Genomic DNA, 107,604 nt, shown 5'->3' with positions numbered 1-107,604 from the left:
CCGAAGCGACGTTGCCCGCCTGGTCGAACTGGACCCGGAGCACGGTCTGCTTGGTCACCTTGGGATCGCGGAACGCCAGCTGGGTGGTGTCGCGCGACACATAATACCATTCATTCTGGTCAAACTGGCCGGTGAAGGTAGGCCGGCCGATGGTCCGCACCACCGAATCCTTATTGTCGACGCCGACCTGAATGCCGTCGGCCAAAGTCGGGTCGAGGATGAAGCCGCGATGATCGCGAATCCCGGAGCAGGCACTGAGCGCAATCCCCAGCCCGAAAATCACTGCAACACTGCGCTTGGCCATTTAAACAGTCTCCGTCGGTTCGCGCTTGTTCACTGGCGCGCCGAGGCTCAATATGCGTTAGCGTGCGGATCGCGCAAGCCGCTGTCGGCAAAAGGAGAATGGCGATGCGCTCATTGATGGCGATGTTGCGTCCGAAGGGAGCAGATGCCGGGGCGCTGTACAACGCCGTGGTGAGCGAGGCGCGCCGGCCGGCCTGGTATCGCGAAGGCGCGGTCGAAGACACGATGGATGGCCGATTCGCGGTACTTTCGACGCTCGCCGCACTGGCCATCCTGCGGCTTGAGGACGGGGACGAGGATGCCGTCCGGCAATCCGTCGCGCTGACCGAAAGCTTCATCGCCGACATGGACGCGCAGATGCGCGAGAGGGGCTTTGGCGATCCATCACTCGGCAAGCAGGTCCGCCTGCTGGTCGGCGCGCTGGCGACTCGAGTCGACTGGTGGCGCCGGACGCGGAGCGGCGAAATGGAGTGGAGCGATGCTGTCCGCTTCAGCATTTACCGCGACGACCCGCCTTTGGCGGAGGCCGCGGTGACTTTTTCCAGTGAGGCGCTTCGCCGGTTCAACGAGGGATTGAGCGGGTTCGACGACCGCGAAGTGATCGAGGGCCGGGTCGGGTGAGTGATTTCGGACAGCGCCTGCCGCTCGACCAGATCCGCGACGGCGACCGGCTCGACCTTAGCGCCGACACGGCCGAATGTGCCGCCATCGCCGATCGGCTCGGGTTGGTCTCGCTTTCCCGATTCGATGCCCATGCCATGCTGTCGCGCGACGATGGCAAAGTCCGCGCGACCGGTCGGCTCAAGGCCTTGCTCGAACAAAGCTGCGTCGCCACCGGCGAACCGGTTCAGGCTCATGTCGACGAGCCGTTCGAAATATTGTTCCTGCCCGAGCCCAAGACCGGGCAACCCGACGCGGAGATCGAACTCGACGCGGCCGAACTCGACACGATGTTCCACGATGGCTCGGCGATCGAGCTTGGCAGCGCGATCGTCGATTCGCTGGCGCTGGCGCTCGATCCCTATCCGCGCAGCGCGGGCGCCGATGCCGCGCTCAAGGAAGCAGGCGTATTAAGCGAGGAAGAAGCCGGCCCGTTCGCAGCCCTGGCTGCGCTCAAGGAAAAAATGGGGGGCAGTTCGCCTTAGAACGGATGTCCGATTTTGGCGGGTGCGGGGTACCCATCAAAATGGAACATCGTCATCCAGGTCGGTGTCGAACGCCGCCGGCTGCGGGCGCTGCTGAGGCTTGGAACCACCGCCGCCAAATGACGAACCTCCGCTGCCGGCATCATCGCTGTAACCGCCGCCGCCAAAGCCGCCGCCCGCTCCGCCTTCGCGGCTGTCGAGCAGCACCAGTTCACCGCGGAAGCGCTGAAGGACGATCTCGGTGGTGTAGCGGTCGTTGCCTGTCTGGTCCTGCCACTTGCGGGTCTGGATCTGCCCTTCGAGATAGACCTTGCTGCCCTTCTTCAAATAGCTCTTCGCAACCCGGCCAAGATTCTCGTTGAAGATTACCACATTGTGCCACTCGGTCCGCTCCTGGCGATTGCCGTCGCGGTCTTTCCAGCTTTCGGACGTGGCCACCCGCATGTTGACGACTTCACCGCCATTGTTGAGCGAACGGGCTTCGGGATCGGCGCCCAGATTGCCGACCAAAATCACCTTGTTCACGCCCGCCATGTCACTCTCCTGATTTCGCTTTGGCGATTAGCGTTAGGATCAGCCAAGGCCGAACGCAACCGCCGTCCAGTACGTCGCTCCGGCGGCGATATAGGCCAGTATGAACAGGTAACCGACCATGAACATCGGCCATTTCCAGCCATTGGTTTCGCGGCGCGTGACGGCGATGGTCGAGATGCATTGCGGGGCGAACACGAACCAGGCCAGGAACGCCAGGGCAGTGGCCAGGCTCCAGCGTCCCGCCAGCCGCTGCTCAAGCGTCTGCACACCCTGGTCGCTGGTTGCATCGAGCGAATAGACGGTGCCAATCGCGGCGACGGCCACTTCGCGTGCGGCCATCGCCGGAAGCAGGGCCAGGCTGATGTCCTTGTTGAAGCCGATCGGTGCGACGACGGTGTGGATGCCGTCGGCGATATGGCCGGCAATCGATACGTCCGACTGCGTCTCGCCCGGTCCCGCCTGGGGGAAGCTGGCAAGGGCCCACAGGATGATCGTGGTACCGAGAATGATGGTGCCGGCGCGCTTCAGGAAGATCATTGCCCGCTGCCACAGGCCGATCAGCACGTCTGCCACGCGAGGCAGCTGATATTTGGGCAGCTCCATCATGAAGGCGCCGCCGCCTCCCTTCACCGCCGTCTTGCTAAGCACGATCGCCGCCAGCAGCGCACCGACGATCCCGGCGATGTAGAGGCCGAACAGCACCAGGCCCTGCAGGCCGATGCCCGGCCCGACTGTCGTTGCCGGAATGAAGGCGGCGATGACCAGCGTGTAGACCGGAAGGCGCGCCGAGCAGGTCATCAGCGGTGCCACCAATATGGTCGTCAGCCGGTCCTTGGGGTCGTCGATCGTGCGCGTCGCCATGATCCCGGGCACGGCGCAGGCGAAGCTCGACAGCAGTGGGATGAACGCCCTTCCCGACAGGCCGGCGTGGCTCATCAACCGGTCCATGATGAACGCGGCGCGGACCAGATAGCCGGTGCTTTCGAGGATCAGGATGAACAGGAACAGAATCAGGATCTGCGGCAGGAACACGATCACCGCGCCAACGCCGGCGAACGCGCCATCGACGATCAGCGATCGCAAGACGCCTTTGGGAAGCGCATTGCCGACCATATTGCCGAGGTTGAGCGTCGCTGCTTCCAACGCATCGGCCGGAACGGTCGACCAGGAAAAGACCGCCTGGAACATCAGGAACAGGATGGCGGCGAGGATGACCGGGCCGGCGATCGGATGGAGGAGCAGGCCGTCGAGCCGGTGCGTAATCCGCCTCACCGGCGTCTCGCGGACGATCGCCGCAACCGCTATCTCCCTGGCCCGCCGCTGCAGGGTCAGCAGGTCATGGGTGGGTCCGTCGCCGGCGCGGATCTTGCGCGGCTGGAGCAACAGTTCGTTCAATCGCGCCATGACTTCGTCGAGCCCGCGCTTCCGGACCGCAACGGTTTCGACCACCGGCACGCCAAGTTCCTGCGCAAGCTTGTTGGCGTCGAGCTCCAGCCCGTCGCGCCTCGCAAGGTCGATCATGTTGAGCGCGATCACCGTCGGCAGGCCGAGATCGATCAGCTGCAGCGCGAAGCGAAGATGATTGTCGAGGTTGGAGGCATCGACCACGATCAGCAGAGCCTGCGGCAGCCGCTCGCCCTTCTGCTTGCCCAGCAGCACGTCGCGGGTCACCGCCTCGTCGGGACTGCTTGGGTCGAGGCCATAGGCGCCGGGCAAGTCGACGAATTCGACCGGGGCGCCGTCGGGCAGGGTTGCGCGGCCGACGTGCCGTTCGACCGTCACGCCCGGATAATTGCCGACCTTCTGCCGCGCGCCGGTCAGCGCGTTGAATAGCGCGCTCTTGCCGGCATTGGGGTTGCCGGCGACCGCAACGAGCGGGATCGGGTTCATGCTGGCTGGACTTTGACCGCCCGGGCCTGCGCCTTGCGGATCGCAACCGTCATCCGGCCAACCCGGACCGCAAGCGGGTCCTTGCCGAACGGGCCAAGGTGAAGCGGCTCGATCGCGACACCTTCGTCGAATCCGAATTGCTTGAGCCGGTTGGCCTCGCCCTCGCCCAATATGGCCCAATCGATCGCAACGATGCGCGCTCGCGTTCCAAGCTTGAGCTGGTCCAGCGGGATAGTCGATCCGGTCACTTGCAAGCGATTATCAATAACAGAAAGGCGAGGAAAGAAGATTCAACGCGCCGGATAGCGCAGCCTTCCGAGGAATCGGGTCAGGCTTGGCCGGTGAAGGTCGTTGCCGCGCCATGCCGCCTTCCATTTTTCGAACCGCATGACGCCGGCCAGCCGCCGATCGAGAAAGGCGGCGGTATCGGACCAGCCCTCGCTCTGATCGTCGAGCCAGGCGAGCAGGGTCGACCCGTAAACGCCGGTGAGGATCAGCCGCTTGCTATAAAGATTATAGTCGGTCGCGGTGTCGCCGGCCGTTCGCCACATCAGGTCGGCCGACCGCCAGGCGATCCGGGCGCCCAGCGCCGCATTTTGCGGCATCGCGAATATCGACAGTCCGGTGCGAACCGCCTCGCGAGCCGGCGCCATTGTTTCCAGCCGGAACCATATCAATGCCCTGATCCGTTCGCGGACTTTCATCGCCGCGATCCGATCGGGTGTGAAATGCGCCTCCATCGCCGCGTCGATGCCGTGGATATAGGCGTCGACCATCCCGGCTGCGTCCTTGGGAAAGGCCAGCCGAGCCTGGGCGGGATCGACGCCGAGCTGCTGCGCAGCGCTCTCGACTGCCTTGTGGGTCCAGCCATCGAACGCTGCATTTTCGCCAACGGCCAGGGCCAGCTTCAGGCGGAGCGCTTCCAGCGGAGTCGGGACGTCGTTCGGCATTGGCGCCTAACTGGGCGCAACCGCGGGTTCGTGCAAGACGGGCTCGCCCTTCTGCTTCAGGCGCACGAGGACAAGCGCGATCACGATCATCGCCGCACCGATCCAGTCGCGCGGAGTGAACGCCTCGCCATAATAGATCCAGCCGAGCAGCGACGAGAGTGCGGGCTGGGTCAGCATCGCCACGCCCACCACCAGCGGCGGAAGGTGGCCGAGCGCATAGACCAGCAAACCCTGACCTATCACCTGGCTGCACAGGGCGAGCGCGAACAGTCCGGTCCAGTCGGTCGGGAAAATTCGCTCGTCGGCGGCAAGGGCCGCCGGCAGCAGGAAGAGCGCTCCGAACAGGCTGGCAAGGAAGAGCAGCGGCAGCGGCTGCAACTGGCCGCGGGTCCGCTCGACGATGATCAGATAGCCGGTGTAGAGCAGGCCGGCGAACATCGCGAGCAGGTCTCCGCGCAGGTTGGCGGCCGAAAGCTCCGCGCTGCCCCACATCAATAGCCCGCATCCGGCCGCGGCCAGGCCCAGCGCCATGGCCTGAACCGGCGAAGGCAATCGGCGCGCCAGCCACAGGCCCCAGGCTGCGAAGAAGAAACTCGAAATATTGCCGAAGAGGGTCGCATTGCCGAGCTTGGTCAACAGGATCCCGGCATGCCAGCTGGCAAGGTCGGCGGCGAAGAAGAAAGCGGCTATCGCGACGGCGATGGTCAGCTTCCTGCGCGGGAAATGGACCGGCTGCTTGAATGCCGACGCGATCGCCCACAGGAACGGAAGCGCAAGTGCCAGCCGCCAGAAACCGGCGGCGACCGGCCCGACTCCCGCTTGGCGCACCAGAAACGGTCCGCCGGCAAGCGCGAGGTTGCCGATCAGCAGGGCTATGAAGGCCAGGGAATGTGATTTGGGCTGCGTCACCCGTTTGCCCTAGGGCCAAACAGGCGCGGAAGGAAGCCGCAACCCATTCTCCGGCCATAAGCTGCATTTATGATTTACGCAGCAGTTCCAAATTGAATCACTATCGGCCCGAAACTATTTCCGGCCGGCAAGGCGCTGGGGTTCGCCGGAACATATTGAAAGGTTTTCGATGCCTAACTTGTTCAACCCGCTTAAGCTTGGTGCGATCGAGCTCCCCAACCGGATCTTGATGGCTCCCCTGACCCGCGCCCGGGCGGGCCGCGAGGGCGTGCCCAACGACTTGATGGCCCGCTATTATGCGCAGCGCGCCGGCGCCGGCCTGATCATTTCCGAAGCCACCGGCATTTCCCGCGAAGGTCTCGGCTGGCCCGACGCGCCCGGCCTGTGGAACCAGGATCAGGTCGACGGCTGGAAGAAAGTCACCGCGGCAGTCCATAAGGAAGGCGGGCGGATCGTCGCGCAGCTGTGGCACATGGGCCGGGTCGTACATTCGGACCTTGGCGGCGGCCAGCCGGTCTCCTCCTCGGCCACCACCGCGCCCGACTTCGCCCACACCTACGAGGGCAAGAAGCCCTATGAGGAAGCTCGCGCCCTGACCCAGGCCGACATCGATCGAATCCTCGGCGACTATGCCCGGGCGGCGCGCAACGCGATCGACGCAGGGTTCGACGGCGTCCAGATCCATGGCGCCAATGGCTATCTGGTCGACCAGTTCCTGCGCGACTCGGCCAATTTCCGCAACGACGATTACGGCGGGTCGATCGCCAACCGCCTCCGCTTCGCGCGGATGGTGCTGGAGGCGGTCGGCGGCGAAATCGGCATCGACCGCGTCGGCATTCGCCTGTCGCCCAACATTCTCGTCCAGGGCGTCGAGGATTCGGATCCGATCGCGCTTTACACCGAGCTCGCCAAGCTGCTCGAGGAGCTCAAGGTGCCCTGGATCGAATTGCGTGAGCCGTACAAGCCGACCGCGTCGGGCTCGATCCCGACCGCACCGGTCAGCCCGGCAATGAGAGCGCATTATTCGGGCAAGATCGTCATCAACAGCGATTATGACTGGACCGACGCTCGCCATCGGATCGAGGGCGGGACTGCCGATGCGGTCAGCATCGGCCGGCTGTTCATTGCCAATCCGGATTTGGTCCATCGGATCGCCACCAACGCGCCGCTCAATGCGGGCGATTCGAAGACATTCTATGAAGGCGGCGCCACGGGCTATGTCGACTACCCGTTCCTGACGGAACAGGTTGCCGCCTGACCGCGCGCTAGAAGCGGCGCTTGAGCTCCATCAGGGCCAGCGCCGCTTCGGCTGCCCCGCCGCCCTTGTTGGCCTGTTTGGGATCGGCGCGAACGATCGCCTGAGCCTCGTTCTCGACCGTCAATATGCCGTTGCCGACCGCGATTGTGTCCATGGTCAGCGCCATCAGGCCGCGCGCGCTCTCGCCCGCGACAATCTCGAAATGGTAGGTTTCTCCGCGGATCACCACGCCGAGCGCGACAAATGCGTCATATTTGCCCGACTCCGCCGCCAGCGCGATCGCTCCTGGAAGCTCCAGCGCGCCGGGTACGGTAACCGTCTCATGGCTATGGCCGGCGGCCTCGATCGCTGCCCGCGCGCCGTCGAGCAGCATGTCGTTCAGATGCGCGTAAAAGCGCGCTTCGGCGATCAGGACGTGCGCCATCTCAGCACTCCTGACCGGCAATGCAACGCTCCTCGACGATCGCCAGCCCGTAGGCGCTTAAGCCCACCGGCGCATGGCGCGTGTTGCTGAGCAGGATCATGTCGTGGATGCCGAGCGCGGCAAGGATCTGCGCGCCGATGCCATAGGCCCGCAGCGCCTGTCCGCCTTCGGCCGGCCTGCCCTCGCGCAAATTGGTGGCGAGGCTCAGCGAACCGGGCGCCGCGGCATGCAGCGCGACGACCACTCCGGCGCCTTCGGCCTCGATCATCGCCATCGCCCCGTGGAGCAGCCCGGCGCGAGCGCCCTGCTCGCCCAGCACGTCGGCGAACAGGTCGATCGAATGCATCCGGACAAGGGTCGGATTGCCTGGCTCGATCCCGCCATGGACCAGCGCCAGCTGCTCTTCGCCGCTGGCCTTGTCGCGGAACACCTGCGCGGTCCAGCTGGCGCCGCCGGCCGAGGTGAAGCGGGTCTCGGCGACCCGCTCGACCATATGATCCTTCTTCAGCCGATAGGCGATGAGGTCGCGGATCGTTCCGATCTTGAGGCCGTGGATCTTGGCGAACTCCATCAGGTCGTCGAGCCGGGCCATGGTCCCGTCCTCACGCATGATCTCGCAGATCACGCCCGACGGGTTGAGCCCGGCCAGGCGCGCCACATCGACCGCCGCCTCGGTATGTCCGGCGCGAACCAGCACGCCGCCCGGCCGCGCCACCAGCGGGAAGACATGGCCGGGCGAGACGATCGCGTCCGGCCCGTTGCCCGCATCGATCGCCACGGCGATGGTCCGCGCCCGGTCGGCCGCGCTGATTCCGGTCGTGACTCCGTCACGCGCCTCGATCGAGACGGTGAAGGCGGTCTCCATTTTCGTGCCGTTGACCCTGGCCATCGGCGCCAGCCCGAGCTGGTCGACCCGTTCCTTGCCCAGCGCCAGGCAGATCAGGCCGCGCCCGTGCCGGGCCATGAAATTGATCGCGTCGGGCGTCGCCATCTGCGCCGGAATGACCAGATCGCCCTCATTCTCGCGGTCGTCGTCATCGACCAGGATGAACATCCGGCCGTTGCGCGCTTCGTCGATGATCGCTTCGGCACCGACCAGCACGTCCTGGACTCCGCCATCGATCAGCTTTTCCAGCCGCCCGAGGGTGTCTGCGGTCGGGTTCCAGTCGGTCGAGCCGAGCTTGCGGAGCGAGTTGGGGTGGAGGCCGGCGGCTCGGGCCAGGCCGCTGCGGCTGGCCTCGCCGGAGTCGACCAATGCGGTCAGCTTGTCGATCAGGGTGGTAGACATAGCGCGCCGCTATCACATCGAAATGTGATAATCCAGCCCAGACGCCAGCAATTTGTGCTCATAATCACATTGGACCCACCATTGGTCCGGCTGCGCAACGTTGCGGCTCGGCAATAATCTTTGCATATCGGCGCCGTGCAACACCATCTCACGTGTCTCACTCAAATCAGCCACCTGTTCATTGTGGCCGGCTATCCGACGCTGGGCAAAAGCAGCTCCCTGTGGCGAGCGGCGCAAACCGGCTTTCCCTTGTTCGGGGAGGAAAATGGCCCGGTCGTTCCGAAGGCCGATGACCTGGGGGACATTGGCGAGCATTCGAGCACCGACGAAAAGCTCAAGGCCGGTTTCTGGTTGACTCAGTCCGACCTGCCCAGTTTGGCGAAACAGTCTCAGCTGCCGAAGCTGCTCATCCTGCACCTCGACCTGCTGTTGGCCTACCTGCTCCATCGAGAGCGGGTCCCCCCGGCCATCGGGCCGGGCGAGTTTGCTACGGTGTTCGATCGCCTGTTCACGCACCCCGCCCTTCGACGCTATGAGAAATGCACCGTCACGACACTTTATTCCCCGATCGACGAGGTGCAGCGCCGCTGGCGCCATCGATATCCGACTGGAATTCCCCCGAACAGCGGCAGGATCGTCAAGGCCAAGGACAGGCTGATCACGGACGAACTTGTCGCTGGGCCCCTTTATGCGGCGCTTCATGTCGCGTGGGAGCGTTGTTTGGCCTCCCTGATGCGTAACGGAAAATTGGCCGGCCATCTGAAGGCGCGCTCGAGGCTCGAGGCGGACCTGCCGGATTCCCGCTAGTCGCCGCCGGCCCAGGCGCCGACTTTCATAAAACTAGCGCAGCTTAGAAGGGTTATTCGCGGGCCTCGATACGGTCCGCCAGCGCCGTCGAGCGAGCGATCAGGGCGGAAACGTCGCGTGCATCCAGTTCGCTGTCGAAGCAAAGGCCGAGCATTTCGCCGTTCTGCCAGCGGGTGACCGCACCGCGCCCAAGCGTCCCGCAATCCAGGGTTACTGCCGTTCCGGCGGCCAGGGCTATGGGGCAATGCAATTTCGCTCCGCCGGCCGACAGGTCGAGGATCTGGACGAAGTGACGTTCGCCATTGGCCTGTAGAAATGCCGGCAGTGCCACCGTGACGCGCGGATAGAGGCGCCGGTCGGCGAACGGATCGCTGTCTTGAACGGCAGTTACTGGGTTCGCCATTTTTTCTCCCCGGATGCGACGGCATAACACATCGGGGCTGCCAGAAAGTAAACGCTTATGGCCGGTTTGGGTGGAAAGCGGACCTAACGACGATTGCGCTTGAGCACTTCGACGTTGGCGACAAAAGCCACCAGCAACCTCAATGAGATATGGACCGCTACCAGTGTTACGAGCGCTTCTGCGAAGGCCGCCACAAGGCTCGGATCAATCACAAGCACAGCGACAACGACGGCCATAAGGCAAGCGAAAGCCACAGCGAATGCCAGGCTCACGAAGATCCATGCTGCCATCCACCCATGTTGAGACGCTGTCTGGTCAACGGAGGGCCCCAGAACGATCCGTCGCACGCCTGCCGAGCCGAATGCGGCAACAGCCAGTATGGGTAGCAAAAAGGTAGAAAAGAACAAATGGAACCAGGAGCCCGTGGTCGGTCGAACGATCCCGGCCGCTACACCAATTCCAGCCGCGAGTAGCGCGCCACACCCGACAAACATGAGGCGATATCGCTTGTCCATTGAAGCGCCAGATTAGCCCAGCTGCTAATGACCGCAATGGGTCGAAAGCGGTCATTGCGTCAGTGCCGTTGTTGCTCAGCGATTTGCTTTTTCGTCAGTCGCAGGAAGCGCGCGGCATTGTTGTAGAATATATTCCGCTTCTGTTGGACGCTCAGAAACGGCGCTTCCTCGATCGTTCGCACGGATGGCTCGATGATGCCGGGCCAGATCATCTGGTCCGATCCAAACATAATTCGATCGCCATATCCCGCTTCGACCAGCTCGCGCAGGAAGGCGTAAAAGGCGGGGCGAGGCTCGGTGTAGACGATCGAACCGATGTCCACATAAACCTGCGGATAGCTGAACAGCAGAGCTCGCATCCTGTCGGCCATCGGATAGCCCGCGTGCATGACCGATAATCGCAGTTTGGGATGCCGGACCAGCACCGGTTCCAGCAATAACGGATCGCCGAGCCCGACGCGATAACCGCCTTCCGAATAGGGTTGGCCGGGTTCGCCGGGACCCATGTGGATGGCGACCGGCACGTCCAATTCTTCTGCAAGCGCCCACAGCGGCTCCATCCGCGGATCGTCCGGCCGGACGCCTTCGTATTGCGACATGATTTCGCCAATGACCGTCAGCCGACCTTGCGCGTGAAGGCGCCGAAGGTCGTCGATGGTTCGGGATCCTACATGGTGCTGTCCAGGAGTGCCCGCTAGTCGATAGTCGACCGCCTGCATGATGCGTGTCGGCTTGGCTGCGTGCCAGCGCGCGACCATCTCTGGCTCGCCACTCACCACACCAAAGATGTTCAATCGATCCATCGCAGCAATGGTGTCGCGCATGACTTGCTCGTCCGTGGTGGCGGCAGAAACCGGATGTGCGCAGGGCGGCTTGTCAAAGGTCATCCCCTCATGGATTCCGATTCTTGGATCGGACCTCGGCATGATTTCGAACGGAGTGCACATCGGCGGCGGATTATCGCCCGAGTAGTGCGCGGCACGGGCATGAAGGTGCATGTCGATTATCGGCTCTCCGGCGCGTTGTGCCTCGACCGGCCGGGCCACTAGTGCGGCGCAAAGGAGCAACAATAGGCGCATCGGCAACCCCCTAGGGTAGCCTGACACCGCCACACAGCGTCCGCAATGGGTGAGCGCCAGCTAAAGCGCGGGTGACCGCTATGGGTCGAAAGCGGTCATGAACGTCAAATGCGTAGCGGGCCCCTATGCCCGCGCCTCGGCCATCCGCTTGAGGTAGCGCGCCAGCACGTCGATCTCGAGGTTGAGCTTCCGCCCCGCCGCGATCCCGCCCAGCGTGGTGTGGTCGGCGGTGTGAGGAATGAGGTTGACGGTGAAGCGGGTGATGTCGCCCGCGTCCTCCACCTCGTTGACCGTCAGCGACACGCCGTCGAGGCAGATCGAGCCTTTGGCCGCGATGCCCCCGCCCAGCGCACGCGGCGCCTCGATCGTCAGGTCGATGCTGCCGCCCTTTTCCTCTGCCCGCGTCACATCGGCGACCGCATCGACATGGCCGGTGACGATATGCCCGCCAATCTCGTCGCCGACCCGAAGCGCCCGCTCCAGGTTCAGCCGCGCGCCGTCGGTCCACAGGCCCGGCGCGGTCTTCGACACTGTTTCCTGGCTCACGTCGACTGAGAACCAGTCGGCGCCCTTGTCGACCACCGTCAGGCAGGCGCCCGAGCAGCTGATCGACGCGCCCATGTCGACGCTGTCCATGTCATAGCCGCAGCCGATGATGAGCTTGAGGTCGCCGCGCTGTTCGACGCTGCGTACGGTCCCGATGTCGGTGATGATGCCGGTGAACATGCGCGCTCGCGTCTCCTATTCGCGGACGCGCTCGTAGACTTCGAGCCGGTCGATGCCAAGCCGGGCACCGTCGCTGGCCCGCCAGCGTCCGTGCGCGTCGGCGATCGCGTCGAGCCCGATATAGCCGAGGCTCTGCTTGCCCTCGCCGACCAGGATCGGGGCGCGATAGATCAGGATGCGATCGACCAGATCGGCCGCAAGGAAGGCAGTGGCGGTCGCCGATCCGCCCTCAACCAGCAGGTCGTTGACGTCATGAAGTCGATAGACATCCTGCGGAGATCCAAGGATTTCCCAGCCGGCGACCGCTTCGCCGCTGGTCAGCAGGGCTCGCCTCGGCGACCATTGCTCCAGCCCTGGCAGGCGAACGTCCAGCTTCGGCTTGTCGGCCTGATAGGTTCCGCGCCCGACCAGGATCATGTCGCTGTGCGCGCGTTCCAGGTGGACATGGGCACGAGCATCTTCGCCGGTGATCCATTTGCTCTCGCCCGAAGGCAGCGCGACCTTGCCGTCGATCGACAACGCCAGCTTCAGCGTGATGCGCGGCCGGCCGCGCTCGATCCGGCTCAGATAGCCCGACATGCTGTCGCGCGCGGCTTGCCTGGCCACGCCCGACTTCACCTCGACGCCGGCCTTCCTCAGCATGCGGGTGCCATGGCCCGAGGTGCGCGGATCGGGATCCATGATGCCGATGACGACCCGGGCAATGCCCGCTGCCGGGATGATCGCGGCACAGGTCGGGCCGCGCTCGCTGGCATGGGCGCAGGGCTCCAGCGTCGTATAGAGCGTCGCTCCCCTGGCCTTCTTGCCCGCCTGCTTCAGCGCCACCGCTTCGGCATGCGGACGCCCGCCCGGGGCAGTGGCGCCCTGGCCGACGATCTTGCCGTCATCGACGATGACGCAACCGACATTGGGGTTGGGCGCGGAACGGCCGCGAGCGGCCTCGCCCAGCCGCACGGCCTCCTTCATCCAGCCCCCATCGCTCAAGCGGCGATCACTCAATGCCGAATTTCTTCTCGAGCTTCTTGAACTCTTCCTGGCGCGCCTGTTCGGCCTTGCGCCGTTCCTCCGACGCCTTCTTCTGGTCGGCGATGATCTGGGCGTCGGTCCGGTCGGGGCCGTAACTTTCGACGTAGACCACCTGCGGCGGCGGTGCGGTGTTGATCTTCGAATCGACGAAGAAAATGATGACGATGATGATCGTCACCAATACTGCCAGGGCGGCGGCGATCAGCTGCTCCTGGCTGCGCTGCCGAAGGAATGCCGTGAGGTCCCTCAGCGCCGCGCGGGGGCCGACCATTGGGGGAAGGATTGCCATGCCTGCGTAAATAGGACGCGGGGCGGTGTTGTGCCAGCCCCGCGCAATGGCGATGCTCACACATCCTCCAGGCGGAAGCTCAGGGATATCATTGTGGTCGTCGGTATCGCCACTCCATCCTCCGTCGCCGGCTTGTAGCGCCAGCTGCGGATAATATGCTTGCGCGCCGCGGCAAGGAAGCTGGGATCCGCGGCCCCGACGGGATCGACCGCCGTCACCCGGCCGCGCGCATCGATCGTCAGCTTGAGGCGCAGTGTCGCCTCTTCTTCGGCGCGAAGCTTATCGTTGGGATAGGGGGGCTTCAGCGACTCTTCCGACGTCGCCAGTCGCGGCCCGGTCATCACCGGCACATGGCGGGGCGGATCGATGGCGATGGTCGGACCGCTGCCGATCACCGCGCCAATGTCGGCGATGGACGGGTCGGTGTCGATCTGGGTTTGCAATTGCTGGCCCATGTCGATGATTGGTCGCTCCTGGTCGATGAACGAAGGCTGAGTGATGGGCCGGCGGGGCAGCGGCTTGACCTGTTCCGCAGGCTCTGGGGGCGGCACCCGCACGTCGACCACCGTGATGGGCTTGGGAAGCATCCGCTCAATGATTTCCGGCCTGGCGGTCAGCACCGCGGCCAGCGCCAGCGCATGGCCGGCGACGATCAGGGTCAGGGCTTTCGGGGAGCCGGTCCGCTCTGCGGTTCTTGGGCTGTCGGCGGCATAGGCAAGCATCGCATCTCTCCTACCATCGAGGAATGCAATGTTACATCATTACATCAAATCCGCAAGCGGGGAGTCCGCAAGCAAGGAATTACGCGTCTTGCACCTAGCCCGCCGCGGCGGTCAGCCGTTCGAGCGCTCGTTCCTTGCCGATCAGTTTGAGCAGCGGGCCCATCTCCGGCCCGGACTCACGCGCGGTCAGTGCAAGGCGGAGCGGCCGGAACAGTGCTCGCCCCTTGCGGCCGGTCGACGCTTTCAACGCGTCGGTCAGCGCGTGCCACGGGTCGGCATTCCAATCGAGGGTCTCGGCCAGCCGGGCCGCTTCCTCGATCAGGGGCCGGTCCTCGGCTTCGACTTCAGGCGGCGCGATCAGGCAGTGCAGCACCGGCACCCATTCCCCGGCTTCGGCGATTCGCGCCAGATTGCCGCGCAGCACCAGCCACTCCGCCTCACCGATCGATTCGGGCAGCCGGCCAGCGACGTCGGCATAATCCAGGTGATGCAGCAGCTTGGCATTGAGCAGCTCGACGTCGTGCGGGTCGAAGTGGGCCGGGGCGCGTCCGAAATGCGCGAAATCGAACGTCGCCGCGAGCTGTCCGAGGCTGGCGATCGCTTCGACCGGTTCCGACGTGCCGATGCGCGCAAGCAGGGACAGCAGCGCCATCGGCTCGACGCCCTCCTCGCGCAAATGCTCGGCACCATAAGAGCCCAGCCGTTTCGACAGCTTGCCCTCCGCCGCCACCAGCAGCGCTTCATGGGCGAAGGTGGCGGGCTTGGCGCCCAGCGCCTCGAACATCTGGATCTGGACCGCGCTGTTGGACACATGGTCCTCGCCGCGGACGATATGGGTCACCCCAAGGTCGATGTCGTCGATCACGCTCGGCAGCAGATAGAGCCAGCTGCTGTCGGCGCGACGAATGACAGGATCGCTGATCAACCTGGGATCGAACTTCTGATGGCCACGGACCAGATCGTCGAATTCAATAGCCGCGTCATGTACCAGCCTGAACCGCCAATGCGGAGCGACGCCGTCCGGGACCGGCGATCCTTCCGGCTTGCGCTCATAGACCGGGGGCAGCCCGCGGCCGAGCAGCACCTTGCGCCGGAGCTCCAGCTCCTCAGGCGTTTCGTAGCAGGCATAGACCCGGCCGGCCTCTCTCAGTCGCTCGAACTGCCGCTCGTACAGGTCGAACCGATCGGATTGCCGAACCATCGCATCGGGCTTCAGCCCCAGCCACTCGAGGTCGTCGACGATCGCCCTCGCGAACTCCTCGGTCGACCGCTCAAGGTCGGTGTCGTCGATCCTCAGCAGGAATCGCCCGCCATGCTTCATCGCGAACAGCGCATTGTGCAGCGCCGTGCGGATATTGCCGACATGGAGCCGGCCGGTCGGCGATGGAGCGAAACGGGTTACTACAGTCATGGGCCGCAGCCCCTATCACCGCCCATGCGACAATGGCTAGCGCCGCGAGAGCGTTATGTTGCCGCCATCGCCGGACAGCGTCGCCTCGCGCCCTTCCTGGTCGAAAAGAGCGATGGTTGCCCGGTCGATCGCGTGAAAGGCCCGTTCCTGGTCGACCGTCGGCAGCGAACCACAATTGGAGCTTGCGCCGGCCAGGCCGGCGAAACTGACGATGTTGCGCTTCTGGGTGAAGGTCCAGCCGCGGCCGTTGCAGCCTGCCGCCACGCGAAGCCGGCCGTTCTCGAAAGTGGCCACCGCCGACGACCCACCCTCAACCGGCGTTCCGTCGATCTTGGCCAGCCGCCAGGCACCTTCAAGCATCGGCGTCGCCGGGGCAGGCTCGGCCCTGGGCGTCTGCCCGACCTCATTCGACGCGGCCGGACTTTCATTTTCCTGTCGGCCGCAGGCGGCAACAAGCAGCAGCGCGCAAATCGTCATGAAACGCGACATGAACTTCCTCTTTAACTGGTGTGGAAGGCGTTGGTGATCGGATAGCGCCGGTCGCGGCCGAAATTGCGGGTGCCGAGCTTGACCCCGGGCGGGGCCTGCCGCCGTTTATATTCGGCGCGCAGCAGCTTCTTCTCAATGTCCGCAACGACTTCCTGGCTGGCGCCCGTCACCGCCACCGTCTCGCGCACCGACAATTCCTTCTCGACCAGCGCCTCCAGGATCCGGTCGAGCAGTGCATAGGGCGGCAGACTGTCCTCATCCTTCTGGTTGGGGCGAAGCTCGGCGGTCGGCGGCTTGTCGATCACCCGCTGCGGCATCACCGGGCCTGGCGGGCCCAGGCCGTCCTTGGGCCGGTTGGCGTTGCGCCAGCGCGACAGCGCGAAGCAGGTGGTCTTATAAGCGTCCTTCAGCACCGAATAGCCGCCGGCCATGTCGCCGTAGAGCGTGGCATAGCCGACGCTCATCTCGCTCTTGTTGCCGGTGGTCAGCAGCATGTGGCCGAACTTGTTGCTCAGCCCCATCAGCGTCACCATCCTCAGCCGCGACTGGATATTCTCGGCTGCGATCCCGCTGTTGTCGCCGTCGAAGCAACGCGCCAGCATCTCGTCGAGGGCGCCGACGCCGGGCACGATCGGGATAACGTCATGGCGCACGCGCAGCAGCTTGGCGCATTCGGCCGCATCCTCCAGGCTCTCGTCGCTGGTATATTTCGACGGCAGCATCACGCACCACACCTTGTCGGCGCCAAGCGCATCGACCGCCACCGCCGCCGACAGCGCGCTGTCGATCCCGCCCGACAGGCCTAGGATCACGCCCGGGAAGCCGTTCGCGCCGACATAGTCGCGCAGCGCGACCATCATCGCCCGATAGATGTCCTCGGGATAGGGCGAGAGCGTCGCGCGCTCGCCCGGCTCGCAGCGCCACCCGTTGGCGGTTCTGACCCAGTCGGTCAGCGCCATCGCCTCCTCGAAATCGGGCATCTGCACCGCGATCTGGCCGTCATCGTTGGTGACGAAACTCGACCCGTCGAACACCAGCTCGTCCTGCCCGCCGACCCGGTTCAGATAGACCATCGGCAGGCCGGTCTCGACCACCCTGTCGCGCACCAGCCGCTGCCGCTGGTCGTCCTTGTCGACCTCGAACGGACTGCCATTGGGGACCAGCAGCAGGTCAGCGCCCGCCGAAGCGAGATGCTGGCAGACCGATTCCAGCCAGATGTCCTCGCAGATCGGCACGCCCAGCTTCAAATTGCCGATCTGGATCGGCTCGGGCAGCGGGCCCTGGGCGAAGATCCGCTTCTCGTCGAACGTGCCGTAATTGGGCAGCTCATGCTTCAAGGTCCGGCCGACCACCCTGCCGCCCTCGGCCAGAATCATCGCGTTGTAATTGACGCCCTCGTCGGAATGGACGCTACCGAACAGCAGCGCCGGCCCGCCATCGGCGGTCGCGTCGACCAGCCGCTCCGCCGCTTCCATCGTCTGGCGGACGAATTCGGGCTTCAGCACCAGATCCTCGGGCGGATAGCCGACGAGCTGGAGCTCCGGCATCATAACCAAATCGGCGCCCTCGTCCGCGGCCTTCGCCCGCCATTCGAGCATTGCCTCGGCATTTCCGGCAAGGTCGCCGATCCGCTGGCCTATCTGGCATAGGGCGATGCGAAGATTGTCGGTCACGTGCATCCGATTTAGCGCGCAGCCGCCCTTTCGCAACCTTGCCCAATCTCGCCCCGCTTTCTAAGGGGCGGCTATCGGGGCCGAAACGGGATCGTCATTTATGAAATTGCTCGCCGGGAATTCGAACCTGCCGCTGGCGCGGGCGATCGCCGACTATCTCGAGCTGCCGCTGACCGACGCCAGCGTCCGCCGCTTCGCCGACGAGGAAGTGTTCGTCGAGATTCAGGAAAATGTCCGGGGCGAGGATGTGTTCGTGGTCCAGTCGACAAGCTACCCGACCAACGACAATCTGATGGAGCTGCTGATCTGCATCGACGCGTTGAAGCGCGCATCGGCCAAGCGGATCACCGCGGTCATCCCCTATTTCGGCTATGCCCGGCAGGACCGGAAACCGGGGCCGCGCACGCCGATCTCGGCCAAGCTGGTCGCCAACCTCATCACCGTCGCCGGGGCTGATCGGGTGCTGACGATGGATCTCCATGCCGGCCAGATCCAGGGCTTCTTCGATATCCCGACCGACAATTTGTGGGCGGCGCCGGTGATGGCCGCCGATATTCAGGCGCGCCATGGCGGCAAAAAGCTGATGGTTGTCTCTCCGGACGTCGGCGGCGTGGTTCGGGCCCGAAGCCTTGCCAAGCGGCTCGACAACGCCCCACTGGCGATCGTCGACAAGCGCCGCGAACGGGCCGGCGAATCCGAGGTGATGAACATCATCGGCGACGTCGAGGGTCATTGCTGCATCCTGGTCGACGATATCGTCGATAGCGCCGGCACGCTGTGCAACGCCGCCGCCGCATTGAAGGATCAGGGCGCGACCGAAGTCATCGCTTACTGCAGCCATGGCGTGCTGTCCGGCGCCGCCATTGCCCGCGTCGCGGCCAGCGTGCTGACCGAGCTGGTCGTCACCGACTCCATCTACCGCGAAGGCATGGAAGAAGGCGGCAAGCTGCGCCGCCTGACCATCGCGCCGCTGTTCGGTGAAGCGATCCACCGCATCGCCGACGAGACTTCGGTCTCCAGCCTGTTCGACTAGGCCGCGGGCGACCCTTTCGATGTGCAATCTCTACCGCTTGCACAAGGGAGCTGACGCGATCCGCCAATTGTTTGCCGAGCAGGGACTGCAGCTTGGCTTCCCTGAAGGAATCCCAAATCTTCAGCCGACCGACATCCGGATTACCGACCCCGCGCCGATCGTGCGTATGGGCAAGGACGGCGGGCTGGAACTGGTCATCCGCCGCTGGAGCTGGCCGGGTACGCACGGCAAGCCGGTGTTCAATCTCCGCTCCGAAGGGCGCAGCTTTACCAGGCGCTGCCTGGCCATCGCCGACGGCTTCTATGAATTCACCAAGCCCGACGATCCCAAGGCCAAGCGCAAGAACAAATGGTTGTTCTCGCCGGTCGAGGGTGGCTTGCTGGGGATCGCGGCCGTCACCCAGACTCATGCCGAGGTAGGCGAGGCGTTCAGCCTGCTAACCGCCGAGCCCAGCCCCGAGGTCGCCGTAATTCATAACCGGCAGATCATCCTGCCGCGGCCCGATCACTGGTTGTCCTGGCTCGACCCTTCGACGTTGCTTCCCGCGGCCAGCAGCTGGTCGACCGTTTCGGCGAAGCGCATCACCGAAATCGGCTTGGAGACATAGGCCTGCGCCCCTGCCGCGCGGATCCGCTCCTCATCGCCGGCGGCGGCATAGGCGGTCACCGCCATGATCGGCACATTCTTCAATTCGTCCTCGGCGCGGAGCAGCTCCATCAACTCGATGCCGGTAATGTAAGGCAGCTGAATGTCGGTGATGACCAGGTCAGGGAGAAATGCCAGCGCCGCTTGCAGCGCCTCGCGGCTGTCGGTTACCGGCTCGGTTTGATGGCCATGCGCGGTCAGCAAGTCGCAGAACAACTTGATGTTGAGGGCATTGTCCTCGACAACCAGGATCTTGGCCACTCATACCCCCGAATGCTCGAAAACCGCAGATAGGCGATGTTAAGCCACAGGACAAACAATGAACCCGGCGATGCCGAAGCGCTGGCCCTTGCCGCGCTGGCAGCGACACTGACCGACGAACGGCGCGCGCGGAGGTTCCTTGACCTAACCGGATTGGATGCGGACGAGCTTCGCGCCCGGGCCGGCGAGCGGCGCTTGCTGGCTGCCGCCCTGGCCTTTCTGGAAGCGCATGAGCCGGACCTCGTCGAAGTAGCTCAAACTATTGGAACTAAACCAGAAATGCTTGTGACTGCGCGGATGGAGCTGGAACGTTGAAGCGACCTCTCCTGATCACCGATTGCGACGAAGTGCTGCTCCACATGGTGTCCCATTTTGACGCCTGGCTGGGCGAGAAGCACGACATCCGCTTCGCGTTTGAAACCGGCCAGTTCCGCGAGGCTTTGACTCACCGCGCGACAGGCGAGCTGGTGGCCGAAGACCGGGTGTGGCCGCTGCTGACCGAATTCTTCCAGGGCGAGATGCACCGCCAAACGCTGGTGCCGGGCGCGCTCGAGGCGCTGGGCCGGATCGGAGAAGTAGCGAACATCGTCATCCTCACCAATTTGGGCGACGAGGCCCATCCCTGGCGGGTCGACCAGCTCGCCAGCCACGGCATTAATCACGAAGTCGTATGCAACCGGGGCGGCAAGGGCGTTCCCGCCAAGGCCATCATCGACCGCTACAATGCCGGAACTACGGTCTTCGTCGACGATTTGCCGGTCCATCACGCTTCGGTCGCGGAACATGCGCCGGAGGTCTATCGGCTGCACATGGTGGCGGAGCCGCTGCTTGCCCCGGCCGTTCCGGCGGCCGAGCAGGCCCATGCCCGGATCGACGATTGGCCGACGGCTTGCGGCTGGATTTTGGAAAGGCTGACTAGCGAATGACGAAAACTGTCTTCATCACTGGAGCCACAGCCGGAATCGGTGCAGCAGCCGCGCGCAAGTTTGCCGGCGAAGGCTGGCAGGTGGTCGGCACCGGGCGGCGCCGCGACCGGCTGGACGAGCTGGCTACCGAACTCGGCGATTTCTTTTATCCGCTGGCGCTGGACATGCTGAGGCCGGCTGATTTCGAAACCACGCTGGCCTCGTTGCCCGATCGCTATCGGGCAATCGACCTGCTGCTCAACAATGCCGGGCTCGCTCCGCCGATGAGCAATTTGCAAGACGCAGAGCAGGACCCGCTCGATGTTGCCATCGATACCAATGTCACCGGGCTGGTGGCGCTGACCCGCGCGCTTCTGCCCGGGCTGATCGCCCGCAAGGGCGCGGTCATCAACCTCGCCTCGGTCGCGGCGACCTACCCCTATCGCGGCGGCGCAGTCTATGCCGGGACCAAGGCGTTCGTTCGCCAATTCTCATTGGGGCTGCGCTGTGACCTGGCCGGTACCGGCGTCCGGGTGACCACGATCGATCCGGGCATGGTCGAAACCGAATTCACGCTGGTCCGGACCGGCGGAGACCAGGCGGCGAGCGACGCGCTCTACGCCAATATGGACCCGATGACTGCGGAGGATATTGCCGGCACCATCTGGTGGGTCGCGACCCTTCCGCCGCACCTCAACATAAATGCTCTGGAGCTGATGCCGGTCAACCAGAGTTGGGCCGGCTTCGCGGTCCACCGGAACGAGGGTTGACCGGGCGCCGCTTCGGGTCTTTAGGCCGAAGCCATGAGCATTGAACAGCGCCTCGCCGAACTCGGCATCACCCTTCCCGAACCGGCTGCTCCGGTCGCTTCCTATGTGCCCGCGGTCGAGGCCAATGGCCTGCTGCATATCAGCGGCCAGATCAGCTTTGCCGAGGATGGCAGCCTGATCAAAGGCCGGCTGGGCGAAGACGTTGACCTGGATGCGGGCCAGGCGGCCGCGCGGCGTTGCGGCATCATGCTGCTGGCCCAGATGAAGGCCGCGCTTGGCTCGCTCGACCGGGTCGGGCGGATCGTCAAACTCGGCGTGTTCGTCAATTCGCATGGCGATTTCACCGACCAGCCGAAGGTCGCCAACGGTGCCTCGGAGCTAATGCAGGAGGTGTTCGGCGAGGCCGGGCGCCATGCCCGTTCGGCGGTCGGCGTGCCGGTTCTGCCTCTCGGCGTCGCGGTCGAGGTGGATGCGGTCGTCGCCGTCAAACAATAGGGGGTCAAAAACCGACCCGTTAGATCCGGGGCCGCCGGGGTTCGCGCATCGCGGGCTCCACGGTCCGGGCGTTCCCGAGAACAGCCTGGCTGCGTTCCGCGCCGCGATCGACGCGGGGGCGGGAATTGAGTGCGACGTGCGCTTGTCGAGCGACGGCAAGGTCGTGATCTTCCACGACCACGATCTGAAGCGGCTTTGCGCGTCTGCCCTTTCTGTCGAGGCGACCCCTGGAGCATTGCTGACGGGTCAGCGCCTGCTCGGCACTAACGAGCATATTCCTTCGCTGTACCAATTGCTGGATGTGGTGCGTGGCAAGTCGCCGTTGCTGATTGAGTTGAAATGCCGTGGAGGCAACGCCGCGAAACTCGCTGAGGAAGTAGCCACCGACCTCGCGGTTTACGACGGCCCGGTCGGAGTGATGAGTTTCGAGCCTGCCGTCGGCAAATGGCTTGAATGCCACGCGCCACATATCCGCCGCGGTCTGGTCATTTCGCGCAAAGCATCGGCGTTCAATCGTTGGCGCTGCATCCGTGCCAGCTCGGCGCAATTCCTGGCGGTCGATTGCGGTGTGATCACTCGACCGTGGGTTGCCAGGCAACGTCGATCGAAATGGGTTTACAGCTGGACCATTCGCACCCCGGCCGATCGTCAGACAGCTGAAATTCACGCCGATGCGCTTATCTGGGAAGGCGATGGCCGACCGCGAAGCTGAAATCGTTGCCCGGATTGCGGCTGGGGTCGCCGGCCTCGCTGCCGATCGATGGAACGGCCTGGCCGGATCGGACGACCCATTTTCCGGCCACGCCTTTCTCGCCCTGCTCGAGGAATCGGGCAGCGTCGGCGAGGGCAGCGGCTGGACGCCGCTCCCGGTTATGGTCGAACGCGAAGGGCGCGTGACCGCCGCCGCACCGGCCTATCTCAAGTCCCACAGCCAGGGCGAATATGTGTTCGATCATGGCTGGGCCGATGCGTGGGAGCGCGCCGGCGGCAATTATTATCCCAAGTTGCAGGTGGCGATTCCGTTTACGCCCTGCGTCGGCCCCCGCCTACTTGGCGGCGACAAGAATGCGCTGCTCGCCGCGCTGGAAACGGTGACGGTCCAGAACAGCCTGTCGTCGGCCCACATCACCTTCCTGACGGCAGAAGAATCGAAGGCCGCCGAAACGCGCGGCTGGCTGCGCCGCGACGGGCTGCAGTTCCACTGGTTCAACCGCGGCTATGCCGGCTTCGATGATTTCCTCGCCGTCCTTTCGAGCCGCAAGCGCAAGGCCATCCGCAAGGAACGCGCGGCAGCGGTCGAGGGCCTCGAGATCGTGACGCTGCGGGGTGGCGAGATCGAACGGACACATTGGGATGCGATGTGGAGTTTCTACCAGCACACCGGCGCCCGCAAATGGGGCCGGCCTTACCTGACCCGGGCGTTTTTCGACGAGGTCGGCGCCGCGATGGGCAATTCGGCGCTAATGTTCCTTGCGCTTGGCGAAGGCCGGCCAATCGCCGGGGCGCTCAATTTCATCGGCCGGGATACCTTGTATGGCCGCTATTGGGGCGCGGCCGAGGATCGGCCCTTCCTGCACTTCGAGCTAAGCTACTACCGCGCCATCGATTGGGTGATCGAACATGGCTTGAAGACGATCCAGGCCGGTGCGCAAGGCGAGCATAAGCTCGCTCGCGGCTATGAGCCGGTGGTGACGCCATCGGTCCATTTCCTGCCGGACCCAGGTTTTCACCGCGCGGTCGAGGATTTCCTGGTCCGCGAGCGGGAAGCTGTCCGACTGGAATTTGAATGGGCGAGGGCCGCGCTGCCCTATCGCTCCGACTCTTCATCATAGATCGCGACCTGCCGGCCTTCGGGTCCGGCGATTCCGCGGTACATGCCCGGCGTGGTGAAGCCCCAGGCGGCATCGCCCGCCGGTGACACAGCGATCAGCCCGCCATTGCCGCCCAGCGCCTTGACCTCGGCCAGCACGCCGTCGAGTGCCTCCCGGATGCCGGCACCGCCCAGGCGGACCCGAGCGCATAGCTCATGCGCGGCCGCGGCGCGGATAAACACTTCGCCAAGTCCTGTTGCGCTGACCGCCGCGGCCCGGTCGTCGGCATAGGTGCCGGCGCCGATCAGCGGCGAATCGCCGATCCGACCCCAGCGCTTGGCGGTCAGCCCGCCGGTAGAAGTTGCCGCCGCGACATGGCCTGCCCGGTCGACCGCAACCGCGCCGACGGTCCCATATTTGATGTCGGCATCGAATGCCTGGCTGCCGCTGGCCAAAAGCTCGTCCAGCTGCCGCCGCCGCTCGGGCGTCACGAACCAGCGGTTGGGCACCTGCTCCAGCCCGGCCTCGCAGGCAAAATCGTCGGCGCCGTCATAGCTCATCAAAACATGCGGGCTTTGCTCCATCACTGCGCGCGCTGCGCTGATCGGAGCCCGGGTCGACTTGAGTCCCGCCACGGCTCCGCATCGTCGGTCGCGGCCGTCCATGATCGCCGCGTCCAGCTCGACATGGCCGTCATAGGCCAGGACGCTGCCCCGGCCGGCATTGAAGCAGGCGTCTTCCTCAAGCACCCTGGCCGCCGCCTCGACCGCGTCCAGCGCGCTGCCGCCCGCGCCGAGAATCGCTGATCCGGCAGCGAGGGCGGCGTCGAGACCGGCACGGCCCAGCTCGTCCAGCTCGTCTGACAGGCCGCCGCGCTTCATCGATCCCGATCCGCCGTGGATCACCAGTTTCCAGCTCATCGTTCGGCCCTAGCGCGCTCTGTCGTTCAATTCCAGTTGACGGAAATCGAAGACGATATAAATATGATATCAATTAAAGGGAGGGTTTCATGACCGAGTCGAATGTCATTGCCTTGACCAGCAGCCGCGAGCGAACCGCCTCGACGGCTAGCGGTTATCTGATGCTGTTCATCTTGCTTCTGTCGATCATCGTGCAGATCTGGGGGATCGCCCAGCTGGCCAACGAGCAGGACGGCCTGCTGGCGATCGTCGCGGTTATCGCCGCGCCGATCGTCCTGGTGTTCGTCGCCTGCGGTTTCTACATGCTGCAGCCCAACCAGGCCGCGGCGATTACCCTGTTCGGCGACTATCAAGGGACCGACCGCGCGACCGGGCTTCGCTGGGTGCTGCCCTGGCTAATGCGCAAGAAGGTCTCGGTACGCGCGACCAATTTCATTTCCGACAAGATTAAGGTCAACGACCTGCGCGGCAACCCGATCGAAATGGCGGCGCAGATCGTCTGGCGCGTGGTCGATACGGCGCAGGCTCTGTTCGACGTCGACGATTATAAGGAATTCATTCGGGTCCAGGTCGAGGCGGCGATCCGCAAGATCGGCGCTCGCTATCCTTATGACGATTTCGATCACCAGGACGTGACCCTGCGGGGCCATTTGGACGAGGTCGCGGTCGAACTCCGCAAGGAGCTGATCGAACGCCTCTCGATCGCCGGGATCACGGTCGACGAATGCGGCTTCACCCATCTTGCCTATGCCCAGGAAATTGCCGGGGCGATGCTCCGCCGTCAGCAGGCGCAGGCGGTGGTCGCCGCTCGCCGGACCTTAGTCGACGGCGCGGTCGGAATGGTCGAAATGGCCTTGGCCTCCTTGTCGGAGAAGAAGGTCGTCGAGCTCGACGACGAGCGTCGCGCGGCGATGGTCTCGAACCTGATGGTCGTATTGTGCGGCGAGCGCGACACCCAGCCCGTCGTCAACACCGGCACCCTTTATCAATAGGCCGGTGCGTTGGCTGAGGAGCGCAAGGCCTACCCGCTGCGGGTCGATCCCGCCCTTTGGGCGGCGGTGGAACGCGCGGCGGCGGCGGACCTCCGCTCGGTCAACGCCCAGGTCGAGTGCCTGATCAGGGAAGCGCTGAAAGCCCGCGGCGTGAAATTGGACGCGCCTCAACCGGTCAAGCGCGGCCGGCCATCGAAGGACAAGAAGGATGGATGACCCGCCGGAATGGTTTTCAGCCAAGCGCTATGGCTATGGCACCGCCTTGCCAATCAGCTGGCAGGGCTGGCTGGTCACGGCGGCCTATTTCATTGTCGTACTTGGCACGGCCTATTTTCTTGCCCGGCGGCCAATGATTCTGTTGTCGATCATCGCTCCCGCCACGATCCTCTACCTGGTCATCGCCTCCAGGACGACCAAGGGCGGGATGCGCTGGCGCTGGGGCGGCGATCCCGACTAGCGCTTCTGCCCCGGCGCCCTGGCCTCGGGGCCGAGCGCATCGTCGATCAGCCGGGCCAGACGGATCCCGCCTTCGACGACATCCTGCCGGACCTCCGGAATCAGCGCCCGGACCTTGGCCTCGTCCATCACCGGCCGTTCGACCGGTCCTGCGCCGCACGGATCTCCGACCAGCGTCTGGTAAGCGAGGTCCCTGGCTTTGGCCCACATCTCCCGGCTCCAATCCTCGACGCTGCCGCCGGCGATCCGCTCGCGATCCGCCGCTGAAACCTGGGCGAGCAGTTCCGCCGGCCCGCCCGGCGGGGTCGAAATGGCGCGCTCGGCCAGCCAGCCGTCCCAGATGCTGTGGAGATTGGTTCGGCCGGCGATGATGCCATAGGTCGCGGCGACCTTGTTGCCGCCAAGGTCGGCATGATCGCCGGCATGCATCGGCTGGTGCAGGTCGCCGACGAAATGCGTCAGGAATGCCAGTGCCATCAGCCGTTCGCGTACCGGCACCTGCCTGTCCGCCAGCAGCCGCGCGTTGCGCTCGATCTGCGCCGATACGCAATTGCCGTCCTTGCACGCCGACTTCAGGTCGAATGGCTTGCACACGTCGACGTTCTGGTAATGCCAGCTGTAAGCGTAGGCGAAGCGGTCGCCCAGCGGCTTGATGCAATCGGCCCAGACGCTGGCCTGTTCCAGCGTCGCCACCGGGCAGCCGGGCGTTTCCAGCAGCCTGCCCTGCCGAAGCAGCGCAGCGACCCTGGCGCGGCTGTCGGGACGCATCTGCAGCCAGGCGATCCGCGCGACGCTTTCATGGCCATATTCCCAATAGGCCTGGGCCGGCGCGGCAAAGGCGAACAGGGCAAGCAGGCCGCCGAGCGCGGCAATAATCTGATTCGGCATTACTTGCCCTTAGCCGAAAATCCGCGACATCTTAGTAGGGCAGCCCTTTCTGGCGATCGGACCGCCCTAAGATCCTCACTTCTTCGCGAAGAACATTCGATTGACGACGAAGCCGACGAGGAACCCGACCAGCAGTGCGACGCCGGCAATCGAAGCAATTTCCGTGGTGGTGTAGGCGTAGCCGGACGGCGGCGGCGTCGTCGTCCCGCCATTGCGAATGATCGGATCGAGGATCGGCGCGTAATTGTCGGCCTGCAACCGGTACGACAGATCGCCGGCCTGGCTGTTGGTGTCGAGCACGACGAGCGTCTTGCCACCGTCGAAGATGGCCCAGTCGGCGATCTGGGGATCCATTCCGCTCGCGGTAGGGGAAGTGCTTCCCTTTTGAATCCACATCGGAAGGGTCGCGTTGAACGTTGCGGTTGAGCTGACATTGTTATCGGTGATCTTGAATATGACGAGGTGCGGTCCTGAATTCGCCGGAAGATCGACCTTGGGATAGTTGCTCGGCCCGGTGCCGACGTTGGTGCCATGTTTGACCTTCCAGCCGGATGACCCGTTGCTGGGAATCAGCTCTACTTGTTTTCCGTTATTCGCCATCTCATTGCCTCCCCTGTCGTTGATTGTCTCCCACTTACACGTCGCCGCCTATCAGGGTCGTACCCCCGCCATTGCGGATGATCGGATCGCAGTCCGCCTTTGACCCATCATTGGCGACGAAGTTCAGCTGATACCGCAACTCGCGTTCGCGGCCGTTGTTGGCGTTGCGCGCCGACAGCCGTCCGCCCTTGCAGTCGACTACGGTCAGCTGGTCGGAATTGAGTCCCTGCGGCGGTGGACAGGGACAGTCCTCGCCCACCCAGATCGGGTCCTGTTCGTCGAACCTCAGGCCCTTGCCGGTATGGTCCTGCAGCATGAAGTCGAGCACATGCTCGCCGCTGTCCTTGTCCAGCTTCATCTGGGCATGCTTGGCCTTCACTCCATCGATCTCGAAATCGATGCCGCCGGCATCGTCCAGCGTGGCCCTAACCTTTACATTTTTGGATGGCATATTTCCCTCATTGTTGGCGATCGTGCCTGAGACTTGGGTGGCGATATCCGATGCTTGCCAGCCGGCCTGCCAGCTCATTCGATTCATCACGCCGGCCAAGGCGGGCCAGCAGGATCGCGCGGCTCGCCATTTCGCGCGGCTGTTCTTCGATATTGCGGGGCCAGGCGGCCAGCGCCCGCTCATAAGCTCCTCGCGCGGCTTCCCGGTTTCCACCCGATGCGAGTGCGTCTCCCAAATTCCGTTCCGCCGATGCAATCCTGAGGCCGCGCTCGACCGGATTTGGGATTGTGCGGGCCAGCGCCAGCGCCTGTTGGGCAAGGCCGGTCGCATCGGCGCTTTGGCCGCTCAGCAGCGCGCTTCGCGACTTGAGGTCCAGGCACCTTAGCTGCATGTCCGTCCGCCATCGCGCGACACTTCGGTCCATGGCGACCAGTTGCGACGTGGTGGCGCAAGCGGATTCGATCACCGGCTGCGCTTCGGCAATCCGGTTCGAAGCCAGTTCGATATCGGCACGATCGAAGTTGGCATTGGCACCAGCCTGCAACCATTCGGTATTGGCCGGCTCGGTCTTGGTCAGCCAATCCACCACCGCCGACGCCTGCCGGGACTGGTCGAGCGCTCCCGCCAGATCTCCCCGTTGGGCAAGCAGGCGCGCCAAGGCTCTTCGAGCGGTCAACTCGATCCGCTTGATTGTCGTGTTGCCTTCGTCGCTTCGCCACTGCTGGGCAAGGAGGCCCAGCTGGCGTCGCCGATGCGCAAGCGCCTCATCCAGTTGGCCGGAGAATTCGCGCTCGTCGGCCAGCCATGCGAGCGTATCGACCAACTGCGTCTGATAGTCGCGATTGTCAGGATGCTTCGCTACCAGGGCTTCAACCGGCTCAAGCGAGGCCTGGAACGCGGCGGCCGCTGCCCGATATTTGCGCTGGTCGGCCAACACGGTGCCGAGGTTGGTATCGGCATAGATTCGTTCCAATTGATAGCGTGGCTCATTGGGCGCCAGCGCGATCATCCGGTCGGCCAGCCGCCGATATTCCTGAAACGCGGTTGCAGCCTTGTCGAGGCTCCCGCGCTGATAGTCGACATAGCCGGTCCAGAAGACATTCTGGGCGTGGTCGAACAGATTTTGAGGCTTGTCCGGATCGCGCCGCACGGCCTCGCCAGTGCTCGCCATCGCCTCGCGATACAGTCGCAACGCACGATCGAGGTCGCCTCTTGTGAACGCCATTTCGCCCATCAGGGTCAGCGCGCGCGAACGCTGCGCCAGCGATTCGTCGGACAGGTCGGACTTATCCTGTTTCTCGTAATAGGCGAGCGCCCGCCCCCCGACCGAATCCAGCACATCGAGCCTGCCCAGCGGCTCAAGTTTTTCCCGCAGGTCGCCGAGCATGAAGCCGATCAGCCCTTCCGCCTCGCGGCGTTGGTCGCGCGCTTCGTCGCGGGCCTCGATCGCCGTATAAGCCAGGCCGCTGGCGAACAGCATGCCCGCGACCGACGCGGCGGTGATCGCATACAGCCGGCGGTGCCTGCGCTGCGCCTCTCGCTGGACCAGCTCGTCGAGGCCAACGCCCATCATTCCCGCCGCCAGCTTGAGGAGGCCCATGCGCCGCCCGTCACCTTCCTCGCGAAGGTCGGCGGCGATCGGTTCGGCCGGCTGGCTGGTCGGGCGGCCAAGCCGGTCGAAATGGGTCCGCAGCGCGGGCGGGAAGCACTCCTCATCCTCGCGGCCGGGGATGTTGCTGGCGAACGGTTCGCCCTCGATGATCGCCGCCAATACCCGGTCGTCGCGGTGCAGCCGCTTGAAGCAGGCAATTTCCTTGTCGATCCACCGCGATTTGGCGGCGGCGGGCGAGCAGAGCACGATCAGGAAGCGCGAACCGCCCAGAGCGGCCTCAATTTCTTCTCCCAGGTCGCTGGCAGCCGCCAGTTCGTGCCGGTCGCGGAAGATCGGGGCGAGCCGGCGGGGAACCGGCCCCTGTTCGGTTAGCTTGCCCACCAGTCGCTGGGGAACGCGGAATTCCTCCAGCTCCTCGTGGAGCCAGGTCGCGGTGTCGCTGTCCTTATGGCTGTAACTGAGGAACGCCATGTAGCGCAGATGAGCCGACGGCCGTCTAACGCGGGACGCCGCCCCGCGGATAGTACGCGCCAGTTGGGCAAGCTCAGCCATCGGCCACCCCGCTGTTTACCCCGAAGTCCCCATAACATGGCCGATAGGTGACGGCGAATCGCCCTTTTCCTTGGCCCGACTGACGCTCGCGCCTATATGGCCGCAATGTCCTCGATCCGCCCGTGGCGCGATATCGCGCGCCGCCAGTCCCGCCAGATCATGGTCGGCAATGTCGCCGTCGGTGGCGATGCGCCGGTCACCGTTCAGACCATGACCAATACCCCGACTTCCGACGCCAAGGCGACGATCGAACAAATCCGCCGCTGCGAGGAGGCCGGGGCCGACATCATCCGCGTGTCATGTCCGGACGTGGAATCGACCGCGGCGCTGAAGGAAATCGTCCGCGCGGCAAGCGTTCCGATCGTCGCCGACATCCATTTCCACTACAAGCGCGCTCTGGAAGCGGCCGATGCCGGGGCGGCTTGTCTTCGGATCAATCCGGGCAACATCGGCTCGGAAGAACGGGTGAGGGAAGTAATCAACGCCGCCAAGGCCAATGGCTGCGCGATCCGTATCGGGGTCAATGCCGGCAGCCTCGAAAAGGATTTGCTCGAAAAATATGGCGAGCCCTGCCCGGAGGCGCTGGTCGAAAGCGCGCTCGACCATATCAAGATCCTCGAAGACCATGACTTCCACCAATATAAGGTGGCGGTGAAGGCTTCGGACGTGTTCCTTGCCGTCGCCGCCTACCAGCAGCTGTCCGACCAGGTCGATTGCCCGCTCCACCTCGGCATCACCGAGGCCGGCGGCCTCCTTGGGGGAACCGTCAAGTCGGCAATCGGCATCGGTTCGCTGCTCTGGGCCGGGATCGGCGATACCATCCGCGTTTCACTGTCCGCCGAGCCGGAAGAGGAAGTGCGCGTCGGCTATGAAATCTTGAAATCGCTTGGCATCCGTAATCGCGGCGTCCGGGTCGTGTCCTGCCCCAGTTGCGCGCGACAGGGCTTCGATGTGATTCGCACGGTCGAAAAGCTCGAGGAGCGGCTGCAGCATATCAAGACGCCGATGTCGCTCTCCGTCCTCGGCTGCGTCGTCAACGGACCGGGCGAGGCCCGTGAGACCGACATCGGCATTACCGGCGGCGGGCAGGGCAAGCATATGGTCTATCTGTCGGGGGTCACCGACCACCATGTCCAGGACGCCGACATGATCGAACATATCGTCAAGCTGGTCGAGCAGAAGGCAGCGGAAATCGAGCGCGAAAGTCAGGCCGCTTCGGAGGCAGCCGAGTGAAGAACGTGGTCCGCTCCTCCGCCACCGGCGCTTCGGCGACCGGGGTTTCCGCGACCGGATCGAACTTCCTTGGCTCGGCAGCGCTCGGCGCGGTTGCAATGGGCGCCTTTGCCCTTGGTGCGCTGGCGATCGGCCGACTGTGGATCGGCCGGGCCCATATCCGCAAGCTCAGGATCGATGAGCTTGAGGTAGGCAAGATCACGCTTCGCGACGGCGCCGATTAGCCATTCAAACCCTCTTTACCTTCCTCGCCTAAGCTCGGCCCCATGGTTCGGCTGGCGATCCTCATCATCTTCGCGGCGACCCTGGTCGGCGCGCTGATGCCGTCGATGGAGACGGTGGCTACGGCACCAGGCGGCGGCGAGCGCGTCATCCAGGTCGACGATCTCGAGGAGAAGGGCACGTTCGCGCCTTCGCCGGATCCCGGTTCGGGGACGGTGACGCTCGAGCGCTCGTTCGACGGTCATTTCTACGCCGACGCGCAGGTCAACGGCGCGACCGTCCATTTCCTGATCGACACCGGTGCCACCGGGATAGCGCTCAACGTCGACGACGCGCGCCGCGCCGGACTGGCCTTCGATCCCACCCATCCGGAAGTCGTCGGTTCCGGAGCGTCAGGGGCCGTGCTCGGTCATTTGGTTCGCTTGAACCGCGTCCAGCTCGGCCTGAAAACAGTCAGCGACACGCCGGCCATAATATTGGAAGGCGGCGACCGCTCATTGTTGGGGCAGACTTTCCTTGCCCAGTTCGGCTCGGTCGAGATCCACGGCAATATGATGGTGCTCCGTTAGGGACAGGACCCGGGGGTGGATTGAGCGGTCGCATCGGCTAAAGGCCAAGCCGATGAGCGCACCGCAAAGCCACCTCCCTGCCTATGCCGCCGCGGTCCTCGGAATCGCGCTTTTCTCGATCATGGACATGGTGATGAAGGGGCTCGCGCTGGCGATCGGCACATTCCCGACCCTGCTGTGGCGCTCGCTGATCGGCATCGCGATGGCCTCCATTCCGTTCCTGATTGCCCGCAATCCCTGGCCGCGCGGGGTCGCCCTGCGCCTCCACCTGCTGCGCGGCACGATGATGGTGCCGATGGCGATCCTGTTCTTCTGGGGGCTGGCGCGGGTGCCGATGGCCCAGGCGGTGGCGCTGACGTTTATCGCCCCGCTGATCGCGCTGGTGCTGGCGGCGGCGATCCTCAAGGAACCGATCGGCAAGCGAACCGTCGGCGGTTCGCTCGCGGCCTTCGCCGGCGTCGTCGTGATCTTCGCTGGACAGGCCCAGGCCGACCTCGGCCCACCGGCGCTACTCGGCAGCTTCGCAATCCTGGCTTCGGCCGTCATCTACGCTTTCAACATCATCGTCATGCGCCGCCAGGCACAGCATGCCGGCCCGGTCGAAATCGCATTCTTCCAGAACCTCGTGATCGGCGGGACATTGCTGCTGTGGGCGGCGGTCAGCGAATGGCCTCCGCTTCCGAGCGGTCACTGGGGCGAACTGGTTCTGGCGGCCAGCCTCGCGATCGGCTCTTTGATGCTGCTTGGCTGGGGCTATGCGCGAGCCGGCGCCGCCTATCTGTCCACCACCGAATATACGTCGTTCCTGTGGGCGATGCTGCTCGGCTGGCTGCGCTTCGGCGAAAGCGTCTCGCTATTCACGATGGCGGGTGCCTCGCTGATCGTCGCCGGCTGCCTCATGGCTGCACGCACCCGCAAGGTTGAGCATCCGGCGCTTGAGGCCACGGCCTAGCGCGACGCGAGCACGCTGACCGCCAGTGCCAGGACGACGATATTGTAGACGAACGCCGCGATGCATTGCCCGATCACGATTCGGCGAATGCCCGGCGAAGTGATGGCGACGTCGGACGTCTGCAGCGCGATGCCCAGCGTGAAGCTGAAATAGACGAAGTCGCTGTAGTCGGGCTCGGCCCTTTCACCCGGAAAAATCAGTCCGGCCAAATCCTTTCCGCCGTCATCGCGGCTGTAGAACAGATGTGCATAGTGCAGCGCATAGACCGTGTTGGCGAACAGCCAGGCCAGGATCAGCGTAAGGATGATCATCAGCTTTTCGATCGGAGCCGGATGATGCGGTCCGATCAGCTCCCCCGCGACGGTCACCAGGATGACCATCGACAGGACGACCGTCACGATCAGCAGGATCACGCGATTGGCGTCGTTCTCCAGCGCTGCCTTGCGCATGTCCTGGGCATGGCGGCGGAACAGGGGCAAGCAGCCGAGAAGAAACAGCAAGGCCGCGAAATCAAACGAGACCATCATCGCTTGCGGCCGAGTGAGCATCGTCATCGACGCCGCATAGCCGGCCGCCAGTATCGCAAGGAACAGCAGGAAGCGGGGCGGGCCAATCCGGTTGCCGATGTTCATTTCGCGCGCCATGAGCGGGAAGGTGACGGCATTCGCTGGCCTCGTCCAGCGCCAATGGGAGGGCCGACGATGGCGTGGTTCTGGCTTATCCTGGGTGGCCTGTTCGAGGTCGGCTTCACCACCTCGCTGCGGTTCGTGGAAGGATTCCGGAACGTCCCCTGGACGATGGCCTTCCTGGTTTCCGTCGCGATCAGCATGGGCCTGCTGGAACTGGCATCGCGCAACATTCCAATGGGCACGGCCTATGCGGTGTGGGGCGGCATCGGCGCGGTCGGCACGGTGATCGTCGGCATGGCCTTCTTCGACGAGCCGGCGACCACGCTCAGGCTGCTTCTGATCCTCGGCATCGTCGGCTGCATCGCCGCTCTGAAACTCACCGCATAACCGCGCATCGTTGGCGCGACTCGAACCATGGCGGCGACCGGCGTTAATTTTCTATAGTCAGTCGCAGCATTAACCAAAGTTAATGGTTTTGAGCCAATTTGGTAAACGATTCGCATCTGAAATTATTTGCGCCGACTCGGAACTTGGCGGCTTTCCTAACGTTTTCGCACCTTTCGTAGCGAATCGAGCACATTTTATCGGTTAACTTTCAAGCGCTTCCGTTAACCGCTTCCGTTAACGTCCCAATGGAGTCATCTTATCCGATGGTTGGGTGGGAGAATGAAAGGTGATGATCAGAGCGATTGGAGTTGCCGTCGCCGGCGCCTGTATGGCGGCCGCGGCGCCCGCCATGGCGATGAGCGCCGAAGCCGCCGCCACCCCATCCAAGTCCGAATTTTACCGTCCGCTGATCCTTGATCGGTCGGCCGCATCGACCAACCAGTCCAACCAGGCCCTGATCCTGGCCAGGCCGGCCAGCCCCAATGCGTTCGGCACCGTCGCGCTCAACGCCGGCGTGACTTTCTACGACGCTCGATTCCGTCGGGTGGCTGCGGCCGATGCGAAGGACCCGATGGTGCTACGGCTGGCGGCGGGGGCCGCCAACCTTGATCCGATTGGCAAGCTTCGCATGGTTCAGCAGGAAATCAGCGAGGCTGTCCACTGGCAGCATGATCTCGACAATATGGGCGTGGCCGACTTCTGGGCGAATGCCGGCGAAACGCTTCGCCGCGGCACCGGCGATGCCGAGGATATCGCCATCGCCAAGATGCAGGTGCTGAAGGCCGCGGGATTTGATCCAAAGGATCTCTATATCAGCATCGGACGTCACTCGACCCGCGGCGCCCATATCCTGCTCCTCGCGCGCACCGCCAACGGCTTCTTCTCACTCGACGATCGCGAAGGTTTACAGCCGGCCGCGCAGAACAGCCGCTTCACGCCGATGATGACGATCGGCCAGGGGATGAGCTGGATCCACGGCCGCCGGGTAGGCGGCAACCCGCGCCTGGCCAGCGCCAGCAGCGCGAAAGCCAACGCCAAATAGAGCCGCCTGCGCTATGCGCGCGGGCGTGACTGACGATCCCTTCAATCTCGATCGCTTCGTCGCGGCGCAGGCCGGCGGCGTTTACGAGCAGGCGCTCAGCGAGCTGCGCGATGGACGCAAGCGCAGCCACTGGATGTGGTTCATCTTTCCCCAGCACCGCGACCTCGGGCGCAGCGAGACCGCGAAATATTATGGGCTCAGCGGGGTCGAGGAGGCGCATGCCTATGCCGCCCACCCGATCCTCGGCATCCGGATACGCGAATGCGCGGCGGCCATATTGAGCCAGCTGGCGACAGTCGGCGCGGACGCGATCCTCGGCCCGGTCGACGCGCTAAAACTGAAATCCTCGATGCAGATCTTCGCCGAGGCGGTCCCCGGCGAAGCAGTTTTCGGGCAGGTGCTTCAAGCAGCTAGTACCGCTTGAAACATGGGCGCACCGCCTCGTCCGGCCGATCGCCGGACGGAAGCAATTCGAAGCCGGCGCCGTGGCTTCGCGCCCGGATCGCAGTCGCGGCGCGGATGGGGACGGCCGCGGCGCTGCGCACGGCATCGAAGATGGTCAGGCTGATCACGAATGACTCCAGGGGATGTGCCGGCGCCCTAGGCGGGGCTCCGCCTGGTCCGCACCCACGGTTCGACTGGCGCTTGGCTGAGGTCGACGATTCGACAAACGGCGGACGCTCGCGAAGAGCCGCGCAGCCCGACTATTGCCCGGCCTTTTCCAATTCCTTCCGGACGACCTGCTCCATCTCGCCCCGCCGGTAGCTGGCATAATAATCGTTCGACGTGGCGTAGAGCGACTTCAGGTAACCAAAGTCCCAGTGAGTGAGGGTCACGGGCAGCGGCTCATCATCACCCTTGTCGAGGATCGTCAGGATCGTCGGCGCACCCGACCCGGCGGCGCGTTCGGGGTCGGTGTCGGCGAATGCCCGCATGGCCGCGAAATCCGCAACCTGGGTAATCGTCAGGCCGGTCAGCGCGGAGCGCTCCACGACCACCATCGAGGCGACGAACTGGGGCATCGTCCCCGCGCGAACCCGCGATCCCGAGCTCATTCCTTCGTTGATCGTAAAGCCGTTCAGCGGAGTCTTCTTCAATATCGTTCCGTCGGCGCTCAGCAGATTCTTGATCTGCCACGCCACCGACGGGGTCCTGGCCATGGCCAGCTTGCGCACTTCCTTGCTGGACAGGTCCCGGAAATAGGTTGGGAAACCTTCGTAGAGCGCCTCGATCGTGTCCTTCTTCCCGACGGTTGCGATCAGGAAAACATTGGGCGCGCAGCCCGCTTCGCCGGTGCGAATTCCGGCGGCGGCCGCAACCTGCTTCATCCGCTCGGCAATCCGCCGGTTCTGCTCGGCCGGAAGGCCCATTACCGCCGGGCATACCGGCGAATGGAATTTCCCGATCTGGCCAAGGTTGGCCACATCGTCGAGCGCCTTGACGAACTGGTGCACTCGCTCCCGCTGTTGCCTCACACCTTCGACGACGATGTCGTCGGCCGGTTGGGGAGGGGGCGGAGCGGCGGCATCCGGGGCCGCGGCGAGCATGGACGAAAGCAAAATGAAGCTGAACATCGGGAGCCTCCGCGCGCCGTCTTGCGCCCGTTCGATAACCCTGTCGAGCCAAACTCGGCGAGTTTTCGACTAATGAAGGAAGCAGCTTGCGGGCACGTTCGATGATCGAACGCGTGCTTTTCGAGCAATTTGAAAAAGGCTTTAAATCAAAACCTTAGGCTCGTTGACCAGGTGGGTCGGTTCATCGGCGGAAGGTCTCGGCTCGTCGGAAACAGGGACCCCGAGGGCGCTGACGCGGGTTGGATTTGGCATGACCCAACATCCCGAACATGCTCGCATGGCCATGACTGCGATTGCCGCGGTCTTCGCCTTGTCATCAACTCCGCTGCTCGCCCAGGAGGCGACATCACCGCTGCCGGTAAGCGATCCGGCGCCGACCTCGACTCCGCCGGCTGCCGATCCTCTCGCTGCCGAGCCGGCCCCGGCCGAGCCGACCGCGACGGAAACGACCGCTGCCCCGGCCATGCCGAAGGCGGCAACGGCCGCCAAGCGTACCACGAGGACGGCGACGCGCACCGTAACGCGCACTGCGACGCGTAGCGCGCCTGCCGCGCCCCCAGCCGAACCCGCGGCGCCCGCTGCCGCGCCAGCTCCGGCGGACGCGCTGGTCGCAGTTCCAGTCGCGCCGGGTCCGATGCCGGTCGCCCAGCCTGAGGCCGTTCCGGCGGACGAATCCCAGTCGGGCTTCGCCGAGCTTGATCCGGATGCCGCGCTGCCGATTGCCGGCGCCGGCGCGCTCGGATTGATTTTGCTGGGCGGCGCGGCCGCTGTCCGCCGCCGCAAACGCCGCAAGCAGGAGCAGGCCGACGAGGCCGCGAAATGGACCTTCATCCAAAGCCATGCCGAGGAAGATCAGCCGCAACAGGTCGAGAAACCGGCGTTTGCGTGGGCCGAAACGCCACGGCATGATCCGGTCCCGGGCAAGACGCCGATCGCCGGCGCCCCAACGACCAGGCTGCCGGAAGGCTTCGATCTGTCGCGCTTCGGACCGCACGTCCAGGCCGCCTATCGCGGGCCGACCACGGACAATCCGTCGCTGTCGCTGCGGCATCGCCTGCGCCGGGCCAGCTTCCTCGACCAGCAGGAGCGCCGCGCAATGGAGACGGCCCCGGCCAAGCCGCGGGACATTCCGGCCAAGGGCAATTGGGAATCGCGCTCCGATGCCGATTTCATGTTCCGCCGGGTAGCCAGGCCCGCCGGCACGGCCATGCAGAACTAACCGCGCTTAACTTCAACCTCGGCCGCCGCTCCGTGAAGGGGCGGCGGTCTTTTCGTCAGCCGTCCGCCTCCGGCTCGACATAAACCAGCGCCCGTCGGCCGGATTCCAGCGGCAACTCGGCCCGGCCATAGTCGCTGCCTTCATAGCGGTCGGTTTCGGCCAGTTCCTCGGCGGTCAGCAGATAGACGACACCCGGCACCCGATCGGCCGGATCGCCGGTATGACGGACGACCATGTGGGTCTTGGCGCCGCTGATCCGCACGGCGTTTGGATCGCGATCGGCCAGGCGGATCAGCCGATGGCCCAGCAAGGCGTCAGGCGATCCGTCGAGCTCGCGCCCATAATTGGCCAGCTGGACTTCGCGCAGCTGCAGCGTTCCGTAGGAGAAGAGGGCGACATCAGCCGGCCGGGTCATTGAGGCTGCTCCGTTCGCGCTTGGGCAGGTCGGGGTGCAATGGCTCCCAGGCGATCCTCTCGCCGACCCAAATCTCGACATCCGGCGGAAAGCGGCCCGGATCGTCGAGTGTGCCGGTGGTCACGTCCATGTGATTGGGCCGCTCGGACCGCTGGTAGCCGACGGTGCTTCCGCAATCCGGACAGTACCGCCAGTGGATTCCCGGTGAGCTAATATGGTCGGCGGGCTCGGCCGCCAGCCATTCGAAATCGGCTGCATCGAACACCGCCCAGGCGACATTGGTGCCACCGCTTGCCCGGCGGCAGTCGCCGCAATGGCACAGCGTCGCCGCGACCGGCTCGCCCGTCACCCGGTACCGGACCGCGCCGCACAGGCAGCCACCCTCCGCGCTCACGCCTGGACGTCCGCCGGGTAGAGCGGGCTCGCGGCGAACTCGCCGACCACCGTGTTCCACTCACGCACATGCCAGCGGGCGACCAGGCCATTGGCGACATAGGGATCGCCGCTGGCAAATTCTTCTGCAACGCTGCGATCGTCGCCAACGAACAGCAGGACCGCTCCATCGACCGGGTCGGTGTAAGGACCTCCGGCCAGCAACTCGCCGCGGTCGGCGGCTTCCCAGGCATAGGTCAGATGTTCGGCGCGAAATTCGGGCCGGCGCTCCAGATAATCCGGCCCGGCTTCGTAGAAGAGCAGGAAATGCTTCACCATGTGCCGTCTCTCTTTCGTTTGCCCGATTGTTCCTCGATCCGCCGCAGTGTTGCCGCGGATATATTGGCGGGCAGCGCGTCGAGCGGGAAATATCGCGCTTCCTCCACCTCGAAATTGTCCGCGCGATGATCCCCGCCTGCCCGTCCCGAAAACAGGTGGATCGTGTCGCGCTTGCCTTCGGCGTTTGAGAAGTAGGTCGATATGGCGGTCAGCTCGCCGACGTCGCAGCCAAGCTCCTCGCCTATTTCCCGGCGGGCCGCGCTGGCAGGCTGTTCGAACGGCCTGATACCGCCGCCCGGGAGCACGAACAGGTCGCTTCGGCCATAGCTGTTGCGGATCAGCAGGACCTCGCCGGCCTGGTTGAACACCAACACCTTGACCCCTCGCGTGTGCGGCCGGAACAGCTTCCACAGCCACTTTTGCACGCGATAGGCGAAATCGAGCGCCCACTTCATTGCTTGAATATAGGCGTGCCGCGCGCGCTGCGAACCCCGGATTCCCGGCGCCCGCCAAAAGGCCAGCTTATTCCCGCTTAGCTGGCCATTTCGCTATCGGCGGCGACTTGCGGCGCGGGTCCGCCATCGCCTGGCCCGCTAGACAGTCACCACCGGTTTGGGCACCTCGGCGTCGGCCCTCGCGAGCAGCCGAGCATCGATCCACCCGGCGATGTCGTCAAACACCTGATCGCGGCCAAAATCGTTCAGCAGGTCGTGATAATAGCCGTCATAGAGCTTCAGCGTTTTGTCGGCCGATCCTGCCTCGTCGAAGAATTGCCGGCTTCCGTCGGGCCGGGTCGCCTTGTCGGCGGTGCCGTGTAGAATCAGCACCGGCAAGGTGATCCGCGAAAATTCGCGCACGAACCTTTCGCCGGCGCGGGCCAGCGCGGCGACGGTCGCCACCGGCTGCACTTCGTCCTTGGTCAGCGGGTCGGCATTGAGCTCGGCGACCCACTCGGGATCGCGCGAGAAATCTTCCATCTTCAGCTTCAGCACATGGAAATGGGGCGCGACATGGCTCGCTCCCTCCAGCACCTTCAGTGCGATGTCGGGCGCATAGACGCGGAAGGCGAAGCTCTCGCAAATCAGGCCATCCAGCCGGTCCTGATAATCGAGCGCATAGCTAACCGAAGTCACTCCGCCGGCGCTGTGGCCGAGCAGGTACAGCGGCAGGCCGGGATGTCTCGACCGGGCGAATTCGATCGCCTGGGACAGGTCCGAAACATAATCGTCGACCGAATCGGCGTAGAATCGCTCGCCGTCCGACCGTCCGCGACCGCGCAGGTCGAGCGCGGTGACGCAATAGCCGCGCGCCGCAAATTCCTGGCCCGCGCGAATATATTGGCCGCCGTGGGAATTGACCCCGTGGCAGATCACCAGATTGGCTCGCGCTTCACCCGACGGTTCCCAGTGGCGACAGAATATCCGGCCTCCTGTGCCGTCAAGCCAATGTTCGGACGCGGCGCTGGCAGCGGTCGGGGTCATAGGGTCACCTTACCTTCCGGATGAGTCGCAATGCCGACGTTACGCGGATTCAATGGCTGGCAATAGCCCGACGATAGATGCAGGCGCGCAACGGTTTTGGGACAGCTTAATCGCGGACCGTTGCAGCTTAGCCTGTTTGGTGACAAATTGGTTGCATGAGCCACCGTCCGCCTGGCGGCGGTGGCGCTTGGGGAGGGGATCGCGTTGCAGCCGGTTCGGCTCGTTCTATTGGTGCTCACCGGCTCGCGCGAAGGCGAGAATGATTTCCTTGAATTTCCGTCGCTCGAGGAGGCCATTGCCTATGGTCGAGAACTTTACGGCGAAGCGCGGTTTCAGATTGACGGGATTGAGGATGCGAGCGGCAGGCAGCTGATCGCCTACGATCATTTGCATGAATTATGCGGCACTTCGCCGGCGTTTCCGGAACGGCGTTACGGCTGAGGGGCTGCCTCACCCTTTCGCCTGATCACTCCAAAGACAATGACCAGCAGCCCGGCGCCGACCATCGTCGCCGCCAGCAAAAACGCTGACCCGGGGAAGCCTCGCTCCGCGCCCAGCGCCAGTGCCTGGGTCATCGCCAGCGGTCCGATGATCGCGCCGACGCTCGCGACTGATGCCATTCCGCCTTGCAGCGCCCCCTGGTTGGAGGCGTCGGTCATCCGTGACAGCAAGGCGTTGGTCGACGGATAGACCAGGCCCTGCAGTGCGCTGAAGAATATGATCGGATAGATCCAGCCCTCGGACAAAAAGGCATAGAGCGTGAAGCTGACTCCGCCGACCAGCATGCCGGTGACGATGCTCCGCTCCTCTCCGAAGCGGGCCACCACCCGTCCGGTGATGAGAGCCTGGGCGATCGCCATCGACAGGCCCGCCGCCGCCAGCGACCAGCCGATCTGGGCCGCGGACCAGTCGAACCTCAGCTCCGCCCAGAAGGCCCACGTAGACGGATAGACCTGATGGGCGATCTGCCACAGCAACGACGCGAGGATCAGCGGTACCGCCTTCGACTCTTTCAGCAGAGGCGCAAACGTACCGAACGCATTAGCCCTCTTCCATTCGAACTGGCGCCGGTCCTCGGGGCGCAGCGTCTCGGGCAGGCTGACCAGGATCCACAGGAAATTGAACCCGGCCAGCGCCGCCGCGGCGATGAACGGAGCCCGCGTCCCGAACCCGGCAAGCAGTCCGCCCAGCGCCGGGCCAAGGATGAAGCCGCCGCCGAACGCCGCGCCCATCAGGCCGAACACCCGCGCCCGGTCCTTGCCTGGCGTAACGTCGGCCAGGACGGCGTTGGCCGGGCCGTAGGTCGCCCCTGCGATACCGGCTACCACTCGCCCGGCGAACAGCCAGCCGATCGTCGGGGCGGCGGCCATCAACGCATAGTCGATGGCAAAGGCGGCGACGCAGATCAGCAGCACCGGGCGACGGCCGAAGCGGTCGCCGAGATTGCCGATGATCGGTCCGGCGAGGAAATGGGTCACGGCGAAGACCAGCAGCATATAGCCGGCAATCCGCGTCGCTTCGGCCATCGACACGTGCGTCAGGTGAACCACCAGCCCGGGCAATACGGGCAGCACGATGCCGAAGCTCATCGCGTCGAGCAGCAATACCAGCAGGACGATCGGCACGGCGCGGGGTTGGCGGGACATGGCGCAAAGACTTCATGATTGCGCGCCGGCGATCAAGGCGCACCAAAAGCTGCTTAGTTCCCGGAAAGTTAGCCTTTCTTAAGAACCACGGCGCAGACTGCACGCCAATAAAACGCGGAGGAAGTTATGGGAGCGCCCGTGTCGGGCATGGAAGCGGCTGAGCAGCCGACGGCCGAGGCGATGCTGACGTCGCTGCGGACGATCCGCGACAGCGAGCGGCCGAAGCATGTCGCCGTGCTCGATTATTGGCTGTCGATCCGCGGTGACAAGGAATTCCCGCCGCTGCACGAGCTCGACCCTCTGCAAATCTCAGATGCCGCGCCCCATTCGCTGCTGCTCGAGCTGATCGGGGGCGGCCAGGATGCCGAAATTCGCCATCTTGGCGACGCCCTTGCCAATGACGTCACCGTCCAGCGCATCATCGACGCTTCCAGCCCCTCGCTCCTCGCCAGCATCGCCCGCAAGCTGCCCATCGTCGCCATTTCACGCGATTTCCTTGCCTTCGAAGACAATTTCACCGCCGCCGATGGGCCGACCCGCTGCTGGGTCACCCTGCTGCCGCTGTCGAGCTGCGGCTCCTGGGTTGATTATGTCTACGCCTTCGTCACCATCGAAAAGGCGACCGGCAAGGCTGCCCTGCCCGCCGAGACCGCCGAACCGGTCGAAGACGCGGTCGAAGCAGAGGCCGAAGCCGTCGCCGAGCTTCCCGCCGAGGAGCCGGAGACCGAAGAAATTGTCGAAGAGCCGGTAGTCGAGGAAGCCCTTGCCTCGCTTCCCGCCGAAGATCTCACCGTCGAAGAGCCGGCGGCGGAGGACGTCGAAGCCGTCGCCGAGACACCGGTCGAAGAGCCGGCGGCCGATGCCGAAGAGGTTATCGAGCCCGAGCCCGAGCCCGAGCCCGAGCCCGAAGTCGCCGAACTGGTCGAACCGGAGCCCGAGCCCGAAGTCGCCGAACTGGTCGAACCGGAGCCTGAGCCTGAGCTGGAAGAGGCGCCGCCGGCCAAGGGGCCCGGCTTCTCCAAGCTGTTCGAGAATTTCGCCACGCTGACCGGTTTCTACAATCAGGGCATCAAGATCGACGAGCCGGCCATCAACGTCGAACCGCCGGCCGAGGAGCTTGCGCCGCTCGAGCTCGGCGCCGTCGAACCCGAGCCTGAGCCTGAGCCTGAGCCTGGGCCAACGGTCGAACCTGAGGTCGCCGAACAACCGGATCCGCTAGTCGACCTGCCCGCCGAGGAACCGCTCGAACAGTCGTCTCCCGCCCCGGTCATGGAGGGTAATTTGCAGAACAAGCTTACCGAAGTCCGCGCCAAGGCGGACGAAGCCCGCGAAGCCCAGCTCCGCGCCACGACGGCGCTGCACGAGGGTCTCAGCGCCGCCTATGATTTCGCGATCGACGCGGAAACCGCGCCGGAAGAATATCTCCGCCTGGTCGAGGCGCAGGGGCTGAAGATCCAGCTGCGCGCGCCAATGGCCCCGGTCGCCAAGCTGGCGTTCGACGGTGTCTGCGATGCGGCCACCATCCGCCAGTTCGAGGCCGTCCTCGCCTGGGCGCTGAAGGTCGAGCTGCCGCGCGGTGCCCTGCTCGAGCGGATCCAGACCGCGGGCGGAGTTCCCGAGCTGCTCGACGAATTTTCGAAAGCGGCCTAATTCCTGCGCCGAAGCGGGGCGCCTAGCCCTTCTTCGGGCTGGTCAGCTTCAGGCCCTCAACTACCGCATTCTCGGCGCATTGGCGGCTGATGTCGGCCAGGATGGCGATGTCGTCGTCGCCCGCCTGCCGCGCCAGCCAGTGCGTCCGGCTGGCGATCGAGCGCAGCTCCTTGATCTCGCCTTCGGGAAGCTGGCGGTGCTGGGCGACCAGCCGGTCGAACACCGCGTCGTTAAGCGGCGTTTCGAACTCCAGGCCGATGAATTCCTCGCAATGCCAGGCGACGCGCCCGCGCAGGCCCTCTAGCCCGGGCAGACTCAGCCACACCATATGGTCGTCGGCGACCACGGTCGAACAGGCGATGCGGCAGCCATGCGGTGAAATGTCGATCACCCGCGCGGGCACCTTGCGATTGCCGTCGCGCATCGTGGCATTGAGGTGCAGCGCCGTCCGCGCCGATCGCCGGCGCTCCGGTTGCTGGAATGGTACGGTTACAGTCATTCCGAGTCTCCCGACTGCGGATTCTGCTCCCGCGCAGGTAAACAAACCCCTACTTCTCTCGCTCGAAAGCTCGCAGGATCGGGCAGGGGCCTTTCTGGCTGGACGCGCAGGCCCGGGCCAGTCCGGCCAGTGCATCCCGCGCCTCTTGCAGTTCCGCGATCTTTCCGTCGATCGCGGCCACCCGGCTTTGCGCCAGTTCCCGCGCCCGCGCCCGGTCGTCGGATGCATCGAGCGCGATCAGCTCGCCGATCTCGGCCAGCGTGAAGCCGGCCGCCTGGGCGGATCGGATGAACCTCATCCGCTTGACGTCCGCCTCGCCGTAGCGCCGAATCTCGCCCGGCGGCCGCGCCGGTTCGGGGAGCAGCCCGCGCCGCTGGTAATATCGCACCGTTTCGACCCCTACGCCCGCCGATTTGGCGAGGCCGCTGATCGTATCGCGATTTAATGCTTGATTCCGTACCATGGTACGGACTGCATAAGCCCTTTGTCCGCTCTTGGACAGAAGGAGAATCATCATGGTTTCGGTTACCCCGCTCGCCGCTCAGCGCGGCTGCCAGTGCAAGCCCTGCACCTGCAAGAACTGCGCTTGCTAAGCTGAGCGCCACCGATCGCAGCGACGCCGGCGCGTAGCGCCGCCGAAGCAGCGCGAAGAGATGGTGCCAGCCGGCCGACCGGCCCCCGGACCTGTTCCGGGGGACCGGATCGGCGTCACGCGATTCACTCGCGTGACGGCCCCGGCCTCTTGAGCCTTTGCGTTCAGCGGCTATGACAGTCCCATGTGGCGCATCGTCGCCGCGGAGGGAGAAGCATCATGGCCAAGGGCCAGGTCAGGAAGAACAAGGAAGCCCGCAAGCCCAAGAAGGAAAAGCCGAAGACGATCGCGGCCAATCCGTCAAACAAGGGCGGCCAGCAAGGGCTTGAGAATTTCAAGAACAGCTAGGCACTACCGATCGCAGCGATGCCGATGCTGGCTTCGGCGAGCGCAAACGAATGCGCTCTCCGCCCGTGGCGGACATGGTCTGCCGGCCATGAAAATTGGCTGTTGCGTCGCTCAGCTAACCCGGCGTCGCCCCACGACCCGGTAAATGATTAGCAGCAGGATGGCGCCCGCTGTCGCGACCAGGATGTTGACGATATTGCCGCCGCCAATGCCCATCTTGCTGGCCACGAAGCCGCCGAGCAGGCCGCCGGCGATACCGATCAGGATCGTCACGATGATGCCACCGGGATCGTCGCCGGGCATGATCCATTTGGCAAGGATGCCGGCAATCAATCCGACGACGATCCAGCCGATAATGCCATATTCCATGGAGGTCCTCCTGCCTGTGTGACGCGAACGGAACAACCTAGCTGCCCTCGACAATGGCGGGGCACCATCGGGACAAACCCGGCGCCGTAACGAACGCTTGGCCCTGGTGACCGAATTTGGCGGCTCGATCTCTCAAGGAGGTCGGGCCGCCTTGCTATCCGGCCCGCTCGTCGCACGCGAGCCGCCGGCGCGATTTAGCCGGCATCGTTCAGCCTCGGCCCGCGTTGAGACCGCACACTACTTTCTTTTGGAGAATCAATATGTTCGAAACTGACAAGGGCGGCCTGGCTGCCCTCAAGACTCTTACCGACACGCTTGCCGACAGCGTCAATGGCTATCGCGATGCGGCGCAGCATGTCGACTCAGCCGAGTTCAAGCAGATGTTCACCGAGCTTGGCGACGAGCGCAGCCAGGTACTGAGCGACCTTGACGCGGAGCTGGGCCGGTTTGGCGGAGCTCCCGCCGACCGCGACGGCACCACCATGGGCACGCTTCATCAGCGCTGGCTGGACTTCAAGGCCAGCGTTACCGGCAACGACGACAAGGCGGTCATCAACGAGGTCGAGCGCGGTGAGGGCTATCTCAAGGAGAAGTTCGAAGCCGCCATCGGCAGCGATACGCTGGAGGGCGACGCAGGCGGCATCGTCGAGCGTGCGTTCGCCTCGGTTCGCGAAGGCCATGACCGGGTGAGTGCGCTGAAGCATTCGCTCGAGGGCCAGCCGACCGGCTAAGCTCGGACGCGAGAAGAATGGAAAGCGGCTCGGTCCCATTGGGGCCGGGCCGTTGTTGCGCTCGCCCGCGCCTGCTTGTTTCGCTCAATCCGGAACATCCAATGATTCCCGGACGTTGACTGAGTCTACCCACGAAAACCTAAACCCAATCAAGGAGTAAGCCCATGCGGATTCCCATCGGGGCCGCGAGCCTCATTATTGCCCTCGTCAGTTCGGTCCCCGCCATTGCCGCCACCAGCGGCACGGTCAGCGGCCAGGGCGCTCTGTCCAGCGACCCTCGCCGCAACTTCTCGGTCAGCGCCAAGATTAACGCCGACGGCACCGCCACCGGCCAGGCAACGCTGATCAACAAGGCCTTCACCGGCGAAAACGGCAAGGCGCCCTATTTGCTGAAGCTCGACATCAAGTGCGGCAAGATGGTCGACGCCAACACCGCCATCTTCGGCGGCACGGTCAAGCGGACCAACGACCCCAGCCTGGTCGACACCGTCTATTTCTCGGTACAGGACAATGGCGAGCCCGGCACCGGTAAGGACAAGGTCAGCCGCGCCTTCTTCTTCGACGGCGATCCGGCCACCACCGGCGATCCGGCCCTGTGCCTCGGCGCGACGCTGACCGATTTGCCGCTGGAGACGATCGTCTCGGGCAACATCAACGTGAAAAGCTAGATGGTACCGGCAAATAGCCAAACCTAGCCTACGAAGATTTGGCGGAACGGTTAGCAATGATCGTCCGCCGAAAAGGAAGGCGGCTCGGCCCGACGGGACCGGGCCGTCTTTTTGTTCGTCCTAAGCGAGGCGGCGGCGGTTACCGCGAACGCGCTTGCCGTAGACGGAGAGCGCCTTGCGCGCCGCGGCCTTGGGGCTTTTTACTGCCCCGCCGGCCAGCGCACCGGCCAGTTCCGACCCGGCCTCGATCTTTTCGCTGACCATCCGCTCGGCCTCGCGCCGGGCCGTGGCCGGGCCTCCGGCCATCATCCGCCACGATCGAAGCGCGACGACCATGCCGGCGTCGGCCCACAGCCGCGATGCGTCGAACATCAGGCGCGACCAATCGTCGGTGCTGTTGGGACGGGTCATAAATTTCCTTTGGTTGGGAGGGGGCGGGCAAGGTCAACGCCGCGGATCGGCAATCGGGGCCGAGCGAAGTGCCACCCACTGACCCCCGTCGATTTCTTTGCACCCGACAGGCCGTCCTGGCCGTTGCACCTTCATGGAAACGACAGACACGCCCACTGTGGCTAGCAGCTCCGAAGAGAGCTATGTCGACCGCGCGATGGCCGGCCCGACGCCCGACAATCCTTCGCTTTCGCTCAAGACGCGACTCAAACGCGCTGCCTTCTTCGACAAGCGCGAGCGCGAAGTGGCCGAGGGCAACGCCGAACCGGTCGACCATTCGGCCGGCCTGCCGGAGGCGGGAGTCGAGGAGGGCTTCGACTTGCCGCCGGAGGAAGATGAAGGCGCAGGGGATCGTCCTTCAGTTTAGGCTGCGCAAGGTCACGCTTTCGTCAATGCGAGCACAGCGATGCAATCCAATTCGCCGCGGGATTGCTTCGTTGCCTTGCTCCTCGCAATGAAGAAGCATGAGCCAAATCCGAATTTTGGTCGACGCCGATGCCTGTCCCGTCAAGGACGAGGTGTACAAGGTCGCCTGGCGGCGCGAGGTGCCGGTGACGGTGGTCAGCAACATGGCGATGCGCGTACCGGAACATGCGCTGATCGCTCGAGTGGTCGTGTCGGACAAGTTCGATGCAGCCGACGACTGGATCGCGGAAAGCGCTGACGCGAAAACCGTGGTGATCACCGGCGACATTTTGCTCGCCGACCGCTGCCTGAAGAAGGGTGCGACGGTGATCGGCCACGATGGAAAGCCGTTCACCTCCGCAAGCATCGGCGGCGCCATCGCCACTCGCGCGATCATGGCGGACCTGCGCGTTGGCGCCGACGGAATTACCGGCGGACCGAAGCCATTCGCCAAGGCGGACCGGTCACGCTTCCTGCAGGCGCTCGACGAGGCGTTGGGGCAGTTGGCGAGGTAGCGTTTCTCCATTGGTCGCATTATTTTGCTGTTCATCGCAAGATCGCGCCGTCAGCTGGTAAAATTCAACGCTTCGTCGCGAGAGACGTCGCGTTGCCCCTCGGCTGGATATATTCAGTACCGCCGTTCTCCAGAAAAGCAGGGGAAAGATCGGGTGGCCCAGGTTCTAATGACGCTGGGATTGTTCTTCGTCCCACTGCTTGGGCTCCACATGCTATTGCAGTTTTTGAAGAGCCTGCTTTTGAACCGTACCGTCAGAATGGCGATGGCGGAGCATCCGGAAAAGCTGCCGATTCTCCTGGAAAAGCTTGAGGCCGCCAACTCTGGATGGCGGCAGGATGTCGTCGGATGGAGCGCGGTGGCAATGGGGCTGGGCATAACCGCCGGCGCCGCGTTCCAGGAAGAATCGGCCCGCGTGCCGACGGTTCAGTTCGCGCTGACCCCATTGTTTGTCGGCGTGGCGTTACTGCTCCACTTCCGATTTACGCGAAAGCAGCCATAGGGCTCACTCCGCCGCCGGCAGGTAAAGCTCCCCACCTTCGTCGTGGAAGCGCCTGGACATTTCTTCCATCCCGGCTTCGGCATCCTGCCCGCCCCCCTCGACTTCGCTCGGCACGAGCGGTGAGGGATTTAGGCGGGCGAACTCTCTCACCTCTTGCGTGATCTTCATGCTGCAGAATTTCGGGCCGCACATCGAACAGAAGTGGGCGGTCTTCGCACCTTCGGCCGGAAGCGTCTGGTCGTGATATTCCTCGGCCGTGTCGGGATCGAGGCTCAGGTTGAACTGGTCGCGCCAGCGGAACTCGAACCGCGCCCGGCTCAGCGCGTCGTCGCGGACCTTGGCCGCCGGATGACCCTTGGCGAGGTCGGCCGCATGGGCGGCTAGCTTGTAGGTCACCACGCCCACTTTCACATCGTCGCGGTCGGGCAGGCCCAAATGCTCCTTGGGCGTCACGTAGCAAAGCATCGCCGTTCCGAACCAGCCGATCATCGCCGCGCCAATGCCGCTGGTGATATGGTCGTACCCCGGCGCGATGTCGGTAGTGAGCGGCCCAAGCGTGTAGAAGGGCGCTTCGCCGCAAACCTCCAGCTGCTTTTCCATATTCTCCTTGATCTTGTGCATCGGCACATGGCCGGGGCCCTCGATCATCACCTGCACGTCCTGGTCCCAGGCGCGCTTGGTCAGCTCGCCCAGCGTGTAGAGCTCAGCGAACTGCGCCTCGTCGTTGGCGTCGGCGATGCTGCCGGGGCGAAGGCCGTCGCCCAGCGAGTAAGCGATGTCATAGGCCTTCATAATCTCGCTGATCTCGTCGAACCGCTCATAGAGGAATGACTCGCGGTGATGAGCCAGGCACCATTTGGCCATTATCGATCCACCGCGGCTGACGATGCCGGTGACTCGGCTTGCGGTCAGCGGCACGTAAGGCAGCCGGACGCCGGCGTGGATGGTGAAATAGTCGACGCCCTGCTCGGCCTGTTCGATCAGCGTGTCGCGGAAGATTTCCCAGGTCAGATCCTCGGCGATTCCGCCGACCTTCTCCAGCGCCTGGTAAATCGGCACGGTGCCGATCGGCACCGGCGAATTGCGGACGATCCATTCGCGCGTGTCGTGGATGTTGCGGCCGGTCGAAAGGTCCATGACGGTGTCCGCGCCCCAGCGGATCGCCCAGACCATCTTGTCGACCTCGGCCGCGACGTCGGAAGCGACTGCGCTGTTGCCGATGTTGGCGTTGATCTTGACCAGGAAATTGCGGCCGATCGCCATCGGCTCGGACTCGGGGTGATTGATGTTGTTGGGGATGATCGCCCGGCCGCGCGCCACCTCGTCGCGGACGAATTCGGGGGTGACATGGTCGGGGATGGCGGCGCCGAAGCTTTCGCCGTCACGCTGCAGCTCGCGTGCCATTTCGCGGCCCAGATTCTCACGTACCGCGACATATTCCATTTCCGGGGTAATGATTCCGCGGCGGGCATAGTGCATCTGGCTGACGTTATGGCCCGGCCTGGCGCGAAGCACGCGGCGGCGCACGTTGGGGAAGGGCGCGACCCCGCCCGAACGGTCGGGACCCAGCTGGCCATTGTCTTCCGGGCGAACCTCGCGCTGGGCGACTTCCTCGACGTCGCCGCGGCCACGGATCCAGTCGCGGCGAAGTTCGGGCAGCCCGGCCATGATGTCGATCCGGCTTTCCGGGTCGGTATAGGGTCCGCTGGTGTCGTACAGCGTCACGGGCGGTTCGCCCGACGATGGTTCGAGGTCCACCTGGCGCATCGCGACGCGGACGCCGGCCTGTCCTGATCCGGTCGAAGGGCCCTGGACGAATATCTTGCGGCTGCCGCGGATCGGGCCAGTGGTTACGCCTAGTTCGGTGCGCGCCGGGATATCGGCCATTGCTGTTTCCTAAATGAGATGGGGGTCGGCCCGGCCAGTTACGCCGAGCAAGATGAGCGCAATCCCAAACAGGATTGCTATGATCGAAATTATTCGCTGTTGGCTGACCAGCGGCCGGCAGAAGGCCAATAGCGGCTTCGCCCACACCATGATCAGCAAGCCCTCCGCCATCACCATCCAGCCAATGGCCGAGACGATGATCGCCAGAGTGTCGGTCCAGTGGTGATGGCCGAGGTGGATCGCCGCGCCGATCGCGAAGGCCGCGAAACCGGTAACGAAGGTCAGGGCGGGCGACCGCTCGAACTCGTCGAGCAGAGCCGGCCAGTCGATGTGCCGAGTAAACCCGGCCAGGCCCGCGGCCAGTTCGTAAAGGCCGATCAGGACCAGCAGGTGAAGCGTCAGCGGGATTGCAGTCGTCATGCCACTCCCTCCACCGGTATTAACCGGATCAGGTTCGATGGGTCCCGGCACTGCCTGCCGATCTCAGCCGCGGCTTGGGCATCCATCAAAATTTCATTTCGATGGAACCCGGGGTTGCGGCTCCCCAGGGAAGTCTCTGCTCTAGGCCCGCTCCGCGCTGCCGTCTAGCGGGAGATGGAGGGCGTATTCTTGAAGGCCGGCTTCTTGGCCGGCGGCGCCGCGGCGGTCTTGGCCGGCGGACCTTCGGCTTCGGCCGGGCTGATCGTGCCGTCCTTGTTGACGTCCAGCTTGGCGAAATTGGCCAGGGTCGGCCCGCGGAATTCCTCCAAGGTGATTGCGCCGTCCTTGTTGACGTCGAAGCGGGCCAGGAATGGCGCCGCGTCGGGCTGCTTCATGGTCGGCAGCTTGGCCTTCTCGTCAAATTCGGTGCGGCTGATGTTGCCGTCGCCGTTGAGGTCGAGCTTGGCGAAAGCCGCGTCGCGCTCCTTCTTATATTCCTCGATCTTGGCTTCGGCACTCTTGACCAGCCGGGCGTCGATTTCGGCGGCGGTGACCTTGCCGTCCTTGTCCGCGTCCATGTCGGCATAGTCGGCGTCCAGCTTGTCGCTGATTTCCGCCCTGGTGACCGCCTTGGGCGCCTCTTCCTTGGCGCCGCTCTGCGCCGCCATCGCCGAGGCCGGTATTGCCGTAGCCAGCGCCAGGGCCGCAAACCTCATGAATTTCATTTCCTACTCCCCTCGGGAAAACCCGATTTCTAGCAATCAGTGCACCTTCAGGCATCCCTGCCGCAAGCCGGATTGCGGCAGGATGAACCTCCTCGGCTGTTCAACGGCTTGACCTTTGCGTGCGGTGCGGCTTGGTGGCAGTCGATGAGTGGCCTGACCCATCTCGACCGGCTGGAGGCCGAGAGCATCCACATCATGCGCGAAACCGTGGCCGAGGCCGCGCGCCCGGTAATGCTCTATTCGATCGGCAAGGACAGCGCGGTGATGCTGCACCTCGCCCGCAAGGCCTTTTATCCGGCGCCGCTGCCCTTCCCGCTGCTCCATGTCGATACGACCTGGAAGTTCCGCGACATGTATGCGCTACGCGACAAGGTCGGGGCGGAGGAGGGGATCGATCTTCTCGTCTACAAAAACCCCGAGGCCGAGCGCCAAGGCATCAATCCGTTCGATCATGGCCCGCTCCACACCGACCTGTGGAAGACCGAGGGCCTGCGCCAGGCGCTCGACAAATTTGGCTTCGACGCCGCGTTCGGCGGCGCCCGCCGCGACGAGGAGAAAAGCCGGGCCAAGGAGCGGATCTTCTCCTTCCGCACCGCCACCCACCGGTGGGATCCCAAGAAGCAGCGGCCGGAGCTTTGGTCGCTCTACAATGTCCGCAAGAATGCCGGGGAATCGATGCGGGTCTTTCCGCTCTCCAACTGGACCGAGCTCGACATCTGGACCTACATACTGCGTGAGCGGATCGAGATCGTGCCGCTCTATCTTGCCGCGCCGCGGCCGGTGGTGGAGCGCGACGGGCTGCTGATCATGGTCGACGACGATCGCTTCCGGCTGAATGATGGCGAACAGGTCGAGACCCGCTCGGTCCGCTTCCGAACGCTTGGCTGCTACCCGCTGTCGGGCGCGATCGAGAGCGACGCCGACACCATCGAGCAGGTGGTGCAGGAAATGCTGCTCGCCACCACCAGCGAGCGGCAGGGGCGGATCATCGACCGCGATGCCGGCGAAGGATCGATGGAGAAGAAGAAGCAAGAGGGCTATTTCTGATGGCCCTGCCCCACGCCGAAGAGCGCGACCTGATCGCTTCGGATATCAGTGCTTACCTCGCCAAGCAGACGTCGAAGGAAATGTTGCGGTTCATCACCTGCGGCAGCGTCGATGACGGCAAATCCACCCTGATTGGCCGGTTGCTGTACGAAACCAGGCAGATTTTCGATGACCAGATGGCGGCGCTGGAGGCCGACAGCAAGCGCGTAGGAACCCAGGGCGCAAACATCGATTTCGCGCTGCTGGTCGACGGACTTACCGCCGAGCGCGAGCAAGGCATCACCATCGACGTCGCCTACCGTTTCTTCGCCACCTCGAAGCGCAAGTTCATCGTCGCCGACACGCCGGGCCATGAACAATATACCCGCAACATGGTCACCGGCGCCTCGACCGCCGATCTCGCCCTCTTGTTGGTCGATGCCCGCAAGGGGGTGCTGGAGCAGACTCGCCGGCATTCGATTTTGTGTAACCTGGTCGGAATTCGGCGCATGGTCCTCGCCGTGACCAAGATGGACCTGGTCGATTTCGACCAGGCAGCCTTCGATGCCATCGTCGCCGGCTATCGCGCCTTCGCCGATGTGATCGGCATCGACGACTGGATCGCCATTCCGGTGTCCGGCCTTACCGGCGACAATGTCGCGAAGCGGGGCGAAGCAACGAGCTGGTATGACGGCCCGGCGTTGCTGGATCATCTGGAAGCGGTGCCGGTCGACAGCGCGGCGCAGGAAGCCAAGCCGTTCCGCATGCCGGTGCAATGGGTCAGCCGGCCCGATCAGCATTTCCGCGGCTTTGCCGGACTGGTCGCCGGCGGCGCCATCGCGGCAGGCGATGAAGTGCGCATCCTCCCTTCCGGGCGCACAACCAGGGTGGCGCGGATCGTGACCATGGACGGCGATCTTCCCCGGGCAATCGCGGGGCAATCGGTCACGCTGACCTTCGCCGAGGAAGTCGATTGCTCGCGGGGGGACGTCATTGCCACGGCCAAGGACCCGCCCCATGCCGCCGACCAGTTCGAGGCGACGATCGTCTGGATGGCTGACGAAGCCATGACTCCGGGGCGCGGTTATTGGCTGAAGCTCGGCACCCAGACGGTGACCGCGACGGTCGCCCACCCCAAGCACCAGGTCAATGTCAACTCGCTCGAGGAATTGGCGGCAAAGACGCTTGAGCTGAACGCGATCGGTGTCGCGGAGCTGACGACTGATCGGCCCCTGGTGTTCGAACCCTATCGGGATGACCATGTCGGGCCGCCCAACCGGGTACTTGGCGGCTTCATCCTGATCGACAAGCTGACCAACGCCACCGTGGCAGCGGGCATGCTGCACTTCGCGCTTCGCCGGGCCGAGAACGTCCATTGGCAAGCTCTCGATGTCAGCCGCGAAACCCACGCCAAGCTGAAGGGCCAAAAGCCGGCGGTGCTATGGTTCACCGGGCTTAGCGGAGCCGGCAAGTCGACCATCGCCAATCTGGTCGAGAAGAAGCTGGCGGCAATGGGTCGCCATACCTTCCTGCTCGACGGCGACAACGTCCGCCATGGCCTCAACAAGGATTTGGGCTTCACCGAGGCCGACCGGATCGAGAATATTCGCCGCGTCGGCGAGGTGGCGAAGCTGATGGCCGATGCCGGCCTGATCGTGCTGACTGCCTTCATTTCGCCGTTCAGGGCGGAGCGCGACATGGTCCGGCGGATGATGGGTGACGGCGAATTTATCGAGGTGTTCGTCGACACGCCGCTCGACGAGGCCGAGAAGCGCGACGTCAAGGGACTCTATGCAAAAGCCCGGGCCGGTGAACTGCCCAATTTTACTGGCATCGACAGCCCGTATGAAGCGCCTGAAAATCCCGAACTGTGGATTGATACGACCAAGCTCAGCGCCGAACAGGCCGCCGAGGAAATCGTCGCCGCGATCACGGAGTTCGAGCGGCGCTAGGTGTCGCGGGGCTGACAGGCTCCGCGCCGGACGACGGACCTTGCTCGGAATCCGGCGCCGCCGGAACGGGCGCTGGCTGCTTCGGTTCCGAAGGGGGTAGGATCACGGGAACCTTGCCATTTCCGCGGCCGTGAAGTGCCTCGATTTCGGCCTGCCGCTTTCTGAGATAATAGGAGCGTGAGGCCACATAGGGATCCCCCGCCGCTCTAATCTGTTGCACCTCGTCGTCATATTCGATGCGGCTGTTGAGTTCGTTGAGCGTCGCAATCGGCACGATGACTTCCGGTCGGCTGAACTGCTTTCCAAAGGCCAGCGGAAATACCAAGACATCCAGCCGGTTGCCGATGAAATCGCGCAGGGTCGTCGGGCCGATAACCGGCAGATAGAAATAGGGTCCCTGCGGAACGCCATAATAGCCAAGCGTATTGGCGAAGCCGTTACGGCGATGCGGCAGGTTGAACGGCTTGCGCTTGGCGACATCGACGATTCCGGCGGCCCCGACCGCAGTGTTGATGACGAAACGTCCGACCGTTTCCGCTGCCTTGCCCGGCTTCAGTTGCAGCAAATAGTTCAGGAAGACGACCGGTTCGCCTAGGTTCCGGAGGAAGTTGCGCAGGCCCATACGGATCGGGCGCGGCATGACGTCGACATAGACGAACGCAATGGGCGCGACGATAGCCTTGTCGACCGATTGAGTAACCTCGAACGACGTGGCGTTAAGCTCTTCGAGCGGATCGTCCGGACTGGGGCGCCGGCCGGTAACCACGATGTCCGTCTGGCCCATGGCGGATGGAAGGGCCCGAGATTCGGGTTGGGCAGGTAACGCCGGTGCGCCGGTTTCAGGCTCCGCCGCTTGCGCGGCTTGGTTGGACGGTGACGGTTCCGTCGAATTGGCCGGTACGATCGGCGGCGGTACTTCAATCGATCCGGCGGCGGGTTCGACCTTGATCGGGGCCTGATCCAACGCGGTCAATGCGAAGCTGAATGCAGCGTTTGGCGCCGGCGCTTCGCCGCCGGGTAAAGGCGTAGCCGCCACCGCTATTGCAGTAGTCAGTGCCGTCACGCTCATTCATTTATCCTTCGTGCCCGGTGAGCCCTCCCCTTTTTGCACCAGAATTATTAACTCAATACAATAATTCGGGAAGCGCAGGCGCGGCTGCGATGAGAGCTATATTCAGTCGCCCTTGCCGGGCTCCGGCGAGAAATATTTGTCGTACTTGCCCTCTTCGCCCTTGTGCTCATCGGCATCGGCGGGGGTCTGCTCATTCTTTCGTGTGACGTTGGGCCATTGCGCCGAGAATGTCGAATTGAGCTCGAGCCACTTCTCGAGGCCGCCCTCCGTGTCGGGCAGGATCGCCTCCGCCGGGCATTCAGGCTCGCATACACCGCAGTCGATGCATTCGTTGGGATTGATGGCGAGCATATTCTCGCCCTCGTAGAAACAGTCGACCGGACACACTTCGACGCAGTCCATATACTTGCAGCGGATGCATGCGTCGGTGACGACGTAAGTCATGTTAACAAGCTCCCTTTTCCACTGCAGTCGCTAGGTTGCGACGGTGCCCCAGTCAACGCTCGGCTTCAATCTCCTCATAATGACGCCGGGCTTCCGGCGGCGGGCCTCGCCGGGTGGGCAGGCCGGTGACGCGGATGATGTGAACCTGACCGTGCAAGGGCAGTGCGATGACCTGGCCGATGCGGATGTCCTCGGAAACCTTGCCGACCCGTTTGCCGTCGACACGGACATGACCTTCCCCGATCAGTGCCTGCGCCAATGTGCGGCTCTTCAGCAGCCGGATGAAAAACAGATAGCGGTCGAGCCGCACCTACCGCTTGAGGCCGGCCAGCGCGGCGAAGGCGCTGCCCGGGCGCGGCTGCGGAGTAGTCCGTTGCCGTGGTCGGCGATGGCCACGCCAGGCCCAGGCTTCGCCTGACGGGACGAAGCCGATCTCTGCCATCAAATGACGGATGGTCGCCTCGTCGAGGCCGAGGCTGGTGGCGAACGCCCGGTCGACCGGGTCTTCGCCGCCGTGCTGGCGGACCTGATGGGCGTGGCTGGCCAGCCGGTCGGCCAGGTCGATCCTCAGCCAGTCATTGCCGATGCGGCGGAATGCGAGCGCCGCGCCGCGCGGGTCCGCGCTGCCATCGAGAGTCGCCGCCGAGGGCTGCGGCAGGCGCGGCATTGGCTGGCCGGAACGGACCGCCAACAATGCTCCGCGCCACTGCTGAGCGGCGGGCTTCAGCAACGACTGGACATAGACGTCGAGCGCTCCAAGCCGCACTCTGAGCCGATGCAGCGAATGGCGATCCGCCTTGTCCAGTTGAGCCAATTGGGATGCGATCGAGCGGCGTGGCAGATGCCCGCCCGCGTCGACCAGCATCGCCGACAAGGCACGAATGCCTGGACTGGCCCCGCGGTCCGCGGCCGAATTCGCCAACGCCTTCAGCGCCGGGAGATGCCGGCTCACCTGGCTCTCTATCCACCGCTCCAGCCTGCCACGCAGCTTGGTGCGACGCTCCGCCGACAGCCGGTCGAGCGCCCGCGCGGTTCGAACTGCCGGCTCAAGCAGAGACCGGCCAGGAGCAAGGCGCGCCAGGATATGGCCTTCCCAACCGATGGCCAGCCCGGATCCGCCTTCCTCGACCAGCTGGAAGTCGACGTCCGGGGCTTCGCAGAGTTTCGCGGCACGGCGGTCCAGCTCCTCGCCCAGGCGCCGTTCGGCTGCGGCCAGCAGCAATCTCTTGTCTGCCAGGCGCGCAGTCGGATCGACCCGGAACTCAAATCCGGCGAGATGGCCGATTGGCTCCGGCCCGACGCTGACCTCGCCGTCTGCCGCGACGGTCACTGGCAGGGCGTCGGCGCCTCTGGCACCGATGTCGCGGACCAGCACCGCGGTGCGCCGGTCGACGAACCGCTGGGTCAGACGTTCGTGCAGCGCGTCACTCAGGCGCGCCTCGACCGCGCGAGTCCGCTCGGCCCATTTGGCAGGATCGGCGAGCCAGTCGGAGCGCTGGGCGATGTAGGCCCAGCTGCGAATGCCGGCGAGCCGATCGGCCAGCGCTTCGATATCGCCGGCAACATTGTCGAGCCGGGCGACTTCGGCGGCAAACCATTCGTGCGGGATGTGCCCGCCTTCGCCGACATAGGAAAATAGCCGGCGGATCATCCGTGCGTGGTGCATCGGACCGACCTTGCGGAAATCCGGCAGGCCGCACACGGCCCACAGCTTGCGCGCCTTGCCGCCCTTGGTCGCGGCGATTGACGGGTCCTCGGCCAGCAACTTCAGCACGGCAAGGTCGATCGCCAGCGGCGCAGGCCGGAGGAGCGGATCGTCGCTCCGCACCTCGAGGCTGGAGATCAGCTCGGTCACGCTGGTGTAGTCGAGCTCGGCGCTGCGCCAGTAAAGATGGTCGAGCGGGCGAAAGCGATGCTCCTCGATCGCATTGACCTCTTCCTCGCTGAACTCGGGTGCAGTTTCACCGCCCAAGCCGAGCGTTCCAAAGCTGCCGTCGCGCTGGTGGCGTCCGGCGCGTCCGGCGATCTGAGCCATTTCGGCGATGGTCAGTCGGCGATCGCGGCGACCGTCGAACTTTTCCAGTCCGGCGAAGGCGACGTGGGACACATCCATATTGAGGCCCATGCCGATCGCATCGGTGGCGACGAGATAGTCGACCTCGCCACGCTGGAACATGGCAACCTGGGCATTGCGAGTGGCAGGCGAGAGGGCGCCCATCACCACGGCCGCGCCGCCTTTGAAGCGACGCAACATCTCGGCCAGCGCATAGACTTGCTCGGCGGAGAAGGCGACCACGGCGGATCTCGGCGGCAGGCGCGACAGCTTGGCTGCCCCCGCGTAACGCAAGGTCGAGAAGCGCGGCCGGCTGACGATCTCGGCTTCGGGCAGCAGTTTCCGAATAAGCGGCTTCAACGTGTCGGAGCCAAGAATCAGCGTCTCCTCGCGACCCCTGGCGCGCAGCATCCGGTCGGTGAACACATGACCGCGCTCGGGATCGATCCCGAGCTGAGCTTCATCGATCGCGGCGAAGGCGAAGTCCCGCCCGGAATCGGGATCGTCGCCCCTGTCTCCCTGAACCGGCATGCTTTCCGCCGTGCAGAGGAAGTAGCGCGCACCCTGGGGGACGATCCGCTCTTCGCCGGTGATCAGCGCGACCTGATTGGCGCCTTTGATCTGGATAACGCGGTCGTAGACTTCGCGGGCCAGGAGACGCAGCGGGAAGCCGATGACCCCGGACGAATGGGCGCACATCCGCTCGATCGCCAAGTAAGTCTTGCCGGTGTTGGTGGGACCAAGAATGGCCCGGACTAGGCCGTCACCGCGCGCTGCCATGCACTGCAATTTGGCACTTCGGCTCGGAAGCGCAAGCGGCATTTCGGCCAGTTGCGTCCGGCGCCGTTTATTGGACCTTAACCTCTTTTAACCATGACGGACGGCAAGAAACCCTGAGCGGGGGGCGGACTTGCTCGATATGCGTGCACAGTGGCGGAATGAAGCGGCCTTTGCGGTCGTCAACGGCCCTGCTCCTGTCTTCGGGAGGCGCCGGAAAAGCTGGCGCGACATCGACCTGATCGTCGATCTCGCCGACGAGCCCATGTCACTGCGTTGGTGGCGTGGCGTCGCGACCCTGAGCCTGCTTTGTGCCGCGCTTGCCCTCATCGCGCCAAATCCGTTCGAGCCGCTGCCTGCCGGGTTGGGCGATCGGATTGAAGCGACGGAAGCGGAGCAATTTCGGGAAATGGCGATCGCTCCGCTCGGGTCCGGTTCCGGCACTGGTGGACGCATGGCGTCCAGCGCGCTGGTCGAGCCTCTCGCCCAGGCGCCTGAGCGGCCGTCGATCGATTTGTTCGCGCGCCTCGGCGCCGGTGACAATATTGCCGCCCTGCTGCGCCGATCGGGCGCGTCCTTCGCCGATGCCGGCACTGCCGCCAAATTGATTTCCGAAGCTCTTCCGGCGGGAGTCGCCCCAGGAACCAGTATTGCTCTAACCTTGGGGCGCCGCTCGCCGAGCGGCGTGCGGCCGATCGAGCGCATCGCCTTTCGCGCCGGCCTTGACCTGAATGTCGCACTGACCGCCGGCACGGACGGCCTGCAGTTGTCGACCGGCCGCATCGCGGTGGACAATACCCCCTTGCGTATTCGCGGGCGGGTCGGCGACGGCCTCTACTGGGCGCTCCGCGCATCCGGCGTCTCGCCGCAAGCCGCCGGCGACTATCTTCGCGCGCTTGCCACACAAATCGACGTCGGGAGCCAGGTCGGGCCCAACGATCAATTCGATCTGGTCATTGCCAACCGTCGCGCCTCGACCGGCGAGAGCCAGGAAGGTCCGCTGCTTTACGCCGGAATTGATCGCGCCGGGGCACAGCCGGTAAGATTGATGAAGTGGGCGATCGGCGGCCGGACCGACTGGATCGACACCAATGGCGCGGGCCGCCAGGTTGCGACCATGGCCTGGCCGGTGTCGGCGCCAATCACCTCGGGCTTTGGCATTCGCTTCCATCCGATCCTGCATTTCGCCCGGATGCATAAGGGCATCGACTTCGGCGCCCATTATGGAGCGCCGATCGTCGCGGCCGCAGACGGGCAGGTCAGCCGTGCCGGCTGGGCGGGCGGCTATGGCGAGCAGGTCCGGCTGGCTCATGCCGGCGGCATGGGCAGCAGCTACAGCCATATGAGCCGGATCGTGGTCGCGCCCGGCAGCTTCGTTCGTCAGGGCCAACTGCTCGGTTATGTCGGCACCAGCGGCCTGTCGACCGGAGCTCACCTCCACTATGAAGTTTACCGCAACGGGGTGGCGGTCAATCCGCTGAGTGTCCGCTTCGCCAGCCAGGCGTTGCTGGCGGGCGAGGAACTGGGCCGGTTCAAGGCGCGCCTCGCTCAACTGATGGCCATCGGTAACCCCGCCGCACCCAAGGATGACAAGCCGAACCACGGCGCTTAGGATTGCGCTGCTCCGTCGGTGCGCGGGGTGGGGGGCACATTCGGCATGGATCCGCACGCCATCGAAGGAGCCGGACCTGGGGAGGACTATGTCTTCGTCAGCTACTGTCGCTCTGACGAACGGGCCGCCACGGCAATTATCGACTTGCTCGATCGCGCGGGCTTCCATGTCTGGTGGGACGGCCTGATCCCCGGCGGAGAACGGTTCGGAACCCTGATCAGCAAGGCGCTTGAAGGTGCCCGTGCCGTGGTTGTCCTTTGGTCCAGGCAATCGGTCGAATCTGCATGGGTGCAGGATGAGGCCAGCTGGGCCCGGGACCGTCACCGGCTTGTCCCGCTATCGCTCGACGGGTGCGAGCCTCCACTGGGATTTCGCCAGTTCCAGTGCATCGACATTTCGCGCGGCGGGCCCAAGGCCGGCAATCCCGCCATGCAACGCGCGCTCCGGGCGATTACCGACATCATGGGCCGGGATCCGGTTGAGGTCGGCCCAGTCAGCCGCCTGCCACGAATCAACCGTCGATCGGCGCTGGCCGCTGGTGCAGCCGTGGCGGTGGTCGGGGGCGGCTTTGCCGCCTGGCGCACCCTGATCGCGCCAGGCAAGGCGGATGCCAACAGCATAGCCGTCCTGCCGTTCGAGAATTTGAGCGGCGATCCTCGCCAGCAATATCTATCGGACGGCTTGGCCGCCGAGCTTCGGTCCAGGCTTTCTCGAAACTCGCTGCTCAGCGTCGTCGGCCAGGCATCTTCCAATGCTTTTCGGGACCGTGATGAAAATGCTCCGGCGATCGCTCGCAAGCTGAGGGTTGCCAATGTGCTCGACGGCAACATCCGCGCCGCGGGCGGGCAATTACGGATCGGTGTCGAGCTTATCGACGGCAAGTCAGGGTTCAGCAAATGGTCCCGGACATTCGATCGGCCGATGGCCAATTTGCTCGACCTCCAGTCAGAAGTGGCAGACGCGGTCGGGTCGGCGCTTGCGGCCCAGTTAGGCAGCGCCGGCAAGGAACCGACCGAGCGAAGCGGCGGCACAACAAGCGTCGCGGCGTTCGATTCCTATCTCCGCGGCAAGGAATTGTTCGATTCCCAGCGCGACGAAGCCAGCGACCGTGCCGCACTCGGCGAATTCACCAACGCCATCGGGCATGACCCGGACTATGCAGCTGCCCATGCCGCCCGCTCACGGGCGCTGGCGGTAATCGCCAACCAATACGCCCAGGCAGGCGAACGCCGGCGGCTTTACGGTCAAGCGGTCGACGAGGCCCGGCTGGCGATCGCCAATGCCGGCCAATTTCCCGAAGGACATGCGGCGCTCGGCTACGCCCTCTTTTACGGGATGCTGGATATTGGCGCGGCCGACGGTCCCTATCGTCGGGCACTCGAACTTGGCGGAGGAAGCGCCGAGGTGCAGAGCTTGTGCGCGCTCTATCGCGCTCGCCGTCGCCAGTTCGACCAGGCTACCGCGGCGATCGAACGGGCGCAGGCGCTGGACCCGCTCAATCCCAGCCTGTTCAAGACACAGGGACGCATACGCTTCGCTTCCGGCGATTATACGGGCGCAATTGTCGCTGCCCGTCGCGCGCTCGAGCTCAATCCCAAGCTGGGCGGAGTCCACGGCGACATCGGCAATGCCCAGTTGATGCTGGGGCAGATCGACAATGCCGCCCGCGAGTTTGGAGCCGAAGGCGTTGCGCTACTGGCAATTCCGGGGCGGGCAATTGTCGCAATTCGGCGCAAGGATATGGCTGTTGCCGCGCGGGAGCTTGAATTGCTCCGCCGTGAGGAGGGCGACAACGGCCTTTACCAGCAAGCGCAGATTTTGGCGCAGTGGGGCAAGCGTTCCGAGGCGCTGGATGTGCTCATGCATGCGCTAAGCGTGGGAGACTCGGGCCTGGTCTATCTGGCCAGCGATCCCTTCCTTCTGTCTTTGCATGGCGACGAACGATTCAAATCGCTTCTAAGGCAACTTCATTTCGTCTAGGGAATGGTCAGGGGATGAACCCCACAACAGGGAGGGGACTATGCGCAAGTATCTGACGGGCGTGGCAATGATCGCGATCAGCATGTCGATCGCAGCGTGCAACAAGACCGAAACGGCAGCCAATGAGACTGTCGCCGAGGAGCCGATGGCGAATGAGGCGATGGATGCCAACGCCACGGAAGTGACCGCGACTGACGCGAATGCTACCGAAGCTACCGACGCCAACGCCACGACAGACGCCAATGCGGCCGATGCCAATGCCACCGAGCAAGGTTCGACCGACCATTGATCTGATTCGTCACTGAGTCGACTGGCGGCGTCCTTCCTGGCGGGAGGGCGCCGCTTTTTCATCCACCCGCAGCGCTTGCCCTGGCCTGATTTGCTGCATGGCGGCGGCGATCCAGCGGCGGTATTTCGTGACGTCGGTATAGACCGACGGAATATCCTTGTAGCCGCAACCGAGCGACCAGCTGGTCACTCCGATCAATTCCTCGACATCGCCAACCTTTCGCACCAGCGGCCCTCCGCTATCGCCGCGGCAGCTGAACACATTCTTGTCCGGGGTCGCTCCCCGGTCCGCGCCCGGCGCGACGAGGCATACCATGCCCGTCCCCAACTTGGCCTTGAGCCGGCGCTTGCAGGCATTCCAGTTAAGCACTGCCAACTGGCCATATTGCAGCTGGTCGGGATTACGCTGCAATTCGTCCGCGATGTTGAACAGCGGATCGGCACCGGGCGCAACCGTGCCGGTATAGCCCCAGCCAAAGGCGGTGACGTTGGTCCCGGCGGCGATCGGCTTCTCGCCGAGTCGGGCACCCGCTTCGTCATATCTACTGGTGTCGCGGTCCGACCGTAGCAGCAGCAGTGCAATGTCATCATCCTGCTTGCCGGCCGTATAGCTCGCCGGCACGGCGACACCGTCGATGGCCAATGTCGATCCGCCCCGGCCAAGCCGCTTGGTGCCCACCCGGACGCGGCGATCGGAAAGCACCTTGGCGTAGTCGGCGCCGGCGAACGGGGCGCTTGCGACGCAATGCGCGGCGGTCAGCACAAGCCTAGGGCCAATCAGAGTTCCGCCGCAGCGGTGGTCTCGCTCCCGCTGGCTGCGCTGCGCGAGATGCTTCTTGTCCTTGTCGGAGTCAGGCAGCAGCGCATCCGCTGCTATCTCGTCCGGCTTAAAGGGCACGGTCGAATAGATTTCCACCATCCAGGGCGCCATCCCTTCGGTGACGTCATAGCCGCCGCCGATTCCGAGGCGCGTCGGCGCCATGTAAAAATATTCGGTGAGGGAGATGGCCCAATCGGCCGGAATGGTCACGGACGCCCGGGAACAGCCCGAAGCTTCGCCCAGGCATTTGTCCCAATCGGGATCGTCAAACGGCAATTGTTCGATCGCGGCGGTGTCGATCGGCTGGCTGGAGGTTATGGTCAGCAGCTGCACGAAGCCGGATGATTGGCTGAAGCTGTACAGTGTCTGGGTGCCTGCCGACGCGCCTGGCGCCAATGGCCCTCGATCGGCCCCATCAAAGCTGATGCGGCTTATCCCGGACGCGGGATTGACGGCCAATAACGCAAAATAGAGCGGCTCGCGGGATCGGTTTCGAACGCTCGCCACCATGGAGTCCCTGCCATCCAGCAACTGAACCTGTGGTTCCCCTTTGGGGCCGAGCGGGGCAGGCCGTGGTCGGCAGATCAACTGAGGTTCGGAGCCCGTCGCCGCATCAATACAGGTGTCGAGCTCTGCGTGCGAGACGATTGCCCGGGCGAATCCGAATGCCTGCAACTGGTTTGCCCGGTCACGTCGATCGATCAACAGGCGGAGGCGGCCCGAAAAATCGTTCAGGTCGAGATTGCCAAGCTCGACCTTTCGCGGCGCCGGCCGAACCGGATCGGCCTTGAAGTCATTTGCCCAGTCGCTCTTCGGCTGTTGGGCGTCGACGGCGATCAGCGTTAACGGGAAGTCCTTCTTGGTGGTGATCTCATAGTCGGATGGTTCAGCGATGCGCAGCGAGGGCAAGCCCAGCAACGCGGCACGAACTTCGGGCAGCGCATCGCCAAGGTCCGGGCTCAGCCGCAAATTGACGGTAGCGGGCCGAACCGGAGAAGGCGCGGCCACAGGCTGCTGGGCGGCCGCGGCCGACGACATCAGCACGGCGCCTAGCGCACCCAGCTTGAATCGGCCGGAAATGCCCATTGGCCATACCCCCCAACCCGAAGGCGGGAGCATGGGGCCAAGGCTGTTACCGGGTCAATGATTGAGTAGGGAGTCGGCCAGTCCGGAGGACCACCCTCGCACCTTATTTTCCGTGGCCGCGCCAGCGTTTGACGGTGCGCTGGATGATGCCTTCCTCGTCGCCATGCTCGCGCCATGAGGTGGCGAAGCTCGGGTCCGACGACGCCGGGCGCTTTTCCGGCTCAAGGTCATCGAAACGGACGCGGATCGGGATGGCGACACCTTCGCCGCAGACAATGCATTCGCGGTTGCGGAGCGCCGGAATGGCATCGAGGAAGCCGCGCGCGCCTTCCGGCATTGCCGCCCGCACGCAGGCCTGGTCGCGGTCGTTGTTCAGACGCATCGAGATGATCGTGCCGCACTGCGACAGGACGCCTTCGGCAAGGTCCGACGGACGCTGCGTGATCAAGCCCAAAGACACGCCATATTTACGGCCTTCCTTGGCGATACGCTCGAGGATCTTGCGAACCGCCTGGCCGCCCGAGCTTTCGTCCTTTGGCACGTAGCGATGCGCCTCTTCGCACACCAGCAGGATCGGGCGCTGCGCTTCGGTCCGCGACCAGATGGCATAGTCGAACACCATTCGGGCGAGCACGGAGACCACCACCGAGGTGACTTCGGACGGGACGCCCGACACGTCGACGATCGAGATCGGCCGGCCATGGCTCGGCAGGCGAAACAGCTTGGCGATGAAGCTGCCCATGGAATCGCTGACCAGCATCCCGGAGAACATGAAGGTGTAGCGCGGGTCGGCACGAAGCTCGTCGAGCTTGTTCTTGAGGCGCTGATAGGGAGTCGTGTCGCCGGCTCGGTCGAGCTTGCCCATTTCCGCGACCAGGATCGAGGTTAGGTCGGTAAGCAGATAGGGGATCGGCGAATCCACCGTTACCTTGCCATATTGCTCGCTGGCCTTTGACTTGGTCCGGGCGGCGAGAATGCACTTGGCGAGGATGTCGGCGTCGCGCTGACGCTCGGATCCGTCCGTGGTCAGGAACACTTCGCAATGTTCCTCGAAATTCATCAGCCAATAGGGCAGCTGCAAATTGTCGACGTTGAACAGCTCGCCGCAGCTCTTGAAGGCGGCCGAATATTCGCCGTGAGGGTCGATCATCACGATGTGACCTTCGGGCGAATATTGCGAAATTCGATGCAGGATCAGCGCAACCGAGGTCGACTTACCGGTACCGGTCGATCCCAGCACCGCGAAATGCTTCGACAGCATCGGGTCGATGTAGAGCGTCCCGCGGATATCGTCGGTCGGATAGACGGTGCCGATCTCAACGTGCGGATCGTCGGCCGCGGCGAAAATCGCGCGCATGTCCTCGGTCGTGACCGGCAGCACTTCGCAACCTGGAATCGGGTAACGGGTGACGCCGCGGCGGAAGTTCGACATCCGTCCGCCCGAAACGGCCTGGCCTTCGCCAAGGAAGTCGATCTGGCCGATGATCTTGCCGTCATTGCCGGTCTGCAGGGTGCGGACATTGGCGATCAGCCAGCTGTTGGCGACCATCATTTTGACCTGGCTGCCGACCTGCCCCGACATGGCGACCGACGGGTCGGCATGTTTCAGCAACATCTGCAGCCGCTCGAAGTCCATCCAAACCCGCGAGCCGGAGCCGGCAATTTCCAGAACCCGCCCGATCGGCGGAACGGACGCCTGCCCGGCAGAGGCCGACGAGGCCTCATCCGTGTCGCTGTAGTTGCTCAGTTCGTCGAGGAACTGCTTCAGGCTCGGTTGCTCGGTCATCGACGCGCGTACCCCACTTGAGAATTACGGTTGAAGCGGGATTAGCCGAGACGGGTTAAAATACGCTTTAGAAGCGGCGGCGGAACGCCAATGCGGCCGCCCAGCCCAGGCCCAATGACAAAATTACCGAGGCGAGGCCGTAGAGGAAGCCGTGCTGACGCGCGGCGAGTGCAACGAACCGCTCAAATCCCGATTTGCCAATCTGGATTTCCCTCGTGGCGGCGGCGATAACCTTGCCGTCGGCGACGAGGAAGGTTTCGGCGGTATAGTCGCCGACCGGCACTTGGCTGGGGATCGTGATGCGGGCGCGATAAAGGACGCCCTGGCTTATTTCGACGCCGTGGGGATGCTCGGCGTAAAGTCCCTCACGTTCTCTCAAGTCGAGCAGCCCGGCTTCGAACCGTCTCTCTTTTTCGGGTAACGCCCCGCCGCCAGGTGAAAGCTGAAGATCCTGAAGGCCAAGCTCATATATTGCCGCGGTCCGCTCATCGACCAATTGCCGGACCGGCGCCGACGAGGCGACCGCATAAAAGCTCGGCGCCGAGCGGAAGCGATTGGAATCCGCGTTCATCCAGATCCCGGCAATCTTCTGCTTTTCGCGGACCAGGATCGGTTCGACCGGTCCCTTAAGCACGACAATGACGTCCGCTGGCTTGCTCGGCGTGCGGCCGCCCGGATAGAGGATCGCTCCGAACAGCAGCAGCTGCGCGCCAGAGAAGCTGTAGCGGATCTCGATCGACCGCGCGCTGATGTCGGGCACCAGCCGCGGCTCGGCTTGCGCCATAAGGATCGGCGTCAGGCCGAGAAGGATGATTGCGCGCCTCACAGATAGGCTATCGTGAAAATCTCGTCTGGCCGCCAGGTAAGCCCGAGCAGCATGCGTAGCGCGACGGCGAGGATAATCCCGGCCAGCGCGAACCGAAGCAGGTCGGGCTTCAAGCGGGTCGTCAGAATCGCGCCATATTGAGCGCCGACCACGCCACCGATCAGCAGCAGCCCGGCCAGCACGATGTCGACTGCCTGGGTAGTGGTTGCGTGGATCATGGTCGTGACCGCGCTGATCGCCAGGATCATCATAAGGCTGGTGCCGACCACGACGCGCGGCGCCATGCCCAAAAGATAGATCATGGCGGGGACCATGATGAAGCCGCCGCCGATGCCCAGCAGGACAGTCATTATGCCGGCTACGAATCCAAGCGCGAGCGGCGCGATCGGCGACAGGTAAAGGCCGGAGGCGTAAAAGCGCCACCGCAGCGGCAGGCTTGCGACCCAGCGATTGTGGCGCGGCCGCTCCTCGGGCTCGTCCAGCGCGATCCAGCCAAGCGCGACCATCGCATCCTTCAGCATCAGGCCGCCGATCCCGCCCAGCAGGACGACGTAGAGAAAGCCGATCACCAGGTCGATTTGTCCGGTGTTCTGCAGCAGCCGGAACAGGCCCGCGCCGACCAGGCTGCCCAATGCTCCGCCGGCGGTCATCACCGCGCCCATTTTCAGGTCGACCCCGCCGCGCCGCATATGGGCAAAAGCCCCCGAAACCGATGCGCCGGTTATCTGGGTGGTCGCGGAGGCAACCGCCACCGTCGGCGGGATTCCGTAGAAGATCAGCAGGGGAGTAGTCAGGAAGCCGCCGCCTACCCCGAACATTCCCGACAATACCCCAACCAGCCCGCCCAGCGCGATGATCAGCACCGCGTTGACCGACATGCCGGCAATGGGAAGGTAAATGTCCATGCGTGCTCTGGCGGCACGCTAGCCCCAAAAGGGCGTCAAAACCAAGGCACCGAACGCGCTTGAAGCAGGGGGCAGCCATTCTTGTCGGCAATTATCCGCGGCCAGTGCTGCTGCCATCGTCCGCGCCTGAGTTCCCAATCAAACAATGTGGGGGATCGCCACTCCTTCACTGCGCGGAATTCCAAGGTTGATTGGTGGCGAACAATGATTGCAGCCGGGGGCGAATTGGCTGTTTAGCTACTCAAACTTCGAATCAGGCGTTAGAAATTTGAAGGCCTTGTGCATGTCTCTCAACATTTTTGGCTTTTTTCCGAGATTTTCGATCAATTACACCAAAACTTCAGGATTATAAAAAAAGAAACTCAATATGCCTGCAAACCCGCCGCTGTATCGAGAGGCCTACCCGCGGCTGGATATCGTCAAGGCTGCAGCGGCCATGGAGCGAGAGCGGCCGGTGTGCGAGTTCACCAATCAAAACGGGAATCCGAAGGGCTGGCTGTTGGTAGAAATCGAGGACGGCAATCGCTTGATTGCGATGTACGATCTGTTTGCGGAATATTTCCCGTCGCATGCCGGCGCTGCCCTGCTCAAATTTATCCCTGCACCGCTTCATGCCAACCCGAACCGTCACCTGCTGATTTGCCCCAAATGTGAGCGCCAGCTCATTACCCTGTTCTATAGGGGCTGGTGGGCATGCGGGGATTGCCACCGGCTGGGGTTTAGAAGCCAGTATGTCAGCCGCGAGGTGCGGGCGCGCGAAAACCGGTTTGCCCGCTGGAAGCAGCTGGTGCAGCAGTTTGAAAACGGGAAGCCTCATCGCATGCGGCAGGTGACCGCCGATCGCCTTCTGAGGGAGCGCGACTTCCTCCGCAGCCGCCTGAGCAGTGAGCCACGCCTGCAAGCGAGCGAGCAACACCAACCGATTATTACTGCCGAATGGATCGACATTGTGGAGGCAGAGCGGCGGCATCTCATTCCGCGCTCGTGTGATTAATCCACACAAATAGCTACCTCCTTCGGCTGGGAGCGCCGGGACTGCCTGATTTAATTGCGACCAATCCCGCCGCCCCATCCAGCACCGCCGCGTAATATTTGACCAGCGCCGCTTCCTCGGCGGCCATGTTGTCGAAGTGGGCCATGGCCAGCTGGTGGTGCTCCCCGATGCTTTGGCCATCCTTTGCACGCGGCATCGGCCCACCCGCTTCCAGGAACTGGTCGAGAAACTGCCTGAGCATCAGCACGAGGGCCACCTTGCCCTTTCCGCCCGAGCCACAGGCCGCGCCTTTCAGGGTGCATCGCAGCTCGCGCGGCTCGGCCAGCGAGTCCCAGATATGCGCCACGGCGGTGAACAGCGAGGGCTCACCCTGGGCGCAATATTCGTAGAGGAAGGCTTCGCGATGGGCGGCGTCGGACAGGACAAAACTCGTCAGCGGTACCGGGTCCGGCTCCCATGCCGCCCACGCCGAGATGAGGTGCTTCGGAAGGTCGCCTAACGTGATCTCGCCAGCACCGATGCGCTCGTCGAGCTCGGCCATGGTGAGCTGGTCGTAGGACGTTCCGCTTGTCGTCACGATGTGTTCTAACCCCTTCTAAATACACAATAACTCGCTTCATTTTTTTCTCCAAATCCGCCGCCAACAGAGCAATGGTCCACCCTTATGGACTGCCGACTCGACCGCCTCGCCGACCTCGCCGAGAGCAGCATCGGCCTTGCCGTGCGCGAGCTTGGTCGAGCGGGAGTGAAGGGGCTGCTGCCGGTGGTCGCGCGGCTACGGCGGCTCGGCCTGGCAATTTCGCTGCTGGGTGCGCTCGCAGTGCAGGATGAAGGAGAGGACGATGGGCGAAATCGTTGACAGGCCGGCGCTGTTTGCCGGCGGGAACAGGGAACGCGAAGCGATCCGCCTGCTTCCCTGGCCGGTGCTCGGCGAGCTTGGACTCGGCGAGCGTGAGCGATCCGAGCGGATCAAAGGGATCGGGGGCAGCGATGCCAACGTCATCCTGTCGGGCGATGCGGACAGGATCTTGGGCTTGTGGCGCGAGAAGCGCGGCGAAGTTGAGTCGGCCGACCTCGGCGACAAGTTCGCGGTGATGCTCGGCTGCTGGACCGAGGAGTTCAACCGGCAATGGTATGAGAAGCTCAGCGGCCGGAAGGTCGACCGGCTGTCGTTGGCCCTGACCTGCCCAACCAACGAGTGGCGCCGCTGCACGCTCGACGGCTACATCGTTGAAACTGACTGCATCTTCGAGGCCAAGCACACCAATGCCTTTGCCAAGAATGAAGAGGTGCTTGAGCGCTACATGCCTCAGCTGCAGCACAACATGGCCGTCGCCAGGGTCGAGCGGGCGGTCCTTTCGGTGATCTTCGGCAACCACAAGTATGAGCTGTTCGAGGTGGCCTCCGACTGGATCTACCAGATCGAGCTCTTGCAGGCCGAGGCCGAGTTCTGGGACTGCGTCGAGACCGGCCGCCGGCCGGTCCCGGCAGTGCCGCCGGCGCCACCCAAGCCAGTCGGGGTGCGCGAGGTCTGCCTCGAGGGAAGCAACGCCTGGGCAGCCGCTGCCGCAGATTGGCTGGCCCACCGCGAGGCGGCCAAACTCCACGCCGCTGCCTGCAGCAGCCTGAAGGGCTTGGTCGAGCCGGACGTGGCCCGGGCGTTTGGCCATGGCATCGAGGCCAAGCGCAGCAAGGCCGGCGCGCTCAGCATCCGGGAGATTGGCGCATGACCTCGCCTGCCTGCCCTCACGTCTACCGAGCGATCAACGCCATCACCGCGGCGTTCGCGCGTGACGGCATCGCCAAGACCCACACCAATGTTCGTGACCAGTACCAGTATCGCTCAATCGACGATGTTCTGAACCGGCTTGGGCCGCTGCTTGCAAAACACCGGCTGTGCGTGCTGCCGCGGGTGCTGAAACATCGAACAAACCAATGTGTCGGCGAGCAGGACGGCCTGCTCACCAGCGTCAGCCTGCTGGCCGCGTTCGACGTCGTGAGCGCGCGCGACGGCAGCTCGCACACCGTGCAAGGTTGGGGCGAGGCGCTCGATGCCAGCGACAAGGGCACCGCCAAGGCGATGTCCTCGGCCTACAAAGGTGCCATGCTGCAGACATTTTGCATCCCCGTCGCCAATGACGATCCCGAGGCATCCGGCCACCGGCTCAAGGTCCGCGAGGTCGAGCCGGTCGAGGGTTGGCAGGCCTGGAGCGAGGGCATCCTCGACATGATCAAGGCTTGCGAGAGTTGCCCGGCGCTCGACCGGGTGCGGACGCGTCATGGAAGTTCATTGGTCGCGCTGAAACGCGAGCGGCCCGAGCTTTACGCCAGGATCGGCGAAGGGTTCACGCTACGCGGGCAGGAACTGGCCAGACCGAGGCCGGCGGCCAAGACGAAAATTAGGGCGAAGAAGGCAAGGCCGCTGGAGACGGTCGATGCCTGACCTGCGACTTCCCGACCGACTGCGACGCGAGAAATTCCGCCAGCCGTCACGCTGCTGCCCGGCCCACCGCGCCTGGGTCCGCAGGCATCGCTGCTCGGTGCCCGGCTGCAAGCGCCTGCCGATCGAATGCGCCCACGTCCGCAACGGGGCCGATGGCGGAACGGCGCTCAAGCCCTCCGACCGATGGTGCATCAGTCTTTGCGCCTACCACCACGCAGAGCAGCACCGGCTCGGGGAACGGAGGTTTGAGAGGAGGTATGGCCTGAGTTTGGCAGATCTGGCGCTGCTGTTCGCTCGCCGGTCGCCGCACGCACGAGTCCTGGCAGATCGCTAATCTGTGAACAGACCTAATGATCACCGCGTCGTCGATGGGCATCAGACAAGCGCTTGGCCGACCCGCTTTGCGGAAATCCTGAACGATGTCCGGCAACCTGGCGCTGGCACACCCTAGAAATCTGGCTAACGTCCAGCATCTGGGGCGGAGACAGGCGAATCGCGTCGGGTAAGACAGGGGGCTGTCATATGCATTGTGCTCGGGCCGCGCATAGGATGCGCGCGCGATGATCTTCAATTCGCTGACGTTCGTCGTCTTTTTCGCCATTGTCCTTGGCGTCTGGCAGTTGCGGCTGCCCTGGACGGGGCGCAAGGTCTTCCTGCTGATCGCCAGCTACCTCTTCTACGCCGCGTGGAATCCACCGTTCGTACTGCTTCTGTGGGCCTCCACTGTGGTCGATTGGTGGGCTGCACAGACGATGGTGAAATCCGACCGAAAATCAGTGCGTCGGTCCTGGTTGATTGCATCGCTCGTCGTGAATCTCGGAATGCTGGCCTTTTTCAAATATGGCCAGTTCCTGCTCGACAATTTCGTCGTGATCGCAGGCAGTATCGGCGTCCGTTATGTGCCAGCGAAATACGATATCGTCCTGCCGGTCGGGATCAGCTTCTACACCTTCGCGACACTTAGCTACACGCTCGACGTCTATCTCAAGCGTTCAAAGCCGGCAGCGCATTTCCTAGACTATGCATTGTTCGTCACCTTCTTTCCCCACTTGGTGGCGGGTCCGATCATGCGACCGACCGAGCTGGTTCCCCAATTCGCCGAGCCGAAAAGGGCGACGCGGGTCATGCTCTTGTTCGGGCTCTTCCTGATCACGGTTGGGCTCTTCCAGAAGGTGGTACTGGCCGACGGCTTTCTCGCCCCGGTGGTCGAAGCCGTTTATGATCCGCGTGGGCCAACGGTACCGCTACTGCTCGACGCGTGGATTGCGACATTGGCGTTCGCAGGGCAGATCTTCTGCGACTTCGCCGGCTATTCGACCACGGCGATCGGGGTTGCACTGTCGCTTGGCTTTGCAATGCCCGACAATTTTCGCTTTCCCTACGGCGCCGTCGGTTTTTCCGATTTCTGGCGGCGCTGGCACATCACATTGTCGGCCTGGCTCCGCGATTATCTATACATTCCTCTGGGCGGCAACCGCTACGGCCCGGCGCGAACCTATATGGCATTGATGGGCACGATGTTGCTTGGCGGGTTATGGCACGGCGCCAGCTGGACATTTGTGGCGTGGGGCGGGCTGCACGGCATCTATCTTTCGGCCGAGCGATGGTTGAGGGGGAGGTTTGGCGATTTTAAGCCGGGCCGGGGCCAGCTGCTTGCGTTGATGCTGCTGACCTTCCTGCTGATCGACGTGACCTGGGTCTTCTTTCGTTCGGACAGTTTTGGAGAGGCATGGACGATCCTGGGCGCCATGATCGGTCATGCGCCAGGCGGCAAGCCGTTAGTGGCAATCGTTCCGATGATATGCGCGGCGGCCATAGTTGCCGCGATCGTTGGTACTCACTGGGCGATGCGATTGACCACCATCGAGGCGGTGGTCGAACGGACGCCCGCTTGGGCACTGACCTTGGCGTGGGCCACAATGTTATTCGCGGTGATCATCGAGCAGGGGCAAGGCAATGCCTTCATCTACTTCGCCTTCTGAAGCCATCCATGAGGGCGCACTGCCCGCAGGGCTGAGGCTCACTGCGTCCGACCGGCCGGGCCAGGCGCAGCCTGTTCCGACCCGCGACATTCCGAACCGGCCATGGGGCACAATGGCATTCATCGTTGCGATCGTCGTTCTTCTGCTGACGGTCGGGTGGGAAATGAAGATGCGTTCACTCGGTCTCGTTGCGGGTGATGTCGACGATAGCATCGCCCGATGGGTCGAGACGCGCGCCCAGGCCAGCGGCAAGGACAAGGTTATCCTGGTGAGCGACAGCAGGTTAATGTTCGACACGGACTTGGACCGTTTTTCTGCCTTGACAGGCAAGCAACCAGTCCAGCTCGGCGTCGTCGGATCGAGCGCGCTCGCGTTGCTCAAGGACCTCGCCAAGGATCCGTCGGTCAATGGACTGGTACTGGTCGGCATGGCCGACACATCTTACTTCGGCGAGCCTGGATTTGCCGGCCTCTATCTCATGGAACCGCATAAATACCGGCTGCCATCACAGCGGACGCGGCTTTGGCTGGGCGATGCATTGGAAAAGGCTTTGGCCTTTCCATCAAAGGACTATCGGCTGAGCACCTTGTTGTTCCGGATAGATCGCGGATGGCGCAAGGGCGTCTTTGGCCCATATGAGGACGTCTGGAAGATCAGCACAAACGATCGGCGGCGCGCCTATGTGATGTGGGACCGGATCGAGACCGATCCCTTTTTGAGGGCCCACGCGACCTTCGTCTGGAATGACTTCAAGGCGGACCCGGGAGAGCCGCCGTTCAATGTACCAAAAACGCTGAAGGAAAGCGCTAAAGCCGTAGAGGCCATTCGGGCGCGAGGGGGCGATGTGATCTTTCTACGCCCGCCGTCCGCGGCTCGACTTCGCATCAACGAAGAGCAGCGAATTCCCAAGGCTGAGGGTTGGGACTCATTGTTGCGGCTGACGCATTCCGAGGGAATCCATGCGGACGACTTCGGGCCGCAGCCATGGGTGCTTCCGGAACTGTCTCACCTCAGTGCCGGCTGCAGGACCGTCTACACCGACATCTATGTGCGCCGTTTGGCAGGGATGACGGATCGGCTGCGGCTGCGCGGGGACGCACCCCCGCCGCTTTCCGTGCAAGACTGTGTCGACTTGCCTGCAGGGGCGCCGGCGCGGCGCATTTGACACTGCGCTGCAAACTGGCGCACCCAACATAAAATGATGGGCACTTCAATCATTGGGAAATTTCTGTTTCATTAGGCAAGTGCTGACCGCAATGATTGGCTGTAGCTTCCATCAGGCCGACCCGCTGCCGACAAAAAGAAGCTTACCGTCTAATGGCAGCTTTCGACCCATTGCGGTCATTGGCGAACAACTGCAAACTTCAGCATCTTTGTGGGGGGATGACGAATGTTCCGCCTGTTAAAGCTGAAGCCGCCGAACGGTTGGAATGCTGTCGGATGGGAACTGGCGATCGTCACACTCGGTGTTCTCATAGCGTTAGGTGCACAGGAGTTGGTGCAAAGCCTCCACTGGAAGCGCGAAGTAAGTCAGACTCAAGAGGCGCTGGATGCCGAACTTTCACGCAACCTAGCGGTCTTCGACTTCACAATGGCCCAGATTCCCTGCATCAATGGACGCACCGAGGAGCTGCGGAAATGGGCCGAAAGTTTCCGAACCGGGAAGCCTCTGCGGCTTAAACACGAAATCATCCCGCTTCCGGGCTTCATGGTTCGAACCGAAGCCTGGGAAATCATCGATGGCGAGATTGCGTCGCGAATCCCATTGCAGCCGCGGCTTAATTACGCCGGTCTCTATTCGAGCATGCGAACCTTTCGCGACGTGAAGGACCGCACGGGCGATACCTGGGTAACAATCGCCGAGTTCGATGGGAGCACTCGGCTTGAAGAAGCAGACATCCGCAAGATCATATTAGCTACGAAGGATCTTCAAGGAATGGCCGAGATACTTCCGGCGTTCAAGACAACGATCGACCGCCACGCCCGCGAGCTTGGGCTAAAACCGGATCCCCAGCTTTTGAAAGCCGCCAACCCGATTATCCCACGGATTCAAGATGCGGCCTGCAAGCCCTATTTATAGTCGGTAGCGACGTTGACTCCGCCCTTTGCCCGCACCCACAATTTCCGCGTTCCACCCATTGCGGACACTTCGCTGCGCTGTCAGTCTTGATGGGAGTCTCGGCACCGGGGAATTGGGGCATGAGCGGCACAGACTATATCCTTGGCCTGCTGACAATCGTGACGGGTCTCGCAGTCAGTGACATGATCGTTAGCCTGCACGGCCTTCTGATCAATCGCCGATTGGTAAAGTGGGACTGGCTGGCTCTGCTTGCCGCCGCCTTCGTGTTCCTTCTGATTATCAACAGCTGGCGGATGACATACGTGGCGTTCGAGGGATCGGTGAAGGGCCCCCACATCTGGATTTTCCTCCTGATCCTGGCGCCGATGATTTCATTGTATCTCGCTGCCCGCGCAGCCCTTCCTGACAACGTAGTCGTCGGGCAGCCGTTCGATCTTGGCGAACACTACGCCTTCGTTGGTCGCTACCTGTGGTCGGCCATAGCCGTCCTATATGGCGCTGTGGTGTTTATGGGTGGGCTTTCCTTCGTAACGCGGGGATTGTCCGCCCAGGGCGATATGTATCTGGCAGGGCTGATTGGATTTCCCATCGTTCTGGCGCTGGCCATCTGGCCCAACCGGAAGCTTCACCGTATTGCGGTCCCGCTCCTCTTCATTTGGCTGTGCATCAGGGTTCTGCCTGCTCGCCTGCTGGTCGTCTAATTTGTCTCTGCGGCGGGTAGCGAATGACCACTGTCGATCGACCTCGACCCATTGCGGTCATTAGCGACCAATCGCAGTTGCAGGCACTTTCCTATGACATTGGGTGAATCACGACGTTGAAACCCTCAGCCGACGCAGGGGGCACAACGTAGCTGTTGAATAATTCAAAGTCCGCCTCGCTGACCTGATACTCATGAGTTCCAGACGCGTTGCGCTCCGCCAAGCGCGACTTGCATACCTCGTCGGAGACATCGAGGTAATGCAATTGGTGGTCCGCACCTGCGCTCTCGACGACCGTTTTGATCCAGGCTCGCGCCGTTGGCGTATTCGCCTGAAAGTCCAACACAACATTGAGGCCGGTTCGGAGAAGCTTCTCCAAATGAGGTCCGATGGCCCGGCGCAGCCGTGTCGCGGCACGAATATAATCGTCGATCGTAGCAATTTCGCCGGATAAAGGCGCGACAGAAGTTCGTCCTCGCCTATCAAGACAGTAAGTGGCGCATTGGCGAGCGAAGCCGCCAGCGAAGATTTGCCCGAGGCAATTTTCCCACAAAATGCATGCAACATCCCTGAATCGGTCACCACGAGTTCCCCCTAGTCTCAAACAAAATCTAGCAGGCAGTGCACGTTGCTGGAATGTCGCTTTCCACCCGTTGCGGACATTAGCGCCTTGCGCGAAACTCGCCCGATAGCATTAGGCAGGAGATAGTCCGATGCGGGGCATAGCAGCAGCTGTTCTGATTTTGAGCGCCGACGCGGGGGCGGCTCCGCTGGACTGGCCCGTCGTTGAGTATTTTCCCGCACCTGCGGCGGGCGGTCAGCCCGCTCCGTATGCGAATGCGGTCAGAGTTGGAGACATGCTCTATCTGTCAGGGCAGACGGGGGACGTTGATGGGCAGCTGAAGGACGGGTTCGAGGCTCAAGCGCGGCAGACGATGGAAAATGTCGGGGCTGTTCTCAAGGAGCGAGGCCTTGGCTTTGCCGACGTTGTAAAATGCACGGTGATGCTTTCCGACATGAGCAAGTGGCCCGCATTTAACGCAATTTACGTTCCCTATTTCCCGATCGGCAAGCTACCGGCCCGTAGCGCCATCGGCGCGAATGGCTTGGCTGGTGGCGCCTTGATTGAACTCGAATGCTGGGCACACGCGAGGCAGAAATAGGCAAGAGCTAACGGCAGCTTTCCACCCATTGCGGACAATAGGTCGTGCTGCGATGACGGCGACCAATGAAACAGAAACCGACCGACTTTTCATTGTCGCTAGAGGAACTGACGGGTTTGAGCGCGGGTGACCCGCGACAGGCGCCGATGCCATTGGTCAAGGCAGTCTGGCAGTCCTGGAAGAAGCCACTTTACCAACTCACCAATGCGGAAATCGGGTGTCTGGTCGCGCAATCCGATGGGTTCCCATGCGTGCTTGATTTCGTCATGCCCAAGCTTGAAGCTGACCCATTGTTCGAAGGCGGCTATTATCCCGGCGATGTGCTTTCTTCCCTCATTCGGGCTGAGCCGGGCGTATGGAGGGAGCGGCCTGAGTATGCTGCCGTGCTCCCGGCATTGTATCATCGAGCGTTGGAGCGGCCGGCCGATGAGAACGACGCGTTCCGTGAAAGCCTCAATCTCCCCGACTTAGGTGCGGCCTCGAACTAGTGGCCGCTTTCCACCGATTGCGGTCGTCAGAGCGATTTTTCTTTTGCCCCTGGTGGACGCAGTTGTCAGCCGTCCGGAAAGGTCCAGCCGCCCGAAATGCATTCGCGCGGCGTCGTTGAAAGCGCGGACGTTCACCGACGTCCGACGGTTGGCCTGATAGATTAAGTGGACAGGGATCGGAGGCGGTGCGAGGTCGTCAAGCAATGTCACCAGTTGCCCGGAAGAAATCGCGTCGAGAGCCTGGTATGAAAGCACATGCGCTATCCCCAAGCCGTCGATGGCCGCCGAGATTGCCGCATCGGCGGCATTTACGATAAGTCGCGGCCCGACCCGTATAGCCGGCTTGCCGCTGGAGCCGAACCGCCACTCCTGAGTGCGATCCAGTTCGTCAAACGAAATCAAAGAATGGCCGTGCAGGCCGGCGACACCAGCAGGCGCTGGATGTACTGCGAGATAACGGGGGCTGGCGACAAGGATGCGACGCACTTCAGCAACCTTAAGCGCGTAAAGGGCACTATCCGATAGATCTCCAATCCGAACCGCGACGTCGATCCCTTCATCAACCAGCCGAACCACCCGATCGACCAGAGTTAGCTCGACCCTGAGCGTACTGTGAGCACGTAGCATTGCGGTCACGATTGGGACGATATGGAGCCGCCCGAACGTGACCGGCGCGGTGACGACCAGGGTTCCGCCTGGCGTCGCGGCGTCGCCGCGTAAGGCAAGCGCCGCGTCGTCGAGATCAGCGAGCACCGCGCGGCACTTATCTAGATAGATGGCTCCCTCGGCCGTAGTCCGAACTGAACGAGTTGTTCTACGAAGCAGAACGGTACTAAGCGAGGCTTCAAGGACAGCGACCGCACGACTTGCAGCTGTCGGCGAGATCCGCAAGCGCCGCGCAGCTTCGGCGAAGCTGGCATTGTCCGCGACCGCCACGAAGGTCCGAAGCATATCCAGTCGGTCCATGATTATCCCGTTATTCGCATGAGTGAAGTGGGCAATGACCGGATTATCACAGAAGTGCGCGAATGGCATTCGTTGTTGGGAGGCCGCATCCCGCGGCCCGAGAAGGAGATATCTCAATGTCCCGCATCACCATCCCATCCCGCGAAGACGCCCCCGCCGAATCACAGCCGTTGCTCGACGCGGTCGGGAAGCAGCTCGGCATCGTCCCGAATCTTTTCCGCCTCGTGGGGAACAGCCCTGCAGCACTCGAAGGCTATCTTGGCCTAAACGGCGCGCTCGGAGGGACGCTCGACGCCAAAACCCGCGAACGGATCGCTCTCGCCATCGCTCAGGCGAATGGCTGCGACTATTGCCTGTCGGCGCATACCTATCTCGGCCTCAACCTCGCCAAGATCGATGACACCGAGATTGCCCTCAATCGCGCTGGCCATTCGGGCGACGCCAAGGCCGACGCCGCGGTCGTCTTCGCCCGGAAAGTCCTCGATATGCGGGGTCGCGTCAGCGATGCTGACATCGCCGAGGTTCGGCTGGCTGGTTTTAGCGAAGCCCAGGTTATTGAGATCGTTGCGAGCGTGGCCCTCAATGTACTCACAAACTACATCAACAACGTCGCCGAGACCGACATTGACTTCCCCGTTGTCCGCGCCGCGCAAGCCGCCTGACGACTTCTTCGTCGGCGAGCTCTCCACCTCTCGCCGACGACATTTTCTTTTCGCTGAGATCGTCCATTCTCCAGCCATTGCCGCCGGCGTCCCAGTTACACGCTTCGGTTTGTGATTAATCTGAGCATGAAGATTGACCGTCCCTTATCTCGTCAGGAGAGCGGCAACTTTCGAGTTTTCGCTGGTGTCTGACACCAGCCCGTCGCGGCCGCGCGTAAAGTTAAGGGGACTATGGAGTCGATGCACAAACTGAATTTTCGTTATTGCCTCTCGAACGGCATCCTAAGCGCCTGCCACTCAATGGAGACGCATGATGCAAATGCAGACCATGGACCGCACCCCCCTGGCGCGTAGTTCTTTGCGGGCTAGGCGCCACCTCGATCATTTGCACTGCGCTCCCCGTCGACGGCAGCTGGACGGCGCATTTGAATGAGCGAAAGGGCGCCCAGGGTTGTCATCGTTGGCGCCGGCTTCGGCGGGCTGGCCGCTGCGAAGCGGCTGGTCGGCAAGCGCGTCGACGTGACCTTGGTTGATCGGCGCAACCATCACCTGTTTCAACCGCTGCTCTACCAAGTTGCGACCGCCGCCTTATCGCCGGCTGACATCGCTGCCCCGATCCGGTCGATTCTCTCCAGCGCTCCCAATGTGCGGGTGTTGCTTGACGAAGTAGTGGGGATCGAATCGAGCTCGAACCAAGTCATCCTCGATCGCACCGGACCCCTGGCCTTTGACTGGCTGATCCTGTCGACCGGCGCCTGCCATAGCTACTTCGGCCAAGACCATTGGGCCAGCCACGCCCCCGGCCTCAAGAGTATCGAGGACGCAGTCGACATCCGTCGCCGCGTCCTTTTGGCGCTGGAACTTGCCGAAACGGAGACGGACGCGACCCGGCGGCGGAGGCTGCTAACATTTGTGGTAATCGGCGGCGGCCCAACCGGTGTCGAGATGGCGGGAGCAATCGCCGAGCTCGCGCGCCGTTCCGCCTCTAACGATTTTCGCAGCATTACGCCGCGTTGCTCGAGAGTTGTGCTGGTCGAGGCGGGCTCAAGGGTTTTGCCGGCATTTCCGCCGCCGCTTTCCCTCAAGGCCGAGCAGGCGCTTAGTGAGCTTGGCGTAGAAGTCCTGGTCAACTCACCGGTTAGCAACGTCGCGGGTGATCACGTTGCCAGCGGGCGGGTACAAATCCCGGCCCATACCGTCGTTTGGGCGGCCGGTGTTCAAGCCTCGCCAGCTGCGCAATGGCTAAAGGCCGAGCACGACCGCCAGGGGCGCATCTTCGTGGAACGCGACCTCCGGGTTCCGGATCATGACCGGATTTTCGCTATCGGCGATACTGCCAATGTCCCCAGCATGGATGGTCAGGCTCTCCCGGCGATTGCGCCGGTTGCCAAACAGCAGGGCCGCTGGGTCGCCGACCAGATCCTTGGCCGCTGCGCAATGCCATTTGCTTACCGCAGCTTCGGCAATCTAGCGACGATCGGCCGCAGCAAGGCGGTGATTGAATGGGGCAATTACCAGCAGAGCGGGTTTATTGCCTGGCTGATCTGGTCACTAGCCCATATCTGGTTCCTGGTCGGATTCCGCAGTCGCCTTGCGGTCGGGATCAGCTGGCTTTGGAACTACTTTACCTATCAACGCAGCGCCCGCCTGATCACAGATGAAGCTGTTTCTTCGTCCCGAATTCTTGGCCGCGAAGCGGGCGCCTAACAACGTCATGGCAGCTCCTCGAACAAATGGCGGGACCGACTGTGAAATGTTTGGTGATGATGATTCGCACCCCTGCATTCGATCCGCGGGTGATACCGGCGCATCTTTGCTTTCTCGATGATCTGCGCGAGCGAGGGATGCTCGAGCAATCTGGCCCATTTACCGATGGGACAGGTGGCGCATACGTTTTGAAGGTGAGGAGCTATAATCAGGCACTGTTCGTGGCAGAGCAGGATCCACTCAACCTGCAGGACTGTTCAACGATAACTGTGCGGGAGTGGAAGTCAGGTCCGTAGGGATCAGTCTCCTAGGCCTTGGATACGGTTACCAATGTCCGTCTTCGACCCAAAGAGGACATTAGCCGGCCACGAGATTCCGATTAAGTCACCTTTTGCCGAGCATTGAACTGCGGCTGATCCCAGCTTCGGCTGTCCATGATCGCCGCGCAGCTCTCGACCGCGCTCCAGACATCCTCGAAGCGCAGGTAAAGCGGCGTCAAGCCGAAGCGGATGATGTCAGGGGCGCGGAAATCGCCAATCACACCCTCGGCGATCAGCGCCTGGCAGATGGCGAAAGCATTAGGGTGCCGGAAGGCGATGTGACTGCCCCGACGCGATGCATCTCTCGGTGTGACGCAGATCAATTCCGGGCAGCGTTCGGACATCAGCCGGTCGAACAGCTCGAACAGGGCGATCGACTTTTCCCACACGGACTGCATGGGGACGTCGTCGAATGCTTCGATCGCAGCTTCGAGCGCTGCGAAGCTCAGGATCGGCGGCGTCCCCGCGAGGAATCGGTCGATCCCGGGCGCCGGCACATAGTCGGCGGAAAAATCGAACGGCGCTGCATGGCCCATCCAGCCGCGCAGCGGCGACAGCAGCCGGTCCTGAAGATGTTCGGCGACATAGAGGAATGACGGTGCCCCCGGCCCGCCGTTGAGATATTTGTATCCGCAGCCGACCGCCAGCTCGACTCCGTCGCGATTCAGCTGCAGCGGGACGGCGCCCGCGCTGTGGCAGAGGTCCCAGATGGTCAGCGCCCCGGCGCCCCGCGCCTGCTTCGTCACGGCCGCCATGGCGTATCGCTCCGACGTTCCATAATGGACGTGGGTCAGGAGTAGCAGGTTGGTGGTGGAATCGAGGCTGTCTTCGATCTTCTCGCGGGACTCGATCCTCAGGTCGAGGCCGGCGAGTTCGGCGGCGCCCGAGGCAATGTATCGGTCGGTGTGGAAATTGTCCGTTTCCGTTAGCAGGGCCGAGCCCTGCGAAAGCCGGGAGGCGGCGACAATTAGCTTGAACAGGTTCACGGAGGTTGAATCGGCGATGATGACCTCATGCGGCTTGGCGCCGATTAGCCCGGCAATCTTTGCGCCGACCCTTTGCGGCGCGTCGATCCAGCCGGCGTTCCAGCCGCCGATTAGCTGCCGGCCCCACTGGTCATTGACCACCTCGCCCAGTTTCGCCTGCGTCAGGCGGGGCAAGGGGCCCAGCGAATGCCCGTCGAAATAGGCAATGCCCTCGGGCAGCAGGAACCGCTGGCGAATCGCGCGGAGCGGATCGCCGAGGTCGAGCTCCAGCACATCGGAAAGGATCATTGAACGGTCTGGCATGGCACGCGCTTGACAAATGGACGGGTGATGGCGAGGCTTAGGGCGTGACGGAATTTCGCCCCCTTGCCAACAGTTTCCAGCCCGCTTCGGGCGGGACGGCCTGGCTTCGGTGGCGCGGAACGACCCTCGCGGCGCGATGGCGTGGCTGCTGAACTGATCATCTTGATCCATTCACACTGACCAGCTCCTCGACCCGCCTTCCGACGGGTTTTTCATTGCCGCAAGGAATTTCCATGTCGAACCCAAGCCAATCGGCCGCACCGCAGCGTTTGTTCGATGAACTTCGTCAACTGGGCGCTCCGCCGCCCGCCCTCGGTTTCGGCATCTCCACGCCGGACCAGCTCCGCTAGGCCGCCGCGTCGGGTGCGGCTGGTGTGATCGTCGGCTGCGCGATGGCTAGTGCGGCGACGGAGGCAGATCATTCGCCTCCGCGGGTCGCCACCTTGGTTTCAGAATTGAAAGCTGCGACGATGCGGTGCGCAGCGTGAGGAACTGCAAGCAACTATGTTGACGATCATCCTTGTCATTATCGGCGTCGCGATCATCTATTATGGCCGCGCGCTCACTCTGGCCGTCATTGCCCACAGGGTCCGGCCGAATCTCGAAGCACTGATCCTAGGCGCAGTCGTGAATTTTTTCGACGCACTGGGAATTGGCTCATTTGCCACGACCACTGCATGGATGAAGTTTCGGCGACTGGTGCCAGATCGCCTGATCCCGCCAACGATGATCGCCGGCCTCACGCCACCGGTCCTGGCCGAAAGCGTCATCTTCCTGATCTTGCTGGGAGTGCTGGTCGATCCAATCTTGTTGTTCGGCTGTGCGATGGCAACGATGGCCGGCGGGTTGGTCGGAGCGCCATTGGTGGCCCGGGCGAGGGTTTGGGTGGTACAATTGCTTGTCGCGATAGGCTTGATCTTGGCCGCCACCGCTTACGGGATGACCAACCTGCACCTGTTTCCAGTCGGTGGGACTTCAACTGGCCTGCCGCCCGTCCAGACGTCGATCGCTATTATTGTCAGCTTTGGGCTGGGGCTGCTGGCAAACTTCGGCGTTGGCAATTTTGCGCCGACGCTGGTCATTCTCAGCTTGATGGGCATGGACCCAAGACTGTGCTTCCCGATCATGGCCACCGGCGGCTCGTTGATGGGTGTCGGCTCCGGCGTCCGGCATATCCGAATGGGGCAGATCGACCTTCGCATTGTTCTTGGCCTTGCGCTGGGAGGGATTCCCGCTGTGATCGTTGCGGCCCTGATCGTGAAATCCATGCCTCTTGAGCTGCTTCGCTGGATGGTGCTTGTAGTGGTAGTTTATGCGGCGATTGTATTGCTGAGAGCCGCGCTAAGCGGCAGGCGTGACGAAAAGGCGCAGTTGGCACAAACAGCGGTGGTGGCATCATGACCAACCCAAACGCGCTTAACCGCGACTTCGAGAAGTATGACCAAGTGCGAAAGTCGCATACCTATCGACTGGCCGAAAGCGATCGCGATGAATTCGACGAGGATTATCTGATCGCCACGTTGGATCTTGGCGATTATCTGAGCGGAGATGAGGCCGCCAAGGCGCGCTTTGCCCATGAATTTGTCGGTGCGTTGGAGGAAATTGGCTTTGCCGTTCTAATTGGACACGGCGTGGATCCGGCACTTTACGATGACATTCAAGACGGCATCCACAGGCTGTTCACGACGACGTCACTTGACGACAAGATGCGATTTCGCGCCCAACGATTTGGATCGGTCAGTCAAGGATATTTCCCGATCGAGGAGACCAGCGAAATCCATCCCGATCTGGTCGAAGGCTGGGTGTGGTGCCGCCGAGCATTCGACATTCCGCAGCAGCGCGACGGCAACTTCCGGCCAGAGGATTATTGGCCGCAAGTGGAATATGAGCCGCTGTTCCGCCGGCTCGCGCTCGAGCATGAGAAATTGTTCAAGCCGATCGCTCAGGCAATACTCCACGGCCTTGGCGTCGACCCACACATTTATGATCAAAAGTTGACGGGCACCAATTTCGGGCTGCGCCTGAACTACTATCCGCCAATGAGCCGGGCCCAGGACCTGTCGGGCGCAGGCAGGCTGCTGGGCCATGAAGATGTTGACCTGTTCACCCTCTTGCCAGCCACGACCGTCGACGGGTTGCAGGTTTGGAATCACCGCAGCGGCAAATGGGTGCGGCTAAATCCTCCCTATGGATCCATCATCATCAACACGGGCGACTACATGCAGCGGATCAGCAACGACCGGCTTCCATCGACAACGCACCGCGTCGGAAAGCCGAGCGACCGATCGCATCTCGCGAAGGCACGAGTTTCGTTTCCGGTGGCGGTCTACGTTTGGGAGCAGGAGATTCTTGAGGTTTTGCCTGGCTTGGGCCCGCCAAATTATGAGCCCATCAAGGCCCAGACCTTTCACACCCGAAGTACGAGCAAGTTTTACGGCGACGACTACGCTGTCGAGGATTGAGTGGGTTTGTCCGCACGTCGAGTCCAATGACCGGTTTCGACCCATTCCGGACATTGGCCAATCGTTCGGTGCTTAACGCTGGCTGGCGGCGGCTTGCGCTCGGAACGCTCGCTCGAATTGCTGCAATTCCTGTGGGGGAATGTCTGACACGGCCGCGAACCTGAGGCCTCCATCGCTCCATTCGGCCAGTTCAAACCCGTCTTCGACTGAGGTTCGCTCGCTCACGGGCTTCGACGGCCAGACGAACAGGTTCACCGTGTGGAGCCTGCGATGATAGACGATGGCAGCTACCGTCCTTCCATCGATGGAATCGAGCCGGCCGCCGGCCAATGGGAACCCCTTATCCGCGAGCTCAGGAACCGGCGGCGCGAAATCGATCTTGCCGTTGAACCATGGCTTCACGATGTGCTGATTGGTTGTCTGGACGTCCGTCAGGTGGCCCGGCTGAAGCGAACGGACATGGCTTGAGACGAGCTGCTGGTCGATTCCCGACGGATCTGAAACCGGAACGAACAGCACCATCGCCAACGAAGCCGCCAGCGCTCCGGCAAGGCCCGGAGCAAGCCAGCCCGGAAGCATTTGCCGCTTGCCTGCCCTCGGCGACAGTTCCGGCAATTCCGCAATGCGCTGTTTCAAAGTTTCGGGCGCCGAATGGCGAACTCCGTCAGCCCGGAGGAGGTTGCGAACAGCCTGCAGCCGGTCAAGCTCCTCACGACAGCCTTCGCATCGCGCGACGTGGGCCTCGACCAGCGCAGTGTTGGCGGCGTCGAGCTCGCCGTCGATGAGGCCGCCCAGCAGCAGTTCCTGATCAACACAGGCGGACATCACTTCACGCTCCTTGACGCTTCGTCTGCACCCTTGGCGGGCGGCAAGAGCTCTTTGGCAAGTATGGACCGCCCCCGCGACAGGCGCGACATGACCGTTCCGATCGGAACTCCTGTAACTTCGGCAATCTCCGCATAGGACAGATCCTCAAGGTCACGCAGGACAATGGCTTCGCGAAACGGCTCCGGCATGGCCTCGATTGCGGCGCGCAGCTGGCTGATCTCGGTCTTGCGGATGACCTCTTCTTCCGGCGTCGGCGAAGGGTCAGCTCGCTCGTTGAGCGCAACCGCCACTTCCTCGTCCAGACTGCTTTCGTGAATGACGAGGCTGAGCATACCGCTTTGACCGGATTGCGCCGTCCGGCAGCAATTGCGCACGATCGTGAACAGCCAAGCCCGCGCCGATCCGCCACGGAACTGGGCGAAGGCACGGAAGGCGCGCAGGCACGAATCCTGCACGACATCCTGGCTGAGCACCGGGTCCCGCGTCAGATAGCATGCGAGATTATAAGCCCCGTCCAGGTGCGGCAGGATGAGCTGCCTGAATCTGTCGGCTTGGCCGGCATCGGGCCGGGGGACACCCAGCACCGAACTCTCGCTGGCCCGTGAGCGTGCTCTGAAGAGCAAATGACTGAAAGTCTTCACAGTCTCACGACCAGTTCCCGTGCCTCACGCTTTGACGACGATCGTGCCCGTCATGTGCGGGTGCAGCGAACAGAAATAGCCGAATTGACCCGACTTGGCGAAAGTGAAGGAGAAACGGTCGCCGGTATCGAGAACCTTCGACTTAAACACCCCATCCTTTGACACGACCGTGTGCGGGATATCGTCGTCGTTGGTCCAAGTGACCGTCGTTCCGGTCTGCACTGTCACGACCGGCGCCTTGAAGGTGAAGTTGCCGATCGTCACGACTGCGGCCGGCTGTGACGGAGCGGCCTTCGCCATGTCCGCCACCGCCGACAGCATCAGGATGCCGGCAAGGAGGGTAGATGCTTGGAACGTTAGAATCTTGAATGCGCGAGTCATGGGTTCTCCTGTGGGGTCAGGCGGAAAGGGTGGAGTCGATAAGTGCGATGCGGTCGTGACCGCGCACGAACATCGCGTCGGTGATTCCAAGCATAGAGCGGAGCTGTTCGGCAGGGACCTTGAGCGGCCCTGGAGACTCCGCAGTGCCGGGAGCCGGTTGCGGAAAGGCGGTTGATCGCGCGGTGTGGAAGGCGATGCGCCCTTCCACTTTCTGCGTGATCTGGTGAATGTGGCCATTGAGGACCGTGACCGAACCGAAGCGTGCAAGGAGCTTCAGCGCCTCGGCGGCGTCATCCGTGCCCCATCCCCAGTCGGCGTAAACCGTCCACAGCGGGATATGCGCGAAGACGACGATAGGGGTCGAAGACGGCCGCCCGGCAAGGTCCGCCGCCAGCCATTTGAGCTGTTCGGCGCCGAGGTTGCCCATGCCGCCCGGCTTCAGGTCGGCGACATTGACGAGAGCAACGAAGTGGACGCCCTTGTGGTCGAAACTGTACCAGCCCGCGCCCTTCGATCCCTTTCCGAAGCGATTGAGGAAGGCCTTGCCGCCATCGGGGTCGAGCATGTCATGTTCGCCTGGGACGAAGAACACCGGAAGACCCGTCGCCTTCAACATCTGTTCGGCGTCGTCGAACTCCTCGTCGCGCGAGAGCTGTGAAACGTCCCCGGTGTGAATGATGAAATCAGGTTGGGCCGGAAGCGCCTTCACTTTCGCGATTGCTTCGCCGAAAGTTGCGCGGGCATCTGCATTGGGCGGCTTGTTGAAGCCGATATGGCTGTCGCTCAGCTGGACGAACGTGAAAGGCTTTGCGGCCATATTCCGAAGCGGCGCAGCCAGGGCATGGTCGAGGCCCATCGAGCTGCCGACGCCCCCGGTGAACGCGAACAGCGCGCCAGTTCCCGCCCACGCCATGCATTTCAGGAAATCGCGGCGGTCTTCTTCAATTCCAGACATAGCATCGACCTTCGTTTCAAAGTGTCGATGCCAGTGACTCGGCCGGCGGACAGTTTATTCCCGAACCCGCAAAGATTTATTGGGTTCGCCTATGTCCGCTATCCACCTATTGCGGCTGCTAGGACTCTTCCAATCTCGGGATCACTCTAGGTGTCGGTCCCTCCTTCGAAGTTGGCAGCCGCAAGACAAATACCAATGCCGCGAGTGCGCCGAAGAACAAGACCACGAAAATAATGAAAGCATCGATGTACTGCTTTTTGGTGTGCAGAAACGGCGCGAGTTCGGCCCAATAGGCTGCCGACGCCCCTATCAGCACTAGCCACGAGATCAGCCTGCGAAACCGAAGCCCCCACATGTGGGTAGGGTACGGCACAAAGCTCCCAATGCAATGACCGCTTTCGACCCATTGCGGCCATTAGGAATGTCTCTGGGGGCGGAGAATTGCAATTCCTGAGTGCGGGGGGACGCAGCTGAGACAGTGCTCAGCTGCGTCGAGAGCGCTAGCCAAGGGGGCCACAAGGTATGCGCTCCTAGGAGCTAATTCGTGCTCGACCTGCCGATGGCTACACTTCGCCCAGCACTCCTGATTCAACGCGCGTGATGAGCTCATCGCTAAGCCAGCGAGCCAGCATGTCACTAGCGGAGCCAATTGCGCCTTCGGTACCAAACCTAAGCCGGAGGATCTCGCATGCATCGGCAAAACTGGAGCCATCCTTAAGCGCCGAGACGACCTGAAACTCCCAGATCGGAACCGACCTGAAGCACGGCAGGAGTCCGCGGCGCCAAACAATATAGGCATGACTTTCTGACAAGATGGCCGCAGGTGGAGGGGGCGATTGCTCGTCGATTGCCAACCAAATGTCGGCGGCATTGGACCGCGCTTCCGAAGTCCTCAAGGACGATACGAAAATGATGCGTGCATCATCCCAATTGAGCTGCGTGAGGTGACCCGTGTCGATAGGCGCCTCATCCTCGGCAACAAGCGCCTCGGCCATCGCCCAATCGAGCCACGCAAGCTCCGGAACTTCGGGGTCTTGAGGAAATAGCGCCTGGACCGTCGCGGAGAAGTCATATCCATAATGATCCAAGGTCCAGCTCGCCGGAAACTGAAGAGCGATATGCGCATCGGCAGCGCGCTCGAACTCCGAATCTCCAAGCCAGAGTGCCAGATAGGGAAATCCCGTTCTGAGTGCTGAACGAAGCTGCTCCCGATAGTTATTCCGGTAGACGCGCAGCCCATCACCGACGATTGGCAATTTATGCCGCGCGCGACCGTCGCGAAGGCATTCGCTGAATTCCCGCTGGAGGTCCCGGAGCCTCATCAGCTCACCAAGGCTGCGGCTCGACCCGCAATCGACCGCGCTTGATTGAGCTCGGCCAACAGCCACTCGATCGGCGGAATTTCGTCGTCGCGCTCAATCATGGTCGCCGCCTGCGGAAAAAGTGCGATCGTTAAGCAATAGAGTTCCCAGACTGCGGCACAGACGTCCCGGTCATGGGTGTCGATCCGGAGCGAACCTGTATCGTCATGACCCGCGAGATGAATTTGGCGGACGTCGCAGCCTCTTAGGGCTTCGAGGTAATGCAGTGCATCGAACCCATGGTTCATTGCACTCACGAACACGTTATTGACGTCGAGCAGCAAGCCGCAGCCGGTGTGTTGGGTGAGTTCGCGGATGAACTCCCATTCGGTCATCGACGAGTGATCGAAAGTCACATAACTTGTCGGGTTCTCGATCAGGATCTGTCGGTCGAGACGTTCCTGTGCCTTGACGATGTTTCGCCCAACAATGCTCAGCGCTTCGTCGGTATAGGGAAGTGGAAGCAGATCATGCGAATTGAACTCTTCGTATCCGGTCCAACAGAGATGATCCGAAACGAAGAGCGGATCCACCCGGTCGATTAGCAATTGGAGCTGATCCAAGTGGACGTCATTCAATCCCGAAACTGACCCCAGCGACATCGAAACGCCATGGAGCGCGACGGGATAATGTTCTCGGACCCGGGACAGGGTGACAAGCGGTCGTCCGCCTTCAACCATGAAGTTTTCCGAGATGACCTCGACAAAATCGACCGGCACGGAGCCTTCGGCAAACTGTCGGTAGTGAGGCTTGCGCAGCCCCAGGCCGAAAAGGCGTGGTTGGCCTTCGCTGATCATTACTGTGATCTCTTGGGAAAGGGCCCAGCTCGTTTTCAGACGAGCTGGGCTTAGGAAGCTAGCTTTGCGGCGTCAGACTGCCACCTGCCTTGGCGCACTGATCCTTGGTCAGGTCCTTGAAGCCCTGACCCTTGCAGGAGTTCTGCCCCTTGCATTCGTTCTTGGCGGTCTTGCAGTCGGACTGCCCTTTACAGTCATTGACTCCGTAGCATGGCGCCACCTCCGCGCTCTTGGCGGCAAAGGCGGGAGCAGTCGGCGCCGTCGCGCTGAGGGCCAGTACGGCTGCCGTGGCGGCGATACTCAGGGTAGGTTTGAGATAGGACATGGTCGCTTGAACTCCACGAAATGGGTTGATGCCGAACCGGCATCAGGATTTCGTCGGAGCAGCGACAAAAGTTACATTCATTCACCAATGCAAAAGTCGTGGCCCAAACCGGCGACCGACAATGGCCGCGACAGCAAACGCTAGGGTATACCAGACCAATGCGAACACGGCAGTGTCAGTCGGGCAATGAAGGCAATAGATGACTCCGGCGATCGCGCTCGCGCAGAGGCCAGTGACTGCACCCGTCGCCTCCATGCGGGTCGGCGCGAATGATTGGAAGGCCCACCACAGGCCGGCGTAGATCGGAATGGAGAGAGCCAGAACCAACCAGGTGCACAGCTGCCAACCATGGCCGAGAACCAATGCCATGCGGTCTGCAGGGGTGGTCCGGACCAGCTCAAAAGTGGCCGCGGGAAGATAAATCAACAGCGGGATTGGAAGGAGCCACAGGATGTTCGTGCTCGAACCGGGACGAGCCAGGCGTGCCGCGACAAGCAGGGAAATCCCGGCCGTGACGATCATATAGGATGCCTTCGACCAGAAGCGGACCGAGTTAACAACCACGCCTAGGTCTGGCCTCATTCCCACGATGGATATCAGAAGGACGACGGAAATCGCCGCTCCCGCTGTCGCTCCAAGCGCCAATCGAAGCGCAACGGCCGCCCGCGGCACCGGCCGGAGCCCCGACACCAGAGACTGGACCAATTCGTCGGTTGGACGCTGCACGGAAGTCATCTCACTTTCCCCTGTACTCGTGCGGATAGACGCTTGAGCCCGCGATACACTGACATCTTGGCGTCCGACTGGGAGATGCCTGCCGCGGCAGCAGCTTCTGACAGTGACAATCCCTCGATTTTCGTGGCGCGGATTGCAGCCTGCTGCTTCACGGGCAAATCGCCGAGCAATCGGTCAACGTCGATCAACGCGAGGCTGGCAAGCTCGAAGTCAGGAGCAGCAATCTGCTCGTCAAGATACTCGGATGGCATCAGCCGATATGATCGTCGGAAGTGGTCCGCCATTTTATAGCGCGCGATCGCATAGAGCCACGCCGAAAAAGGCCGCGCCCGATCGTAGGTCGACCGCTTGGTGTGCACGGCAATTAAAGTTTCCTGCACGAGGTCCTCCGAAACGTCCTCGCTTTGGACCCGCCGGTTAAAGAAGGCCCGCAGCTGTGGCACCAACAGGCGCAGCAGCGCATCATAAGCCGCGGCGTCGCCATCAAGCGCGCGGATCATGCGTGCTCTCAGTTCAGCTTCGCGCGCAATCACATCGATTCCCGACACTGAATTCGCCTCACCGCCACGTTTGGTCACAGTCCCTTCAGAGAATTTTGTGACCGTCGAGCTTTCTTTCACGAATTCACCTGCAGTCGCCACCCGCGGTGATCGCTGAACTGGCCTGCCCTGTTGGCCAGCGCAGCTTCATAATTCTAGCATGAGGTACTGACATGCGAGCCTTCTTTTCCATGGCCGTCGCAGCAATCGTAATGGCCGCCGCCCCAGCGAGTGCTGGCGAGATTCGTAACTTCGACCGAGCGGCCTTTCAGGCGCTCCAGGCCAAGGACGCTCCGACGATTGTGTTCGTGCATGCGAGCTGGTGCCCAATTTGCCGAGCCCAAGAAACGACCATCAGCAAATTGCTGTCCACTCCGGTGTTTCGGAACGTCACCGTCCTCACGATCGACTATGATACGCAAAAGCCATTGTGGACGAGCTTCGGAGCTCAAAAGCAATCAACGCTGATCGCTTTCCATGGTCGGCGTGAAACGGCCCGCCTCGCTTATGATGCGGACCCAAAAAAGGTGACCGCACTCATTGCGTCGGCGCTTCGCTAGCCCCAAATGTCCGGCGAGGTTTTCAACCCGCTCCTGGCGTTTGTTGCCGGAGCTCTCACCATACTCTCGCCGTGCGTCCTGCCACTCGTCCCGGTGGTGCTCGCATCCGCGGGACAGCAGCACCGGTTTGGCGCCTTGGCGCTTGCCGTCGGTCTCATCGCGAGCTTCACAATCGTCGGGTTCATAGTCGCAGCATTCGGCACTCGTCTCGGCGTCGACGCTGATCACCTAAGGGCAAGTGGTGCGCTGATTCTCGGCGCAGCTGGCATCTTCCTCATAATTCCGGGACTCCAGGATCTTGTCGCTAAATTGGCCTCGCCGCTTGTGGCTTGGGCGGGCGATCGGCAGCAGGCCTTCGACAATGGCGGCATTTGGGGCCAAGCGGCGATTGGCGTACTGCTTGGACTAGTGTGGAGTCCGTGCGTCGGCCCAACGCTGGGCGCGGCAATTGCGCTCGCTGCCCAAGGGCAGCAGCTCTCGAGCGTCGCGCTGACGATGGCATCCTTCGCCACCGGCATTGCGGCGGTCTTGCTGAGTATTGCCCTACTGGGCAGAAGCCTGTTTCAACGCATGAGGCACGGTCTCGCGGCCAACGCCAAGATCGCCAAGAAGGCGCTTGGGGTGATTTTGCTCGTCGTGAGCATTCTGATTCTGAGCGGTCTTGATCGGATCATCGAAGCTCGGTTCGTCCAAGCGGCACCCGATTGGCTGGTCCAGCTGACGACCTCGATCTAGTTATGCTTCTCCAATCAGCAGCGGATCGAATCTGGTGCTCGCCGTTTCGGCGTGATCGCCGGGAGCTCATGTCATTGTTCCAACTCGCGGACGACTCCAACCGGCAGATTCTCTTGTATCTCTACCGTGGTGAGGTCCTAGTTGCCTCACAGTTCGGCCAGCCGCTGGGCCAAGCCCTAATCCTTGAAACCGAAGCTCAGGATGTCTTCGAGCTCAAAAGCATTGCCGTTGTCGCGTGGCGCCAAGGGCAAGGCATTGGCGGAACGCTTATGAAGGAGGTGGTTCGCTACTGCCGCATGCAAAAGGCGAAGAGTCTGAGGGTATCGACGTCTATCGCCGATGCGAACGCCATCCGTTTCTATCTCCGTCACGGATTCCGGGCGTCGCAAATTGTCCGCGATGCATTCACCGTGGAGAATGGTTACCCGAAATATACTGAAGATAGCCGCATCCCGCTCAACGATGCGATTGAATTCGAACTCGTCCTGACCACGCTTGCCGCATAGATTGAAGGGCTCGATGAAACTCCATGTGAAGACGCCGGCGCCGAGTGTGCTCAAGGTACAGATCTTTCTCGATGAATGCGGCCACGCGCTCCAGGAGGTTGAGGTTTCGGACACTCGCTCACCCGCGTTTCTCAAGATCAACCCTTTTGGAACGGTGCCGGTGCTGGAAACGGATTCGGGGGAGATGATCTCTGAATCGCTGACGATCTGCCGCCACCTGCATCGCCAATGGCACACCGGACTATTTGGCGACTCTGAAGACGAGCAGCTCCAGGTCGAGCTTTGGGAAAGACGTGCGGAACTCCTCGTCTACGCCCCCGCCATCGAATACGTCCACCAGACGCATCCGATGTTCGTCGGTCACGTCGAGCAGCATCCCGAATGGGCCGTCGTGCTGGCCGTCCGAGCTCAGCGAGCCTTGGCTGCCTTCAATGAGCAGCTCGAACGAACCTTGTTCATTGTCGGCGATAGTTTCTCTGTTGCCGACATCACCGCATTTCTAGGCGTGTCTGCCTTCACCGCTTTCGGGGCCGTCGACCTTTCTCAGTATGCCGCACTAAGCCGCTGGGCGGCAGCCGTCGGGGCACGCCCGTCGATGGAGCGCCTCCGCGCGCTTACGACTTAAGCTAGAGCGTCTGCAGGCCTGACAGCCGAAGTACCCCGTCCATCCCACTGGAGATGACGGTCGGCACGGCATGGGCTTGCTCGGCCGGAAGTCCATTGCGGTTCACCCAAATGCTCGGAAATCCGAACCAGGTTGCGCCCGATGCATCCCAGCTCGCGGACGCCGCGAAGCCAATCTCGCTTTTGGAAATTTTGAAAGCCCGTACGGCGAGGTCATAAGCCTTCGGGCTTGGCTTATACTGCCGCGCTGCGTCCGTACTGAGAACGAATTCAAAATGTTCATCGACCCCATTGGTACGAAGGTTCGACATGAGTGCTCGCTCCGAAAGGTTGGAGAGCATCGCCAATCGGACATTATGACGCCGCAGCGTTTGGAGCGCACCGGGCACATCCGGCCACAGCTCGAGATTTGAATAACCTTCGACCAACTGTTCGAGATCAGTGTTGCTGAGGTTGAGGCCAAGGCTCTGGGCGGCTGACTTGAAAGCATCCTCAGCGAGCTCGTCGAACCCGGCGTATTTGCGTGCGCTCGTATAATACCAAGTATATCCAAACAGCATCCCGGAGGCTGCCGAGACCAGGGCATCGCCCTTTTCACCAGCCACCTCGCGCGCGCGCTTCACGATCGTCTGAGGACTGAATAGCACGAAGCCATCGAAGGCGATCGCCCGAATGCGGCGCGGTGGGTGGCCGAACAACGGGCCAGGCGACGCCGCAACTGCGACCAGCGTGAGAAGCTGCCGCCGCGTCGAAACTATTGGCGGGCGGGACTCCATCTAAAGCGCTAGCCGCATGATGAAGTCGCTGTGGCCGACCGGCCTGTTCTCAATCTCAACCACGGGTTCAAAACCAAAGCGTTTGTAAAAGCCGGGAGCCTGAAACGAATAGGTCGCAAGATAGATCGCGACGCATCCGCGGCTCCTGGCCTCCTCAATCGCCGTTGTGATCAAACGCCGGCCGAGGCCCTTGCTCCGATGATCCTCGTCAATCCAAAGCTGCCGCAACTCGCAATAGCCTCCCCAGGTGAAGCCAGCGATTGTGCCCACGGCCGCGCCAGCGGCTTCCGCAACGAATGCGAGTTGAGCGTAGTCGCGATGGCCGGTTCGGGCCGCGTTGAATTCGTAGAACCGGTCTTCCAACTCGCCGATCTGGTCTGGCGAGACCTGCCGTGAGGCGATGGTGAGTTTCTCCTGATTCATTGTGTCGTCCGCTGGGCTTCCTTCACCAATTCGTTTGAAGTCAGCGAATCGTCACTTGGCACGTTGCATCCATATTTGAAGCATCGGATTCGGACCTGAGACTCCCGCGCAGCGCAAGCGATCATCGATCTCATTCCAAAACGATGGCGGACTTCCGGCTAGGGTGCTGTCAGACTAACTCGCACTATGCTCTGATGGACGAAACGGCAAAGGTCCGAAGTGGAGACTTCCATCGATTTCCCAGGGCAGATTCTAATGGCCGGAATGGGTGGAGAGCCGCCAGAAAGCGCATCGCCTGCCGCCCTTAATTGGTAGCGGTGCTTGTTCCTTGAAGTTTCCGGGCAGCCCGCCGATAGGAACCTCGCCGTGCAGAATATCGATCATGCAACTGTCGAGGGCTTTGGCCGTGAGTGGCATTCGTTCGACCAGTCCGTGCTCAGCGACGACGATGCCCGCAGCATGTTCGGCGATTATTTCTCGATGTTCGATTTCACCGATCTCAGCGAAGGCTTCGACCTCGGCTGCGGATCGGGGCGCTGGGCAAGATTCGTCGCGCCGCGGTGCGACAAGCTGCACTGCATCGACCCGTCCGACGCGATCGACGTCGCCCGGCGCAACCTTGCCGACTGCCCCAACGTCACTTTCCATCGCGCGTCGGCCGACGACATTCCATTGGCCGATGGCAGCCAGGATTTCGGCTACAGCCTTGGCGTCCTCCATCACATCCCGGACCCGGAGGCGGCGCTGCGCAATGCGGTTGGCAAGGTCAGGCGCGGCGGCCAGTTCTTGCTCTACATCTACTATCGCTTCGACAATCGCCCGCTCTGGTTCCAATCGCTGTGGCGCGGATCGGACATTGGGAGACGCGTCGTTTCCAAGCTCCCCTTTCCCGCTCGGAAAGGCGTCGCAGCAGTGATCGCCGCAACGACTTATTGGCCGCTCGCACGCACTGCTAGGATCGTCGAGAAGTCAGGCCGAGACCCTTCCTCCATCCCGCTCAACTGGTATCGAAACCTGAGCTTCTACACGATGCGCACTGACGCTCTCGACCGGTTTGGAACGAGGCTGGAGCAGCGCTTCACCAAGCCGGAAATCCGGGCAATGATGGAGCGAAGCGGCCTTGAGAATATCCGCTTTTCTGACTGCGCTCCCTATTGGGTGGCACTCGGAACGCGTCGCTCTGACTTTTGAGAGCCGTCACTGATTCTCGAGATCGAGCTAATGGCAGAAATGGGTGCAAAGCGGAAATTATGCCACTGGCTTCAACCCTGTTACGTCAGCCGATCAATTTTTAGCGTAGCACATGGAAATAGAACGGCTCCTAGACCTGGCCCGCAAGCTGATTGATGAGCTTACCTTCTGCGTAGCGGTAACGCAGGCGGAAGCAGGCGATCTAAACGCGCGCGTCGTACAGCCACTTCCCATGCGGGATGACTGGAGGGTCGATGTGATGACAAACCGGAGATGTCGAAAAGTCCGCGAGATCGAAAGTACTGGCCGAATGACGCTGCTTTATCAGCACGACGCCGATAAGAGTTATGTCACTCTGGTCGGAAGGGCCGAAATCGTCGAGGATCTCGAATTGAAGCGGGCCATCTGGCAGCCGGGTCACTATCGCTGGAATCCCGGTGGACCCGAGGATCCGGCTACGGTTTTCGCACGTCTAGTTCCCGATCGGATAGAACTCTGGAGCGCTGTCCATGACGTAATGCCGGAGCCGAATGGATACAGCGCCGCTGTTCTGGTTCGGGATGGATCCGGATGGAGTTATTCGGAAACGTAACCTGGGAGTTGCCGGCAAAATGGCCGCAATGGGTGGAAAGCGGACATTAGCGTTTGCCAAGGGCAGCTTAGGCTCCTGACCAACGGTTGGCTGCCTAAACGATACGATGCGGCTGCGAGCGCGGTTGATAGGCCGATCGGCGCAATTGCAAATGCAAAAGCGGATAGGGCCGACCCTCCTCATCCAGTTCGGAGCGCCCGACCGTTTCGAATCCAACGCCATCGTAGAATCGGCGCGCTTGATGATTCTGCTCGTTGACTTCAGTCGTAATGGTGGGGTGTCTCTCTAGGGCGTATTCGACAAAGCGCCGGCCGATCCCCATTCCATGCTTCGACGGATCGACGAACAGCGCTTCCATTCGAAACTCTGTCAAGATCATGAACCCAACCGCCACGTCATGGTCATCGACCCACAGCATCATCGGTGCGCTTGGCAGGAAATCTCGAACCGCCACGTCGATTGCCAGCCGGTCGGAAACTGTCAGAAAATGATGGGTGGCATCCACGGCATCGCGCCAGATGGATACAACCCTGTTACCATCGCCCGCAGTTGATGCACGAATTTGGCCTGAAAGCGGGGCAATCTTTGGATCAATCATATTGGAGACGTAGCTTCATATTCTGATCACGTCGATTTCGGTCTTGGCCGGAATGGGTGGAGAGCGGTCGTTAGCGGTAGCAGGTTTGGGCGGTTAATAAGCCGTTGGCTGGCCTTTTGCTGGGTCATTGGGCACATCAGACGACGATGCATGGTTTCGCCCTGAGCGCGTTCGACGCCGCTGCTATCCTGGTAGTCCTGACTGCCGTGCTGGCCTACATCAATCATCGGCTGATCGGCCTCCCGTCTTCGGTGGCGATGACAGTCATGGGCGCAGTTGCGTCTCTGCTGGTCATCGCAATCGATTACGTCCTCCCGGCCAGCGATTTGTCGGCCATGGTAGCGACCTTCCTGAATGGAATAGACTTTGAAACGACACTCATGGACGGGATGCTCTCGTTCTTGCTGTTTGCTGGCGCATTGCATGTCGATTGGGGAGACATGCAGAAAGGCCGTTGGCCGATCGTAGTATTGAGCACGGTTGGTGTGTTGCTTTCCACACTGATCGTCGGGGGCGGCTTTTACTTTCTAACCCTCGCCTTTGGTGTGCCGTTACCGCTCTCCTGGTGCTTCGTGTTTGGAGCATTGATCAGTCCAACCGATCCGGTAGCCGTCATGGGGGTCCTGAAGCGCGCAGCTTGTCCGCCTACATTGCAGGCAACGGTGGCTGGCGAGAGCCTGTTCAATGACGGCGTTGGAGTTGTAGTTGTCGCCATTCTGCTGGCAGCGGCAACTGGGTCAGAAACCTTCACGGCAGCATCCGCCATCCAGTCGTTCGCCCTTGAAGCGGGAGGCGGCGTCATATTGGGCCTGGTGGTCGGTTCGATTGGATTTTGGGCAATGCGCAGCATCGACGAATACAACGTCGAACTGATGATTACCCTGGCGATGGTCATGGGCGGTTACAGCCTTGGGAGCTGGCTCCATGTTAGCGGACCGGTCGCGATGGCCGTAGCTGGACTGTTGATCGGCAATGCCGGTGTAGCCCTCGCCATGAGCGAAGAGACGCGCGACCATGTGCTCAAATTTTGGGCACTTATCGACGAGCTGTTGAATGCGATCCTCTTCCTGCTGATCGGGCTGGAACTCATCGCGATTGCTCCAGATGCCCGGCTTCTGCTGGTGGGAGCAATTGCAGTCCCGTTGGTGCTGCTGGCGCGGACGCTATCTGTCGCTGCACCGTTGGCCGCAATCCGGTGGCTGGCCCCTACTGATGGGTTATCACTGCCGATTCTGCTTTGGGGCGGGATGCGCGGCGGCATTTCGGTTGCGTTGGCGCTGTCTCTTCCGCTGGGACCTGGACGCACAATCATCCTCGCGGCAACCTACGTCGTCGTTCTGTTTTCCGTGATTGTGCAGGGCATTACTATTGGCCCGTTCTTTAGGCGATTTGGACGGTGCGGGCTTCCCGATACGCAAGCGCCGGGATGAACATTTTGGCTGCATGTCGATGACGATCAATAAGTCGTCAAAGGACGGGTCGTCTTGGACAGGCCAAAGTCGTGCAAATGCGTCGCCGAGCAGATCTAATCCGCTTTCCGGGAGTAGCCCTACTTTAACGACGCGATCATTTGGCACGAGTTCCCCAAACCAACATGTGCAACGACTGGGCATTCGTATGGTGCCGTCCCAGAGGCAGAAATTGGTTGAATGATCAAATAAGGTGGCAAGCCTAACTCGGCTTAGCCATGCCCCAAATGATAACGACGCGCCCCCGCACCAGCGGTCTGGCGGGACCGTCAAAGTCCGTGGCTTGTATTTGAATCGGCCAATCGGGTGGCCGGTCCGGCTGCTCTTTCTTAGACCCCCACGGTGTGTTCATGGCCCGAGATTATCAAAGCTCGGCGGGACGCGATACTCCGGGCGGTCGACCTAATGACCGCAATGGGTGGAAAGCGGTCATTAGCTTATTAAAGGGCTGGCGCAGGTTCAGTGAGTTTCGGCGGAGCGAGGTCTTCGATCAACTCGCGCGCAACCGCCAGCGTTGCCTTGTCACCTCCCATGCTGTCGGCCGCATTGGCGGCAACGAGCAGGCCATTGCCAGTCTTCGGGAACAGAACAACGATGGCATACCAGTTGCCATCGGAGCCATTGTGAGTCAGCGCGGGTCCCTGCCGCCCGAGCGGCGTCGCGGCCACGCCCCAGCCGAGCGCACTGTGCGTAGCACCCTGCCCTGTATGCAACAGTCTGTATGTCTCTGGCTTGAGCAGTTTGCCGTGTCCCTGGTCGCCGTTCATCTGGTCAATGCAGAAGCGCGCCCAGTCGGCAATGCTCATTCGCACGCCTCCGGCAGGCATGAACATTTGCGGGTTCGAATCCTTCGGCTGGTCGGCAACCCGGCCGTCCACATGGCCGACAGGCTCGTTCGGTTTCACTGGCTGGGCAAATGTCGCCGACTTCATGCCAAGTGGTCCGAAGACCTCTTCATACATTAGTTGTTCGAACGGCTTTCCGGCGGCACGTTCGGCAACTGCGGCCGCCAGGATCAACCCGGTGTTCGAATAATGCATTTCGCCACGTGCCGGAGCAATCGGCGCATCGGCCACCGCCTTGTGGAGATAGTCCAGGCGCTGCGTCGGGAGCGGCCGCTTGTCATCAAGAAAGGTGTAGAAGTACGGCAGATCGTCATGATTTTCGGGCAGACCAGCCCGGTGCGACAACAGCTCAAGCAGCGTCACGTCCCGATATTGTGGCTGCATGTCAGCCGCCAGTTCCGGCAAGAGCTGGGCGAGGGGTGTATCCCAGCGCAACTTGCCCTCCTCCACCAACCTGGCGACCATGGTGGCGGTCATAGCCTTGCCGTCGGAGCCCAAATTCCAGCGGTCGCCTACCTTCACGGGATCCGGACGGGAGATGCGCCGTTTGCCGCTCACGGCTTCGACCTGAGGAAAGCCATTGCGAATTTCCAGCACAGCCATGCCGGGTGTCTTTGACCCAGCCATGGCGTGGGTAAGCGCCGCAGCCTCACGACCGTTTGCAGACGGCGCAATGGACGCAGAAGGCGTCATCGTGGCGGCGCAAAGGGCCAGGGTGGCGAGAAGGCACATAAGTTTCTCCAGCGAGAGGTCCCGTCAAAACCCGGGAGCGCGGCTTCAACATTACAGGCTCTGAGCATCAGACCGAACCCGTCAGCCCATCATCTACCTCAACGTAGGAAAAATGTGCCGCCGAACGCGAATATCAATCAATCATCGCAGTCATGCCAACGATGCATTTCCCGTTGTTCGGATGACGGTCGCCATGTGCGCGATGGGTTGAACTCGGTCATTCCGCTAACGGCCGCTTTGGGTCGAATACGGCGAGATCCGCCCACGCGAGCCACAACGGCCGGCCCAGGGCAAGCGGATCGCTGCAAACATTGATACCCGGAATTATCGATCCCTTAACCACGATCAATTTACGCGGGTGCTCGTGGGAGGAATCGCGTGGACCTGAAGTACGCCCGGGAAATGGTGCTGCCCTGCGTGGTCTGCGCGGCGACCTTTGCCGTCGCACTGCTAATGGCGATTGCCGGCGGCGTCGCTGGGACCCGCCTGTTGTCGGCCTATGTCGAGGTCGGCATCTGGGCCGCCATCGTCGCGGTCATTCCGTGGATGCTCATTCCATGGCTGCGCGAGCCGGCGCTGCGCAAGGTTGGCCCGGTCACCGCCGTATCAGCAATGGTTCGCGAGCGCCTTTTAATCCTTCTCCTCCCGACGTTGATTTTTCCGATATTCATGACCGGTTTCACCGTCGCGAAGACCAGCTTTCCGCTGTTCACCGGATTTCAGTGGGACGGTTTCTGGACCGCCGCCGACGCATTGTTGTTCAACGGCGATCCGTGGCGCGTGACCCATGCGCTGATCGGGCCGACCGGGTCCGGATACCTGGTTTCCGCATACACCTTCGGCTGGGGCCTGGTGCTTGGATTGGCGCTTCCGCTCTATGCCTTTTCGGCGGATCCCCGGCACGTCACTCGCGCCTATACGGCGATGATGTCGACGTGGTTCGTGGTCGGGGTGGTTGGCGCGTCGCTCTTCTCTTCGGCAGGGCCGATCTTCGCGGACCTGGTCGATCCGTTGCTGGGCGAGCATTTCGATCCGCTCCACCAGTCGCTTACCAGGTTGCTGCCGGCCGACGATCCGATCCTCGGGTCGCAGCAATATCTGCGCGAAGCGTTCGATCGTCGGGAGGCGTTCCGCGCCGGGGGCATTTCGGCGATGCCGTCGATGCATCTCGGGGTTTGCGCCTTCCTGGTAATCCTGAGCTGGCGGACGTGGTGGCGGGCCCCGGCAATCATGCTATGGTTCATCATCTGGGTGGCTTCGGTGCATTTCGGCTATCACTACGCCCTCGACGGCATCATCGGCTCGGCGCTGGCCTGGGCCTGCTGGAAGGCGACCGCGCCAATGGTCGCTCCGGCCAAGCTGGCTCCCCAATCGACATTGGCGGCAATATGAAGTCGGTCGATCCGACGGAATTTGCCGCCGCGCTCAACCCGCGCGAACGCGACTGGCTGATTCCCAGCGCGGTCATGACCGCGGGCCTCGGCCTGGCCGCGCTGATCCTGCTGCCGATCGCGGGTTACGACCATATCCCCGCCTATTTCGGCCGCTTCCTTAACTGGATGTATTACATGCTGTTCGGCGGCCTGCTGTGGCTGCTGATCACGGTCATCAAGCTCAGGAAGGCGGGCGTCGAATCCCCGATCTTCGAACTCCACGGGCAGTTGATGGCCAGGAAGGCATTTCTGCTGGCGGCGCTGGCGGGTGCGATGCTGGCCGGCATCGACATGCTGTTCTTCATGTGGATCAAGCCCGAGCTTACCGCGGTCGCCCCCTTCTGGGCTGACGGGATGCTGGCCGATATCGACCATGCCATTTTCGGCACCGATCCGTGGCGGCTGTTCAAGGGGTTCGACCTTACCGTCCACGCCGGCGCCTACAGCTTCCTGTGGGCGGTGGCGATCATGGCGACGGTCGTATGGGTGCTGGCGCAAAAGCCGTCGCCGCAGCGTTCGGCCTCGCTCATCGCCTACTTTGCCATCTGGTCGGTGTTCGGGACGATCGGCCAGTTATTGCTCTCTTCCGCCGGTCCGATCTTCTACCAGCGCGCCGGCCTCGGAGATCGCTTCGCGGAGCTCAGCAACAATATCCCGCAAGTGACCCAAATGGTGTCCGGCTATCTGTGGAATTTCCACACGAGCGGAACACTCGGCGTCGGCGCCGGCATCTCGGCCATGCCATCGCTGCACATCGGCACCGTCGCCTGGATTTATCTGGCGTTCCGCGGCCAGCGGTCGAGGCTGGCCCCGCTCGCCGCGCTGTTCGCGCTCTACATGTGGGCGATGTCCGTCGCGCTCGGCTGGCACTATGCGATCGACGGCATCGTCGGTGCGGGTGGAGCCGTGGCTTGCCAGTGGGTTTGCAATAGCTGGTTCAAACGGCGAGAGGCCAGCGAATTGAAGCAGTCCGAACTGGCATCGGCCAGTTAGGGATTCCCCACTGTGGCACTCCATGGCAAATTCCCTCAGCATGAGGTCGCAGTGGGTGGCGGTTGAGTACATTGCCAGTTTGAACCGGGTTAGTAGCTAGCTGGCAATGTGATCTGGGGCGTCGTGCTGGTACTTAGGGGCAAGTGGCAGTCGTTACGGTGCTAAGTTGCTGGGTTGTCTCTAGTCGGATTCAGTCAACTTCAATCCTTGAGGGTTGGAAAGCATGACTCAAGAGCCACCCCAATTTCCAAGCCAGTCAATGGCACAGAAAACGTTGTTTCCGTTCAAAAGAGGATTGATACCTGCGATTGTATCAATTCAGAAATTGTATCATCCTCTGGAATTCATGGGGGAATTGTCAAAAGCTCAAGTGCTGCTTGCACCATTAGCACTGACCGGGCTGATAGCTTTGGCCGGGCTATCAGCCGCATTTGCCGCCGGGTTGGACACGTCGCTTGTCGCGATCGAATATTTCGAAGTTGCGGTTGGGTTCACATGTCTGGCACTGCTTGTGTGGGCTTTCATCGAGACCACCAAGATGGCGTTGCGTAGCGCCGATCGCCCGCTCCAAGAGTTACGGCGGCAACTGCCAGAGCGTCTCGACCATCTGGTGCTTCCAGCAGTCATTTTCCCGCTCTTTTTGACCGGATTCACAGTTGCGAAATCCGCAATTCCGTTTCTGATAGGTTATAGATGGGACGCGTTCTGGGCCAACGCCGACCATTGGCTATTTGGCACCGATCCGTGGCGGATAACACACTGGTTCATTGGACCGACAGGGACGCGAATATTAGCTTGGTGCTACACCTTTGTCTGGGGGACGGCGCTTGTCTATGTCAACGCGTTTGTGGCGATCTACGGCACACGAAAGACTATCGCAGAGTATTTTGCAGTTGTGCTGCTTACCTGGTTCGTAGTCGGTTTTCTGGGAGCTTACGCCTGGTCATCGGCTGGACCGGTTTTCCTGCATTTGGTTGACTCATCATACGCGCATCGTTTTGAAGAACTGCGATCAACGATTAACCAAAGCCTGCCTCCTGGAAGGGGCCTCCGCTTCATTCAGTCCTATTTGGAACTGGCCTTCGACTCAAAAGTCGTCGTTAGAGGGGGCGGAATTTCCGCTATGCCCTCCGTTCACGTCGCAACTGCTACTATTTTCTTTCTGGTTGCCAATGGCGCAATTCGAAAAGCGCTTGCCGCTGTATTTTATGCCTGCATCTTTGTGGGGTCCGTTCACTTTGGTTATCACTATGCACTGGACGGACTGATCGGGTCCATCATCGCAGTCGGCTGCTGGTTCACAGTACGTCTGTATATCAAGCGCCTGAGCCGCGCACCGCTGGAGGAACTCAATCCCGTGCCGATCCCAAGCGGCGCGGAGTAGCCGAGATGGACCGGAATCGGTGTAGCTGGGGATCGGCCGCCGACGACAACGTAAATGCGGGCCCAGTTTAGATTTCCAATTGCCGTCTCCGTCGACATAAACTTTCGGGCGATCCAAATTGCAACAGCAGAATAAGAAATCGGGGCCAATGAACGCGAGCCGCGAGAATCGCCTGGTGGTCGAAATTGACTCGTGGCTGCTATAGCCTGACCTAATGGGGGATTTCGTCGCGCATTTGTACATCGGGCTGGCGCAGGTCTTTGCCGACCTATTGCCCCGTCCCTTAATTGAAAAGGCGCGGACCGGGCCGCTTTGGCGGCGAATTGTCATCGCCCTTTTCTTCGGCGTGAGCAGCCTCATCATCGGCCTGGTCGTTGCCGCCCTGGCCCTGTTCGTCATCTTCGTCCTGGGCGCCGTAGGCCTTGGCGTCTTCAGGGCCATACTTCCGTGACGGATCAATCGAGCCCGGACGAATTGCGCGATGCCGCGACCCTTCGGCCGCATTCAAATCTGTCGACCGCGCTGCAGATCTGGCTCATCGGCGCGCTCCTGCCGCTTTGCCTGATCCTCACCGGTGAGGCGAACCAATATGATTTCTCGGCACTTTGGGTTGCGGCCAAGCAAGCAATCGCCGGCGATGCCGGAGCAATCTACAGCGCGACGGCGACGCAGCTTTATGCCGATCAACTGCACCTCGGCCGGGCGACGATATTTCCCTACCCGCCTCACGCGCTATTTGCGTTCCTGCCTTTCGCGATCCTGCCCTATATCCCGGCATATCTGGCCTGGAACGTCGCGACGGCGGCGTTTTTCTATTGGGCGGCGCGGCCATGTCTGCCCAAGGGGTTTCCGCCAATCCTGTCCATACTGACGCCAGCGGCATTGATCTGCGTGGACTTTGGGCAAACCGGCTTGGCGTTCGGCGGCCTGTGGCTCCTGGCGTTCAGGGGCCGGTGGGCCGCGGTCGCCTTGCTAACCGTGAAGCCGCATGTCGGCCTGCTCAGCATCCTGTCGCTGCGAAGGTGGAGCGCGTTCTGGAAAACGGTGGCGCTTACGATCGGATTGATGCTCGCCAGCGTTGCTGCCTTCGGCTTCGCCTTGTGGCCCGCCTTCCTCGAGAATCTGATCGTTCACGCAGAAAAAATGACTGCGATGGAGCGCTGGTTCCACGCCGGGGTTACCCCCGCCATCGGATATGGGTTTTGGGGATGGATTGCCTTTGCCATCGCCGGCGCCTTGCTGCTGGCTAAAAGAGTCAATGTCTTTACTGCCGCCACCGCCACCTTCCTGATTTCGCCCTACGGCTTCCACTATGACATGACGGTTGTCTGTCTTGGCTTCGGCCTCCTTATTTTTAGCGAATGGCATGCCATGCCCATTCGCCACCGGATTCCGATCGCGCTCGGGTTTCTGTCCCCGGTGATCGCGATTGCGGGTGTTTGGTGGATGCCGCCGATCATCGGTTATGCCCTGTGGGCCCAGGTCAAATATGATGCCGGTCCGGTGCGGCATCAAATCCATAGCTAAGTTCGATTGGAACGGTCGGGCGAACCAGGCTTTTACTGTGCAGTAAGGTTAATCGAATATCCCGCTGCATATGACTTTCACTTCGACCGAAGCCCGGACCACCTATCTCAGCCTGCAGCGCAGGCTGCGTGCCAAGTCTGGCGCGCTGCTGCTGAAGATCGAGGATCGCCTGCCGCGCATCATGACCTTCTGGTTCATGCTGGCGATGGCAGGGTGCGCGGTCCGCATTGCGTCCAGTCCGCTGCACGCCGCGCCAGATGCTTCGACGTTCCTGCCCTATGTCCTGGTGGTCGGCGCGCCCTTGCTGTCGATGGGCCTGGCGCTGATCTGGTTTCGCGACGGCCATTTGTTGCCGCAGCCGACGACGCGGCTGGCGATCGCCGGCAAATGGCGTTCGATCAGCCGGACCGAGGCGGAGCGACATCGGCTGTACGGATCGTGCGGCATCATGGTCTCGCTGCTGGTAGGAATGCTGCTCAACGTCCCGGTGCGGGCGCTGGAATATCTGGCGTCGATCCCGGCACTGAGCGGGACGATCCCGGCCTGGTTGTCGACGCTGCACTTCATGATGACGTTGGACGTCGTGCTGCTGACCAGCCTCTATACCATCGCCTTCGTCGCCGCACTGCGCCGGGTACCCTTGTTCCCGCGCCTGCTGGTGGCGATCTGGGCGATCGACATTACGATGCAGCTCGGCA

General features: G+C 62.6%; 130 protein-coding genes and 1 riboswitch (2 of these 131 cut by a window edge). Of the genes, 65 read left to right on the top strand and 65 right to left on the bottom strand.

Translation table 11 applies throughout. The features are described 5' to 3' along the window. Positions 1-304 carry the 5' portion of an outer membrane protein assembly factor BamE gene (locus LZ518_RS10390; RefSeq protein ID WP_249915922.1) on the bottom strand. Its footprint begins 155 nt before the window's first position, so only the first 304 of its 459 coding nucleotides appear in the window; it begins with the start codon at positions 302-304; its stop codon lies beyond the left edge, outside the window. Positions 305-408: 104 nt separating this feature from the next. Between LZ518_RS10390 and LZ518_RS10385 the strand changes: the two genes are divergently transcribed. Both LZ518_RS10385 and LZ518_RS10380 read left to right on the top strand, forming a co-directional pair. Continuing rightward, positions 409-924 carry a ubiquinol-cytochrome C chaperone family protein gene (locus tag LZ518_RS10385; RefSeq protein ID WP_249915921.1) on the top strand — a complete coding sequence of 172 codons (516 nt, stop codon included), beginning with the start codon at positions 409-411 and terminating at the stop codon, positions 922-924. Then, complete coding sequence (locus tag LZ518_RS10380; RefSeq protein ID WP_249915920.1) at positions 921-1,448, top strand: DUF177 domain-containing protein; 528 nt, start codon at positions 921-923, stop codon at positions 1,446-1,448. Before LZ518_RS10385 ends, LZ518_RS10380 begins: the two co-directional genes overlap by 4 nt. A 36-nt stretch (positions 1,449-1,484) precedes the next feature. Here LZ518_RS10380 and ssb read toward each other — a convergent pair whose 3' ends face one another. The 5 genes from ssb to LZ518_RS10355 are packed head-to-tail and all read right to left on the bottom strand — an operon-like array spanning position 1,485 to position 5,731. Further along, entirely contained in the window at positions 1,485-1,982 is a 498-nt protein-coding gene (ssb, locus tag LZ518_RS10375) for a single-stranded DNA-binding protein (RefSeq protein WP_249915919.1), read from the bottom strand. Between the two features lie 39 nt (positions 1,983-2,021). Continuing rightward, entirely contained in the window at positions 2,022-3,872 is a 1,851-nt protein-coding gene (gene feoB, locus LZ518_RS10370; protein ID WP_249915918.1) for a ferrous iron transporter B, read from the bottom strand. Next, positions 3,869-4,120 (bottom strand): FeoA family protein, encoded by a 252-nt coding sequence (locus tag LZ518_RS10365; protein WP_249915917.1) that lies wholly within the window; start codon positions 4,118-4,120, stop codon positions 3,869-3,871. The genes feoB and LZ518_RS10365 overlap by 4 nt, the downstream gene beginning before the upstream one ends. 42 nt (positions 4,121-4,162) lie before the next feature. Beyond that, complete coding sequence (locus LZ518_RS10360; RefSeq protein WP_249915916.1) at positions 4,163-4,822, bottom strand: COQ9 family protein; 660 nt, start codon at positions 4,820-4,822, stop codon at positions 4,163-4,165. Positions 4,823-4,828: 6 nt separating this feature from the next. Next, the gene (locus tag LZ518_RS10355) at positions 4,829-5,731 is read right to left on the bottom strand and encodes a DMT family transporter (RefSeq protein WP_249915915.1); all 903 of its coding nucleotides are present in this window, start codon (positions 5,729-5,731) and stop codon (positions 4,829-4,831) included. A gap of 169 nt (positions 5,732-5,900) precedes the next feature. Here LZ518_RS10355 and LZ518_RS10350 point away from each other — a divergent pair, with 169 nt between their 5' ends. Then, positions 5,901-6,989, top strand: a complete 1,089-nt coding sequence (locus tag LZ518_RS10350) for an alkene reductase (RefSeq protein ID WP_249915914.1) — start codon at positions 5,901-5,903, stop codon at positions 6,987-6,989. Positions 6,990-6,996: 7 nt separating this feature from the next. Here the strand turns inward: LZ518_RS10350 and ribH are convergent, their stop codons facing one another. Next, a complete protein-coding gene (gene ribH, locus LZ518_RS10345) occupies positions 6,997-7,413 on the bottom strand; it encodes a 6,7-dimethyl-8-ribityllumazine synthase (protein WP_249915913.1) in 417 nt (138 codons plus the stop codon). Position 7,414: 1 nt separating this feature from the next. Next, positions 7,415-8,701: a 3,4-dihydroxy-2-butanone-4-phosphate synthase gene (gene ribB, locus LZ518_RS10340; protein ID WP_249915912.1), complete on the bottom strand. Its 1,287-nt coding sequence runs from the start codon at positions 8,699-8,701 to the stop codon at positions 7,415-7,417. 135 nt (positions 8,702-8,836) lie between these two features. Between ribB and LZ518_RS10335 the strand changes: the two genes are divergently transcribed. Beyond that, positions 8,837-9,508, top strand: a complete 672-nt coding sequence (locus tag LZ518_RS10335) for a hypothetical protein (protein WP_249915911.1) — start codon at positions 8,837-8,839, stop codon at positions 9,506-9,508. 52 nt (positions 9,509-9,560) lie between these two features. Here the strand turns inward: LZ518_RS10335 and LZ518_RS10330 are convergent, their stop codons facing one another. From LZ518_RS10330 to LZ518_RS10285, 10 genes are all read right to left on the bottom strand, one after another. After that, a complete protein-coding gene (locus LZ518_RS10330; protein ID WP_249915910.1) occupies positions 9,561-9,911 on the bottom strand; it encodes a PilZ domain-containing protein in 351 nt (116 codons plus the stop codon). Between the two features lie 83 nt (positions 9,912-9,994). Beyond that, positions 9,995-10,426 (bottom strand): hypothetical protein, encoded by a 432-nt coding sequence (locus LZ518_RS10325; protein ID WP_249915909.1) that lies wholly within the window; start codon positions 10,424-10,426, stop codon positions 9,995-9,997. A 59-nt stretch (positions 10,427-10,485) separates the two neighbouring features. Then, entirely contained in the window at positions 10,486-11,505 is a 1,020-nt protein-coding gene (locus LZ518_RS10320) for an amidohydrolase family protein (protein WP_249915908.1), read from the bottom strand. A 123-nt stretch (positions 11,506-11,628) separates the two neighbouring features. After that, positions 11,629-12,231 (bottom strand): riboflavin synthase, encoded by a 603-nt coding sequence (locus LZ518_RS10315; protein WP_249915907.1) that lies wholly within the window; start codon positions 12,229-12,231, stop codon positions 11,629-11,631. A 15-nt stretch (positions 12,232-12,246) separates the two neighbouring features. Then, the gene (gene ribD, locus LZ518_RS10310; protein WP_249915906.1) at positions 12,247-13,197 is read right to left on the bottom strand and encodes a bifunctional diaminohydroxyphosphoribosylaminopyrimidine deaminase/5-amino-6-(5-phosphoribosylamino)uracil reductase RibD; all 951 of its coding nucleotides are present in this window, start codon (positions 13,195-13,197) and stop codon (positions 12,247-12,249) included. Positions 13,198-13,222: 25 nt separating this feature from the next. Next, positions 13,223-13,546: a hypothetical protein gene (locus LZ518_RS10305; protein WP_249915905.1), complete on the bottom strand. Its 324-nt coding sequence runs from the start codon at positions 13,544-13,546 to the stop codon at positions 13,223-13,225. Between the two features lie 56 nt (positions 13,547-13,602). Beyond that, positions 13,603-14,268, bottom strand: a complete 666-nt coding sequence (locus LZ518_RS10300) for an energy transducer TonB (RefSeq protein ID WP_249915904.1) — start codon at positions 14,266-14,268, stop codon at positions 13,603-13,605. Between the two features lie 94 nt (positions 14,269-14,362). Beyond that, complete coding sequence (locus LZ518_RS10295; protein WP_249915903.1) at positions 14,363-15,679, bottom strand: glutamate--tRNA ligase; 1,317 nt, start codon at positions 15,677-15,679, stop codon at positions 14,363-14,365. Positions 15,680-15,715: 36 nt separating this feature from the next. Then, complete coding sequence (locus tag LZ518_RS10290; RefSeq protein ID WP_249915902.1) at positions 15,716-16,168, bottom strand: META domain-containing protein; 453 nt, start codon at positions 16,166-16,168, stop codon at positions 15,716-15,718. An 11-nt stretch (positions 16,169-16,179) separates the two neighbouring features. Continuing rightward, on the bottom strand, positions 16,180-17,841 hold the full coding sequence (locus tag LZ518_RS10285; RefSeq protein WP_249915901.1) for an NAD+ synthase: 1,662 nt from the start codon (positions 17,839-17,841) through the stop codon (positions 16,180-16,182). A gap of 100 nt (positions 17,842-17,941) precedes the next feature. Here LZ518_RS10285 and LZ518_RS10280 point away from each other — a divergent pair, with 100 nt between their 5' ends. Both LZ518_RS10280 and LZ518_RS10275 read left to right on the top strand, forming a co-directional pair. Further along, positions 17,942-18,874 carry a ribose-phosphate pyrophosphokinase gene (locus LZ518_RS10280; RefSeq protein WP_249915900.1) on the top strand — a complete coding sequence of 311 codons (933 nt, stop codon included), beginning with the start codon at positions 17,942-17,944 and terminating at the stop codon, positions 18,872-18,874. Between the two features lie 37 nt (positions 18,875-18,911). After that, on the top strand, positions 18,912-19,481 hold the full coding sequence (locus LZ518_RS10275; protein WP_249915899.1) for an SOS response-associated peptidase family protein: 570 nt from the start codon (positions 18,912-18,914) through the stop codon (positions 19,479-19,481). Here LZ518_RS10275 and LZ518_RS10270 read toward each other — a convergent pair. After that, entirely contained in the window at positions 19,379-19,780 is a 402-nt protein-coding gene (locus tag LZ518_RS10270; protein WP_249915898.1) for a response regulator, read from the bottom strand. The genes LZ518_RS10275 and LZ518_RS10270 overlap by 103 nt on opposite strands. Before the next feature lie 36 nt (positions 19,781-19,816). Here LZ518_RS10270 and LZ518_RS10265 point away from each other — a divergent pair, with 36 nt between their 5' ends. From LZ518_RS10265 to LZ518_RS10240, 6 genes are read left to right on the top strand one after another with little or no spacing between them, the layout of a single operon-like run. After that, on the top strand, positions 19,817-20,095 hold the full coding sequence (locus LZ518_RS10265) for a DUF3572 family protein (RefSeq protein ID WP_249915897.1): 279 nt from the start codon (positions 19,817-19,819) through the stop codon (positions 20,093-20,095). Further along, positions 20,092-20,706 (top strand): HAD family hydrolase, encoded by a 615-nt coding sequence (locus LZ518_RS10260; RefSeq protein WP_249915896.1) that lies wholly within the window; start codon positions 20,092-20,094, stop codon positions 20,704-20,706. The genes LZ518_RS10265 and LZ518_RS10260 overlap by 4 nt, the downstream gene beginning before the upstream one ends. After that, on the top strand, positions 20,703-21,455 hold the full coding sequence (locus LZ518_RS10255) for an SDR family NAD(P)-dependent oxidoreductase (protein ID WP_249915895.1): 753 nt from the start codon (positions 20,703-20,705) through the stop codon (positions 21,453-21,455). Before LZ518_RS10260 ends, LZ518_RS10255 begins: the two co-directional genes overlap by 4 nt. 33 nt (positions 21,456-21,488) lie before the next feature. Next, on the top strand, positions 21,489-21,950 hold the full coding sequence (locus LZ518_RS10250) for a RidA family protein (protein ID WP_249915894.1): 462 nt from the start codon (positions 21,489-21,491) through the stop codon (positions 21,948-21,950). Further along, a complete protein-coding gene (locus LZ518_RS10245; protein WP_348538680.1) occupies positions 21,868-22,662 on the top strand; it encodes a glycerophosphodiester phosphodiesterase family protein in 795 nt (264 codons plus the stop codon). Before LZ518_RS10250 ends, LZ518_RS10245 begins: the two co-directional genes overlap by 83 nt. After that, positions 22,643-23,782 carry a GNAT family N-acetyltransferase gene (locus tag LZ518_RS10240; protein ID WP_249915892.1) on the top strand — a complete coding sequence of 380 codons (1,140 nt, stop codon included), beginning with the start codon at positions 22,643-22,645 and terminating at the stop codon, positions 23,780-23,782. The genes LZ518_RS10245 and LZ518_RS10240 overlap by 20 nt, the downstream gene beginning before the upstream one ends. Here the strand turns inward: LZ518_RS10240 and LZ518_RS10235 are convergent. After that, the gene (locus tag LZ518_RS10235; RefSeq protein WP_249915891.1) at positions 23,758-24,681 is read right to left on the bottom strand and encodes an isoaspartyl peptidase/L-asparaginase family protein; all 924 of its coding nucleotides are present in this window, start codon (positions 24,679-24,681) and stop codon (positions 23,758-23,760) included. The two genes, LZ518_RS10240 and LZ518_RS10235, sit on opposite strands and share 25 nt — an antisense overlap. An 89-nt stretch (positions 24,682-24,770) precedes the next feature. Here LZ518_RS10235 and LZ518_RS10230 point away from each other — a divergent pair, with 89 nt between their 5' ends. The 3 genes from LZ518_RS10230 to LZ518_RS10220 are packed head-to-tail and all read left to right on the top strand — an operon-like array spanning position 24,771 to position 26,130. Then, positions 24,771-25,673, top strand: a complete 903-nt coding sequence (locus LZ518_RS10230) for an SPFH domain-containing protein (RefSeq protein WP_249915890.1) — start codon at positions 24,771-24,773, stop codon at positions 25,671-25,673. A gap of 9 nt (positions 25,674-25,682) precedes the next feature. Continuing rightward, positions 25,683-25,889, top strand: a complete 207-nt coding sequence (locus tag LZ518_RS10225) for a type II toxin-antitoxin system antitoxin (protein ID WP_249915889.1) — start codon at positions 25,683-25,685, stop codon at positions 25,887-25,889. After that, positions 25,882-26,130 (top strand): hypothetical protein, encoded by a 249-nt coding sequence (locus tag LZ518_RS10220; protein WP_249915888.1) that lies wholly within the window; start codon positions 25,882-25,884, stop codon positions 26,128-26,130. Before LZ518_RS10225 ends, LZ518_RS10220 begins: the two co-directional genes overlap by 8 nt. On the opposite strand, the gene LZ518_RS10215 is transcribed toward LZ518_RS10220, so the two are convergent. From LZ518_RS10215 to LZ518_RS10200, 4 genes are all read right to left on the bottom strand, one after another. After that, positions 26,127-27,017 carry a S1/P1 nuclease gene (locus tag LZ518_RS10215; protein ID WP_249915887.1) on the bottom strand — a complete coding sequence of 297 codons (891 nt, stop codon included), beginning with the start codon at positions 27,015-27,017 and terminating at the stop codon, positions 26,127-26,129. The genes LZ518_RS10220 and LZ518_RS10215 overlap by 4 nt on opposite strands. Positions 27,018-27,092: 75 nt before the next feature. After that, positions 27,093-27,617: a hypothetical protein gene (locus LZ518_RS10210; RefSeq protein WP_249915886.1), complete on the bottom strand. Its 525-nt coding sequence runs from the start codon at positions 27,615-27,617 to the stop codon at positions 27,093-27,095. 34 nt (positions 27,618-27,651) lie between these two features. Continuing rightward, positions 27,652-28,068, bottom strand: a complete 417-nt coding sequence (locus LZ518_RS10205; RefSeq protein ID WP_249915885.1) for a hypothetical protein — start codon at positions 28,066-28,068, stop codon at positions 27,652-27,654. Positions 28,069-28,075: 7 nt separating this feature from the next. Next, the gene (locus LZ518_RS10200) at positions 28,076-30,232 is read right to left on the bottom strand and encodes a toll/interleukin-1 receptor domain-containing protein (RefSeq protein ID WP_249915884.1); all 2,157 of its coding nucleotides are present in this window, start codon (positions 30,230-30,232) and stop codon (positions 28,076-28,078) included. A gap of 105 nt (positions 30,233-30,337) precedes the next feature. Between LZ518_RS10200 and ispG the strand changes: the two genes are divergently transcribed. The 4 genes from ispG to LZ518_RS10180 are packed head-to-tail and all read left to right on the top strand — an operon-like array spanning position 30,338 to position 33,208. Next, the gene (gene ispG / locus LZ518_RS10195; protein ID WP_249915883.1) at positions 30,338-31,465 is read left to right on the top strand and encodes a flavodoxin-dependent (E)-4-hydroxy-3-methylbut-2-enyl-diphosphate synthase; all 1,128 of its coding nucleotides are present in this window, start codon (positions 30,338-30,340) and stop codon (positions 31,463-31,465) included. Continuing rightward, positions 31,462-31,689 (top strand): hypothetical protein, encoded by a 228-nt coding sequence (locus tag LZ518_RS10190; RefSeq protein WP_249915882.1) that lies wholly within the window; start codon positions 31,462-31,464, stop codon positions 31,687-31,689. Before ispG ends, LZ518_RS10190 begins: the two co-directional genes overlap by 4 nt. Positions 31,690-31,731: 42 nt before the next feature. Next, on the top strand, positions 31,732-32,256 hold the full coding sequence (locus tag LZ518_RS10185; protein WP_249915881.1) for a retropepsin-like aspartic protease family protein: 525 nt from the start codon (positions 31,732-31,734) through the stop codon (positions 32,254-32,256). A 52-nt stretch (positions 32,257-32,308) separates the two neighbouring features. Then, entirely contained in the window at positions 32,309-33,208 is a 900-nt protein-coding gene (locus LZ518_RS10180) for a DMT family transporter (RefSeq protein ID WP_249915880.1), read from the top strand. Here LZ518_RS10180 and LZ518_RS10175 read toward each other — a convergent pair. Further along, positions 33,205-33,852 carry a DUF1345 domain-containing protein gene (locus tag LZ518_RS10175; RefSeq protein WP_249915879.1) on the bottom strand — a complete coding sequence of 216 codons (648 nt, stop codon included), beginning with the start codon at positions 33,850-33,852 and terminating at the stop codon, positions 33,205-33,207. The two genes, LZ518_RS10180 and LZ518_RS10175, sit on opposite strands and share 4 nt — an antisense overlap. A gap of 57 nt (positions 33,853-33,909) precedes the next feature. Between LZ518_RS10175 and LZ518_RS10170 the strand changes: the two genes are divergently transcribed. From LZ518_RS10170 to LZ518_RS10160, 3 genes are all read left to right on the top strand, one after another. Next, positions 33,910-34,224, top strand: a complete 315-nt coding sequence (locus LZ518_RS10170) for a DMT family transporter (protein WP_249915878.1) — start codon at positions 33,910-33,912, stop codon at positions 34,222-34,224. 289 nt (positions 34,225-34,513) lie between these two features. Continuing rightward, a complete protein-coding gene (locus tag LZ518_RS10165; RefSeq protein WP_249915877.1) occupies positions 34,514-35,266 on the top strand; it encodes a transglutaminase-like cysteine peptidase in 753 nt (250 codons plus the stop codon). Positions 35,267-35,291: 25 nt separating this feature from the next. Then, on the top strand, positions 35,292-35,690 hold the full coding sequence (locus LZ518_RS10160; protein WP_249915876.1) for a DUF1810 domain-containing protein: 399 nt from the start codon (positions 35,292-35,294) through the stop codon (positions 35,688-35,690). On the opposite strand, the gene LZ518_RS10155 is transcribed toward LZ518_RS10160, so the two are convergent. After that, positions 35,677-35,838 (bottom strand): hypothetical protein, encoded by a 162-nt coding sequence (locus tag LZ518_RS10155; RefSeq protein ID WP_249915875.1) that lies wholly within the window; start codon positions 35,836-35,838, stop codon positions 35,677-35,679. The genes LZ518_RS10160 and LZ518_RS10155 overlap by 14 nt on opposite strands. Positions 35,839-35,970: 132 nt before the next feature. Continuing rightward, positions 35,971-36,840: a hypothetical protein gene (locus LZ518_RS10150; RefSeq protein WP_249915874.1), complete on the bottom strand. Its 870-nt coding sequence runs from the start codon at positions 36,838-36,840 to the stop codon at positions 35,971-35,973. 277 nt (positions 36,841-37,117) lie between these two features. Between LZ518_RS10150 and LZ518_RS10145 the strand changes: the two genes are divergently transcribed. After that, positions 37,118-38,059 carry a hypothetical protein gene (locus tag LZ518_RS10145; protein ID WP_249915873.1) on the top strand — a complete coding sequence of 314 codons (942 nt, stop codon included), beginning with the start codon at positions 37,118-37,120 and terminating at the stop codon, positions 38,057-38,059. Between the two features lie 55 nt (positions 38,060-38,114). Here LZ518_RS10145 and LZ518_RS10140 read toward each other — a convergent pair whose 3' ends face one another. The 5 genes from LZ518_RS10140 to LZ518_RS10120 form a co-directional block, all read right to left on the bottom strand. Continuing rightward, positions 38,115-38,474, bottom strand: a complete 360-nt coding sequence (locus LZ518_RS10140) for a gamma-glutamylcyclotransferase family protein (protein WP_249915872.1) — start codon at positions 38,472-38,474, stop codon at positions 38,115-38,117. After that, positions 38,458-38,868: a GFA family protein gene (locus tag LZ518_RS10135; protein WP_249915871.1), complete on the bottom strand. Its 411-nt coding sequence runs from the start codon at positions 38,866-38,868 to the stop codon at positions 38,458-38,460. The genes LZ518_RS10140 and LZ518_RS10135 overlap by 17 nt, the downstream gene beginning before the upstream one ends. Then, positions 38,865-39,185: a YciI-like protein gene (locus tag LZ518_RS10130; RefSeq protein ID WP_249915870.1), complete on the bottom strand. Its 321-nt coding sequence runs from the start codon at positions 39,183-39,185 to the stop codon at positions 38,865-38,867. Before LZ518_RS10130 ends, LZ518_RS10135 begins: the two co-directional genes overlap by 4 nt. Continuing rightward, entirely contained in the window at positions 39,179-39,640 is a 462-nt protein-coding gene (locus LZ518_RS10125; RefSeq protein WP_249915869.1) for an NUDIX domain-containing protein, read from the bottom strand. The genes LZ518_RS10130 and LZ518_RS10125 overlap by 7 nt, the downstream gene beginning before the upstream one ends. A gap of 138 nt (positions 39,641-39,778) precedes the next feature. After that, complete coding sequence (locus LZ518_RS10120) at positions 39,779-40,666, bottom strand: alpha/beta hydrolase (RefSeq protein ID WP_249915868.1); 888 nt, start codon at positions 40,664-40,666, stop codon at positions 39,779-39,781. Between the two features lie 180 nt (positions 40,667-40,846). Between LZ518_RS10120 and LZ518_RS10115 the strand changes: the two genes are divergently transcribed. Next, the gene (locus tag LZ518_RS10115; protein ID WP_249915867.1) at positions 40,847-41,107 is read left to right on the top strand and encodes a hypothetical protein; all 261 of its coding nucleotides are present in this window, start codon (positions 40,847-40,849) and stop codon (positions 41,105-41,107) included. Here the strand turns inward: LZ518_RS10115 and LZ518_RS10110 are convergent. Beyond that, complete coding sequence (locus tag LZ518_RS10110) at positions 41,098-42,312, bottom strand: TCR/Tet family MFS transporter (RefSeq protein WP_249915866.1); 1,215 nt, start codon at positions 42,310-42,312, stop codon at positions 41,098-41,100. The genes LZ518_RS10115 and LZ518_RS10110 overlap by 10 nt on opposite strands. A gap of 126 nt (positions 42,313-42,438) precedes the next feature. On the opposite strand from LZ518_RS10110, the gene LZ518_RS10105 reads away from it, so the two are divergent. Next, positions 42,439-43,962 carry a PAS domain-containing protein gene (locus tag LZ518_RS10105; RefSeq protein WP_249915865.1) on the top strand — a complete coding sequence of 508 codons (1,524 nt, stop codon included), beginning with the start codon at positions 42,439-42,441 and terminating at the stop codon, positions 43,960-43,962. Positions 43,963-43,984: 22 nt separating this feature from the next. Here LZ518_RS10105 and LZ518_RS10100 read toward each other — a convergent pair whose 3' ends face one another. Beyond that, entirely contained in the window at positions 43,985-44,461 is a 477-nt protein-coding gene (locus LZ518_RS10100) for a PilZ domain-containing protein (RefSeq protein WP_249915864.1), read from the bottom strand. A 49-nt stretch (positions 44,462-44,510) separates the two neighbouring features. Beyond that, a complete protein-coding gene (locus tag LZ518_RS10095; protein WP_249915863.1) occupies positions 44,511-44,924 on the bottom strand; it encodes a MerR family transcriptional regulator in 414 nt (137 codons plus the stop codon). Positions 44,925-45,272: 348 nt separating this feature from the next. Here LZ518_RS10095 and LZ518_RS13450 point away from each other — a divergent pair, with 348 nt between their 5' ends. Next, positions 45,273-45,401, top strand: coding sequence for a hypothetical protein (locus LZ518_RS13450; protein WP_283938186.1), 129 nt, complete (start codon positions 45,273-45,275; stop codon positions 45,399-45,401). A gap of 111 nt (positions 45,402-45,512) precedes the next feature. Here LZ518_RS13450 and LZ518_RS10090 read toward each other — a convergent pair whose 3' ends face one another. Then, positions 45,513-45,770 carry a GlsB/YeaQ/YmgE family stress response membrane protein gene (locus tag LZ518_RS10090; RefSeq protein ID WP_249915862.1) on the bottom strand — a complete coding sequence of 86 codons (258 nt, stop codon included), beginning with the start codon at positions 45,768-45,770 and terminating at the stop codon, positions 45,513-45,515. Positions 45,771-46,030: 260 nt separating this feature from the next. Between LZ518_RS10090 and LZ518_RS10085 the strand changes: the two genes are divergently transcribed. Together LZ518_RS10085 and LZ518_RS10080 are read left to right on the top strand one after the other, a co-directional pair. Next, positions 46,031-46,501, top strand: a complete 471-nt coding sequence (locus tag LZ518_RS10085; protein ID WP_249915861.1) for a ferritin-like domain-containing protein — start codon at positions 46,031-46,033, stop codon at positions 46,499-46,501. Positions 46,502-46,665: 164 nt separating this feature from the next. Next, positions 46,666-47,169 (top strand): hypothetical protein, encoded by a 504-nt coding sequence (locus LZ518_RS10080; protein ID WP_249915860.1) that lies wholly within the window; start codon positions 46,666-46,668, stop codon positions 47,167-47,169. Between the two features lie 120 nt (positions 47,170-47,289). Here the strand turns inward: LZ518_RS10080 and LZ518_RS10075 are convergent, their stop codons facing one another. Continuing rightward, entirely contained in the window at positions 47,290-47,580 is a 291-nt protein-coding gene (locus LZ518_RS10075) for a hypothetical protein (protein WP_249915859.1), read from the bottom strand. Positions 47,581-47,737: 157 nt separating this feature from the next. On the opposite strand from LZ518_RS10075, the gene LZ518_RS10070 reads away from it, so the two are divergent. The 3 genes from LZ518_RS10070 to LZ518_RS10060 all read left to right on the top strand — a co-directional run bounded on the left by LZ518_RS10070 (position 47,738) and on the right by LZ518_RS10060 (position 49,040). Further along, the gene (locus LZ518_RS10070) at positions 47,738-47,986 is read left to right on the top strand and encodes a hypothetical protein (RefSeq protein ID WP_249915858.1); all 249 of its coding nucleotides are present in this window, start codon (positions 47,738-47,740) and stop codon (positions 47,984-47,986) included. A gap of 97 nt (positions 47,987-48,083) precedes the next feature. Continuing rightward, positions 48,084-48,539 (top strand): YaiI/YqxD family protein, encoded by a 456-nt coding sequence (locus tag LZ518_RS10065; RefSeq protein ID WP_249915857.1) that lies wholly within the window; start codon positions 48,084-48,086, stop codon positions 48,537-48,539. Positions 48,540-48,563: 24 nt separating this feature from the next. Continuing rightward, positions 48,564-49,040, top strand: coding sequence for a hypothetical protein (locus tag LZ518_RS10060; RefSeq protein WP_249915856.1), 477 nt, complete (start codon positions 48,564-48,566; stop codon positions 49,038-49,040). A 3-nt stretch (positions 49,041-49,043) separates the two neighbouring features. Here LZ518_RS10060 and thiC read toward each other — a convergent pair whose 3' ends face one another. The 3 genes from thiC to LZ518_RS10045 form a co-directional block, all read right to left on the bottom strand. After that, positions 49,044-50,927, bottom strand: a complete 1,884-nt coding sequence (gene thiC, locus LZ518_RS10055) for a phosphomethylpyrimidine synthase ThiC (RefSeq protein ID WP_249915855.1) — start codon at positions 50,925-50,927, stop codon at positions 49,044-49,046. A gap of 9 nt (positions 50,928-50,936) precedes the next feature. Further along, the gene (locus LZ518_RS10050) at positions 50,937-51,347 is read right to left on the bottom strand and encodes a DUF2065 domain-containing protein (protein WP_249915854.1); all 411 of its coding nucleotides are present in this window, start codon (positions 51,345-51,347) and stop codon (positions 50,937-50,939) included. After that, positions 51,335-51,484, bottom strand: a riboswitch (TPP riboswitch). Its footprint overlaps the gene before it by 13 nt. Positions 51,485-51,511: 27 nt before the next feature. After that, entirely contained in the window at positions 51,512-52,072 is a 561-nt protein-coding gene (locus LZ518_RS10045; protein WP_249915853.1) for an EF-hand domain-containing protein, read from the bottom strand. Between the two features lie 108 nt (positions 52,073-52,180). On the opposite strand from LZ518_RS10045, the gene cysD reads away from it, so the two are divergent. Together cysD and cysN are read left to right on the top strand one after the other, a co-directional pair. Then, the gene (cysD, locus tag LZ518_RS10040; RefSeq protein ID WP_283938185.1) at positions 52,181-53,119 is read left to right on the top strand and encodes a sulfate adenylyltransferase subunit CysD; all 939 of its coding nucleotides are present in this window, start codon (positions 52,181-52,183) and stop codon (positions 53,117-53,119) included. Next, positions 53,119-55,050: a sulfate adenylyltransferase subunit CysN gene (cysN, locus tag LZ518_RS10035; protein WP_249915851.1), complete on the top strand. Its 1,932-nt coding sequence runs from the start codon at positions 53,119-53,121 to the stop codon at positions 55,048-55,050. Before cysD ends, cysN begins: the two co-directional genes overlap by 1 nt. Here the strand turns inward: cysN and LZ518_RS10030 are convergent. The 4 genes from LZ518_RS10030 to LZ518_RS10015 all read right to left on the bottom strand — a co-directional run bounded on the left by LZ518_RS10030 (position 55,028) and on the right by LZ518_RS10015 (position 59,399). Next, positions 55,028-56,119 (bottom strand): MlaA family lipoprotein, encoded by a 1,092-nt coding sequence (locus tag LZ518_RS10030; protein WP_249915850.1) that lies wholly within the window; start codon positions 56,117-56,119, stop codon positions 55,028-55,030. The two genes, cysN and LZ518_RS10030, sit on opposite strands and share 23 nt — an antisense overlap. 105 nt (positions 56,120-56,224) lie before the next feature. After that, complete coding sequence (gene fdxA / locus LZ518_RS10025; RefSeq protein ID WP_249915849.1) at positions 56,225-56,566, bottom strand: ferredoxin FdxA; 342 nt, start codon at positions 56,564-56,566, stop codon at positions 56,225-56,227. 52 nt (positions 56,567-56,618) lie between these two features. Next, positions 56,619-56,876, bottom strand: a complete 258-nt coding sequence (locus LZ518_RS10020; protein WP_249915848.1) for an RNA-binding S4 domain-containing protein — start codon at positions 56,874-56,876, stop codon at positions 56,619-56,621. Next, entirely contained in the window at positions 56,877-59,399 is a 2,523-nt protein-coding gene (locus LZ518_RS10015; RefSeq protein ID WP_249915847.1) for a helicase-related protein, read from the bottom strand. It abuts the gene before it with no gap. A gap of 139 nt (positions 59,400-59,538) precedes the next feature. On the opposite strand from LZ518_RS10015, the gene LZ518_RS10010 reads away from it, so the two are divergent. Genes LZ518_RS10010 through LZ518_RS10000 form a run of 3 tightly spaced genes read left to right on the top strand, consistent with a single transcriptional unit; the run spans position 59,539 to position 63,277 of the window. Continuing rightward, positions 59,539-61,008, top strand: a complete 1,470-nt coding sequence (locus LZ518_RS10010) for a M23 family metallopeptidase (protein ID WP_249916550.1) — start codon at positions 59,539-59,541, stop codon at positions 61,006-61,008. A 45-nt stretch (positions 61,009-61,053) separates the two neighbouring features. Further along, the gene (locus LZ518_RS10005; protein ID WP_249915846.1) at positions 61,054-62,988 is read left to right on the top strand and encodes a TIR domain-containing protein; all 1,935 of its coding nucleotides are present in this window, start codon (positions 61,054-61,056) and stop codon (positions 62,986-62,988) included. A 40-nt stretch (positions 62,989-63,028) separates the two neighbouring features. Next, positions 63,029-63,277, top strand: coding sequence for a hypothetical protein (locus tag LZ518_RS10000; RefSeq protein ID WP_249915845.1), 249 nt, complete (start codon positions 63,029-63,031; stop codon positions 63,275-63,277). Between the two features lie 9 nt (positions 63,278-63,286). On the opposite strand, the gene LZ518_RS09995 is transcribed toward LZ518_RS10000, so the two are convergent. The 4 genes from LZ518_RS09995 to LZ518_RS09980 form a co-directional block, all read right to left on the bottom strand. Continuing rightward, the gene (locus LZ518_RS09995) at positions 63,287-65,182 is read right to left on the bottom strand and encodes a S1 family serine peptidase (RefSeq protein WP_249915844.1); all 1,896 of its coding nucleotides are present in this window, start codon (positions 65,180-65,182) and stop codon (positions 63,287-63,289) included. A 103-nt stretch (positions 65,183-65,285) separates the two neighbouring features. Then, positions 65,286-66,968 carry an ATP-binding protein gene (locus LZ518_RS09990; protein WP_249915843.1) on the bottom strand — a complete coding sequence of 561 codons (1,683 nt, stop codon included), beginning with the start codon at positions 66,966-66,968 and terminating at the stop codon, positions 65,286-65,288. 67 nt (positions 66,969-67,035) lie between these two features. Then, a complete protein-coding gene (locus tag LZ518_RS09985; RefSeq protein ID WP_249916549.1) occupies positions 67,036-67,752 on the bottom strand; it encodes a TIGR02186 family protein in 717 nt (238 codons plus the stop codon). A 38-nt stretch (positions 67,753-67,790) separates the two neighbouring features. Further along, positions 67,791-68,699: a sulfite exporter TauE/SafE family protein gene (locus LZ518_RS09980; protein ID WP_249915842.1), complete on the bottom strand. Its 909-nt coding sequence runs from the start codon at positions 68,697-68,699 to the stop codon at positions 67,791-67,793. Between the two features lie 367 nt (positions 68,700-69,066). Here LZ518_RS09980 and LZ518_RS09975 point away from each other — a divergent pair, with 367 nt between their 5' ends. After that, positions 69,067-69,693 (top strand): hypothetical protein, encoded by a 627-nt coding sequence (locus LZ518_RS09975; RefSeq protein WP_249915841.1) that lies wholly within the window; start codon positions 69,067-69,069, stop codon positions 69,691-69,693. Positions 69,694-69,706: 13 nt separating this feature from the next. Here the strand turns inward: LZ518_RS09975 and LZ518_RS09970 are convergent, their stop codons facing one another. After that, on the bottom strand, positions 69,707-70,270 hold the full coding sequence (locus LZ518_RS09970; RefSeq protein ID WP_249915840.1) for a hypothetical protein: 564 nt from the start codon (positions 70,268-70,270) through the stop codon (positions 69,707-69,709). An 87-nt stretch (positions 70,271-70,357) separates the two neighbouring features. Between LZ518_RS09970 and LZ518_RS09965 the strand changes: the two genes are divergently transcribed. From LZ518_RS09965 to LZ518_RS09935, 8 genes are all read left to right on the top strand, one after another. Continuing rightward, complete coding sequence (locus LZ518_RS09965) at positions 70,358-70,552, top strand: hypothetical protein (protein ID WP_249915839.1); 195 nt, start codon at positions 70,358-70,360, stop codon at positions 70,550-70,552. Continuing rightward, a complete protein-coding gene (locus LZ518_RS09960) occupies positions 70,536-71,423 on the top strand; it encodes a YqaJ viral recombinase family protein (protein ID WP_249915838.1) in 888 nt (295 codons plus the stop codon). The genes LZ518_RS09965 and LZ518_RS09960 overlap by 17 nt, the downstream gene beginning before the upstream one ends. Then, a complete protein-coding gene (locus tag LZ518_RS09955) occupies positions 71,420-72,136 on the top strand; it encodes an ERF family protein (RefSeq protein WP_249915837.1) in 717 nt (238 codons plus the stop codon). Before LZ518_RS09960 ends, LZ518_RS09955 begins: the two co-directional genes overlap by 4 nt. Then, entirely contained in the window at positions 72,129-72,470 is a 342-nt protein-coding gene (locus LZ518_RS13630) for a DUF968 domain-containing protein (protein ID WP_489146321.1), read from the top strand. The genes LZ518_RS09955 and LZ518_RS13630 overlap by 8 nt, the downstream gene beginning before the upstream one ends. Positions 72,471-72,696: 226 nt before the next feature. Next, complete coding sequence (locus LZ518_RS09950; RefSeq protein ID WP_249915836.1) at positions 72,697-74,118, top strand: MBOAT family O-acyltransferase; 1,422 nt, start codon at positions 72,697-72,699, stop codon at positions 74,116-74,118. After that, positions 74,093-75,283 carry a hypothetical protein gene (locus LZ518_RS09945; RefSeq protein WP_249915835.1) on the top strand — a complete coding sequence of 397 codons (1,191 nt, stop codon included), beginning with the start codon at positions 74,093-74,095 and terminating at the stop codon, positions 75,281-75,283. Before LZ518_RS09950 ends, LZ518_RS09945 begins: the two co-directional genes overlap by 26 nt. Positions 75,284-75,508: 225 nt before the next feature. Beyond that, on the top strand, positions 75,509-76,198 hold the full coding sequence (locus tag LZ518_RS09940) for a hypothetical protein (protein ID WP_249915834.1): 690 nt from the start codon (positions 75,509-75,511) through the stop codon (positions 76,196-76,198). Between the two features lie 119 nt (positions 76,199-76,317). Beyond that, on the top strand, positions 76,318-76,899 hold the full coding sequence (locus LZ518_RS09935; RefSeq protein WP_249915833.1) for a hypothetical protein: 582 nt from the start codon (positions 76,318-76,320) through the stop codon (positions 76,897-76,899). 91 nt (positions 76,900-76,990) lie between these two features. On the opposite strand, the gene LZ518_RS13625 is transcribed toward LZ518_RS09935, so the two are convergent. Then, on the bottom strand, positions 76,991-77,452 hold the full coding sequence (locus LZ518_RS13625; protein ID WP_431358219.1) for a P-loop nucleotide/nucleoside kinase family protein: 462 nt from the start codon (positions 77,450-77,452) through the stop codon (positions 76,991-76,993). Positions 77,453-77,612: 160 nt separating this feature from the next. Between LZ518_RS13625 and LZ518_RS09930 the strand changes: the two genes are divergently transcribed. Further along, a complete protein-coding gene (locus tag LZ518_RS09930; RefSeq protein WP_249915832.1) occupies positions 77,613-78,062 on the top strand; it encodes a RidA family protein in 450 nt (149 codons plus the stop codon). A gap of 65 nt (positions 78,063-78,127) precedes the next feature. Next, the gene (locus LZ518_RS09925) at positions 78,128-78,550 is read left to right on the top strand and encodes a contact-dependent growth inhibition system immunity protein (RefSeq protein ID WP_249915831.1); all 423 of its coding nucleotides are present in this window, start codon (positions 78,128-78,130) and stop codon (positions 78,548-78,550) included. Here LZ518_RS09925 and LZ518_RS09920 read toward each other — a convergent pair. Next, on the bottom strand, positions 78,530-79,516 hold the full coding sequence (locus tag LZ518_RS09920) for a LysR family transcriptional regulator (protein ID WP_249915830.1): 987 nt from the start codon (positions 79,514-79,516) through the stop codon (positions 78,530-78,532). The two genes, LZ518_RS09925 and LZ518_RS09920, sit on opposite strands and share 21 nt — an antisense overlap. Before the next feature lie 116 nt (positions 79,517-79,632). Between LZ518_RS09920 and LZ518_RS09915 the strand changes: the two genes are divergently transcribed. From LZ518_RS09915 to LZ518_RS13620, 3 genes are all read left to right on the top strand, one after another. Further along, positions 79,633-80,178 (top strand): carboxymuconolactone decarboxylase family protein, encoded by a 546-nt coding sequence (locus LZ518_RS09915; protein WP_249915829.1) that lies wholly within the window; start codon positions 79,633-79,635, stop codon positions 80,176-80,178. A gap of 429 nt (positions 80,179-80,607) precedes the next feature. After that, entirely contained in the window at positions 80,608-81,885 is a 1,278-nt protein-coding gene (locus LZ518_RS09910; protein ID WP_249915828.1) for an NAD(P)/FAD-dependent oxidoreductase, read from the top strand. A 26-nt stretch (positions 81,886-81,911) separates the two neighbouring features. Next, positions 81,912-82,181 carry a YciI family protein gene (locus LZ518_RS13620; RefSeq protein WP_431358218.1) on the top strand — a complete coding sequence of 90 codons (270 nt, stop codon included), beginning with the start codon at positions 81,912-81,914 and terminating at the stop codon, positions 82,179-82,181. Positions 82,182-82,264: 83 nt separating this feature from the next. On the opposite strand, the gene kynU is transcribed toward LZ518_RS13620, so the two are convergent. Further along, positions 82,265-83,494: a kynureninase gene (kynU, locus tag LZ518_RS09905; RefSeq protein ID WP_249915827.1), complete on the bottom strand. Its 1,230-nt coding sequence runs from the start codon at positions 83,492-83,494 to the stop codon at positions 82,265-82,267. 504 nt (positions 83,495-83,998) lie between these two features. Here kynU and LZ518_RS09900 point away from each other — a divergent pair. Both LZ518_RS09900 and LZ518_RS09895 read left to right on the top strand, forming a co-directional pair. Next, positions 83,999-84,895 (top strand): sulfite exporter TauE/SafE family protein, encoded by an 897-nt coding sequence (locus LZ518_RS09900; RefSeq protein ID WP_249915826.1) that lies wholly within the window; start codon positions 83,999-84,001, stop codon positions 84,893-84,895. After that, on the top strand, positions 84,892-85,956 hold the full coding sequence (locus LZ518_RS09895) for a 2OG-Fe(II) oxygenase family protein (protein ID WP_249915825.1): 1,065 nt from the start codon (positions 84,892-84,894) through the stop codon (positions 85,954-85,956). The genes LZ518_RS09900 and LZ518_RS09895 overlap by 4 nt, the downstream gene beginning before the upstream one ends. 72 nt (positions 85,957-86,028) lie before the next feature. Here the strand turns inward: LZ518_RS09895 and LZ518_RS09890 are convergent, their stop codons facing one another. From LZ518_RS09890 to LZ518_RS09850, 9 genes are all read right to left on the bottom strand, one after another. Then, positions 86,029-86,781, bottom strand: coding sequence for an anti-sigma factor family protein (locus tag LZ518_RS09890; protein ID WP_249915824.1), 753 nt, complete (start codon positions 86,779-86,781; stop codon positions 86,029-86,031). Further along, the gene (locus tag LZ518_RS09885; protein ID WP_249915823.1) at positions 86,781-87,368 is read right to left on the bottom strand and encodes a sigma-70 family RNA polymerase sigma factor; all 588 of its coding nucleotides are present in this window, start codon (positions 87,366-87,368) and stop codon (positions 86,781-86,783) included. Before LZ518_RS09885 ends, LZ518_RS09890 begins: the two co-directional genes overlap by 1 nt. Positions 87,369-87,449: 81 nt before the next feature. After that, positions 87,450-87,806 (bottom strand): cupredoxin domain-containing protein, encoded by a 357-nt coding sequence (locus tag LZ518_RS09880; RefSeq protein ID WP_249915822.1) that lies wholly within the window; start codon positions 87,804-87,806, stop codon positions 87,450-87,452. A 16-nt stretch (positions 87,807-87,822) separates the two neighbouring features. Next, the gene (locus LZ518_RS09875; protein ID WP_249915821.1) at positions 87,823-88,761 is read right to left on the bottom strand and encodes a metallophosphoesterase family protein; all 939 of its coding nucleotides are present in this window, start codon (positions 88,759-88,761) and stop codon (positions 87,823-87,825) included. Between the two features lie 563 nt (positions 88,762-89,324). Beyond that, on the bottom strand, positions 89,325-90,083 hold the full coding sequence (locus tag LZ518_RS09870; RefSeq protein WP_249915820.1) for an HvfC/BufC N-terminal domain-containing protein: 759 nt from the start codon (positions 90,081-90,083) through the stop codon (positions 89,325-89,327). After that, entirely contained in the window at positions 90,083-90,919 is an 837-nt protein-coding gene (gene bufB / locus LZ518_RS09865) for an MNIO family bufferin maturase (RefSeq protein ID WP_249915819.1), read from the bottom strand. Before bufB ends, LZ518_RS09870 begins: the two co-directional genes overlap by 1 nt. Before the next feature lie 58 nt (positions 90,920-90,977). Continuing rightward, positions 90,978-91,244: a BufA2 family periplasmic bufferin-type metallophore gene (gene bufA2 / locus LZ518_RS09860; protein ID WP_249915818.1), complete on the bottom strand. Its 267-nt coding sequence runs from the start codon at positions 91,242-91,244 to the stop codon at positions 90,978-90,980. 81 nt (positions 91,245-91,325) lie between these two features. Continuing rightward, the gene (locus LZ518_RS09855) at positions 91,326-91,979 is read right to left on the bottom strand and encodes a DUF1109 domain-containing protein (RefSeq protein WP_249915817.1); all 654 of its coding nucleotides are present in this window, start codon (positions 91,977-91,979) and stop codon (positions 91,326-91,328) included. After that, positions 91,976-92,620 carry a sigma-70 family RNA polymerase sigma factor gene (locus LZ518_RS09850; protein ID WP_348538678.1) on the bottom strand — a complete coding sequence of 215 codons (645 nt, stop codon included), beginning with the start codon at positions 92,618-92,620 and terminating at the stop codon, positions 91,976-91,978. The genes LZ518_RS09855 and LZ518_RS09850 overlap by 4 nt, the downstream gene beginning before the upstream one ends. Positions 92,621-92,709: 89 nt before the next feature. Here LZ518_RS09850 and LZ518_RS09845 point away from each other — a divergent pair, with 89 nt between their 5' ends. From LZ518_RS09845 to LZ518_RS09830, 4 genes are all read left to right on the top strand, one after another. Next, a complete protein-coding gene (locus LZ518_RS09845) occupies positions 92,710-93,078 on the top strand; it encodes a thioredoxin family protein (RefSeq protein ID WP_249915816.1) in 369 nt (122 codons plus the stop codon). A gap of 6 nt (positions 93,079-93,084) precedes the next feature. Continuing rightward, positions 93,085-93,813 carry a cytochrome c biogenesis CcdA family protein gene (locus LZ518_RS09840; protein ID WP_249915815.1) on the top strand — a complete coding sequence of 243 codons (729 nt, stop codon included), beginning with the start codon at positions 93,085-93,087 and terminating at the stop codon, positions 93,811-93,813. A 74-nt stretch (positions 93,814-93,887) separates the two neighbouring features. Beyond that, on the top strand, positions 93,888-94,319 hold the full coding sequence (locus LZ518_RS09835; RefSeq protein WP_249915814.1) for a GNAT family N-acetyltransferase: 432 nt from the start codon (positions 93,888-93,890) through the stop codon (positions 94,317-94,319). A 13-nt stretch (positions 94,320-94,332) separates the two neighbouring features. Next, entirely contained in the window at positions 94,333-94,944 is a 612-nt protein-coding gene (locus LZ518_RS09830; protein WP_249915813.1) for a glutathione S-transferase family protein, read from the top strand. 1 nt (position 94,945) lies between these two features. Here LZ518_RS09830 and LZ518_RS09825 read toward each other — a convergent pair whose 3' ends face one another. Together LZ518_RS09825 and LZ518_RS09820 are read right to left on the bottom strand one after the other, a co-directional pair. Beyond that, on the bottom strand, positions 94,946-95,719 hold the full coding sequence (locus tag LZ518_RS09825) for a haloacid dehalogenase type II (protein WP_249915812.1): 774 nt from the start codon (positions 95,717-95,719) through the stop codon (positions 94,946-94,948). Further along, on the bottom strand, positions 95,720-96,142 hold the full coding sequence (locus LZ518_RS09820; protein ID WP_249915811.1) for a GNAT family N-acetyltransferase: 423 nt from the start codon (positions 96,140-96,142) through the stop codon (positions 95,720-95,722). A gap of 366 nt (positions 96,143-96,508) precedes the next feature. On the opposite strand from LZ518_RS09820, the gene LZ518_RS09815 reads away from it, so the two are divergent. Both LZ518_RS09815 and LZ518_RS09810 read left to right on the top strand, forming a co-directional pair. Beyond that, a complete protein-coding gene (locus tag LZ518_RS09815) occupies positions 96,509-97,333 on the top strand; it encodes a class I SAM-dependent methyltransferase (RefSeq protein ID WP_249915810.1) in 825 nt (274 codons plus the stop codon). A gap of 112 nt (positions 97,334-97,445) precedes the next feature. Further along, complete coding sequence (locus tag LZ518_RS09810; protein WP_249915809.1) at positions 97,446-97,925, top strand: pyridoxamine 5'-phosphate oxidase family protein; 480 nt, start codon at positions 97,446-97,448, stop codon at positions 97,923-97,925. Between the two features lie 94 nt (positions 97,926-98,019). Here the strand turns inward: LZ518_RS09810 and LZ518_RS09805 are convergent, their stop codons facing one another. Next, positions 98,020-98,523, bottom strand: a complete 504-nt coding sequence (locus tag LZ518_RS09805) for an acetyltransferase (protein ID WP_249915808.1) — start codon at positions 98,521-98,523, stop codon at positions 98,020-98,022. A gap of 146 nt (positions 98,524-98,669) precedes the next feature. Here LZ518_RS09805 and LZ518_RS09800 point away from each other — a divergent pair, with 146 nt between their 5' ends. Beyond that, the gene (locus tag LZ518_RS09800; RefSeq protein ID WP_249915807.1) at positions 98,670-99,953 is read left to right on the top strand and encodes a cation:proton antiporter; all 1,284 of its coding nucleotides are present in this window, start codon (positions 98,670-98,672) and stop codon (positions 99,951-99,953) included. A 479-nt stretch (positions 99,954-100,432) separates the two neighbouring features. On the opposite strand, the gene LZ518_RS09795 is transcribed toward LZ518_RS09800, so the two are convergent. After that, on the bottom strand, positions 100,433-101,530 hold the full coding sequence (locus tag LZ518_RS09795) for a serine hydrolase domain-containing protein (RefSeq protein WP_283938315.1): 1,098 nt from the start codon (positions 101,528-101,530) through the stop codon (positions 100,433-100,435). A gap of 417 nt (positions 101,531-101,947) precedes the next feature. On the opposite strand from LZ518_RS09795, the gene LZ518_RS09790 reads away from it, so the two are divergent. The 6 genes from LZ518_RS09790 to LZ518_RS09765 form a co-directional block, all read left to right on the top strand. Further along, complete coding sequence (locus tag LZ518_RS09790; protein WP_249915805.1) at positions 101,948-102,961, top strand: phosphatase PAP2 family protein; 1,014 nt, start codon at positions 101,948-101,950, stop codon at positions 102,959-102,961. Next, on the top strand, positions 102,958-103,995 hold the full coding sequence (locus LZ518_RS09785; protein ID WP_249915804.1) for a phosphatase PAP2 family protein: 1,038 nt from the start codon (positions 102,958-102,960) through the stop codon (positions 103,993-103,995). The genes LZ518_RS09790 and LZ518_RS09785 overlap by 4 nt, the downstream gene beginning before the upstream one ends. 259 nt (positions 103,996-104,254) lie before the next feature. Then, a complete protein-coding gene (locus LZ518_RS09780) occupies positions 104,255-105,379 on the top strand; it encodes a phosphatase PAP2 family protein (RefSeq protein WP_249915803.1) in 1,125 nt (374 codons plus the stop codon). 214 nt (positions 105,380-105,593) lie between these two features. Continuing rightward, positions 105,594-105,830 carry a hypothetical protein gene (locus tag LZ518_RS09775; RefSeq protein ID WP_249915802.1) on the top strand — a complete coding sequence of 79 codons (237 nt, stop codon included), beginning with the start codon at positions 105,594-105,596 and terminating at the stop codon, positions 105,828-105,830. Beyond that, positions 105,827-106,906, top strand: a complete 1,080-nt coding sequence (locus LZ518_RS09770; RefSeq protein WP_249915801.1) for a glycosyltransferase family 87 protein — start codon at positions 105,827-105,829, stop codon at positions 106,904-106,906. The genes LZ518_RS09775 and LZ518_RS09770 overlap by 4 nt, the downstream gene beginning before the upstream one ends. Before the next feature lie 70 nt (positions 106,907-106,976). After that, a protein-coding gene (locus LZ518_RS09765) for a DUF2569 domain-containing protein (protein ID WP_249915800.1) crosses the window boundary here: on the top strand, positions 106,977-107,604 show its 5' portion. Its footprint extends 173 nt past the window's final position; 628 of the gene's 801 nt are visible here — the first part of the coding sequence; it begins with the start codon at positions 106,977-106,979; its stop codon lies beyond the right edge, outside the window.

It is taken from the genome of Sphingomonas brevis (assembly GCF_023516505.1).
GTDB classification, from domain to species: Bacteria; Pseudomonadota; Alphaproteobacteria; order Sphingomonadales; family Sphingomonadaceae; genus Sphingomicrobium; species Sphingomicrobium breve.
This window is presented reverse-complemented; position numbering and strand designations above follow the sequence as displayed.

Bases quoted from the DNA above. Each gene is read 5' to 3' on its own strand.
- LZ518_RS10385 (WP_249915921.1), top strand. From the start codon at position 409: ATGCGCTCATTGATGGCGATGTTGCGTCCGAAGGGAGCAGATGCCGGG.
- ssb (WP_249915919.1), bottom strand. From the start codon at position 1,982: ATGGCGGGCGTGAACAAGGTGATTTTGGTCGGCAATCTGGGCGCCGAT.
- feoB (WP_249915918.1), bottom strand. From the start codon at position 3,872: ATGAACCCGATCCCGCTCGTTGCGGTCGCCGGCAACCCCAATGCCGGC.
- LZ518_RS10360 (WP_249915916.1), bottom strand. From the start codon at position 4,822: ATGCCGAACGACGTCCCGACTCCGCTGGAAGCGCTCCGCCTGAAGCTG.
- LZ518_RS10350 (WP_249915914.1), top strand. From the start codon at position 5,901: ATGCCTAACTTGTTCAACCCGCTTAAGCTTGGTGCGATCGAGCTCCCC.
- ribH (WP_249915913.1), bottom strand. From the start codon at position 7,413: ATGGCGCACGTCCTGATCGCCGAAGCGCGCTTTTACGCGCATCTGAAC.
- ribB (WP_249915912.1), bottom strand. From the start codon at position 8,701: ATGTCTACCACCCTGATCGACAAGCTGACCGCATTGGTCGACTCCGGC.
- LZ518_RS10330 (WP_249915910.1), bottom strand. From the start codon at position 9,911: ATGGCGAACCCAGTAACTGCCGTTCAAGACAGCGATCCGTTCGCCGAC.
- LZ518_RS10325 (WP_249915909.1), bottom strand. From the start codon at position 10,426: ATGGACAAGCGATATCGCCTCATGTTTGTCGGGTGTGGCGCGCTACTC.
- LZ518_RS10320 (WP_249915908.1), bottom strand. From the start codon at position 11,505: ATGCGCCTATTGTTGCTCCTTTGCGCCGCACTAGTGGCCCGGCCGGTC.
- LZ518_RS10315 (WP_249915907.1), bottom strand. From the start codon at position 12,231: ATGTTCACCGGCATCATCACCGACATCGGGACCGTACGCAGCGTCGAA.
- ribD (WP_249915906.1), bottom strand. From the start codon at position 13,197: ATGAAGGAGGCCGTGCGGCTGGGCGAGGCCGCTCGCGGCCGTTCCGCG.
- LZ518_RS10305 (WP_249915905.1), bottom strand. From the start codon at position 13,546: ATGGCAATCCTTCCCCCAATGGTCGGCCCCCGCGCGGCGCTGAGGGAC.
- LZ518_RS10300 (WP_249915904.1), bottom strand. From the start codon at position 14,268: ATGCTTGCCTATGCCGCCGACAGCCCAAGAACCGCAGAGCGGACCGGC.
- LZ518_RS10295 (WP_249915903.1), bottom strand. From the start codon at position 15,679: ATGACTGTAGTAACCCGTTTCGCTCCATCGCCGACCGGCCGGCTCCAT.
- LZ518_RS10290 (WP_249915902.1), bottom strand. From the start codon at position 16,168: ATGTCGCGTTTCATGACGATTTGCGCGCTGCTGCTTGTTGCCGCCTGC.
- LZ518_RS10280 (WP_249915900.1), top strand. From the start codon at position 17,942: ATGAAATTGCTCGCCGGGAATTCGAACCTGCCGCTGGCGCGGGCGATC.
- LZ518_RS10265 (WP_249915897.1), top strand. From the start codon at position 19,817: ATGTTAAGCCACAGGACAAACAATGAACCCGGCGATGCCGAAGCGCTG.
- LZ518_RS10255 (WP_249915895.1), top strand. From the start codon at position 20,703: ATGACGAAAACTGTCTTCATCACTGGAGCCACAGCCGGAATCGGTGCA.
- LZ518_RS10250 (WP_249915894.1), top strand. From the start codon at position 21,489: ATGAGCATTGAACAGCGCCTCGCCGAACTCGGCATCACCCTTCCCGAA.
- LZ518_RS10245 (WP_348538680.1), top strand. From the start codon at position 21,868: ATGCCCGTTCGGCGGTCGGCGTGCCGGTTCTGCCTCTCGGCGTCGCGG.
- LZ518_RS10240 (WP_249915892.1), top strand. From the start codon at position 22,643: ATGGCCGACCGCGAAGCTGAAATCGTTGCCCGGATTGCGGCTGGGGTC.
- LZ518_RS10235 (WP_249915891.1), bottom strand. From the start codon at position 24,681: ATGAGCTGGAAACTGGTGATCCACGGCGGATCGGGATCGATGAAGCGC.
- LZ518_RS10230 (WP_249915890.1), top strand. From the start codon at position 24,771: ATGACCGAGTCGAATGTCATTGCCTTGACCAGCAGCCGCGAGCGAACC.
- LZ518_RS10220 (WP_249915888.1), top strand. From the start codon at position 25,882: ATGGATGACCCGCCGGAATGGTTTTCAGCCAAGCGCTATGGCTATGGC.
- LZ518_RS10215 (WP_249915887.1), bottom strand. From the start codon at position 27,017: ATGCCGAATCAGATTATTGCCGCGCTCGGCGGCCTGCTTGCCCTGTTC.
- LZ518_RS10210 (WP_249915886.1), bottom strand. From the start codon at position 27,617: ATGGCGAATAACGGAAAACAAGTAGAGCTGATTCCCAGCAACGGGTCA.
- LZ518_RS10205 (WP_249915885.1), bottom strand. From the start codon at position 28,068: ATGCCATCCAAAAATGTAAAGGTTAGGGCCACGCTGGACGATGCCGGC.
- LZ518_RS10200 (WP_249915884.1), bottom strand. From the start codon at position 30,232: ATGGCTGAGCTTGCCCAACTGGCGCGTACTATCCGCGGGGCGGCGTCC.
- ispG (WP_249915883.1), top strand. From the start codon at position 30,338: ATGTCCTCGATCCGCCCGTGGCGCGATATCGCGCGCCGCCAGTCCCGC.
- LZ518_RS10185 (WP_249915881.1), top strand. From the start codon at position 31,732: ATGGTTCGGCTGGCGATCCTCATCATCTTCGCGGCGACCCTGGTCGGC.
- LZ518_RS10180 (WP_249915880.1), top strand. From the start codon at position 32,309: ATGAGCGCACCGCAAAGCCACCTCCCTGCCTATGCCGCCGCGGTCCTC.
- LZ518_RS10175 (WP_249915879.1), bottom strand. From the start codon at position 33,852: ATGGCGCGCGAAATGAACATCGGCAACCGGATTGGCCCGCCCCGCTTC.
- LZ518_RS10170 (WP_249915878.1), top strand. From the start codon at position 33,910: ATGGCGTGGTTCTGGCTTATCCTGGGTGGCCTGTTCGAGGTCGGCTTC.
- LZ518_RS10165 (WP_249915877.1), top strand. From the start codon at position 34,514: ATGATCAGAGCGATTGGAGTTGCCGTCGCCGGCGCCTGTATGGCGGCC.
- LZ518_RS10150 (WP_249915874.1), bottom strand. From the start codon at position 36,840: ATGTTCAGCTTCATTTTGCTTTCGTCCATGCTCGCCGCGGCCCCGGAT.
- LZ518_RS10145 (WP_249915873.1), top strand. From the start codon at position 37,118: ATGGCCATGACTGCGATTGCCGCGGTCTTCGCCTTGTCATCAACTCCG.
- LZ518_RS10140 (WP_249915872.1), bottom strand. From the start codon at position 38,474: ATGACCCGGCCGGCTGATGTCGCCCTCTTCTCCTACGGAACGCTGCAG.
- LZ518_RS10130 (WP_249915870.1), bottom strand. From the start codon at position 39,185: ATGGTGAAGCATTTCCTGCTCTTCTACGAAGCCGGGCCGGATTATCTG.
- LZ518_RS10125 (WP_249915869.1), bottom strand. From the start codon at position 39,640: ATGAAGTGGGCGCTCGATTTCGCCTATCGCGTGCAAAAGTGGCTGTGG.
- LZ518_RS10120 (WP_249915868.1), bottom strand. From the start codon at position 40,666: ATGACCCCGACCGCTGCCAGCGCCGCGTCCGAACATTGGCTTGACGGC.
- LZ518_RS10110 (WP_249915866.1), bottom strand. From the start codon at position 42,312: ATGTCCCGCCAACCCCGCGCCGTGCCGATCGTCCTGCTGGTATTGCTG.
- LZ518_RS10105 (WP_249915865.1), top strand. From the start codon at position 42,439: ATGGGAGCGCCCGTGTCGGGCATGGAAGCGGCTGAGCAGCCGACGGCC.
- LZ518_RS10100 (WP_249915864.1), bottom strand. From the start codon at position 44,461: ATGACTGTAACCGTACCATTCCAGCAACCGGAGCGCCGGCGATCGGCG.
- LZ518_RS10095 (WP_249915863.1), bottom strand. From the start codon at position 44,924: ATGGTACGGAATCAAGCATTAAATCGCGATACGATCAGCGGCCTCGCC.
- LZ518_RS13450 (WP_283938186.1), top strand. From the start codon at position 45,273: ATGGCCAAGGGCCAGGTCAGGAAGAACAAGGAAGCCCGCAAGCCCAAG.
- LZ518_RS10090 (WP_249915862.1), bottom strand. From the start codon at position 45,770: ATGGAATATGGCATTATCGGCTGGATCGTCGTCGGATTGATTGCCGGC.
- LZ518_RS10085 (WP_249915861.1), top strand. From the start codon at position 46,031: ATGTTCGAAACTGACAAGGGCGGCCTGGCTGCCCTCAAGACTCTTACC.
- LZ518_RS10080 (WP_249915860.1), top strand. From the start codon at position 46,666: ATGCGGATTCCCATCGGGGCCGCGAGCCTCATTATTGCCCTCGTCAGT.
- LZ518_RS10075 (WP_249915859.1), bottom strand. From the start codon at position 47,580: ATGACCCGTCCCAACAGCACCGACGATTGGTCGCGCCTGATGTTCGAC.
- LZ518_RS10065 (WP_249915857.1), top strand. From the start codon at position 48,084: ATGAGCCAAATCCGAATTTTGGTCGACGCCGATGCCTGTCCCGTCAAG.
- thiC (WP_249915855.1), bottom strand. From the start codon at position 50,927: ATGGCCGATATCCCGGCGCGCACCGAACTAGGCGTAACCACTGGCCCG.
- LZ518_RS10050 (WP_249915854.1), bottom strand. From the start codon at position 51,347: ATGACGACTGCAATCCCGCTGACGCTTCACCTGCTGGTCCTGATCGGC.
- LZ518_RS10045 (WP_249915853.1), bottom strand. From the start codon at position 52,072: ATGAAATTCATGAGGTTTGCGGCCCTGGCGCTGGCTACGGCAATACCG.
- cysN (WP_249915851.1), top strand. From the start codon at position 53,119: ATGGCCCTGCCCCACGCCGAAGAGCGCGACCTGATCGCTTCGGATATC.
- LZ518_RS10030 (WP_249915850.1), bottom strand. From the start codon at position 56,119: ATGAGCGTGACGGCACTGACTACTGCAATAGCGGTGGCGGCTACGCCT.
- fdxA (WP_249915849.1), bottom strand. From the start codon at position 56,566: ATGACTTACGTCGTCACCGACGCATGCATCCGCTGCAAGTATATGGAC.
- LZ518_RS10015 (WP_249915847.1), bottom strand. From the start codon at position 59,399: ATGGCAGCGCGCGGTGACGGCCTAGTCCGGGCCATTCTTGGTCCCACC.
- LZ518_RS10010 (WP_249916550.1), top strand. From the start codon at position 59,539: ATGCGTGCACAGTGGCGGAATGAAGCGGCCTTTGCGGTCGTCAACGGC.
- LZ518_RS10005 (WP_249915846.1), top strand. From the start codon at position 61,054: ATGGATCCGCACGCCATCGAAGGAGCCGGACCTGGGGAGGACTATGTC.
- LZ518_RS10000 (WP_249915845.1), top strand. From the start codon at position 63,029: ATGCGCAAGTATCTGACGGGCGTGGCAATGATCGCGATCAGCATGTCG.
- LZ518_RS09995 (WP_249915844.1), bottom strand. From the start codon at position 65,182: ATGGGCATTTCCGGCCGATTCAAGCTGGGTGCGCTAGGCGCCGTGCTG.
- LZ518_RS09990 (WP_249915843.1), bottom strand. From the start codon at position 66,968: ATGACCGAGCAACCGAGCCTGAAGCAGTTCCTCGACGAACTGAGCAAC.
- LZ518_RS09985 (WP_249916549.1), bottom strand. From the start codon at position 67,752: ATGGCGCAAGCCGAGCCGCGGCTGGTGCCCGACATCAGCGCGCGGTCG.
- LZ518_RS09980 (WP_249915842.1), bottom strand. From the start codon at position 68,699: ATGGACATTTACCTTCCCATTGCCGGCATGTCGGTCAACGCGGTGCTG.
- LZ518_RS09975 (WP_249915841.1), top strand. From the start codon at position 69,067: ATGCCTGCAAACCCGCCGCTGTATCGAGAGGCCTACCCGCGGCTGGAT.
- LZ518_RS09965 (WP_249915839.1), top strand. From the start codon at position 70,358: ATGGACTGCCGACTCGACCGCCTCGCCGACCTCGCCGAGAGCAGCATC.
- LZ518_RS09960 (WP_249915838.1), top strand. From the start codon at position 70,536: ATGGGCGAAATCGTTGACAGGCCGGCGCTGTTTGCCGGCGGGAACAGG.
- LZ518_RS09955 (WP_249915837.1), top strand. From the start codon at position 71,420: ATGACCTCGCCTGCCTGCCCTCACGTCTACCGAGCGATCAACGCCATC.
- LZ518_RS13630 (WP_489146321.1), top strand. From the start codon at position 72,129: ATGCCTGACCTGCGACTTCCCGACCGACTGCGACGCGAGAAATTCCGC.
- LZ518_RS09950 (WP_249915836.1), top strand. From the start codon at position 72,697: ATGATCTTCAATTCGCTGACGTTCGTCGTCTTTTTCGCCATTGTCCTT.
- LZ518_RS09945 (WP_249915835.1), top strand. From the start codon at position 74,093: ATGCCTTCATCTACTTCGCCTTCTGAAGCCATCCATGAGGGCGCACTG.
- LZ518_RS09940 (WP_249915834.1), top strand. From the start codon at position 75,509: ATGTTCCGCCTGTTAAAGCTGAAGCCGCCGAACGGTTGGAATGCTGTC.
- LZ518_RS09935 (WP_249915833.1), top strand. From the start codon at position 76,318: ATGAGCGGCACAGACTATATCCTTGGCCTGCTGACAATCGTGACGGGT.
- LZ518_RS09930 (WP_249915832.1), top strand. From the start codon at position 77,613: ATGCGGGGCATAGCAGCAGCTGTTCTGATTTTGAGCGCCGACGCGGGG.
- LZ518_RS09925 (WP_249915831.1), top strand. From the start codon at position 78,128: ATGAAACAGAAACCGACCGACTTTTCATTGTCGCTAGAGGAACTGACG.
- LZ518_RS09920 (WP_249915830.1), bottom strand. From the start codon at position 79,516: ATGGACCGACTGGATATGCTTCGGACCTTCGTGGCGGTCGCGGACAAT.
- LZ518_RS09915 (WP_249915829.1), top strand. From the start codon at position 79,633: ATGTCCCGCATCACCATCCCATCCCGCGAAGACGCCCCCGCCGAATCA.
- LZ518_RS09910 (WP_249915828.1), top strand. From the start codon at position 80,608: ATGAGCGAAAGGGCGCCCAGGGTTGTCATCGTTGGCGCCGGCTTCGGC.
- LZ518_RS13620 (WP_431358218.1), top strand. From the start codon at position 81,912: ATGGCGGGACCGACTGTGAAATGTTTGGTGATGATGATTCGCACCCCT.
- kynU (WP_249915827.1), bottom strand. From the start codon at position 83,494: ATGCCAGACCGTTCAATGATCCTTTCCGATGTGCTGGAGCTCGACCTC.
- LZ518_RS09900 (WP_249915826.1), top strand. From the start codon at position 83,999: ATGTTGACGATCATCCTTGTCATTATCGGCGTCGCGATCATCTATTAT.
- LZ518_RS09895 (WP_249915825.1), top strand. From the start codon at position 84,892: ATGACCAACCCAAACGCGCTTAACCGCGACTTCGAGAAGTATGACCAA.
- LZ518_RS09890 (WP_249915824.1), bottom strand. From the start codon at position 86,781: ATGTCCGCCTGTGTTGATCAGGAACTGCTGCTGGGCGGCCTCATCGAC.
- LZ518_RS09880 (WP_249915822.1), bottom strand. From the start codon at position 87,806: ATGACTCGCGCATTCAAGATTCTAACGTTCCAAGCATCTACCCTCCTT.
- LZ518_RS09875 (WP_249915821.1), bottom strand. From the start codon at position 88,761: ATGTCTGGAATTGAAGAAGACCGCCGCGATTTCCTGAAATGCATGGCG.
- LZ518_RS09870 (WP_249915820.1), bottom strand. From the start codon at position 90,083: ATGAGGCTCCGGGACCTCCAGCGGGAATTCAGCGAATGCCTTCGCGAC.
- bufB (WP_249915819.1), bottom strand. From the start codon at position 90,919: ATGATCAGCGAAGGCCAACCACGCCTTTTCGGCCTGGGGCTGCGCAAG.
- bufA2 (WP_249915818.1), bottom strand. From the start codon at position 91,244: ATGTCCTATCTCAAACCTACCCTGAGTATCGCCGCCACGGCAGCCGTA.
- LZ518_RS09855 (WP_249915817.1), bottom strand. From the start codon at position 91,979: ATGACTTCCGTGCAGCGTCCAACCGACGAATTGGTCCAGTCTCTGGTG.
- LZ518_RS09845 (WP_249915816.1), top strand. From the start codon at position 92,710: ATGGCCGTCGCAGCAATCGTAATGGCCGCCGCCCCAGCGAGTGCTGGC.
- LZ518_RS09840 (WP_249915815.1), top strand. From the start codon at position 93,085: ATGTCCGGCGAGGTTTTCAACCCGCTCCTGGCGTTTGTTGCCGGAGCT.
- LZ518_RS09830 (WP_249915813.1), top strand. From the start codon at position 94,333: ATGAAACTCCATGTGAAGACGCCGGCGCCGAGTGTGCTCAAGGTACAG.
- LZ518_RS09825 (WP_249915812.1), bottom strand. From the start codon at position 95,719: ATGGAGTCCCGCCCGCCAATAGTTTCGACGCGGCGGCAGCTTCTCACG.
- LZ518_RS09820 (WP_249915811.1), bottom strand. From the start codon at position 96,142: ATGAATCAGGAGAAACTCACCATCGCCTCACGGCAGGTCTCGCCAGAC.
- LZ518_RS09810 (WP_249915809.1), top strand. From the start codon at position 97,446: ATGGAAATAGAACGGCTCCTAGACCTGGCCCGCAAGCTGATTGATGAG.
- LZ518_RS09805 (WP_249915808.1), bottom strand. From the start codon at position 98,523: ATGATTGATCCAAAGATTGCCCCGCTTTCAGGCCAAATTCGTGCATCA.
- LZ518_RS09800 (WP_249915807.1), top strand. From the start codon at position 98,670: ATGCATGGTTTCGCCCTGAGCGCGTTCGACGCCGCTGCTATCCTGGTA.
- LZ518_RS09795 (WP_283938315.1), bottom strand. From the start codon at position 101,530: ATGACGCCTTCTGCGTCCATTGCGCCGTCTGCAAACGGTCGTGAGGCT.
- LZ518_RS09785 (WP_249915804.1), top strand. From the start codon at position 102,958: ATGAAGTCGGTCGATCCGACGGAATTTGCCGCCGCGCTCAACCCGCGC.
- LZ518_RS09780 (WP_249915803.1), top strand. From the start codon at position 104,255: ATGGCACAGAAAACGTTGTTTCCGTTCAAAAGAGGATTGATACCTGCG.
- LZ518_RS09775 (WP_249915802.1), top strand. From the start codon at position 105,594: ATGGGGGATTTCGTCGCGCATTTGTACATCGGGCTGGCGCAGGTCTTT.